The 115,343-nt window shown below is 60.2% G+C and carries 94 protein-coding genes and 4 pseudogenes; 42 read left to right on the top strand and 56 right to left on the bottom strand.

Translation table 11 applies throughout. The features are described 5' to 3' along the window. The first annotated feature begins 528 nt into the window (after positions 1–528). The 3 genes from ACDELDRAFT_RS00450 (at position 529) to ACDELDRAFT_RS00440 (ending at position 2,352) form a co-directional block, all read left to right on the top strand. Positions 529–750 (top strand): hypothetical protein, encoded by a 222-nt coding sequence (locus ACDELDRAFT_RS00450; RefSeq protein ID WP_040327564.1) that lies wholly within the window; start codon positions 529–531, stop codon positions 748–750. A 73-nt stretch (positions 751–823) separates the two neighbouring features. Beyond that, positions 824–1,264, top strand: coding sequence for a DUF4124 domain-containing protein (locus ACDELDRAFT_RS00445; RefSeq protein ID WP_100084374.1), 441 nt, complete (start codon positions 824–826; stop codon positions 1,262–1,264). A 188-nt stretch (positions 1,265–1,452) separates the two neighbouring features. Continuing rightward, positions 1,453–2,352, top strand: coding sequence for a restriction endonuclease (locus ACDELDRAFT_RS00440; RefSeq protein WP_005792726.1), 900 nt, complete (start codon positions 1,453–1,455; stop codon positions 2,350–2,352). 1,123 nt (positions 2,353–3,475) lie between these two features. On the opposite strand, the gene ACDELDRAFT_RS00435 is transcribed toward ACDELDRAFT_RS00440, so the two are convergent. From ACDELDRAFT_RS00435 to ACDELDRAFT_RS00380, 12 genes are all read right to left on the bottom strand, one after another. Then, positions 3,476–4,528, bottom strand: coding sequence for an MBL fold metallo-hydrolase (locus ACDELDRAFT_RS00435; protein ID WP_005792725.1), 1,053 nt, complete (start codon positions 4,526–4,528; stop codon positions 3,476–3,478). Positions 4,529–4,537: 9 nt separating this feature from the next. Next, a complete protein-coding gene (locus ACDELDRAFT_RS00430; protein ID WP_005792723.1) occupies positions 4,538–5,371 on the bottom strand; it encodes an SDR family NAD(P)-dependent oxidoreductase in 834 nt (277 codons plus the stop codon). Positions 5,372–5,384: 13 nt separating this feature from the next. Continuing rightward, a complete protein-coding gene (locus tag ACDELDRAFT_RS00425) occupies positions 5,385–6,986 on the bottom strand; it encodes an AMP-binding protein (protein WP_005792721.1) in 1,602 nt (533 codons plus the stop codon). 43 nt (positions 6,987–7,029) lie between these two features. Next, positions 7,030–7,623: a carboxymuconolactone decarboxylase family protein gene (locus ACDELDRAFT_RS00420; protein ID WP_005792720.1), complete on the bottom strand. Its 594-nt coding sequence runs from the start codon at positions 7,621–7,623 to the stop codon at positions 7,030–7,032. Positions 7,624–7,662: 39 nt separating this feature from the next. Continuing rightward, the gene (locus tag ACDELDRAFT_RS00415; RefSeq protein ID WP_005792719.1) at positions 7,663–8,370 is read right to left on the bottom strand and encodes an ABC transporter ATP-binding protein; all 708 of its coding nucleotides are present in this window, start codon (positions 8,368–8,370) and stop codon (positions 7,663–7,665) included. After that, the gene (locus tag ACDELDRAFT_RS00410; RefSeq protein ID WP_005792718.1) at positions 8,367–9,119 is read right to left on the bottom strand and encodes an ABC transporter ATP-binding protein; all 753 of its coding nucleotides are present in this window, start codon (positions 9,117–9,119) and stop codon (positions 8,367–8,369) included. Before ACDELDRAFT_RS00410 ends, ACDELDRAFT_RS00415 begins: the two co-directional genes overlap by 4 nt. Further along, a complete protein-coding gene (locus tag ACDELDRAFT_RS00405; protein WP_005792717.1) occupies positions 9,116–10,084 on the bottom strand; it encodes a branched-chain amino acid ABC transporter permease in 969 nt (322 codons plus the stop codon). Before ACDELDRAFT_RS00405 ends, ACDELDRAFT_RS00410 begins: the two co-directional genes overlap by 4 nt. Beyond that, on the bottom strand, positions 10,081–10,938 hold the full coding sequence (locus ACDELDRAFT_RS00400) for a branched-chain amino acid ABC transporter permease (protein ID WP_005792716.1): 858 nt from the start codon (positions 10,936–10,938) through the stop codon (positions 10,081–10,083). The genes ACDELDRAFT_RS00405 and ACDELDRAFT_RS00400 overlap by 4 nt, the downstream gene beginning before the upstream one ends. Positions 10,939–11,010: 72 nt before the next feature. Continuing rightward, positions 11,011–12,207, bottom strand: a complete 1,197-nt coding sequence (locus tag ACDELDRAFT_RS00395) for an ABC transporter substrate-binding protein (RefSeq protein WP_005792715.1) — start codon at positions 12,205–12,207, stop codon at positions 11,011–11,013. Positions 12,208–12,244: 37 nt separating this feature from the next. After that, positions 12,245–13,054, bottom strand: a complete 810-nt coding sequence (locus ACDELDRAFT_RS00390) for an SDR family NAD(P)-dependent oxidoreductase (RefSeq protein WP_005792714.1) — start codon at positions 13,052–13,054, stop codon at positions 12,245–12,247. Between the two features lie 10 nt (positions 13,055–13,064). After that, complete coding sequence (locus tag ACDELDRAFT_RS00385; RefSeq protein WP_005792713.1) at positions 13,065–14,252, bottom strand: lipid-transfer protein; 1,188 nt, start codon at positions 14,250–14,252, stop codon at positions 13,065–13,067. Positions 14,253–14,306: 54 nt separating this feature from the next. Then, a complete protein-coding gene (locus tag ACDELDRAFT_RS00380; protein WP_005792712.1) occupies positions 14,307–15,812 on the bottom strand; it encodes an AMP-binding protein in 1,506 nt (501 codons plus the stop codon). Positions 15,813–16,087: 275 nt separating this feature from the next. Here ACDELDRAFT_RS00380 and ACDELDRAFT_RS00375 point away from each other — a divergent pair, with 275 nt between their 5' ends. From ACDELDRAFT_RS00375 to ACDELDRAFT_RS00365, 3 genes are all read left to right on the top strand, one after another. After that, complete coding sequence (locus ACDELDRAFT_RS00375; RefSeq protein ID WP_005792710.1) at positions 16,088–16,783, top strand: TetR family transcriptional regulator; 696 nt, start codon at positions 16,088–16,090, stop codon at positions 16,781–16,783. A gap of 83 nt (positions 16,784–16,866) precedes the next feature. Then, positions 16,867–17,547, top strand: coding sequence for a hypothetical protein (locus ACDELDRAFT_RS00370; protein ID WP_005792709.1), 681 nt, complete (start codon positions 16,867–16,869; stop codon positions 17,545–17,547). 96 nt (positions 17,548–17,643) lie between these two features. Beyond that, on the top strand, positions 17,644–17,955 hold the full coding sequence (locus ACDELDRAFT_RS00365; protein WP_005792708.1) for a hypothetical protein: 312 nt from the start codon (positions 17,644–17,646) through the stop codon (positions 17,953–17,955). A gap of 8 nt (positions 17,956–17,963) precedes the next feature. On the opposite strand, the gene ACDELDRAFT_RS00360 is transcribed toward ACDELDRAFT_RS00365, so the two are convergent. Together ACDELDRAFT_RS00360 and ACDELDRAFT_RS00355 are read right to left on the bottom strand one after the other, a co-directional pair. Further along, positions 17,964–18,275 carry a HigA family addiction module antitoxin gene (locus ACDELDRAFT_RS00360; protein ID WP_005792706.1) on the bottom strand — a complete coding sequence of 104 codons (312 nt, stop codon included), beginning with the start codon at positions 18,273–18,275 and terminating at the stop codon, positions 17,964–17,966. 60 nt (positions 18,276–18,335) lie between these two features. After that, entirely contained in the window at positions 18,336–18,617 is a 282-nt protein-coding gene (locus ACDELDRAFT_RS00355; protein ID WP_005792705.1) for a type II toxin-antitoxin system RelE/ParE family toxin, read from the bottom strand. A gap of 113 nt (positions 18,618–18,730) precedes the next feature. Between ACDELDRAFT_RS00355 and csy1 the strand changes: the two are divergent. Beyond that, positions 18,731–19,612: pseudogene (gene csy1, locus ACDELDRAFT_RS00350) on the top strand (type I-F CRISPR-associated protein Csy1). Positions 19,613–19,639: 27 nt separating this feature from the next. Further along, a complete protein-coding gene (locus ACDELDRAFT_RS00345) occupies positions 19,640–20,602 on the top strand; it encodes an IS1595-like element ISAcde2 family transposase (protein WP_005792702.1) in 963 nt (320 codons plus the stop codon). Positions 20,603–20,937: 335 nt separating this feature from the next. Here ACDELDRAFT_RS00345 and ACDELDRAFT_RS00340 read toward each other — a convergent pair whose 3' ends face one another. After that, positions 20,938–24,291, bottom strand: a complete 3,354-nt coding sequence (locus tag ACDELDRAFT_RS00340; RefSeq protein WP_005792700.1) for a metallophosphoesterase family protein — start codon at positions 24,289–24,291, stop codon at positions 20,938–20,940. A 527-nt stretch (positions 24,292–24,818) separates the two neighbouring features. Between ACDELDRAFT_RS00340 and ACDELDRAFT_RS00330 the strand changes: the two genes are divergently transcribed. Continuing rightward, positions 24,819–25,697: a LysR substrate-binding domain-containing protein gene (locus ACDELDRAFT_RS00330; protein ID WP_040327590.1), complete on the top strand. Its 879-nt coding sequence runs from the start codon at positions 24,819–24,821 to the stop codon at positions 25,695–25,697. A gap of 90 nt (positions 25,698–25,787) precedes the next feature. On the opposite strand, the gene ACDELDRAFT_RS00325 is transcribed toward ACDELDRAFT_RS00330, so the two are convergent. From ACDELDRAFT_RS00325 to ACDELDRAFT_RS00280, 10 genes are all read right to left on the bottom strand, one after another. Next, a complete protein-coding gene (locus ACDELDRAFT_RS00325; RefSeq protein WP_005792698.1) occupies positions 25,788–26,657 on the bottom strand; it encodes an NAD(P)-dependent oxidoreductase in 870 nt (289 codons plus the stop codon). After that, positions 26,654–28,084: an NAD-dependent succinate-semialdehyde dehydrogenase gene (locus ACDELDRAFT_RS00320; protein ID WP_005792697.1), complete on the bottom strand. Its 1,431-nt coding sequence runs from the start codon at positions 28,082–28,084 to the stop codon at positions 26,654–26,656. Before ACDELDRAFT_RS00320 ends, ACDELDRAFT_RS00325 begins: the two co-directional genes overlap by 4 nt. 2 nt (positions 28,085–28,086) lie before the next feature. Next, the gene (locus tag ACDELDRAFT_RS00315) at positions 28,087–29,079 is read right to left on the bottom strand and encodes a Bug family tripartite tricarboxylate transporter substrate binding protein (protein WP_005792696.1); all 993 of its coding nucleotides are present in this window, start codon (positions 29,077–29,079) and stop codon (positions 28,087–28,089) included. A 30-nt stretch (positions 29,080–29,109) separates the two neighbouring features. Beyond that, positions 29,110–29,895 (bottom strand): N-acyl homoserine lactonase family protein, encoded by a 786-nt coding sequence (locus ACDELDRAFT_RS00310; RefSeq protein WP_005792694.1) that lies wholly within the window; start codon positions 29,893–29,895, stop codon positions 29,110–29,112. A 10-nt stretch (positions 29,896–29,905) separates the two neighbouring features. Further along, positions 29,906–31,132 (bottom strand): ABC transporter substrate-binding protein, encoded by a 1,227-nt coding sequence (locus ACDELDRAFT_RS00305; protein WP_005792693.1) that lies wholly within the window; start codon positions 31,130–31,132, stop codon positions 29,906–29,908. Positions 31,133–31,188: 56 nt separating this feature from the next. Next, positions 31,189–32,079: an NAD(P)-dependent oxidoreductase gene (locus ACDELDRAFT_RS00300; RefSeq protein WP_005792692.1), complete on the bottom strand. Its 891-nt coding sequence runs from the start codon at positions 32,077–32,079 to the stop codon at positions 31,189–31,191. A gap of 8 nt (positions 32,080–32,087) precedes the next feature. Then, on the bottom strand, positions 32,088–32,936 hold the full coding sequence (locus ACDELDRAFT_RS00295) for an alpha/beta fold hydrolase (RefSeq protein WP_005792691.1): 849 nt from the start codon (positions 32,934–32,936) through the stop codon (positions 32,088–32,090). Next, positions 32,926–33,297: a hypothetical protein gene (locus ACDELDRAFT_RS00290; protein ID WP_005792690.1), complete on the bottom strand. Its 372-nt coding sequence runs from the start codon at positions 33,295–33,297 to the stop codon at positions 32,926–32,928. Before ACDELDRAFT_RS00290 ends, ACDELDRAFT_RS00295 begins: the two co-directional genes overlap by 11 nt. An 82-nt stretch (positions 33,298–33,379) precedes the next feature. Continuing rightward, the gene (locus tag ACDELDRAFT_RS00285; RefSeq protein ID WP_005792689.1) at positions 33,380–34,474 is read right to left on the bottom strand and encodes an AbrB family transcriptional regulator; all 1,095 of its coding nucleotides are present in this window, start codon (positions 34,472–34,474) and stop codon (positions 33,380–33,382) included. A 7-nt stretch (positions 34,475–34,481) separates the two neighbouring features. After that, positions 34,482–35,813, bottom strand: coding sequence for an MmgE/PrpD family protein (locus ACDELDRAFT_RS00280; RefSeq protein ID WP_005792688.1), 1,332 nt, complete (start codon positions 35,811–35,813; stop codon positions 34,482–34,484). A 180-nt stretch (positions 35,814–35,993) separates the two neighbouring features. Here ACDELDRAFT_RS00280 and ACDELDRAFT_RS00275 point away from each other — a divergent pair, with 180 nt between their 5' ends. The 5 genes from ACDELDRAFT_RS00275 (at position 35,994) to ACDELDRAFT_RS26155 (ending at position 41,280) form a co-directional block, all read left to right on the top strand. After that, complete coding sequence (locus ACDELDRAFT_RS00275; protein WP_005792687.1) at positions 35,994–37,148, top strand: acyl-CoA dehydrogenase family protein; 1,155 nt, start codon at positions 35,994–35,996, stop codon at positions 37,146–37,148. A 24-nt stretch (positions 37,149–37,172) separates the two neighbouring features. After that, on the top strand, positions 37,173–38,147 hold the full coding sequence (locus ACDELDRAFT_RS00270) for a Bug family tripartite tricarboxylate transporter substrate binding protein (RefSeq protein WP_005792686.1): 975 nt from the start codon (positions 37,173–37,175) through the stop codon (positions 38,145–38,147). After that, positions 38,144–40,222: an acetate--CoA ligase family protein gene (locus tag ACDELDRAFT_RS00265; RefSeq protein WP_005792685.1), complete on the top strand. Its 2,079-nt coding sequence runs from the start codon at positions 38,144–38,146 to the stop codon at positions 40,220–40,222. Before ACDELDRAFT_RS00270 ends, ACDELDRAFT_RS00265 begins: the two co-directional genes overlap by 4 nt. 230 nt (positions 40,223–40,452) lie before the next feature. Then, positions 40,453–40,782: a hypothetical protein gene (locus tag ACDELDRAFT_RS26160; protein WP_050784097.1), complete on the top strand. Its 330-nt coding sequence runs from the start codon at positions 40,453–40,455 to the stop codon at positions 40,780–40,782. Between the two features lie 177 nt (positions 40,783–40,959). After that, the gene (locus ACDELDRAFT_RS26155) at positions 40,960–41,280 is read left to right on the top strand and encodes an ADP-ribosylglycohydrolase family protein (protein WP_157764836.1); all 321 of its coding nucleotides are present in this window, start codon (positions 40,960–40,962) and stop codon (positions 41,278–41,280) included. 599 nt (positions 41,281–41,879) lie between these two features. Here ACDELDRAFT_RS26155 and fic read toward each other — a convergent pair. The 5 genes from fic to ACDELDRAFT_RS00235 all read right to left on the bottom strand — a co-directional run bounded on the left by fic (position 41,880) and on the right by ACDELDRAFT_RS00235 (position 46,928). After that, a complete protein-coding gene (fic, locus tag ACDELDRAFT_RS00255) occupies positions 41,880–42,998 on the bottom strand; it encodes a protein adenylyltransferase Fic (RefSeq protein WP_005792684.1) in 1,119 nt (372 codons plus the stop codon). 158 nt (positions 42,999–43,156) lie between these two features. Further along, positions 43,157–43,810 (bottom strand): hypothetical protein, encoded by a 654-nt coding sequence (locus ACDELDRAFT_RS25290; protein ID WP_198403185.1) that lies wholly within the window; start codon positions 43,808–43,810, stop codon positions 43,157–43,159. Further along, positions 43,810–45,444: a nuclease-related domain-containing DEAD/DEAH box helicase gene (locus ACDELDRAFT_RS00245; RefSeq protein WP_100084372.1), complete on the bottom strand. Its 1,635-nt coding sequence runs from the start codon at positions 45,442–45,444 to the stop codon at positions 43,810–43,812. The genes ACDELDRAFT_RS25290 and ACDELDRAFT_RS00245 overlap by 1 nt, the downstream gene beginning before the upstream one ends. Positions 45,445–45,777: 333 nt before the next feature. After that, positions 45,778–46,269, bottom strand: coding sequence for an ATP-binding protein (locus ACDELDRAFT_RS00240; RefSeq protein ID WP_005792681.1), 492 nt, complete (start codon positions 46,267–46,269; stop codon positions 45,778–45,780). Next, on the bottom strand, positions 46,266–46,928 hold the full coding sequence (locus tag ACDELDRAFT_RS00235; protein ID WP_198403184.1) for a hypothetical protein: 663 nt from the start codon (positions 46,926–46,928) through the stop codon (positions 46,266–46,268). The genes ACDELDRAFT_RS00240 and ACDELDRAFT_RS00235 overlap by 4 nt, the downstream gene beginning before the upstream one ends. Before the next feature lie 315 nt (positions 46,929–47,243). Here ACDELDRAFT_RS00235 and ACDELDRAFT_RS00230 point away from each other — a divergent pair, with 315 nt between their 5' ends. The 8 genes and pseudogenes from ACDELDRAFT_RS00230 to ACDELDRAFT_RS00190 all read left to right on the top strand — a co-directional run bounded on the left by ACDELDRAFT_RS00230 (position 47,244) and on the right by ACDELDRAFT_RS00190 (position 57,696). Beyond that, positions 47,244–48,164 (top strand): helix-turn-helix transcriptional regulator, encoded by a 921-nt coding sequence (locus ACDELDRAFT_RS00230; RefSeq protein ID WP_005792679.1) that lies wholly within the window; start codon positions 47,244–47,246, stop codon positions 48,162–48,164. An 86-nt stretch (positions 48,165–48,250) separates the two neighbouring features. Next, on the top strand, positions 48,251–48,586 hold the full coding sequence (locus tag ACDELDRAFT_RS25285) for a zinc ribbon domain-containing protein (RefSeq protein WP_005792678.1): 336 nt from the start codon (positions 48,251–48,253) through the stop codon (positions 48,584–48,586). 157 nt (positions 48,587–48,743) lie between these two features. Then, positions 48,744–48,959, top strand: a pseudogene (locus ACDELDRAFT_RS00220) (TM2 domain-containing protein); the annotation flags it as partial. Between the two features lie 91 nt (positions 48,960–49,050). Continuing rightward, on the top strand, positions 49,051–49,815 hold the full coding sequence (locus tag ACDELDRAFT_RS00215; RefSeq protein WP_005792676.1) for a hypothetical protein: 765 nt from the start codon (positions 49,051–49,053) through the stop codon (positions 49,813–49,815). A gap of 376 nt (positions 49,816–50,191) precedes the next feature. Then, complete coding sequence (locus ACDELDRAFT_RS00210) at positions 50,192–51,901, top strand: dynamin family protein (RefSeq protein ID WP_040327551.1); 1,710 nt, start codon at positions 50,192–50,194, stop codon at positions 51,899–51,901. A gap of 20 nt (positions 51,902–51,921) precedes the next feature. Beyond that, positions 51,922–54,189, top strand: a complete 2,268-nt coding sequence (locus tag ACDELDRAFT_RS00205) for a dynamin family protein (protein ID WP_040327582.1) — start codon at positions 51,922–51,924, stop codon at positions 54,187–54,189. Further along, a complete protein-coding gene (locus ACDELDRAFT_RS00195) occupies positions 54,179–56,374 on the top strand; it encodes a dynamin family protein (protein WP_005792673.1) in 2,196 nt (731 codons plus the stop codon). The genes ACDELDRAFT_RS00205 and ACDELDRAFT_RS00195 overlap by 11 nt, the downstream gene beginning before the upstream one ends. Then, positions 56,371–57,696, top strand: coding sequence for a dynamin family protein (locus tag ACDELDRAFT_RS00190; protein ID WP_005792672.1), 1,326 nt, complete (start codon positions 56,371–56,373; stop codon positions 57,694–57,696). Before ACDELDRAFT_RS00195 ends, ACDELDRAFT_RS00190 begins: the two co-directional genes overlap by 4 nt. Before the next feature lie 329 nt (positions 57,697–58,025). On the opposite strand, the gene ACDELDRAFT_RS00185 is transcribed toward ACDELDRAFT_RS00190, so the two are convergent. Then, a complete protein-coding gene (locus ACDELDRAFT_RS00185; RefSeq protein ID WP_005792671.1) occupies positions 58,026–59,327 on the bottom strand; it encodes a hydroxymethylglutaryl-CoA reductase, degradative in 1,302 nt (433 codons plus the stop codon). A 71-nt stretch (positions 59,328–59,398) separates the two neighbouring features. Here ACDELDRAFT_RS00185 and ACDELDRAFT_RS00180 point away from each other — a divergent pair, with 71 nt between their 5' ends. Continuing rightward, the gene (locus tag ACDELDRAFT_RS00180) at positions 59,399–60,799 is read left to right on the top strand and encodes an aminotransferase-like domain-containing protein (protein WP_005792670.1); all 1,401 of its coding nucleotides are present in this window, start codon (positions 59,399–59,401) and stop codon (positions 60,797–60,799) included. Positions 60,800–60,874: 75 nt separating this feature from the next. Here ACDELDRAFT_RS00180 and ACDELDRAFT_RS00175 read toward each other — a convergent pair whose 3' ends face one another. The 12 genes from ACDELDRAFT_RS00175 to ACDELDRAFT_RS00120 form a co-directional block, all read right to left on the bottom strand. Beyond that, on the bottom strand, positions 60,875–62,557 hold the full coding sequence (locus ACDELDRAFT_RS00175; RefSeq protein ID WP_005792669.1) for an AMP-binding protein: 1,683 nt from the start codon (positions 62,555–62,557) through the stop codon (positions 60,875–60,877). 10 nt (positions 62,558–62,567) lie between these two features. Beyond that, a complete protein-coding gene (locus tag ACDELDRAFT_RS00170; RefSeq protein WP_005792668.1) occupies positions 62,568–64,220 on the bottom strand; it encodes a GMC family oxidoreductase in 1,653 nt (550 codons plus the stop codon). A gap of 46 nt (positions 64,221–64,266) precedes the next feature. Next, entirely contained in the window at positions 64,267–64,989 is a 723-nt protein-coding gene (locus ACDELDRAFT_RS00165) for an ABC transporter ATP-binding protein (protein WP_040327579.1), read from the bottom strand. Continuing rightward, a complete protein-coding gene (locus ACDELDRAFT_RS00160) occupies positions 64,979–66,784 on the bottom strand; it encodes a branched-chain amino acid ABC transporter ATP-binding protein/permease (protein ID WP_005792666.1) in 1,806 nt (601 codons plus the stop codon). The genes ACDELDRAFT_RS00165 and ACDELDRAFT_RS00160 overlap by 11 nt, the downstream gene beginning before the upstream one ends. Beyond that, complete coding sequence (locus ACDELDRAFT_RS00155; RefSeq protein ID WP_005792665.1) at positions 66,781–67,701, bottom strand: branched-chain amino acid ABC transporter permease; 921 nt, start codon at positions 67,699–67,701, stop codon at positions 66,781–66,783. Before ACDELDRAFT_RS00155 ends, ACDELDRAFT_RS00160 begins: the two co-directional genes overlap by 4 nt. A 144-nt stretch (positions 67,702–67,845) precedes the next feature. Continuing rightward, complete coding sequence (locus tag ACDELDRAFT_RS00150; RefSeq protein WP_005792663.1) at positions 67,846–69,042, bottom strand: ABC transporter substrate-binding protein; 1,197 nt, start codon at positions 69,040–69,042, stop codon at positions 67,846–67,848. A 179-nt stretch (positions 69,043–69,221) separates the two neighbouring features. Then, positions 69,222–70,835, bottom strand: coding sequence for a GMC family oxidoreductase (locus ACDELDRAFT_RS00145; protein WP_040327544.1), 1,614 nt, complete (start codon positions 70,833–70,835; stop codon positions 69,222–69,224). A 40-nt stretch (positions 70,836–70,875) separates the two neighbouring features. Continuing rightward, the gene (locus ACDELDRAFT_RS00140; protein ID WP_005792661.1) at positions 70,876–72,054 is read right to left on the bottom strand and encodes a CaiB/BaiF CoA transferase family protein; all 1,179 of its coding nucleotides are present in this window, start codon (positions 72,052–72,054) and stop codon (positions 70,876–70,878) included. After that, on the bottom strand, positions 72,047–73,510 hold the full coding sequence (locus tag ACDELDRAFT_RS00135) for an aldehyde dehydrogenase family protein (RefSeq protein WP_050784095.1): 1,464 nt from the start codon (positions 73,508–73,510) through the stop codon (positions 72,047–72,049). The genes ACDELDRAFT_RS00140 and ACDELDRAFT_RS00135 overlap by 8 nt, the downstream gene beginning before the upstream one ends. Positions 73,511–73,793: 283 nt before the next feature. Continuing rightward, positions 73,794–74,687 (bottom strand): LysR family transcriptional regulator, encoded by an 894-nt coding sequence (locus ACDELDRAFT_RS00130; protein WP_005792659.1) that lies wholly within the window; start codon positions 74,685–74,687, stop codon positions 73,794–73,796. Positions 74,688–74,767: 80 nt separating this feature from the next. Next, positions 74,768–75,439 (bottom strand): glutathione S-transferase family protein, encoded by a 672-nt coding sequence (locus ACDELDRAFT_RS00125; RefSeq protein WP_040327575.1) that lies wholly within the window; start codon positions 75,437–75,439, stop codon positions 74,768–74,770. Positions 75,440–75,979: 540 nt separating this feature from the next. Next, positions 75,980–77,368 (bottom strand): replication initiation protein, encoded by a 1,389-nt coding sequence (locus tag ACDELDRAFT_RS00120; RefSeq protein ID WP_081470054.1) that lies wholly within the window; start codon positions 77,366–77,368, stop codon positions 75,980–75,982. A 2,212-nt stretch (positions 77,369–79,580) separates the two neighbouring features. On the opposite strand from ACDELDRAFT_RS00120, the pseudogene ACDELDRAFT_RS25490 reads away from it, so the two are divergent. From ACDELDRAFT_RS25490 to ACDELDRAFT_RS26150, 3 genes and pseudogenes are all read left to right on the top strand, one after another. Next, positions 79,581–79,694: pseudogene (locus ACDELDRAFT_RS25490) on the top strand (IS200/IS605 family transposase); the annotation flags it as partial. 171 nt (positions 79,695–79,865) lie between these two features. After that, the gene (locus ACDELDRAFT_RS00115) at positions 79,866–80,627 is read left to right on the top strand and encodes a LysE family translocator (RefSeq protein ID WP_005792656.1); all 762 of its coding nucleotides are present in this window, start codon (positions 79,866–79,868) and stop codon (positions 80,625–80,627) included. 291 nt (positions 80,628–80,918) lie between these two features. Further along, positions 80,919–81,122, top strand: coding sequence for a hypothetical protein (locus tag ACDELDRAFT_RS26150; RefSeq protein ID WP_420042311.1), 204 nt, complete (start codon positions 80,919–80,921; stop codon positions 81,120–81,122). A 282-nt stretch (positions 81,123–81,404) separates the two neighbouring features. Here ACDELDRAFT_RS26150 and ACDELDRAFT_RS00110 read toward each other — a convergent pair whose 3' ends face one another. Both ACDELDRAFT_RS00110 and parA read right to left on the bottom strand, forming a co-directional pair. Then, complete coding sequence (locus ACDELDRAFT_RS00110) at positions 81,405–82,403, bottom strand: ParB/RepB/Spo0J family partition protein (protein ID WP_005792654.1); 999 nt, start codon at positions 82,401–82,403, stop codon at positions 81,405–81,407. Positions 82,404–82,412: 9 nt separating this feature from the next. Then, positions 82,413–83,087: a ParA family partition ATPase gene (gene parA / locus ACDELDRAFT_RS23785; RefSeq protein ID WP_005792653.1), complete on the bottom strand. Its 675-nt coding sequence runs from the start codon at positions 83,085–83,087 to the stop codon at positions 82,413–82,415. Positions 83,088–84,369: 1,282 nt separating this feature from the next. Between parA and ACDELDRAFT_RS23780 the strand changes: the two genes are divergently transcribed. After that, positions 84,370–84,663: a hypothetical protein gene (locus tag ACDELDRAFT_RS23780; protein ID WP_232504671.1), complete on the top strand. Its 294-nt coding sequence runs from the start codon at positions 84,370–84,372 to the stop codon at positions 84,661–84,663. Positions 84,664–85,166: 503 nt separating this feature from the next. Here the strand turns inward: ACDELDRAFT_RS23780 and ACDELDRAFT_RS23775 are convergent. The 8 genes from ACDELDRAFT_RS23775 to mobI form a co-directional block, all read right to left on the bottom strand. Then, a complete protein-coding gene (locus ACDELDRAFT_RS23775; RefSeq protein WP_081470052.1) occupies positions 85,167–85,469 on the bottom strand; it encodes an H-NS histone family protein in 303 nt (100 codons plus the stop codon). Between the two features lie 930 nt (positions 85,470–86,399). Further along, entirely contained in the window at positions 86,400–87,302 is a 903-nt protein-coding gene (locus tag ACDELDRAFT_RS00105) for a nucleotidyl transferase AbiEii/AbiGii toxin family protein (RefSeq protein ID WP_005792650.1), read from the bottom strand. After that, on the bottom strand, positions 87,299–87,898 hold the full coding sequence (locus ACDELDRAFT_RS00100) for a type IV toxin-antitoxin system AbiEi family antitoxin domain-containing protein (protein WP_081470050.1): 600 nt from the start codon (positions 87,896–87,898) through the stop codon (positions 87,299–87,301). The genes ACDELDRAFT_RS00105 and ACDELDRAFT_RS00100 overlap by 4 nt, the downstream gene beginning before the upstream one ends. 49 nt (positions 87,899–87,947) lie before the next feature. Further along, positions 87,948–88,241 carry a hypothetical protein gene (locus ACDELDRAFT_RS26145; protein WP_420042312.1) on the bottom strand — a complete coding sequence of 98 codons (294 nt, stop codon included), beginning with the start codon at positions 88,239–88,241 and terminating at the stop codon, positions 87,948–87,950. A 519-nt stretch (positions 88,242–88,760) separates the two neighbouring features. Next, on the bottom strand, positions 88,761–89,039 hold the full coding sequence (locus tag ACDELDRAFT_RS00095; protein ID WP_005792646.1) for a hypothetical protein: 279 nt from the start codon (positions 89,037–89,039) through the stop codon (positions 88,761–88,763). 529 nt (positions 89,040–89,568) lie between these two features. After that, positions 89,569–89,835, bottom strand: a complete 267-nt coding sequence (locus ACDELDRAFT_RS00090; protein WP_005792644.1) for a hypothetical protein — start codon at positions 89,833–89,835, stop codon at positions 89,569–89,571. 203 nt (positions 89,836–90,038) lie between these two features. Further along, entirely contained in the window at positions 90,039–90,221 is a 183-nt protein-coding gene (locus tag ACDELDRAFT_RS23765) for a hypothetical protein (protein WP_005792643.1), read from the bottom strand. A 2,398-nt stretch (positions 90,222–92,619) separates the two neighbouring features. Next, positions 92,620–93,054, bottom strand: coding sequence for a conjugative transfer protein MobI(A/C) (gene mobI / locus ACDELDRAFT_RS00085; protein WP_157764831.1), 435 nt, complete (start codon positions 93,052–93,054; stop codon positions 92,620–92,622). Between the two features lie 833 nt (positions 93,055–93,887). Between mobI and ACDELDRAFT_RS00080 the strand changes: the two genes are divergently transcribed. Both ACDELDRAFT_RS00080 and ACDELDRAFT_RS24860 read left to right on the top strand, forming a co-directional pair. Further along, positions 93,888–94,721, top strand: coding sequence for a ParM/StbA family protein (locus ACDELDRAFT_RS00080; RefSeq protein ID WP_232504670.1), 834 nt, complete (start codon positions 93,888–93,890; stop codon positions 94,719–94,721). Further along, positions 94,718–95,293, top strand: a complete 576-nt coding sequence (locus ACDELDRAFT_RS24860) for a hypothetical protein (protein WP_157764829.1) — start codon at positions 94,718–94,720, stop codon at positions 95,291–95,293. The genes ACDELDRAFT_RS00080 and ACDELDRAFT_RS24860 overlap by 4 nt, the downstream gene beginning before the upstream one ends. 47 nt (positions 95,294–95,340) lie before the next feature. On the opposite strand, the gene ACDELDRAFT_RS24855 is transcribed toward ACDELDRAFT_RS24860, so the two are convergent. Continuing rightward, on the bottom strand, positions 95,341–95,733 hold the full coding sequence (locus ACDELDRAFT_RS24855; RefSeq protein ID WP_157764827.1) for a hypothetical protein: 393 nt from the start codon (positions 95,731–95,733) through the stop codon (positions 95,341–95,343). A gap of 105 nt (positions 95,734–95,838) precedes the next feature. On the opposite strand from ACDELDRAFT_RS24855, the pseudogene ACDELDRAFT_RS00070 reads away from it, so the two are divergent. Continuing rightward, a pseudogene (locus tag ACDELDRAFT_RS00070) lies at positions 95,839–96,117 on the top strand (HU family DNA-binding protein). Positions 96,118–96,671: 554 nt separating this feature from the next. Here ACDELDRAFT_RS00070 and ACDELDRAFT_RS00065 read toward each other — a convergent pair. Beyond that, entirely contained in the window at positions 96,672–97,208 is a 537-nt protein-coding gene (locus tag ACDELDRAFT_RS00065; protein WP_005792637.1) for a hypothetical protein, read from the bottom strand. An 877-nt stretch (positions 97,209–98,085) separates the two neighbouring features. On the opposite strand from ACDELDRAFT_RS00065, the gene ACDELDRAFT_RS00055 reads away from it, so the two are divergent. Next, entirely contained in the window at positions 98,086–100,383 is a 2,298-nt protein-coding gene (locus ACDELDRAFT_RS00055) for a tyrosine-type recombinase/integrase (RefSeq protein WP_040327533.1), read from the top strand. A 111-nt stretch (positions 100,384–100,494) separates the two neighbouring features. Here ACDELDRAFT_RS00055 and ACDELDRAFT_RS24850 read toward each other — a convergent pair whose 3' ends face one another. Continuing rightward, a complete protein-coding gene (locus ACDELDRAFT_RS24850) occupies positions 100,495–100,764 on the bottom strand; it encodes a hypothetical protein (RefSeq protein WP_157764825.1) in 270 nt (89 codons plus the stop codon). Positions 100,765–101,470: 706 nt separating this feature from the next. On the opposite strand from ACDELDRAFT_RS24850, the gene ACDELDRAFT_RS24845 reads away from it, so the two are divergent. The 11 genes from ACDELDRAFT_RS24845 to ACDELDRAFT_RS00005 form a co-directional block, all read left to right on the top strand. After that, a complete protein-coding gene (locus tag ACDELDRAFT_RS24845) occupies positions 101,471–102,253 on the top strand; it encodes a hypothetical protein (protein ID WP_157764823.1) in 783 nt (260 codons plus the stop codon). 642 nt (positions 102,254–102,895) lie between these two features. Further along, entirely contained in the window at positions 102,896–104,200 is a 1,305-nt protein-coding gene (locus ACDELDRAFT_RS00050; protein ID WP_005792632.1) for a metallophosphoesterase, read from the top strand. 19 nt (positions 104,201–104,219) lie between these two features. Further along, positions 104,220–105,281 (top strand): GTPase-associated system all-helical protein GASH, encoded by a 1,062-nt coding sequence (locus ACDELDRAFT_RS00045; RefSeq protein ID WP_005792631.1) that lies wholly within the window; start codon positions 104,220–104,222, stop codon positions 105,279–105,281. A gap of 6 nt (positions 105,282–105,287) precedes the next feature. Beyond that, positions 105,288–106,304, top strand: coding sequence for a TRAFAC clade GTPase domain-containing protein (locus ACDELDRAFT_RS00040; RefSeq protein WP_005792630.1), 1,017 nt, complete (start codon positions 105,288–105,290; stop codon positions 106,302–106,304). Next, positions 106,297–107,208, top strand: coding sequence for a TRAFAC clade GTPase domain-containing protein (locus tag ACDELDRAFT_RS00035; protein ID WP_005792629.1), 912 nt, complete (start codon positions 106,297–106,299; stop codon positions 107,206–107,208). The genes ACDELDRAFT_RS00040 and ACDELDRAFT_RS00035 overlap by 8 nt, the downstream gene beginning before the upstream one ends. Then, a complete protein-coding gene (locus tag ACDELDRAFT_RS00030; RefSeq protein ID WP_005792628.1) occupies positions 107,193–109,238 on the top strand; it encodes a GAP1-N1 domain-containing protein in 2,046 nt (681 codons plus the stop codon). The genes ACDELDRAFT_RS00035 and ACDELDRAFT_RS00030 overlap by 16 nt, the downstream gene beginning before the upstream one ends. Before the next feature lie 271 nt (positions 109,239–109,509). Next, complete coding sequence (locus tag ACDELDRAFT_RS00025) at positions 109,510–110,430, top strand: restriction endonuclease (RefSeq protein ID WP_005792627.1); 921 nt, start codon at positions 109,510–109,512, stop codon at positions 110,428–110,430. A 23-nt stretch (positions 110,431–110,453) separates the two neighbouring features. After that, the gene (locus ACDELDRAFT_RS00020; protein WP_005792626.1) at positions 110,454–110,942 is read left to right on the top strand and encodes a DUF4124 domain-containing protein; all 489 of its coding nucleotides are present in this window, start codon (positions 110,454–110,456) and stop codon (positions 110,940–110,942) included. Positions 110,943–111,562: 620 nt separating this feature from the next. After that, positions 111,563–112,519 (top strand): IS5 family transposase, encoded by a 957-nt coding sequence (locus tag ACDELDRAFT_RS00015; protein ID WP_040327570.1) that lies wholly within the window; start codon positions 111,563–111,565, stop codon positions 112,517–112,519. Between the two features lie 232 nt (positions 112,520–112,751). Beyond that, positions 112,752–113,729 carry a hypothetical protein gene (locus ACDELDRAFT_RS00010; protein ID WP_005792624.1) on the top strand — a complete coding sequence of 326 codons (978 nt, stop codon included), beginning with the start codon at positions 112,752–112,754 and terminating at the stop codon, positions 113,727–113,729. Further along, a partial coding sequence (locus ACDELDRAFT_RS00005) for a hypothetical protein (protein ID WP_005792623.1) occupies positions 113,726–115,343 on the top strand: 1,618 nt, incomplete at its 3' end. The genes ACDELDRAFT_RS00010 and ACDELDRAFT_RS00005, both read left to right, overlap by 4 nt.

Below are 115,343 nucleotides of genomic sequence, written 5' to 3'. Positions count from 1 at the left end.
TGGTTTGTGCCTCACGCAGTTTGGAAAGGTGACGGATGTTCATAGGGAAGATATTACGGGAGCGCACCGAGAAGTTACAGCGCTGACAGGCTACGTTGACGACGTAGCAGGCCTTCATTCTCCTACGGCCGTTTGCTGATCGGCCATGGCAAGCCCTTCTGCTGCTGAACTGTGAACTTCGCTGAGTGATTGCGTTGTTGATTTCCACGCAGAAGTGACCCACTGCCCCCCTCTGTCATTTTTGGTTGGCATCAACGTTCTGTTCTGCGTAACATGCACATACAACCAATCCAGGAGACACATGAAGGCAGCATTGTTCGCGTTCATCCTCGGCGCATCCACCATGGCCAGCGCAGCACCAGTTCAGACCCCGTCTGGGATTCACCTGTCCCCCTCAGCCGTTTCTAGCCCCACATACATCTTTGAAACCAAGGGACGAACTGGAAGCAAGAGAGTCGGTGGCAAGGGGCGCAGTGGCAAGGGCGGTCGCTATGTTGGCGGTCACAAGTAAATTGAAACCAGCCCCCTATGAAGCCTCTTCTGCTTGCTAGTGTTCTGGCACTTTCTGTCTTAGCTGTGCCCGCGATGGCCAAAGGGGGCAGCCATGCCGTCAGCGGACACACCACCAAAAACGGCACCTATGTCCCGCCCCACCGGGCGACCAACCCTGACAGTTCCAAGACGAACAACTGGAGCCACAAGGGCAATGTGAACCCGTACACGGGCAAAGAGGGAACGAAGAAAGATTGATGCCTCGGCACAGGCATTGAGCAGCCGCCCTAGGAGGCGGCTTTGCGCTTTCTGGGGAACCCATAATTTGCATATGCGAACCTTTCTTGCAATCATGGCATGCACGCTGTTGGCAACAACCGCTAGCGCCCAGGTCTATCGCTGCGAACACGGCGGCAAAGTGACCTACTCAGATGAACCCTGCGTTGGAGCGAAGGTAGTGGACGCCACACCCACGCAGGGCATGGACAAGATGAGCGGCCGCACGCGCAAAGGTGCTGATGTTTTGCGCGACGAAAACAGAAAAGCCGTGGACTTGGCGCTTCAGCCGCTCACGGGCCTGGATCACGAGCAGATGAACGTCGAGCGCAGGCGGCACAAACTGTCCGCCGGGGACAAATCCACCTGCCGCAACCTTGACCGCCAGTTACCAGAATTGGACGCTCGTGTCGCGCGATCGGCAGCCAACCAAAAACAAGAGGCTGAAACGGACTTGTACAAGGCCCGCAAAATCTTCTTTGCCCTCAAGTGCTGAGTTGCGGTGCAAGTGAGCTTTAGAGCCGCTGCTGCCTACAAGACTTCTATGACGGCAGAAGCGTAGATGCCCTGGCTGCCACTCTTGAATAAACTTGTCTCAAGGTCATAGCGGTCGCCAAGATACCGCTGAGCTTCCGGGCGCAAAGACGCCCGCTTCAAAGAGAACCAACGCACAGGGAGGAAATCATGGCCAGACGCAAGAAAACCAGTCCTTTGGAAGACATCCTGGACTTGCTTTCCCTGCTTCCATGGTGGGTCTGCTTGGTGCTGGCTGCGGTGAGCTACATAGTGCTCAGCAACTTGGCCGCTCCTATCAAACCTTCAGATATCCAAGGCCAGGGCGGCGCGATGGTGGGAGCGATGATGCAAAAGGCCGTCATCCACGGATTGGCAACAATTGGCCAGTACCTCGCTCCCCTGATGTGCCTGATTGCTGCAGCGATCTCCGCTTGGCGGCGCAAACAACGCAGGGAACTGATAGCCGGTGTTTCGCAAGCTGAAAGCTCGGATGCTCTGGATGGCATGAGCTGGAGAGAATTTGAAATTCTCGTGGGGGAATCCTATCGACAGCAGGGCTACCGGGTTGCAGAGTTAGGGGGCGCCGGCCCAGATGGTGGTGTGGACCTCGTACTCATCAAAGGCAACGAGAAATTCTTCGTACAGTGCAAACAATGGAAGGCTTACAAGGTGGGGGTGACCACCGTGCGCGAACTCTATGGTGTCATGGCTGCCAAGGGGGCCACGGGCGGATTCGTGGTGACCTCGGGGCGCTTCACAGCCGACGCAGTGGAGTTTGCGCAAGGCCGGAACATTGAGCTGGTCGATGGCCCCCGTCTCTTCGCGATGATTCAACGCGCACGGCGGACTGGAACGTCTCCGCCTCAATCAAATCCGGCGGATTCTCTGGCTCTGGCGCAGCGGCCCGAGGCCACTGCGATCGCCAAGGCAGAGACCGCTGCGCCGGACTGTCCACGCTGCGGTGCTTCCATGCAGTTGCGCACCGCTCGACAAGGCGCAAACGCCGGAAGCAACTTCTGGGGGTGCTCAACCTATCCGAAGTGTCGAGGAACGCGCGCTGCAGGCTGACAGTGGGTCAAAAGGACGGAACGAATGTGAAGCAGACAACACTCCACCCTGCTGACAGGTTGCGCGACAGTTCCACTGCCATGAGGCCTGACCCGCGGACAGTCACATGGGCGGCCCCACAAACACCCTCGCTGGATGCTCATCACGCTGGAGTTGCCGCCATTCAAATCAGTTCCGCCGTTCCTGAGCCGGTGGCGATTCAGTTTGAGATTGCCCGCAATCTCTATCTCTATGCGTGGTACGTCTATCGCTTCTATATGCCAGCAACGGCTCAAGCCTTGGCAGCGCTTGAGTTAGGGCTGCGGAAACGGCTGCACACTACTCTTCCCGAGAAAGAACAGGGTAAGAAGCTCATGCTCAGAAGACTGCTCCACATGGCGGTGGATCAGGGGCTAGTGAGAAACGAGGGATTTCGACGTAGGCACCATGCGGCGGAAGTCAGTGCGCGAGCGGGTGTCAGGTATGCGTGGAAATCAACATGCAAGTGCTAGACAGCTGCGAAGAGCAACACGGCGAACAAACATTGGGCAATCGAGAGTATGTAGGCGCTGCAACCTCACGGCAATCCCAAGTCCCTCATGTGGGGTCATGGGCCTTGGTTAGCCGCAAAGGTGCGTTTCAATGCCACGATGTGCCTATGCGCGGTGTCTCTGGATGCCGACTTCCGCCAGCGCGCCATCACCTCGCACAGCGCCGCCCACGGCACGATGACAGTCCATCGTCTGCAGGAATTTGCGCGTCGCATGGGCTTGCGGTGTTGCTCCAATCCCGAGCCCGAGCCTTGATCAGCAGCCATCGCAAAGTCTTATGCTTCATCGCTACGTAACGCCTCACACGCGCTAGCCGTGAACCTTAATCAGCTTTGCCCAAAGCCCCTGCAAAGCTCACCGCCGACTGCGGCCTCCCCTCGCGACCGCGCCGTTCGGCTGGATCTCCTCGCCAAGAAGCCGATCGCCCATCGTTGGCAAGGTGCAGCCCCCTTGCCCACATTGCGCTTCTTGGCGCCTCACGCTACCGACAGTTTTCCGTGCAAACTGATCTGTTCCTGGGAACAATTTCCTTGCATACACCTCGACCGAAGACCAATGAATGGGGTGACTGAGGTCGGAGAGCCGCACGGTCTTCACGGCTTCAGCGAATACCATGCAACGCCGCTCTCGTCCACGTAACATTCCACGGCGCCATCCGCAATGAGGTAGTTCATGCAGGCCACGGCCTCGCCCGTGGCAAGACTTAGTTGCTGCCCATCCTGCTCCCCTATGGCGCGGCGAAACAGGGCGGGGAACACGTCCACGATCCGTTGTGGCCCGCTGCACAGCGACTGGTGCAACCGCTCCAGCGCCTGATCCTGGCCTGCCTTGAGCGACGCAAGTCGTTCGTGTAGCCCATAAAAGGGCTCGTTATGAGAGGGAAGCACCAGTACATCAGCAGACACCTCCCGCTTCAGCCTGTCCTGCGACTCGTACCAATCCTTGAGGGGATTGGCCTGCGGCTCGCTGGCGAACACCGATACATTGGACGAAATTCGCGGTAGCACTTGGTCGCCGGCAATCAGCAGTTTCAAGTCCTTGGAGTATAGGCAGACATGTTCCGGCGAGTGACCGCCGGTGGTGATCGCCCGCCAGCTATGCAGGCCCATTTGAACGTGATCGCCGTCCTGAAGGCGCACGAAACTTTCAGGCAGCGCGTGGATGTGCTTGCCAAAACTACCGAAACGGCTGCGGTAGCTCTCGAGGGCCGCCTCCGACCAGCCGGCGCGCCGATAAAATCGCACACCGTCGGGCGGCGCCTCGCGGTTCGTGTCGGCGTGCATCACGCGGCAGCTCAGGTATTCCAGTCGGCTCATGTGCAGCGGCACGCCGGCGCGGCGCGTGAACCAACCCGCCAGGCCGATGTGGTCAGGGTGCATGTGAGTGGCGTACACGCCCTGCAGGGGGCGCGTCAGCGGCCCCTGCGCTATGAGGGCCAGCCAGTCGGCCACGGTGGCGGGGTCGTTCAGGCCGGTGTCCACCAGCACCCAGCCATCGTCTGTGTCGATGGCCCAGACGTTGATGTGATCAAGCCGGAACGGCATGGACAGCCGGATCCAGCGTACGCCGGGGGCGACCTCGACCGTGTGGCGCGGCGTGGGCGGCTCGAACGGGTAGGTCAGCGCGACGGTGTCGGGCTTTGCCATGGTGCGGGGTCAGATGCCGGTGAGCCCGCCCGTGCACAGCAACGTCTGGCCGCTCACGTAGTCGGATTCGGGGATGCAGAACAGGTAGGCCGCTCCGGCGGCCTCCTCGGGCGTGCCGGCCCGGCCCAGCGGGATGCCGCGCTCCATCGCAGCCATCAGGTCCGGATTCACCCCCACCCTGATCTCGCGCCCTTCGACCTGGATGGCGGCGTCGGCATCGGCAGTGGCCTCGGTCATACGGGTCCGGATGAGTCCGTAGGCCACGCAGTTGACGGTGGTGTTCAGGCGCCCCCACTCCTTGGCCAGCGTCATAGTCAGGCCCATGATGCCGGCCTTGGCGGCGGAGTAGTTGGCCTGCCCCGCATTGCCGAAAACGCCTGCTACCGAGGAAATGTTGACCACCTTACGCACCACGCGACGGCCTGCCGCTGCGTCAGCTCGGTTCAGCTCGCGAATCACCGGCTGAGCAGCCCGCAGAATACGAAACGGTGCGGTCAAGTGCACATCCAGCATCGCATACCACTGTTCGTCCGTGGTCTTCTGGATGACGTTGTCCCAGGTATAGCCAGCATTGTTGATGAGGATATCGAGCCCACCGAACGCGCTCGTCGCCGTACCAATCAGCCGATCCGCAAAATCTGCTGCGGCCACGTTGCCGCAGCAGATTACCGCCTCGCCGCCCAGCGCAAGGATTTCCTCGTGCACCGCAGCAGCTGGCGCTTCGTCGAGGTCATTGAGGATGAGCCTGGCACCTTCACTCGCAAGTTTGAGGGCCATCGCCCTGCCAATACCCCGCCCCGAGCCGGTGACCACAGCCACCTTGCCGTGCAACTTTTCCAACATGGCGTGTTCCTGCTTATTGGGCGCCCTCGGCCTCAGTGTCGTAAGCGCCAGCGCTACCCTGCTGACGGAGTATCGCGCGCTGGATTTTGCCCGTCGCCGTTTTCGGCAAGCTGTCCATCTGGCGGAGATAGCGCGGCTTGGCGAAGCGCGGCAACTGGGCGCTGACCTGACGGACGATGTCCGCCATATCAAGTACCCCGCCTTCGGCTGCCACCAGGGCGAGCATCACCTCGTCCTCCCCTCCTGCTCCTTGCGCAGGAACAGCGTAGGCCGCCACTTCATTGATGCCGGACAACTGGCCCACTACGGCCTCAACCTCCGTGGCCGAGATGTTCTCACCCCGGCGACGTATGCAGTCCTTGATTCTGTCCACAAAGGTGATGAGCCCCTGCGCATCCTGCATTCCAGCGTCACCTGTATGAAACCAGAGGTTGCGCCATGCCTCGACCGTCTTCGCCGGAACGTTCAGGTAGCCTGCCATGAAGCCGAATGGCACCTTGGGCCGCACCAGGATTTCACCAATCTGCCCGGCAGACACCGGCACATCGGTCTCAGGGTCGGCGATGCAAATTTCGAACCTGTCCTCGTGTGCCCAGCCGGCCGCGTTCGGCGCGGCGTGCCCAACCCGCCCCCAGATAGGGATACCGACCTCGGTCATGCCAAATCCAGACAATACGTCCTTCACGCCGAAACGCTCGCGGAATACGGCTTCGTGCTGGGCAGGGTTGGGGGCGCTCAGACTCGCGCGCAAGCGGTGGCTCCGGTCCTGCTCCGTGGGCGGCTGATTGATGACGAACATGGCCGTCGTGCCCAGATGGTTTGTCAGCGTTGCGCCGGACTCCCTGATGTCAGCAAGCCAGGTGCTGGCGCTGAAGCGTTGCTTCAGGAACGCCTGGATTCCCGCCAGCACTGTGGTCCCTAGCTGCATAAAAAGGCCATTGGCGTGGAACAGGGGAAGGCAGATGTAGTATTTATCGGCCGCAGTGATTTCCAGACTGCGTATCGCCCCCAGTCCAATCAAGGCACAGTGACAGTGAGGCATCAAGACACCCTTGCTCGGCCCGGTAGTGCCGGACGTGTACATGATGCAGAAGATGTCTTGGGGCTGCGGATGTGGACCTTCCCACGGCACGCAGGTGCTACTGTCCGTCCAAGCTACCTGGCGCCAGTGGTCGGGCACGGCAGCACGACTATCTCCCAACACGACCAGCGTCTTGAGGTGAGGGAGCTCATCGGCAAGGCAAACGATGTGTTCGACCAGCGGTGCATCCACCACGATAGTTGCCAGTTGGCAATCGTTCAACTGGTGGCGCAGGAATGAGGAGCGTAGCTCGGTATTGAGCATCACCGCGGTAGACCGCAGGTAGCCAATGCCGAACACAGTTGCCACCATGGCGCAGCTGTTGGACATGAACACGCCAACGCGCTCCTCTGCCTGTACGCCCAGTTGACACAGAAAGCTGGCAAACCGCTGGCTGCCAGCATAGGCCTGCCCGACAGTGAGAGCGTTGCCCTGGCTATCCTGCAGCCAAGGCATGCCGGGGCGGCTGATGGCCCATTCACTCAATGCATCGGTCAGCGTGCATGCGTGGGGTTCATGGATACGACTGTACATGGCCTACGTCCTCAAATGCATGAAATTTCAACGCGTGGCATGCTTAGATTTCCAATTCGCAGAGCCAGGGAACATGGACCATTGCCTCCGACGGCACAGACTCCAGCACCGAACCCATCAGGCCATTCCAGCGGTTGAACCATCCGACCATGGCCACGCAGGACACGATCTCCACGATTTCTTCATCGGAGAAGAATTGCTTGGCCTGCCCCATGGCCTGCGCTGGATTGCGCACCGGCAGGCTGCCCCCGGCGGTGGCGATGGCCAGCGCTTTTCTCTCCTGCTCCGTATATCGGGGATCTTCCTGGTAGGAAGGCAACGCGGCCAGCTTGTCCCAAGAAACGCCCAGGTGGTGCGCGGCATGGACGAGGTGCGTCGTCGTGTAGCAGCAGCGTGCTCTGCGCGAGGCTTCCGTGGCGATCAAAAACCGTAGCGACTCCGCCAGCAGCCCGTCGCCGCGCAGCGTCACGCCCATTAGGTTGAGCAGTGCGGGCACCACGCCATGCTTGCGTGCCATGGTCAGCAGCGCGTTCGGCCGGTAGCCGACGAAATCCACCAGTTCTTCGAGCACCGGATCTCGGGACCTGGGGTCGCTTTCATGCAGGGGCACTATGCGTGCGATGGTTTGTGAATTCATAGGCTTGTCTGGAGATGGAATGTGGTGAACATGACGGGATCAAGCCGCTGCACCAGTCGTGATGAGGCCCTCGACGTGGGCGCGCTGCGCATCCAACTCCTGCGCCGTGCCAGACCAGGCGACTTGGCCGTGATCCAGCACATACTGGCGATGGGCCAGCTTCATCGGCACCTTGAGGTTTTGCTCCACCAGAACGATGCCGGTACCCTGACGATGGACCTCGCTGAATACCCGGACCAGTTGGTCCACGATGACCGGAGCCAACCCCTCGGTAGGCTCGTCGAGCAAGAGGATGCGCGGGTTGCCCAGCAAGGCGCGCCCGATCGACAGCATCTGCTGCTCCCCACCAGAGAGCTGATCGCCGCTGAAATTCAGTCGCTCTCCCAGGCGCGGAAACGCTTCCAGCACCCGGTCAAGGGTCCAATGCCCGGGCTGGTGGAGCAGTGCGCCGATCTTCAGGTTTTCTAGCACCGACAGGTTGGGGAAGATCCGACGCGTATCCGGCACCAGCGCCACGCCGAGCTTGGCGATGGCCTCCACGCCCAGTCCTGAAATGTCTTGCTCACCCAGCAGACGCCGGCCAGCCACCAGAGGCATCAGGCCCATCAGCGCTTTCAACAAGGTTGTCTTACCTGCGCCGTTGCGCCCAACGATGGCGACGATTTCATGGGAATCAATCCGAAGGGAAATTTCTTCCAGCGCCAGAGCTTGTCCATACTTGACACTTGCTTTTTCCAGCTCGATCACAGGGCGTCCTCCCCTAGGTAAATCGACCGCACCGATTCGTTCTTGCGAATAGCCTCTGGAGACCCGCACGCGATCACCGAGCCGTTGCTCATGACCACGATTTCATGGGAAAGCGACATCACCGCGTCCATGTTGTGTTCAATCAGAAGCACCGTTCGCCCCTGCGAAACCTTCTGGATCAACTCCAGCGCCGCCTGGATTTCATGGTGGCCGATGCCGGCTAGGGGTTCGTCTAGCAGCAGAATCTTGGGATCCGGGATCAAGGTCACGCCCAGTTCGAGCGAGCGCTGCAAGCCATAGGGCAACGTACCCGCAATGTCATCGCGGTGTGCAGCAAGCCCAGTCAGCTCAAGCGTGGCATCCAGCTGCTCGCGGAACTGCTTGTCGAAGCTGCGGCTTATCCAGAAGGGCTGGAATCCCGGTCGGCGGGACTGGGCAGCGATCAGCAGGTTCTCCGCCACCGTCATCTCGCCGAATATCTTGATGATCTGGAAGCTACGCCCGATACCCATGCGAGCCCGCTCGTAAGCGGGGCGCTGGCTAATTTCCTGGCCGCCGCAGAACACCCTTCCGCGATGGCGCATCTGCCGCCCTGCCAATACGTTCAGCAGCGTCGTCTTACCAGCGCCATTGGGCCCAATCAGGCCGTAGACGCGGCCTTCTTGAAAGTCATGGCTGACGTCGTTGACAGCCCTCAGGGCACCGTAACTCACAGTCACGCCCTCGCATTTGAGCGCTACCTGGGTCATCGAGCACCTCCCCGGCGATTGTTCTGGTAGGCAGCGAAACCCTTCTCCAGTTCACCGACAATGCCGCGCGGAAAAAAGATGGTCGCGAGGATGAACACGGTGCCCAGCACGCCGTACCAGTACTCGGTCCAACTGCTCAGCCATTCCTTGAGAATTTCAAAGACGATCACACCAACCGTGGCGCCCCACAGCGAGCCGGAGCCGCCCAACAGGGTCATGATGATCACGTCCCCTGAGGTCGTCCAATGCAACATTTGCGGGTTCATGTACATCAGCAGTGATGCCAGCAATGCTCCCGCTAGGCCACTGAGCGCCCCCGAGATCACGAATGTGATCTGTTTGTAGCGATTGACATTGAAGCCCAGTTGATCCGCACGGGTCTCGTTACTCCGGATCGCCGCTATCGCGCGGCCGAACGGCGAACTGCGCAGGGAAATCACGGCAAGCATGACCAAGGCATACACGCCTAGAACGAACCAGTAAAAATTGATGGGATCGTAGAAGTCGATGCCCAGAAATCCGGGGCGCTCGACGCCGGAAATGCCATCTGATCCACCCGTGAAGCCTCGCAGCTTGCTGTCTGCCAGGATGAAAATCAACTGGGACAGTGCCAAGGTCACCAGCGCGAAGAAGATGCCGGAGACCCGCAGGGCAAAAAAGCTGAAAAACAAGGCGAAAGCCGCACCTACGGCAATGGCGATGCCCGCCCCGCAAAAGAACGGCAGACCGTATTTCTGGGTCGCCAGTGCCACAGCATAGCCACCCACCCCCAGGAAGGTGGCATGTCCAAACGACACCATGCCCAGCGATCCGAAGACGAAATCGAATCCGACGGCGAAAACTGCCCAAATGGCGGCCAGAGTGACCAGTTGGATCAAGGCCTCTCCCGGTCGGAGGAGAGGCAGTAGGATGCCCGCCACAGCCAACAGGATGCCAAAGTAGATATCAAATCTGGAGAGCTTCATGCAGTCCTCGCTGTCCGGTAGAACAGGCCCTGCGGGCGTGTCAGGAGGGTGCCGATAAGCAGCACGAAAGTCATGATGTCCACCCAGCCGGGCAGGTACACATAGCCAAGGGCGCGGACCATGCCGATCAGCATCGACGCGGCAATAGCCCCCCGTATGTTCCCGAGGCCACCTAGGATCACAACGATGAAGCAGTCGATGATGGTGTTGGTAGCCATGCCCAGTTCGATAGGAAACAACGGCGCCGCAATCGCACCGGCGAGCCCGGACAGACCACAGCCGATGGCGAAGACCGCCATGCGGATCGCGCCTACCGGCAGCCCCAGGATGCGCACCATCTCCGCATCGCTGCTCGCGGCCCGTACAAGCATGCCGAAGGTGCTCTTCTCCAGCACCAGGTACAGCCCCACTGAAATGAGCGCACCGAACCCAATCACGAACAGCCGGTACATCGGAATCGTGCTGCCCAACATGTCCACCGTGCCACTCCACAACGGTGGGATCGCCACTTCCTGGTAGCCGGGCCCCCAGATGAAGCGCACCAAGTCGCTCAGGACCAGAATCAGCCCGAAAGTCAGGATCAACTGGTAGAAATGGGGGCGCTCGTAGAGCGGGCGCAGCGTCAGTTTTTCGACCACTGCCCCCACCAGGGCGGTGAGCAGCGTCGCAGCCAGCACACCCATGAGAAAAGATCCCGTGCGCCTTCCCGTCTCATAAGAGATGTAGGCGCCCAGCATGTAGACGGCGCCGTGGGCGAAATTGATCACGCCCAGCATGCCAAAGATGAGTGTCAGGCCCGCTGCTAAAAGGAACAGCAGCATGCCCAGGCTCAAGCCAATCACAATAGTTGACATATCGATTCACCGGGAAGGAGCGGCCAATGCTCCGCGGACGACTCCCCCGGAGCCCGCCCCGCGGCGCGTTCTTCAGCCCTTGCAGGCCGCGAATAGTTTTTCTTCGGGGAAGATCTTGGTGATCTTCATCGTCAAGGCGGGTGCCGGCGGGGTGCCTTGCACCACCTCACCCCAGAAGCCCGGCTGCAAGGCCTGGTGGTCGCATGCGCGCATGGTCTTCCTGCCTTCGACAGAGTTCTCGCGAACACTAATCGCAAAGGCGTCCACCCACTTTTCCTTGTCCCAGGAGCCGGTCTTTTCCACCGTATCCAGCCACCAAGCCATTCCGTCATAAGCTTCCCCGGCCGTCATGCTGGGGAAGATGCCAAACTTCTTGCGGTAGGCCTCGACGAACTTGCGGTTGGCGGCGGTGTCGATGGAGTGGTCGTAGCGCAAACCGGAATTGACGCCCAGCGAAGCTGGTCCCACAGCCGCAGCCATGGTTTCATCGGCGGCCACAGGTCCAAAAAGCAACTTGTTCTTGCCCAAGTTCACCTGGCCAGCCTGCTTGAGCAGGGTGACAACGTCCGACCCTGTCAGCATCAGCAGAACGCCGTCGGCGTCGGATTTGGCGATCTTGTCAACGATCGATGAATAGTCGCGGTTACCCAGGGGCGGGAAATCCTCACCTACGATCTGTATGCCGCTGGACCCAACTTGACTCTTGATCCACTCGTAGCCATCGCGTGTGGCTTGGTAATCAGCGGTGACTATGTAGATCTTCTTGAGTTTTCTGTCCTGCATGTACGCCAACGCCATACGATTTTCCATGCCCAGGTTATTGGACGTGCGGAACGTGTAGCGGGATCCACCAGGCACGGTGATTTTGTCGTCCGCCGAAATGGTGACGAGGTGGGGAATCTTGCGCTGCTTGGTCAAGTTCATGACCGCCAGCGTGGAGGCTGAGCTCAGCGCCCCGAAGATCATGTGCGAACCTTCGGAGATCAGCTTGGTGGCCTTCTGAACAGCCGGCTGGGGTTTGGTTTCATCGTCCTCCCAGTTGATTTCGACCGGAACGCCCAGCACCTTGCCACCACGCTCTTCCACGGCGATCTGCACTCCCCGGCGCATGTCCTCGCCCAGCAAGCCATACGGGCCGGAGAGGGACAGCACGCCGCCGATCTTGAATTTCTCGGGTTTGGCCTGTGCGTACCCAGTGGACACGAGTCCCATTGTGGCCGCCGCGGCGACCACAATGCTTTTCCTGAACCAATTCGCAAAATCACCCATGATCTGTCTCCTGTTGTTGATCTCAATGCACTGCTGGTCAGCCGATGCGGGCTGAAATGCCGCCATCGACCATGATTTCGGCTGAAGTAACGTACTTGGATTCGTCGCTGGCCAACCATAGGGCCGTGTACGCCACATCCCATGCCTCTCCCATATGGCCCATGGGGCACTGTCGGTCCCGCTTGGCCATCGTTTCTTCCAGAGAAGCCTCTTGGTATCCGTCTGCCAGGGCCAGTGACGGTTGCCGAACCATCGGCGTGTTCATCAGGCCGGGCATCAGCACGTTCGAGCGGATGCCCTGTTTGGCATACTGCAGGGCCACGCTGCGCGAAAAGCCGAGCACCGCAGACTTCGAGGCGCTGTAGGAAACATAGGCCACGCCGCTGTCGCGCACGCCGGCCACCGAGCCGATGTTGACGATGCTCCCCTTTCCTTTCCTGAGCATGGAGGGAATGGCATGCTTGCAGGTCAGGAACATGGAAGTGAGGTTGATGTCGAAGACTAAGCGCCAGTCCTCCAGGCTCTGCTCGACGACCCCACCCAGGCGGGCGGTGCCAACGTTGTTCACCAGAATGTCGATGTCACCATAAGTGGCGATGCAGTCCTGGATCAACCGTTCCACTGCGCCAGCATCAGTCACATCGCATTGGGCGACGCTCATCGCCCCACCCTCCTGTCGCACGATCGCTTCGGTCTCCCGCGCCGCGTCAAGATGAATGTCGCAGCCATAGACCTTGGCGCCCTCGCGAGCGAATAGCACGGCCATGGCCTTGCCGTTGCCCCAGCCGGGCCCCGATGATCCGCAACCGGTAACCAAGGCCACCTTGCCTTCCAGGCGTTTGCCCATGATGGGCTCCTCAGCTTGCCCGGCCATACAGTGTCACCACGGTAGCGCCCCCCAGACCGGCGTTGTGCTGCAGGGCGAACCGCGCATCCTTCACCTGGCGCTCCTCGGCGCTGCCGCGGATCTGGTGGGTCAGCTCGTAACACTGCGCCAAACCGGTCGCACCCAGTGGATGACCTTTCGACAGCAACCCACCCGAAGGGTTGACGACGACCGCGCCACCATAGGTGTTGCCGTTGGACTCGACGAAGGCCTGGCCGTCGCCGACGGCGCAGAAGCCAAGGCCCTCGTAGCTGAGCAGCTCGTTTTGTGCGAAACAGTCGTGCAGCTCGCACACGTCGATGTCCTGCGGCCCCACACCAGCGGCCTCATAGACCTGCCGGGCGGCCTCACGCGTCATGTCGAAACCCACCACGGAAATCCCCGACTTGTCGTCGAACGCGCCGGGACGGTCGGACACCAGTGACTGTGCAAGCACCTGCACGCCGGCATTGAGCCCCATCTTTTGAGCAAACTTCTTGCTGACGAAAATCGCGGCAGCGGCTCCGCAGGTCGGCGGACAGGCCATGAGGCGGGTCATGGTGCCGGACACCAGGGGCGAGCTTGCCAACACCTCCTCCACCGTCACTTCCTTGCGAAACAGCGCCAAGGGATTTCGTGCGGCATGGCGGCTCGCCTTGGCGCGGATCTTGGCGAAGGTTTCCAGCGAAGTACCGTACCGATCCATATGCTCGCGACCCGCAGCGGAAAAATAGCGGATCGCCATGGGCAACTCGGGATGGCCGTACACCTCGTCCACGACCCCGTTAAAGCGATCAAGCGGGTCTGGTCGGTCATCCCAGTACGCCTTCAATGCGCCAGAGGGCATCTGCTCGAAGCCCACCGCGAGCGCGCAATCGGCCGAGCCGCTCGCCACCGCTTTGCGCGCGAGGTACAAGGCGGTGGAGCCAGAGGAGCAATTGTTGTTGACGTTGATCACCGGCACCCCAGTCATGCCAACCTCATAGACCGCGCGCTGGCCACTGGCCGAGTCGCCATAGACATAGCCCGCATAGACTTCCTGGACATCGGCGTACGCTAGGCGGGCGTCCTGCAGCGCCTGGCGGATTGCCTGCGCAGCCATTTCCGGATACGGCAGGTTGTCTCCTGGCTTCTTGAAAGGGGTCATGCCGACACCGGCGACGAGAACGGGCTCTTGCATTGCGATACCTCCAGGTTGAATCACCAAACGTGCGTTGAATCGAAGCGGCTGCAGTTAGGAGACCATTCGCTCCTGTGCGTGCCAATACTTCTTGCGGACTTCTTTCTTCAGGACCTTGCCCACCGTGCTGCGCGGCAATTGCGCGACGATCTCGACATCCTTGGGCGCCTTGACGCTGCCTAGGCGGGCCTTGACGAACTGGATGAGCACCTGCGGCTCCACCGACTGGCCTGGGCGGAGCTCGATGACCGCCTTGACGGCCTCGCCCCATTTGTCATCAGGCACGCCGATGACGGCGCAGTCCTTAACGGCCGGATGCGCCATGACGGCGGCTTCGACCTCGGACGAGAAGACGTTGAAGCCTCCCGTGACGATCATGTCCTTCTTACGGTCGACGATGAACAGGTACCCCTGCTCATCGAAGTAACCCACATCACCGGTGCAATGCCAGCCATGGCGCTGCGCTTCGGCCGTGGCCTCAGCGTTCTTGTAGTAACCCGCAGTCGCGATGTCGCCCTGCGCGACGATTTCGCCCACCGCCCCTGGCTGGGTGAGCAGATTGCCGTCTTCGTCCATGATGGCCACCCGCGTGAATGGGAAGCGGCGCCCTGCGCTCAGCAGGCGCTGGCGGGGCGCCACCTGCCCGTCGACGAAATGGTCCTCGACCCGGAGCACGGAGATCGCGCCAGGCACTTCTGCCTGACCATAAATTTGCAGCATGACAGGGCCGAAAACCCCGATAGCCTCCGCCAACTTGTCGGGCGACATGGGAGCGGCACCGTACATGAGGTAGCGCAGCGCGGAAAAGTCAAAATCGCGGACGTTGGGTTGTGCCAGCAACGTATAGATGACGGTAGGAGGAAGGAACAACATGTTGACCCTCTCCTGCTCCATCACCTTGAGCAAGTTCTGCGGATCAATCCCATCCATCAGCACGACGCGGCCACCGCGCGCCATGAAAGGTAGTGACACCAGCCCCGCCGTATGGGTGATCGGCGCCGCCGCCAAGACAGTCATGCGATCAGTGATGCTCATGGCCGACATGTGGTTGGCCATGGTCGCAGTGAGGTTGCGATGGCTGAGCATGACGCCCTTCGAACGCCCCGTGGTGCCACCGGTACCCATGATCATGGCCAGCCCCTCCGGCTGCAACGGCGCTGCGTACATCTCGGGGGACTGGCCCAGAATCAACCCAGGGACCGACAGATCCGGCCCATCGGCCTCTTCCAGAGCAATGTAGTGACGAATGCGAGGAACTTGGCCGCGGATCTCAGCAACCTGGTCCGCATAGCGGGCCTGATAGAAAAGAACATCACAGTCCATGTCCTGCAGGAACTCGACATTGGTCTCCACGCTGTTGCGCGCATTGACGGGTAGCCAACCCCCCCCCGCGCGCAACACCCCGAGCAGCGCCACGAAGGCGGCCCCGGCATTGCCGCTGAGCACTGCACCATGAAAGCCAGGAGCGAGCCCCAGGGTCTGCAGTCCCCGAGCGATCTGGCAAGTCAGGGCTCCCGCCTGCTCGTAGGTGATGGCCGGCGCGTCGCGCCCGCAGTCCACGAAGCAAGGAGCATCTGGGTAGCTGGCAACGCCAGCATCAAAAAATCCAGCAGATTCATCGCGGTGCGTCTCCGTTCAGGTCCGGGTCGTGGAGCAGTCATCGCCGACAATTTCATGTCTGCAGCTGCAACGTGCAAATGGAAGTCTCTGCACCCGGCGATGCGTCATGCACGCTGTTCAGGCGGTACCATTTGCTGTAAATTGGTACCATTAGACGTCCTCAACTGGTACCAAGTCAATTGATTCGGTACCATATTTCACTGGGAGAAACCCGCATGAAAAAGAAGCTCACAGACGAGGAGTTCTTCGATGCGCTGACCCAACTGCTCCTGACGGAAGGCATCAAAGGCCTAACAGTGGGCGAAATTGCTGCACGCCTGCACTGCTCGCGGCGCCGCCTCTACGACATTGCGCAGACGAAAGAGGAAATCTTCAGTGCCGTAGTGAAACGCTTCTTCGACGACCTCTTGGAACAAGGAGAGGCATTAATCCACAGCACAAAGAATTTGACGGCTGCGCTTGCCGCCTACCTGGACGTCGGCGTCCGAGCAGCTGGCCGCATCGGTGTCCAGTTCCTGAAAGACATTGAAGATTCCGCCACTGCAAGAAGCATCTTTGATCATTACCAGCAGGTTCGCACCATGAGACTTTCCCAGCTCATCGACGATGGCGTGCGCCAAGGCGTCTTCGCCCCCTGCCACGGACTGGTCGTGTCCGAGCTCATTTTTGGTGCTGCACTCAGGCTGCGCCGCCCAGCATTCCTCGCCCAAGCAGATCTGACCCTCGAGGAGGCCTTCCAGGAGTTCTACCGGGTACTGCTAAGCGGGCTCTTGGTCGATTCAGGCACTCCTAAAGTGGCCCAAGGCGGCACGCGGAAAGGCCGGGCCTCCGCGCAGCGCACTTCCGCAAAGAAAGATGTTGGCGCTGATGAAATTGGCTCCATGCTGATGGCCGCCTGGAATCGCGATTAGGTGGCTCTAGCCACGATCCGTCCAGGATCGAGCATGTCCAGTGACGCGAGCAAGGTTTACGGAGTTTGCTTTTGCGCTTGGCCATGTATGCATCTGATGCACTGCCGCCCGCGCTGCAAGGCCAGGTGCGCATCCACCTGTGCGTGTACCACTCGCAGTTCCCTCTGCTGCTGCGCTCGGCCATCGAGCAGCAACTGGACACCTTGCTCAATCGCCGGGGTACCCCAGCCAGCCACGACCTCGCGCTGCGCCGCCCCGCCCTGCGCGTCCTCATCGACGCCCACCCCGAGCCCCACCACCTCTTCATCGTGCTGGGCAGCCCCGTGACCGAAGTGGGCCGCGACCACGACTACGACTACGACTGGGCCGTGGTCGAGCCATCGTCCATGCGCTCGCTCATCCAGCTGGCCGGGCGCGTACGGCGGCACCGGCCAGGGGCTGTGGGCGGGGTGAACATGGTGGTGCTGGACAGCAATCTGCGGCACTACGAAAAGCCCCAAAAGCCCGCTTACGAGAAGCCCGGGTTTGAGACAGCCCATGCGCCGTTCAAGCTCAAATCTCACCACTTGCATGACCTGCTAGGGCGGGAGGTGGGCGAAGCCAAGGCCTGGGCGGTAGATGCACAACCGCGCATTGCACTGCCAGCCGACAAGCTGGTGCGCAGCCGCCGCTGGACAGACCTAGAGCACGCACGCATGCACGACAGCCTGCTGCCTAAACCGCAAGGCACCACAACGCCCACCCATGCGGCCTGCCTGCAGTGACTCGAGCCCTAGCCCGACACGCCTCGGTCCCTATGGCTCACGGGCCTGCTACCGCAATTCCAGCGCTTTCGCTACGACCCACAGCCACGCGACGACGTGGCCCTGCTGTCGGACGAAGAGGAAGAAACCCTGCGACTGCACCGCGAACAAGACGGGGAGCGGCGCTACGACAAGCTCTACGTGCCCATCCACCAAAGCCTGTGCCATTCGGTGCCTGCAGCGCAACTGGCATCACGCAGCGTTTCGCCCTGGCCGCAGGTAACTTTGATAGAGGAACTGGCTGCAGTGGCGCAAGCGCAGGGCTTGTCGCTGGAGCAATGTGCGAAGCGCTATGCGATTGCCAGTCTGCCGCACAACGATAACGGCTGGTGGTTTCACGAGGCCCTGGGCTTCGCGGTCAAGAGATGAGGCATCGTTCAGGCCGCCTGCAATTCGAGGGGATGCACGGCCATTACGGCAGCTTGGAGGGTCTCATCAAGCTCAGCCACCCGCAAATCGTAGGCCGTCTGCAGGTTCAACCACGACTGCGCATCGCCGCCAAAAAAACGACTCAGACGCAACGCGGTATCGGCAGTGATGCCGCGGCGCTCCAGCACGATGTCATTGATCCGCGAAGCCGGTACACGCAATTGCTTGGCCAGGGCGTTGGCGCTCATGTCCATGGGCTTGAGGTAATCCTCGCGCAGCACCTCTCCGGGATGAATGGGGCGCATACCGTTCTTGAACATTGCTATCTCCTTGCTCCAAGCCATCGTCACCACAAATGGCCGTTCACGTCGCCGACTGCCTCAGTGGTAGTCGACGATCTCCACATCACTGACACCTTTTTCCGTCCAAACAAAACACACGCGCCATTGGTCGTTGATGCGGATGCTGTGCTGGCCTTGGCGATCCCCGATCAACAGCTCCAGCCGGTTGCCTGGCGGGCTGCGCAAAAAATCCAGCGTCTGCGCAGCGTCCAATTGCGCCAGCTTGCGTTCTGCCACGGACTGGATGTTTGCAAAACGCCGTGTCTTGCCGCTGGTGAACAGACGCTGGGTGTCCTGGCATTTGAAAGAGAGGATCGCCATGGATTGAGAGATTTTATATCGTTTACCGATATTCGGTAAGCCGCCTGCGCGGCAGTTGTGAAATCGTCGCGATGGAAAAGCCACGCATCGTTTTCTGAGCTGCTTGAAACCAGCTGCTCAAGCTGGAAGTGAACGGACGCAGCTTGCTCGCTGCCCTACTGGCGCACGATGCGGACGCGCTGGCTGCGCTGCATGCCGACCCGGCACAAGCCGAGAAGCTGCGCGATGCCTTTGTGTCGCTGACCCAGCCCCGAGCTGAAAGCCCCAGCAGCCACGCCCTGGCCAAACAGCTCTACTGGCTGACAGGCACCGACGCCTGCGACGATGCCCACTACACCCTGCTGGCCCCGCTGTACGCCACATCGCTGGCGCATGCAGTACATACCCAGGTGCAGGAAGACCGCTTTGGCGAAGCCAACAAGGCCGCCCGCCAGGCGCGGCGCGAGCGCAAGATGCATGACGGCGTGTTCCATGACTACCCCGGCCTGGCCGTGCAGAACATGGGTGGCACCAAACCGCAAAACATCAGCCAGCTCAACAGCGAGCGGCGGGGTATGAACTACCTGCTGTCGTAGCTGCCGCCCCAGTGGCAGGCCAGCGCGGTGCGGCCGCCGGTGCATGCCGCTTTGGTGTTCGAGCGGCTATTCATCGCCCGCCCCGAAGTGCGCCGCGCCGTGCGGGCGCTACGGGTGTTTTTGGAGTCGGCCCCCGACGCCAACCTGGCAACCCGGGAGCGCCGCGAGGAGTTGCTAGACGCGCTGGTGGACGAGCTGGTTTCGCTGGCTGCCGAGTTGCAACAGCTCCTGCCAGCGGGCTGGAGCCGGGATGACGAGCGCTTTAAAGAGCTTGACGACCAAGAGGCACTTTGGCTGGACCCTCTGCGCGCAGAGATACCCGAAGAAGCCCAGTTTGCACATGACTGGCAGTACATGGATTGGCCCGCAGCCTTCGGAAAGGCTATGTCGCAATTACGTGTTGAAAGGAGTAGCCTGTAGACAGCGACTCTTTGCAGGAGGCACGCCATGGACACACAAGCCTTCAGCCACTGGCTGGCCCAACTCGGTCAGCTCAGCGCCCGGCAGAGAACTGCCTTGCAACAGGCGCTTTTAGCGCCAGCCGTCCCAGATGCTCTGGAGCAAGTCTTGCCGGATCTGAGACATTGCCCGCACTGCCACGCACGGGCGACGGAACTGGCTGCCTGGGGTTGGAGTCGTGGACTGCGCCGTTACCGCTGCCGCGTCTGCCAGCGCACCTGCAATACCCTGACGGCCACCCCTTTGGCGCATTTGCGCAAAGCCGACAGATGGCCGGCTTACTGCCAAGCCTTGATCGATGGACTGCCCATCAGGCAGGCGGCCATGCAATGCGGCATCAGCAAGAACACGGCCTTCCTGTGGCGACATCGCTTTCTCAGGGCCGCATCCGAGCATCAGGCTACGCATCAAGGCGGGATAGTCGAAGCCGATGAAACCTTCTTTCTTCAATCCCTCAAGGGACAGCGCCATTTGCCGAGATCAGCGCGCAAACGCGGCGGAGTAGGCGCTACCCGAGGAACGGGTGAGGACCAGATCCCGGTCATGGTGGTGCGCGATCGGCAGGGTCACACGGCCGACTTTCAGCTAGACAAGCTCGATGCGGCGCATGTGGCTGACGCACTGACCCCTTTGATCGATCGCGACGCGGTCTTGTGCACGGATGGCGCAGCTGTCTATGCGGCCTTCGCGCGAACCAGTGGCATCACCCATTGCGTTGTGCATGCCCGCAAGGGGCAGCGGATACAAGGCGCCTTGCACATACAGAACGTCAATGCGTATCACGGCAGGCTCAAGCAATGGATGAGCCGCTTTCACGGCGTTGCCACAAGGTACCTGGCCAGCTATCTGGGCTGGCGGCGAATGCTGGAGCGCTATCAGCGTGCGATTGATACGGCTTGCTGCTTGCAAGAAGCCCTCGGGCGAACTGTGCAACACGTAATTGCGACATAGCCTTCGGAAACTGGCTCAACGTGCAGCTGCGCGGCAAGCTGCCAGTGGGCGATGCCGAAGCCCGCGAGTGGAAAAAAGTACTGCTGACTGACGAGGACGGCTTCAAGCAGCAGTTGAGGGCGGCTTTATGCTGATCTGAGTCGTTCGCGCTTGAGTGCCTGAACGGCAGCAATTGCCAACACCGGTCATCGAGCTAACGGTGCTTAGCGGCAATTTTTTCCCTGAACTGCTCCAAAGTTTCGAGCGTAGTCATTTAATAGAGGGGCATGACCAATCGTAGTGCGCGTGTGCAACGCTACGTCAATGCCCGTTCCGGCTTGGCTGCCCTCGAGCACTCAAGCGAGATTGCTTGGCCCTTCCAGGGCGGCGGTCGAGTCTGGTTTAGAGCCGGGCAGCGCGGCAGCGTCAGATGTGAGCTGAATACTACGCGTTATGAAATACAGCAGCTTCCGGTCCGCATTGAGTACGCCCGCGCTGGCATCCTCGCCAAGACGCGACAGGAGACGCTCCACGTAGCCGCGCTCAATGCCGACCTGCCCGCGGAGGCGCCATACCAGCGAGCTCTGCCGAAACAGGTTCAGAAGGTTGTCGTTGTCACCGGTGGCGCTGAAGGATTGCCACAGGACGTTGTGACAATTGCGGAACAGCGAGTCAATGCGTTGGTTGTACAGATATTCGTACGCCCGTGTGCAGTCCAGCATCTGCTCCGCCGTCAAAACGCCCGACTCTTTCAACCCCGCTTTCGCGAGTGAAATCGATGCACGCACCAGGTTGTATGCATCGTTCTCATCGCGAGCCGTCCGGGCCGCTTCCTGCAGCAGCACCTTCTTTCGTTCCGGGTCCTTTGTGTCTGCAGCGCGCTGGATGGCCAGGTTGTTCGACAAGACATAGGACTTGCGCTTCCTGGCCTCTTCTTGCAGCAGCCGCAGCTGGTTGTCCCGATCAGCCTTGAACGCATCATCGTTTGCGATGACGATTCCCTTCGCCTGAAGCCCCCATGTCGTCTTGGGATCGACCCGTTCGCACCTTCGCGCGAGGTCGAGTGTCTCGGCGGGATCGTCTCCAACCGTGTCGCTGAGCATTGCGAGGTTCAAGAGAACCTGTTGCTTCATTGCCTTGGTCTTCACGGTGAGTTCGCACCGGCGCAAAAGGGCAGCAGCGCGGGCATATTCGTCAATCATGCGCAAGGCTTGCGCGTGCTGGAGGCGGGCCGGATCAAGATCCAGGCCTGTCGCTGCACGCTCATGCAGCGGCAGTACATCGTCATACAAGCTCGCAATGCTGCGAAAGTGGTCACCAGTCCGCAGCTGCGCCGCGAACGACGTGGCCAGCGCCAGGACCGAGCGAATCCTCGCGAGGTTGCCTGAATCGGTAGCTGCCCTCGTCGCGCGAAGCACCATCGTGCACGCATTGGCGATCTCGCGCGCCTCACAGCGCGAGTCCTTGAACTTCAGGTCTGGCGGTGGACGAATCCCTCGCTGTTCCCAGTCGCCACCGAAATACAGCGCAAGCGCCTTCGCGCTCAGCGTGCGGTGATCGGACTCCGTCAACGACTGAACAACATACTCTCGCACCGGGCGCCGGACCACCAAAGCCCGTCCTTGATCGTGCAAGGTGTTTTCACGGCCCAGAGCATTGACGCTCACAGCGTCGACAAGGGCAAGCTCGATAAGCCTCGATGCATGAGGCGGATAGAACGCCCGAGCCCCAAAGAATCGCTTCACCCGCGAAAGCTGCTCGCCCTGCGGGAACATGGACAACACCTTGAGCAGAGCGTACGACCTGACACTTCCTTCGTCTTTAGATTTGGCAAGATCCTGAATAGTGCGCACCAAAGCTGGGGACGCATCACGACTCTCAGCCTGCTTGCCTGCTACGTCCGAATCCAGCTCGAAGAGCCCCTGCAGGCCAACGATCTGCAGATCCCGCAACGTCGAATCGATGCGGGACGGAATTCCATCCGTGTGACGATGCAGACGCAAGATCGCATCGTGCTTGGCCAGATGCTCGCTGCCCCGCTGATGCGCCGAAACGTACAGCGCAGTATCTGCTTCGTCCAGGGGGCTCAGCTCGACGATCCGCATCGAGGTCGATGCGGGTGCTACGCGGGAACGCACCACGACCGCCAGCTCAGGACAGAAATCCAGGATCGCCTGGACCAATGCCTCAATCTCCTGGGAGATTCCGCCACCGGCACCATTGGAGCCTGACTCCAACTCCAGATCGTCCAGAACCAAGATCACCTGACCTTCGTCGGCCAGCCCGCTGCAGAGGCGCGGAAGACTGCAGCCAATGCGCTCAGGCAGGCCTTGCAACACCGCCTCCTGCGTTCGATAGTCGTGAAGATCCAGGAAATAGATGCTGCCGCGCCGACCAAGCATCTGTTGCTGCACGCACTGGATGAACTCGTCGCCGCCGAGGCCCCAGTCCGTGACAAGCCAAGCTTGCCGTTTCTCCTTCAACGCGGCCAAGAAGAGCGTCTGCTCTGCCTTGCGCACGACGGTGTACGCTTCACTTAACGTGTCCGGTCGGACGAGTCGCGCCAGAATGTTGGGGATCTTCGAAGCAGTGTCGAGCGGGTCGGGTACGGCGTCGTCAGTCTTCGCGACGACGACCGCGCCGGCTCCAATCATGAGGTCGGCGTAGCTGTCTTCGATCAGTTCCCAGTTCTGATTGGCCCCCATCCTCTTCGAGCCATCATCGCGAGAGATGAGCTTTCGAGGCCAGACGCGCAGACCGCGGGTGCCGGGCATGGGCGGGATGTGAATTGCCGAATAGCCGTGATCTCGCCGAACCTGGCTGGTGCCATACTGCTCCAACCCAAACAGCGATGCAGCTTGGATTGAGTGCCGGCTTGCGCCACCTGAGATCGCCACACTGGTAGACCTGCCTTCGTGCATGTGCCCGAACAGATGTGCGTCGAAGCGCCCAGGGGTATTAATTTCTGCAGTCCAATCTTCTTGGGATTCACTGTGCAGCCAGTTCACCGGATGATGGGTCACCAACAATCGGAAGTCGTGCTTGGCACACCATCCATCCGGGTCATGTTCCGTGACGGCAATCAGCTGTCGCGGATGGAGGCACAAGCGCTCAAAGAAATCTCCTTCAGAGTGCTGAAGCCATGCGGAATTCAGCCCGACAACGCCCAGGCACAAGCCACTCTTTTCTATCGTGGCGGAAAAATCACCTGGAAGAAGGCCCTGGGTGGTGCTCACCATCGGCACGACCTGAGCCAATCGCGCACACCAGTTCACGTAGTTCTGAAACCAACCTGTAACCGCAACCCGGTAGACCGAGTCAGCGGACTTCAAGAAATCATCGCGGACGGCGGCATCGTTCCACCACTGCGTCATGACGCGTCCCGCGGGGTCCATGTCACTGGGGCGGGCAAGGTCATGATTGCCCGGCACGACAATCAATTGCGGCTCGGATCCCAGATTTTTGAAGTGCGTCCAAAGAGCCCGCAGCTGCTCTGTCAGCTTGTCGAATTCAGCAACGCTCCCGCGCTGCGTCAGGTCGCCCGAGAAAATCACCAAGTCCCAAGGACCGGTGCGTCCGTGGAGGTTCCTGAGGTCGTCGAAGAATTGAGTCCGGAAGGTCGGCCACATCCAATCCTGTTGGTTTAACCCAAAGTGAAGATCGCTCAGGTGAAGCAGCTTGATGGCAGCTGCCTTCTCGGCCGTATCCATGTTCCGTTCCTCCCCCTTAACGTTTTTTCTGATTGTCTAGTCAAATGTAAACGCTCGTGCGATGGCACCCAGGTCGACGTGTGCACCCCCATGCCGGCCGTGCTTTGGCCTACATTCGCGCTGTCAGATCATCTCGGCTTTAGCCAAACTTGTAGTTCCAGCGACAGGGTGACGGCGATGCGACGCCCGCTTTTTGGCATCATCACAGGGAATCAGTCGGCGTTCTTGAAGACCGCTTTCGCACCTTTTGCGGAAGGTCAAATCCTTTCCGTGATCAGCCGCAATCGCTGCAAAGTCGACTTCAGGCTGATTGGGGCCGCACTGCTTGGATCGCTGGATGACTGCTAACGTTGACACTGGAAATTGGTGAACTACTAGCCTAGTGGCAGTGTCATGTCACTTTGAAATGATCACACCCGCAGATAAAAGCGCGGCTGGCAATGCCCACTTACGACGCGAGTGACGGCCGGCACCCGCCCAGAGCGGTCTTGATAAGTCCAATTGGGATGCCGGACAATGACATTCCGATGAAAACACCCCCACTTAATCCACTCAAGGTCTTTGAAGTCGTCGCACGCACCAACAATCTCACGCTGGCGGCCACCGAGTTGAACGTGAGTCAGTCGGCTGTGAGCCGACAGGTGGCAGTGCTGGAGGAGTATCTAGGCGTGCAGCTCTTTGCGCGCGAACGGGTTGGCGTACGACTGACCGAGGTCGGAGAAAGCTACGCACGTAGGATCGGTCCGGCGTTCCAGGAAATCTCCGCCGCCACCGCTTTCATTACGCAGAAATATTCCAACAACGTCATCCGCCTGCGCACCTACACGACGCTCACGGCGCGCTGGTTGATTCCGCGCCTGCCGCACTTCAAGGCGCAGTACCCGGATGTGGAGATATCCATCCTCAACAGCAATGCGCCGCTGGATTTCAGCTCTGAAAAGTGCGATCTGGCCATCGTGCTGGGCAACGGCACCTGGCCCGGCGCCGAGGCTACCTTGCTTCTGGAGGACATTGTGGAGCCGGTCTGCGTGCCTGGCTTCATCGAGGGAACGGCCACGCCCGAGGGTTTACGCGGCAAGCGATTGCTGGTCTCCAGGTACCGCAAGGACGATTGGCCGCGCTGGCTCGAATATGCTGGCATGCCCGGCATGTTCGAGACCGCAGAGAAGATGGTCTTCAGCAGTTCTATCCTGACCTGGCAGGCGGCCATGGACGGCCTTGGCATCGCCATCGGACAGCAGCACATGCTAGACGCCGATTTCCAGGCCGGCCGCCTGGTACGCCCATTTGCGCGCCAGCTGCGCACAGGCCAGGGGCAATACATCGTCACCCCGGCGCTGCAGCGTCACTCCGACAAAATCGTAGCGTTCAAGGACTGGCTGATGCGCGAGGCGGGGCAACTATGAAAACATGATCTGCTTGCGCTTTGTGTGCAACGTTTTCAGGCAGTTTTCATACCGAAACATAAGCTGACAAAGCGCGAGCTGCTATGTTTTTTAAGCGCGCACCAAACGATAGATCACCGGGTAGTAATTCATCGCATAGCCGCGTGCGCAGGCCTCGTCCAGCAACGTCGCAGTGGCCTGGGCCACTGCCGGTGTGATGCCAGAGGACTGCGCCAGAGCCAATGCGAGCCGCAGGTCTTTAAGCGCGTAGGCAGTAGGAAAGAGCTTTTCAGGAAACTCGTCCTTAGCCAGCTTCTCGCCAGTGAGCCGAAGCGCGAACGAATCGGCCGAACCCAGGCGCAGCACGCTGGCGAGCAGCGCCTTGTCCACGCCAGCGGCCTCGGCAATGGCCATGGCCTCGGCCAGTGCGTTGACCGTGGACAGCAGCACCATGTTGTTCATGATCTTGACCACCTGCCCGGCGCCAACGCCGCCGCAGTGCACCACGTCCGAGCCCATGCAGCGAAGCCAAGGCGAAACGGACTCAAACAGGTCGTCCGGTCCGCCCACGGTGACGAGCAGCGTGCCATTGTTCGCGGCCTCGCGGCTGCGGGCCACGGGTGCATCGAGAAATCCCACGCCGTGTGCGGCCAAGCGCTCCGCCAGCGCGCGGGTGCGCGGTACATCGCTGGTGCTCATGTCCACCACGGTCTTCACCGTTCCGCCTGGAGCAATGAGCGGCTCGGCGCCAAAGCACACCGCTTCCACCTGATCGATCGAAGGCAGCGAAAGAAACACCGTGTGCGCCGTGTCGCGCAGCCTCAGCACGCTCGACGCCACCGCACCCAGCGCCGCAAGGCGCGCCACGTTCTCGGCCTGCACGTCGGCCACGTGCACTGGCAACCCGCATTTCTGCAGCAGGTTGCGGCACATGCCTTCGCCCATCACGCCCACGCCGACGAAACCCAACACCGGGGTCATGCTGACACCCCCTGGCGCACGCACTTTACGCGCAGGAACTCTTGCAGGCCCTCGATACCGCCCTCCGAGCCCAGGCCACTGTCTTTGTGACCGCCGAAGGGGGTTTCGGGCAGCGAGGCCTGCCACTCGTTGATGCAGACCACGCCACTATCGATCTCGCCTGCGAGGCGGTGGGCGCGCTCCAGATTATTGGTGAACGCATAGGACGCCAGCCCGAAGGGCAGGCGGTTGGCTTCGGCAATGGCGTCATCCAACTCCGCGAATGGGCTGATCAGCGCTACCGGGCCGAAGGGCTCGATGTTGGCTGCTTCGCAATCGATCGAAGGCTGCACAATCACCGTGGGCTGGTAGAAGAAGCCTTCGGTGCCAATGCGTTCGCCGCCCGTGGCGATGGTTAGACCTCGCTTGCGCGCATCTTGCACCATCTGCTCGATGGCTTGCAGGCGGCGCAGGTTCTTGAGCGGCCCCATTTGCGTGGCCGCATCGAACGGATCGCCAACCTTCAAGGCTTGTGCGGCCTGCACGAAGCGCGTGCAGAAAGCGTCAAACACGCCCGCCTGCACAAGAAAGCGCGTGGGCGATGTACAGACTTGGCCCGCGTTCCGGTACTTAGTGGCCACGGCCATACGCACCACACGGTCCACGTCGGCATCGTCGCAGACGATCACTGGCGCATGGCCACCCAGTTCCAGCGTAGCACGCTTCATCGTGCGCGCGGCCAGGGCGCCGATCTGCTTGCCTACCGAGGTGGCGCCCGTGAAGGTGACCATGGCCACCTGCGGCGAAGCGCTGAGCTGGTCGGCGATTTCGCCGGGATCGCCAAACACCATGTTGACGACGCCGTCGGGCACGCCCGCGTCCTGTACCGCACGCGCGATGTGCAGCGCCACGCCCGCAGTTTCCTCCGATGGCTTGATGACGATCGTGCAGCCCGCTGCCAGCGCGCCGCTGATTTTGCGCGCCGGCGTGATGGCGGGCGCGTTCCAGCCCGCAAACGCAGCCACCACGCCAATGGGCTCCAGCACCATGGTCTGAGTGACGCCCGCGGTACGTGCGGGAATGGTACGGCCATAGATGCGCCGTGCCTCCTCGGCCGCCCACTCGAACATCTCGGCGGCGGTCACCACTTCCTTTTGCGCCTCGCCCAGGGGCTTTCCCAGTTCGTTCGCAATCTGCGTGCCGATGACCTCCCCCCGTTCGCGCATCAGTGCGGCCACGCGGCGCAGCATCGTCGATCGCTCCAGGGCCGAGGTCTTGCTCCATGTACGCAGCGCTTGGCTTGCCGCGTCGATGGCAGCCTGCACATCTGCCTGCGTCGCGTGGGCGTAATCGCCCAGCGGCTGGCCAGTGCTGGGGCTGATGACGGTAAAACGCTGAGTGGATTCGCCCTGGCGGAACTCGCCAGCAATCCATTGGGAATACGACATGCTTATTCTTCCATTTTGATGTTGGCCGACTGGATCACTGCACCCCAACGTTCAGTCTGCGCCTTGATATGGTCGGTGAATTGTTGGGGCGTACCCGTGAGCGGGTATTGCTCCATGGTTGCCAGGCGGGCCACCACATCCGGGCGGTTCATGATTTGGTTCACGGCCGCATTGAGCTTGGCGACGATGGGCTGGGGGATGCCCTTGGGGCCCATCAGCCCGTTCCACGGCTCGGCGGCGTAGCCCTTGAAGCGCTGCTCACCGAGCGTGGGCAGGCCATCGCCGCCACGCCCGGGGACGGCGCTGGCAGAAGCCAGCAACCGCATCTTTCCGGCCTTGGCCTGCGGCAGCGCCACGGAGCCGGCGAGGAAAGCAAAATCCAGTCGCCCCGCCACGAGGTCGGTGACCGCGGCGGAGTCGCCCTTATAGGGAATGTGCACCGCGTCGATCTTCGCTTCGTGCTTGAACCACTCGGCCGCGAGGTGGTTGACTGCGCCGTTGCCGGCAGAGCCGTAACTCAGTCGCGATGAGGGGTTGCGGCCTTGCTTGAGCAGCTCGTCCAGGGAGGTGATGTTCGACGATGCTGGAGTCACCAGAAAGTACGGATAGCTCGCTACCAATCCGATGGCGGTAAAGTCTCGGATCGGATCGTACCCAGTCTTTTGCAGTGTGGGGATGATGGACAGCGTACTGCTGCTGCCGAACATCAGTATGTAACCGTCGGGCGCAGCCTGCTTGACCTGCATGGCCGCCACGCCACCGGATGCACCGGCCTTGTTGTCCACTACGAAGCTCTGCTTGAATTGGGTAGTGAGGTTGTCGGCCAGTATGCGTGCCACCACGTCAGTGGGACCGCCCGCGCTAAAGCCGACGACGATGGTGACGGGCCGCGTGGGCCAGTCGCTGTTCGCTGTTTGGGCGAAGACCGTACTGCTGAGGACCAGGGCCACGCAGCCTAGCAGGAAGGAGCGCTTACGTTGGTGGTATGCATTCATGTCAATGTGTCTCCATTCATAAAATAGTTGTCAGGCGATATGCCAGGCGTGGACGCCTGGGGCATCTGCACTCTTGAAGCGTGCGCAGACTGCGGGGTCATGGCCTGGGACGATAAGGTCTTCGCCATCCGCCAATTCGCGGATATGTGCATACCCAGTGAGCATGTCTTCTAGGCTGAAGATGGCAGGGAAAGGGTTTTGCAGCGTCAAGTTTTCGTAGTAGTGCGCCGCATCGGACGCGAGAACCACCCAGCCATGCGCGGTGCGCACGCGCACCACCTGGAGTCCGTCGGTATGGCCGCCAACGCGGTGCAGCTCGATGCCGTCACGCAGTAGGTGAAATCCGTCCACCAGCCGCACATTTCCTTGGTACAGGCGCTTGATGAGAACGCCCACGTCATCGGTCGAGAAGAAGTGGTTCTGCTTCGGATCGCACATACAGTCGCCCGTTGCGTAGCGCACCTCGCGGTCTTGAACCCAGACGGTGGCGGCTGGGAACTCGCCGATGTTGCCCGCATGGTCGTAGTGCAGGTGCGTAAGCACCACGTCGTGGATCCCCTCGGGGGCGTGGCCCAGGCGGCGCAGCGATTCCAGCGGCGAGACCAGGTACCTCCGCCCGCGTGCGAGCGCCGAGGCGGAGCTGAACCCCGTGTCCACCAGTACCGCGCCGCCAGGCCCCTGGATCAACCAGACAAAGAAGTCAAGCGCCATCGGCGCCTCGGGGTCGCCGGGGGCAGGGTGCAGGAAGTTGCTGCCCCGGGCCCGATCCACCGTGGCGTACTTCACTGCGAGGACCTGATAGCAGACTTGGTTCATGACGTGATCATCACGACTTGACTAGGGAGCACTTGCTATCGGCGATTGGGTGGAACGCCTGCTCGCCCGGAACGGTTTCCAGCACGGTGTAATAGTCCCACGCGGCCTTCGATTCCTGCGGCGTCTTCACGCGCACGAGATACATATCGTGGATCATCTTGCCGTCGCCGCGAACCTTGCCGTTTTTGGCGAACGCATCCTGAATAGGCATGCTCTTTATTGCCTTCATGACGTCGGCTACGTTGTCGGACTTGGCCTTTTCGATGGCCTTGAGATAGTTCAACACGGCCGAGTACTGCCCGGCCTGCAGTGCGGTGGGCATGCGCTTGGTACGTTCGAAAAACTTGCGCGCAAATGCGCGCGAGGCGTCATCCAGGTCCCAATAGAACGATTCTGCGAACAGCATGCCGCCTGCGTCCTTCAGACCCACGCCGTGCACGTCCATGATGCTCATGAGCATGGCCACGGTCTTCTGTCCGCCGCTGGCCAGACCGAACTCCTTGCCCTGCTTGATGGCATTCTGCAAGTCGAGCCCTGCCGTGGCGATGGCCACGGCGTTGGCCTTGCTGCCCTGCGCCTTGAGTATGTAGGAGGCGAAGTCACTGCCCGGAAACGGGTAGCGCGACGAGCCCAGCACCTTGCCACCGGCGGCTTCGATGAATTGCTTGCCGTCGTTCTCCAGCGAGTGTCCAAAGGCGTAGTCCGCCGTGAGGTAATACCAGGTCTTGGCGCCCCCCTTCACTACAGACTGCGTACCCACCTTGGCCAGCGAGTAGGTGTCATACACCCAGTGCAGGTTGTTGGGCGTGCAGTCTTCATTGGAGATGCGTACAGCTCCAGCGCCGGTGACGATGGACATGCGCCCCTTCTCCTGCGCGAGCCGCATCGCGGACAGGGCCACGGCGCTGTTGCCCAACTCGGTCGCTGCGTCAACCTGGTCGCGGTCGAACCATTCACGCACGCGGGCAGAGCCCACGTCGGCCTTGTTTTGATGGTCGGCAGTAACCATCTGGATTGGATAGCCAAGCACTTTGCCGCCAAATTCCTCGATAGCGATTGCGGTGGCGACTACGGATCCCTTGCCCACGTTGTCCATGAAAGGTCCGTTCATGTCGGTCAGCACGCCGATCTTGACGATGCCGTCCGAGATGTGAGCACTCTTATCCTGTGCGTGCGCGAGCATTGAGGCGGTGAGCAGCGCGGCGGTGAGCGCTACCTTGGTGTAGGTGAGTTTCATGGCTTGTCTCCTGTAAAAATTCTTGTTGCTTGGGTTACTTATTTACATGCAGGGCGCTACATCCGTAGCGGCAGCAGCCCATTGGACTCGGCCCAGAAATCGGTCATGCACGAGGTGTCTTGCCCATCCTTGCCGGCATGGCGTGCAAGTTGAAACAGGCTGCGCGCGAGGTTTCCCATGGGCAGCGAGATACCGGCCGATTGGGCTGCCTGGCAGGCCAGCGTGAGGTCCTTGAACCCCAGTGCGATGTCGAAGCCCGGCGTCAGATCGCCGCCCAGCACCTTCACGGGCCACTTCTCCTTGAGTTGCCCGTTGGACGCCGTGGTGCCCGTAAGCACATCAAAGGTTTTGCGCGTATCCAGGCCCAGCGCATTGGCGAGCACCAGTGCCTCGGAGTTGAGCTGGCAATAGCACAGCACCATCAGGTTGTTAATGAGCTTCATGCGTGTGCCACTGCCCGGTTCACCGCAGTGCAGCACCGTGGTGCCCATCTGCAGCAGCAGGGGCTCCAGCCGGGCGCGGTCGGTTTCGTCAGCGCCCAACATGAACAGCGATTCGCCGCGGTCGGCGTGGGCGGCCAGGCGGCCCACGGGAGCGTCGGCGAAATGCACGCCGCGCTCGCGCGATGCACGTGCCAGCTCGTCCACTGTGTCGGTGTCGATGGTGCTCAGCTCCACCAGGAAGCTACCACCGCGCAGACCGTCCAATACGCCGCCCTCGCCCAGAATGACAGCGCGCGACTGCTTGGGGCCGGGTAGCATGGTAAACACCACGTCCACACTGGCCGCGAGTTCCTGGGTGCTGGCTGCACGCAAGGCACCCTGGGACACGAGCGCATCCACGGGAGCTCTCTGAATGTCATGCACCGTGAGATGAACGCCCTTGCGCAGCAGGTGTGAGGCTAGGGCGAAGCCCATGCGGCCGAGGCCGATAAATCCGACTTTCATGAAGTTCCTTATGAAGTTTGAATGCGTTGCAGCATGGGAAGCAGGTGACGCAGGAATTCCTGCGGCGCCTCACTCATCGGGAAGTGACCCAAGCCCGGCATGACCTCAAGCTGTGCACCGGGAATCAGGCGCGCCAGCTCCTGGCTGTCCTCGGGCGTGCATGAATAGTCGTACTCGCCCGTGAGCAGGTAGAGCGGGCAGCGCGCGGTGTCGATCTGCTGCACGCGGCCGCGCAGGTCCCCTTCACCCGTGTAGAAATGCAGGTCGCCCTTGAACACCCCGGGACCGCTTTGCATGTAGTGCCACAGCGTCTCCCAGCGGTCGCGCTGCGATGCACATGGCCCGATCAGGCCTGAGACAATGCCGGCGCATACCTCGCCGCCGTGCACGTCGGGGCGGTGCAACCAGTCCAAGTCGTAGTAGGGGTGGACATGCGCGCCCGATTGCAGGCCGATCAGCGCCTTGAAGCGCTCCGGCTGCTGCAACGCCAAATGCAGTACCACGCGACCGCCGATCGAGCAACCCATGGCGATGGGGCGCTCGACCTGCATCGCATCCATGAAGGCCAGGATGGTTTGCACATAGAGCACGCTGGTCAGCTGGTATTCATGTGTTTCCCAGCCCTGGGGTGGGGAAGATTTGCCGTGCCAGGGCATATCGAAGCAGATCACCTGGTGACTCGCCGTCAGTTCGGGCGAATTGAGCAGCGCGCGATACTGGCGTGTGTCGCTGCCCGCCGTGTGCAGGCACAGCAGGGGCTGGCCGCTGCCGGCCGTTTCGTAATACACACGGCACATGCGGCCCGCGATCGGGAAGTTCACGTAGCCGCCGGTTACAGCTTCTTTCTCAACGCGCATGGAGTTGCCCTCCGAGCCGCTTGACCAGCTCCTTGAAGTACAGCAGATTGCTCATGAAGATGGTTGGGTCGCCTTCGACCCGCAGCGTCTTGAACTTGACCATCGCCATCAGGTCGTGAAAGCGCGGTTGCGGCTGCTGCGCCCAGAAGCGTTGCCAAGTGTCCTCACCCGCGACCAACGCGAATGTCCAGCGCGGCATCACGTGCGGACCGCGCTTGAGGCTTGTTACGCGCCCGTCGCGAAGGGTGATGAGGTATTCCTCTTCGCCCTTTTTTAGCAGGAAGGTTACGTTGACCCAGCGGCCCCGATGGGCCAGCCAGCCTTCGGCGCTACCGGATGGGTCGCCATCAATGGTGTGCATAAATTTTTGTCTCCTGAAGCGAATGTTCCATATCGCCATCACATGCACAATCGACAATTTGTCGGGGAGGAATGAGCTTTAGTCATGACTGCAGCGGGTGCATGCCATCGTGCAGGCGCGCCGCCCAAAATCGATAGGCCGGGCGCACCAGCACCAGCACCGCCACCAGCCGCGTTACCTGCAAGGCCGTGACCACGGGTACGCCCAACTGCAGAGCCTTTGCGGTGATGGACATCTCCGTCATGCCACCCGGTGCCGTGCCCAGGATGGCTGTGGCCGGATGCAGCCCCGTGACCCATGCCAGAAACACGCCAAACGCTGCGCAGGCCGCGATTAGGCCAACAGTGCCCAGCGCCACGCGCGCTAGCCAGCGCGGCGCGGTGTGCAGAAACTGCGGGCTGAAGCGCACACCCAGGCTGACGCCGATGACCAGCTGTGCCGCGTTGGACAGCAGCATGGGCACAGTCGCGGGGGCCGTCTCAGTGGCGGCCAGCGTGATGGCAACTAGCAGCGGGCCGAGAAACCAGGGATTGGGCAGGCGCAGCACATGCAGCGCCAGGCCTCCGGCCACCGTCAGCAGCGCCAGCCAGGCCGCGCCCGTGAGCGTGAAGGGCGGGCTGACCAGTGGTGCGAGGCTGACCACTTCCAGGCTCCACCACGACTTGGCCAGCAGCATGCCGAAGGGCATGACCAGTACCACGATCAGCATGCGCAGGCTGTGCGATGCGGCTACGAGGTCAGTGCGGGCGCTTTCCTTCTCGGCCAGCAGTGTCATTTCGGAGGCCGCGCCGATGGCGCCAGCGAAGTAGGCCGAGGGCCGCAGCGCCGCGTCGTCTACGCCATGCAACCGTCCCGCGCAAGAGCTGTACAGCCAGCAGCCATACACCATGCCCAGCGCCAGCGACCAGGCTACCGCTGCTAGCACCGCCCACCATAGCGCGCAAAGCTGGGTCACGATGGCAGGCGTGAAGTACAGGCCCAGCGACGCGCCCATTACCCACTGGCCGCTGTTGCGCAGCCGCAGGCTGCTGCGGGTGGAAAGGCCCTTCAGCGTGGACAGCGCCGTGGCCAGCAGCGGGCCGAGCATCCAGGGAACAGGGGTGTGCAGACGGCGGAAGATTTCCGCCGCTGCCCAGGCCAGCAGCAGCGTTAGGAGTTTGGACGTGGCGCTGTGCATAGCGCCGTCAAAGGTCCAGCAGGTGTGTGCGCGTGTCCAGTTCCCAGAGGCTACCCAGCAAGGTGCGAGCGCGCCCATCGCCCACCACGGGCGCTGCCAATTCCATGAATTTGTCGGAGAGTTCTTCGTCTGTCAGGGGCTGCTCCGGATCGCCTTTGCGGGTGGGTTGCAGGTACTCGGCCTGCCGACCGCCATTCATGGTGAAACGCAGGCGCGCAGCCCGCTGGCCCGGAAAACCTGCGTCCAGCGCAGGATCGACACTGAGCCGGATGCGCGCCATGAGTGCGCGGATGTCCCCATCGGCCAGCCGCTCGGGCGTGAAGGCCGACAGGCGCACGCTGCCGTGGATCAAAGCCGTTGCCACCACGAAGGGAATGGAAAAACGCGCCTCGGCCGCCGTGCTGGGCGTGAAGTTGCCCGCCACCGCCAGCGCCGGACCGTAGGTGGCTACTTCCACGACGTCCAGCGCTTGCCAGCGCACACCCATGCGTGCCTGCAACTCCAGCGCGCCGTCGATGGGCGCAAAGGTATGGCCGCAGCAGGCGTGGTTCTTGAACGTCATGCGCGTGATGTGGAAGTCCTGCCCCAACGTAGCGGTGGCCAGGTTCCAGTCGGGCGCATCGCCCATGGCACGGCCCATGCCCGCATCGCCGTCGAGCACATCAAGCGAGCCGGTCACGCCGCGCTCCGCGGCCAGGGCGGCCAGTACCCCGGCTTCTGCGGCGTGGCCCGCGTGCAGTGGCTTGGACATGGAATCCATGCGGAACGCCTGTTGCAACCCCGCCGCAAAGGTGGCGCCCGTACACAGGGCGTGCGCGTGGCGCTCTGCGTCCAGCCCCAGCAGCGTGGCAGCGGCGGATGCCGCGCCAAAGGTGCCCACGGTGCCGGTGTTGTGCCAGTAGCGGTAGTGCGTGCGCCCCAGCGCCGCGCCGATCCGCGTTGATACCTCGTATCCCGCCATCACAGCGCGGATCAGCTGCAGTCCGGTGGCCTGCCGCGCCTGGGCCAGCGCAAGCGCAGCGGCAATGGTGGGGGCGCCAGGGTGGTAGATGGCTTCGCGGTAGATATCGTCCACCTCCACCGTGTGGGCAGCGGTGCCATTGATGAGCGCTGCCGTGCGCACGGTGGCCGCGCGGCCTAGGGCCAGACGGGCGCCGCCCCGGTCGAGGTCTTCGGCCAGAGCCTGCTCCAGCAGCGTGGGCGGAGGCTCAATGGCGCCGGGCAACAGTGCCGCGTACCAATCCACGATAGCGCGCTTGGCATGGTGGATGACTTCGGGCGCAAGGGGGGCCTGGTTCAGGGACGAGGCGAATGTGGCAAAGCGTTGGGCAGCAGTCATGGATTTCAGCGGTGGTATTTGCATGGGTACGGATCGTCGCGCGTATGGGCCTTGTTGTGAACTTCGCAGAAGTGCCGGTGGTATGAGTATTTGTCGGGGCTGTTGACACAACACGAAGTTCTCAAACCGAAGGGGCCTCGGCACCATGGCTGCGTATTGCCAAACCACACAGGAACGCACATGGATTTCAAACTCAGCGAAGAGCACCAGGCATTTGCCGATTCGGTGGCCCGTTTTGCCCAGGACAAGCTCAAGGATGGCGCGTTGGCGCGTGCCCATTCGCCCCATTACCCTTGGGATGCTGCTGCACTGCTGGCCGAGCAAGGCCTGCTGGGCATTGCCTTCCCAGAGGCCGATGGTGGCCAGGGCGGCACGCTCATGCACGCCGTGCTGGCCATCGAGCAGATCGCGCAGGCCTGCCCCAAGAGCGCCGACATCGTGCAAGCGGGGAACTTTGGCCCCATCCGTACTTTTGTCGAATACGCTACGCCCGAGCAAAAAGAGCGGTTTTTGCCCGACCTACTGGCAGGTCGCAAGCTGATCTCGCTAGGCATGACAGAGCCCGACGCGGGCTCTGCAGTCACCGAGCTCAAAACCAGCGCGCGCCAGGACGGCGACCACTACATCATCAACGGCAGCAAGATTTTTTCCACCCACAGCCCAGAGGCGGAACTGTTCCTGATCTATGTGCGCTTTGGCCCCGGCGTGGGCGGCATCGGCTCGGTGCTGGTGGAGCGCGGTACCCCCGGCTTCCAGGTGGGCACGCCTTCCAACTTCATGAACGGCGAGCAATGGAGCCAGTTGTACTTTGAGGACTGCCGCATCCCGGCTGCCAACGTGCTGTTGGGGCCAGGCGGCTTCAAGAAGCAGATTTCCGGCTTCAACGTGGAGCGCTTAGGCAACTCTTCGCGTGCCCTAGCCCTGGGCCGCTACGCCTTCAACGCGGCCCGTGAGCATGCCCTGACGCGCAAACAGTTCGGGCGCGAGCTTTGCGAGTTCCAGGGACTGCAGTGGAAGTTTGCCGACATGGCCATGAAGCTGGAGCAGGCGCAGTTGATGCTGTACCGCGCCGCCATGGAAGGCGAGCATGGTCTGCCAAGTGCGCAAAGCACGGCCATGGCCAAGCTGGCTTGCAACATGGCCGGCTGGGATGTGTCCAACGATGCGCTGCAGGTCATGGGCGGCATGGGCTTCAGCCAGGAGTCGCTGGTTGAGTACTGCGTGCGGCGCACGCGCGGCTGGATGATTGCCGGTGGCTCCATCGAAATCCTGAAGAACCGCATAGCCGAGGGCGTGTTTGGCCGCACGTTTTCGCAGCGACCAGCCAAAGACTGACAGCACAAAAAAAGGGAGACAGACATGAATCGGCGCAACTTCTCGCTGGCTACCTGCGCGGCACTGTCCTTGGGGATGACCAGTGGTGCCATGGCCGAAGCGGCCTACCCCTCCAAGCCTGTGCGCATCATCGTGGGATATTCCGCAGGTGGACCTACCGATCTTGTCGCGCGCATGGTGGCTACGCACCTGCAAACGCGGCTGGGGCAGCCATTCGTTGTGGACAACCGCCCAGGCGCGGGCTCCAATATCGCGTCTGAAGCTGTGGCGGCGGCCCCCGCCGATGGCTACACGCTGCTGTTGGCCGCTGCGCCGCTGACAATGAATGGCTACGTTTACAAGAACCTGAAATTCGATGCCGTCAAGAGCTTTGAGCCCATCTCCAAGCTGTCCTCCTCGCCAGGCGTACTGGCGGTGCGGCGTGACATGGCAGTAGGCAGCGCCAAGGAACTCATCGCATTGGCCAAAAAGGAGCCGGGCAAGCTCACCTACGGCACCACAGGCCTGGGCGGATCGCAGCATATGGCAACCGAGCTGCTCCAACGCCTGGCGGGTGTTCAACTCACGCATGTCCCCTACAAGGGGGCCAGCAATGTGATGACTGATTTGATTGCAGGGCATATAGATATGGCCTTCGTGTCCGCCAGTGGCGCCATGTCGTTCCTGCAGGCGGGCAAGGTAAAACCCTTGGCGGTGGCTGGCCCACAGCCCCTGTCGGGGCTGACAGACGTTCCAACGTTCGCTCAGGTTGGGTTCCCGGCGATGATTTCCGACTCGTGGAATGGCCTGCTGGCTCCGGCAGGCACGCCTCCTGCCATCGTAAAAAAATTGCACGAGGTGGCTGTAGAGGCGCTCCAGGCTCCCGAGATCAAGGCCAAGCTGGAGTCCCTGGGAGCCGTCGTAATTGGCAATAGTTCTCACGAGTTTCGCAAAGACATCCAACGTGAAATCGCGCATTGGGGCGAGCAGTTCAAAACCATCAAGATCGACACGCAATGACCCTACACAACGACAACACCACGGCGCTGGCACAGGCGCTTCTCCATCCGGCCAGCGTCGCCCTCTACGGTGCCTCGGACGACGTCAGCAAAATGGGCGGGCGGCCCGTGCAGTTTCTCAAGCGCTCGGGTTTTGCGGGCCGCATCTACCCAATCAACCCTAAGCGCGCGGAAATCCAGGGCCTCCGGGCTTGGCCCAGCCTGCAAAGCCTGCCCGAGGTGCCTGACCAAGTCTTCGTGCTCACACCCACGGACACCGTGATTCCGGCGGTGCGCGAATGTGCGGCCGTGGGCGTGAAGGTAGTCACCGTTCTGGCGAGCGGCTTTTCCGAATCCGGCACTGAGGGCGTGCAACGCGAGGAAGAACTACGCCAGATCGCCCGCGAGACGGGCATTCGCATCCTCGGCCCGAGCAGCTTAGGCGTAGTCAATCCGCGCACGGGCCTGGTGCTTACGGCCAACGCGGCCTTTGCCGAGCCGGACATTCCGCCTGGGAAAGTTTTCGTCGCCTCCCACAGTGGCAGCATGATCGGCGCGCTGGTCTCGCGCGGGAAGGCGCGTGGCGTGGGTTTTGCGGGGCTGGTGTCGGTGGGCAGCGAAGTGGATCTGAACGTAGGCGAGATCTGCTCCGCCACACTGGATGACCCTGCGATCGAGGGCTACCTGTTGTTTCTGGAGAGCATGCGCCACGGTCCCGAATTGCGTGCCTTCGCGCGCGCGGCGCACCGGGCGGGCAAGCCGGTGATTGCCTACAAACTTGGGCGCAGCGCCGCCGCTGCCGAGATGGCCACCACCCACACCGGAGCCATCGCTGGTGAAGACGATATCGCCGATGCCTTTTTCAAGGACCTGGGAATCGCCCGCGTGGGCGTGCTGGACGCGCTGCTCGAAACCTTCCCGCTCGCCAAGCGCATTCCACTGGAGAGTGCACCCAAGCGCGTGGGCGTGGTTACGACCACCGGCGGCGGTGCGGCGATGGCGGTGGACCAGCTCGGTATCAGGGGCGTGGTGGTGGAACCGGCTTCGGCCGCAACGCTCCATCGCCTGCAGCAGGCAGGCCTGCCCTGCACGCCCGGCCGCGTGCTCGACATGACGCTCGCGGGCACTAAATACGAAACCATGAAGGGCACGTTGGACATTCTGCTCACCGCACCCGAATTTGATCTCGTGCTGGCCGTGGTGGGCTCGTCGGCTCGCTTTCAGCCGCAACTGGCGGTGAAGCCCATCGTTGAATGCGCCGGCCAGCCCAAGCCGCTTGCGGCCATGCTGGTGCCTGACGCACCCGAGGCGCTGGCAGCGCTCACTGCAGCGGGCGTACCGTGCTTTCGCACGCCCGAGGCCTGCGGGGACGCCATCGCCGCCGTTCTGGCACGCCGCCAGCCCGGCCAGGAGCCCGCACCGTTGCCACGCCAAGCTGACACGACCACCCTGAACGAGGCCCAGGCCTACGGCATCCTCGACCAGATCGGAGTGCCGCACGCGTCCGCCGCCGTGCGGAGATTCGATGCCGTCGCGACCCAGCCGCTGCCGTTCGCCTTCCCAGTCGTCGCCAAGGTCTGCTCCGCGGACATACCGCACAAGACCGAAGTGGGCGGGGTAGTACTCAACATCCGCAATGAGCAGGAGCTCGCAAATGCCATTGCCACCTTGCGGAAAAACCTGGCCGACAAAGCGCCCCAGGCTTCTTGCGAGGAGGTGCTAGTGCAGCCCATGCAGAAGGGCCTCGGTGAAGTCCTGGTGGGATACCGGGTAGACCCTGAGGCCGGCCCCATCGTGATGCTGGCGGCAGGCGGCATTTGGGCGGAGGTTGCCAAGGACCGCAGCATACGGCTCGCGCCGGTCACGGTCGAGGCCGCGCAGGAGATGATTACCGAGGTTAATGCACTCAAACCGCTGACGGGCCTGCGCGGTAAGGCAAAGGGGGACCTGGATGCCTTGGCGCGGGCAGTCAGCGCGCTCTCGCAACTTGCGCTCAAACCGGAACTGCGCATCGTGGAGGCCGAGGTGAATCCGCTGCTGATCTTGCCCGAAGGCCAGGGCGTGACGGCTGTCGATGCCCTGATCTTCCAGGCATGACCCTGTGCCTGCCTGATCCGAGAGACCTGGCGGCGGCACGACGCTCCTTGCAGCAACTCGCGGTCCAGGGGCACCGCCTCGAAGCGAGGCACAATGGTGCACGCCTTTGCTGGAGGCATTGGGGACACGGCCCCGACTTGGTGCTTCTCCATGGCGGCCACCGCTCATGGATCCACTGGGCGTGGAACATCGAGACGCTTGCCACCTGATTCAGCGTGTGGGTGCCGGACATGCCCGGCTTCGGTGATTCCGACGCATTCCCCGGGCATCCGCACGATGCTGATTGCCAGGAGCGGTTTGCCAAAGCGCTTGATAACGGACTTCGGCATTTCCTGGGCGATGCGGCTTTCTGCTTGGAGGGTTTCTCGTTTGGCGGATTGACCATGGCGGAGCTCGCCGGCATAAGCGCACGGGTACGCCGTCTGGCGCTGCTGGGCACGGCAGGACATGGTGGCGCGGGGCGACTGCTCTGGGAGTTGTGCGACTGGCGCCGGGTCAAAGGGCGGGCACGGTGGGAGGTCCATGCCCACAACCTACGCGCGTGGATGCTCAGGCGCTAGTAGTGCATGCGTGCTCCTCCCGCGTCACCGGTATTGAAGCAAGACATTTTCACGCGCGTCAAACCTGCTCGATGCGCTCTCTCGATACCGGGGTGATCTGCTGCTGATCTGGGGAGAACACGACTTGACGGTTGTGCCGGACGACATCGGGCCCGTCGTCCGCGCAAGCAATCCGGAGTGAGTGCCGCGCATCGTGCCGGATGCGGGTTTGTGCGTATCGCCTTTTTCCATGCTTTTCATCACATGCTGCGCAGCACCCCGTTCATCGATGCACTACAAAATGTTCTAGGGTATGGTGGGGACACAGATACGAATGCCTGCATAGTCGGAGGACTTGTAGGAGCACGAGTTGGTCTTTTCGGCATTCCCAGACAGACGATCGAAGCAGTGCTTAGCTGTGATACCTCAAAGGGCCGACCACGCCCGAGCTGGTTGAGCCCCCAGGACGCCTCTGAACTAGCCCAGAGAATTCTGAATGAAGAATCTCATTGCCCATGAGTTGGTTTAAGTCGGCTGACTTGTCAGCGGCTGCATAAGGCGGAATGCAGCGGCTTAGGCGCAAGGTGACGAATGACAGGTCTTGCTGGCAGTTGTCCGCGTCCGTCAGCCATTGGCAACTGAATTTTGGTACGCGGACGCTATCGGTCGCTCAAATCGCTTGTGTGGACGACCGCAACCGCTGCAGAGCGACCGATAAACAGAATGCTGATGTTTTCCGTCTGCAGGCAGTTAAAGATTCCGAGCGAGGGCATTCGACCCACATTGCAAAGGAGGATGCCCACATTCGCTATGCACCTGAGGCCGGACTTTGTCTCTGCACTCTATCGTTGGACGAACACACCTCTGTCATAAGTGACGTAGGCGCGAGAGCAGTTGTGTGCCCAGTTGGGGCGTCAGCCCCGTCCTGCCCTCCACCAGAAACAGCGCCTGGCAATATGGCCTATACAGCCAAGACCGATCATCCACTGCCAGCCAAGGTAGATGGAGCCGATCCTGGGTCCGCAGCCACGCAGGATACTCCGCTTCCCGCTGGTAACTGACCAGTGGCGGCGGAATGTCTACCAAGACGCCGACTCTGGGGGTCATGGATGGCGCTTTCAGTCGTAAGGCTGGAATTGGTTGCTGTCCCGGCTGAGCAGTTGCATCAGCTTGGGGTGAATGAAGAGTTTTTCTTTGCCAAACGGCATTTCGCTCAGCACGCCCAGGGCGGCTAGGTCGTGCAGATAGCGCGAGGCGGCCTGGCGCTGAGCAATGCCTTTGTCCACCAGGTTGCCGATGCGGCAATAGGGCTGCTCAAAGATCACGTCCACCAGTTCGCGGGTGTAGATCTTTGGCAGGCGCGTGCGCACGTGTTCGGTGGTGTGTTCGGCCAGCGCGCGGATGGCGGCGATCTTGCCCGTGGTCCATTTGGAGGTGTCTTCCACGGCCTGGAGCATGAAGAGCAGCCAGGGTTCCCAGGCTTCGTCACGGGTGACGCTGAGCAGCAGGCGGTAGTAGTCGGCCTTGTGCGCGATCACATGGCGACTCAGGTACAGGATGGGTAGGTTCAACAGCTCTTCTTGAATGAGGTAGAGGATGTTGAGCACCCGGCCGGTGCGGCCGTTGCCGTCAACGAAGGGGTGGATGGCTTCGAACTGGTAGTGGCCCACGGCCATGCGGATCAACGGGTCCAGCTCGGTCTGGTTGTGCAGAAAGCGCTCCCAGTTAGCCAGCATGTCGCGCAGTCTCGCTTCGCCCTCGGGCGGGGTGTAGACCACCTCGCCAGTGCGGTCGTTGGCGAGCTGGGTACCCGGGGTGCGACGGATGTCCATGTCCACGCCCTTGAGCGTGCGGCAAACTTCCACGGCGGTGGCGGTGCACAGCGGGCGAGCCTTGAGCGACTGGAAGCCCTGGTGCAGCGCTGTGCGGTAGCGCAAGGCTTCTTTTGTCGCTGGGTCAGCGTTGTCGTGACCCTGGGCGTACTGGAACAGCTGGTCGGTGGTGGTGACGATGTTTTCGATTTCCGAGCTGTCTTTGGCTTCCAGCAGCGGGATGGTGTTGATCAGCATCGTCTGGTTGGGGATCAGCTCGGCTGCCTGCTTGAGCTCGGCCAGGGCGGCGCGGGCCTCGATGCAGGCCTTGAGCACTGCACGGCTTTCCAGCTCGTGCGCCGGGGGCAGCGCAAGCAACTGGTTGTGGGGTTGCTCGGGGTGCCAGGCAAGGGCGGCGTCGGTCATGATGCAAAACTCTTGTTTTGACGACAAATGAACAGCTTATGTCGCCATCGACGACACGTCAATGGAATATGTTTCCATTTTTTGAAAACGGCGACACGTATCAGGTTCATGTCGTTCTTAACGACATAGATTCAGCAACATGTCGTCAAATTGCAATTTCAAGAACATTGAATCACGCTCCAATGCACCACAAACAAGCTTTGGTTGCGGCTGGCGCGGTGAAAGCGCTTTTTCAAGGCTGCAATCAGCGCATCGCGCCGGGCTTCGATTTCGTCTTCCACGACAAAGATGTCTCGGCGCTGGCGGCGCTGCTCGGTTTCGGCCTTGCGGGTCTTGCTGGATGCGCCGGGCGTCTTCCATGCTGAGCGCCATACGGGCGTGGCGCTTGAGTTTTTGAGCTTGGTGTCTTTGAGGGCCTGCTCGGCCATGCCATAGACCTCTTGCAAGCGAAGCCATCTGCCCTTCGCCTTGGCCAGGGCCTGAAAATTGGCCTCAAGGTTCGCAAGACTTACGCGGGCTAACGGGTCGGGAGCAGCCATGACGGCATCCATTCCCCGGTACAGCCAGTATTGGTGCAAAAGGTCGAACTTCTTGCCATCTCGACGCCAAGCAGTTCTGGCATCGGCGTCCACCTCGACGATCTCAAGGCGACCTCCACTTCGTTCAAATCGAATGGAGTCGTCGTAACTGAAGGCGTCTGCAGATCTATCTACGGATGAGTTCAGTTCAACCTGTGCGCGAAGCAACTCAAGAAATGCCTGATAACAATCGTGTCGCGGTGAATCAACACTTGCGCCAACCGTGTAATTCATTAGTCTGTCATATGGACGTGCGAAATCTGACGCATGAGCACTCCCTCCGAGGCTTCGCTCATGACCAACTCAAGGTGCATGCTCGCCCTCGTTAAGGCGACAAATAGAAGGTTGCGTTCCAGTTGTCCCATCTCTTCAAAATCAATTTCAGTCAAGACAACTGCCGGTGCAGACTGCCCTTTGAATCGACGTACAGTTTCTAACCGCAATTGGCCATCCGACCAGTTAGGGGCCCCTCGGTCATCATAGGTCCCATCAAATCGAAGCGTTCGCCAGTCACCGAGTTGTGGCTCATTCATTAATGCTGAGTGCTCTCTTCCCCGCCAACAGAGCACAACTATGTCATGGGGCGAGAACCCCTTGTCAACACATGCTTGGATTGCCTTCAGAGTTGAACGCAAGAGCCCTCCCCCGTTGGGCTTGAACACATGAAGTCCCGGTATATCTCCATCAAACGGACTGCAGCTTTGGATGGGATTCGCGGTCAGCTGGAGAGAATTGATGGTCTCGACAATCCTCCGAGGGCTACGAAAATTTTCGTGCGATCGGACTACAACTGAATCCTCAATGTTGATTTCATCTCTATCCACATAGAGACATTGCATCGGATCGTCCAGTAGATATAGCTTGGAGCTGGGACGCAGGCGGCCGACCAGTGCTTGAACCCAATCTGCATGAAAGTCCTGTAGCTCATCGATGACCAGCAGGTCCAAGTCAGGGGCTGTCACTTCCTGCTCGCGCACGTATCTATCGACCAACTGGGGAAAATTTGGTATGCCTCGTGGCTTGCCCGCTGCCTGCCAGCACAACTGATGAAAGCTCTGTACCTGGACGCCAGTCGGCGCGATCTCCCGAAAGTGATCCGCCAGCGGCCTATTGAAGCAAATATATGCCGCCTGCTGGTTAGCCACGCGTGCTTCGCGAAGCAACCGAAGCGCCAGCTGTGTCTTTCCAGAGCCTGCCGTCGCGCAGATACGGATGACCCCTGATGGAGACTCTATACGAGGTACCCAGCTGGCGAGTCCTCCAGAAATCTTTGCCACCTGTGCGTTCAGTCGCCCGGCCAGGGTGGACACGTCGGTCTGCAATGCCAGTCTATTTTCAAAGAATGCACAGACGCGGTCCCGAAGTGGACCAGGCAATCCTTGGCCTAGCCTGCGCTGAATGAAACCAGACAGATCTTGCGTCTCGCTAGCATCGGCGATTCGCTCGCGCGGGTAGCTAATCCCACTTTGCTCCCCGACCAACTGGTCCGGAAGTACAAGGAAGTGCATGATCCTTGCCCCCAAACCTGTTGCCCGGAGTCGATGCAGTACGGCCCAAAACTGAGTTTCCGATTGTCTGACAATGTCTTTGGTTTCACCTCCATATCGCTTGAAGATGCCCACTTGGCCAACATCGAGGGTGCCTGCTTTGATCTCGAGCAACGCTACGTCGCCCCCTCCATTCACCACAACAATGTCCAGTTCACCGTGCTTGTCATGATTCGCGTGGGCAGTAGCCCAATCGACGCTGTGGAACAGCGTGTAGGCATCCGACAGACCCGCTGACAATGATTCAAGAACGGCCAGTTCCGAGTATTCACCCGCTGAAGTGGGCCGAATACAAGAGAGTGGAGGTATAACTTTGGCCATGGGGCTTCCAAAAAAGAGTGCAGAAGATCCTCGCGACCGACTTGTCGAACTGGAACTGTGAATTTCCAAGAATTGGTGGAGGCCGCAGTGTTTTGAAGGCATCGCCGTCACAGGGGCTTGACTTGCGAGCTACCACTTGTAGTTTGCCTCAGTCGACGGATCATCCTGGCCGAATAGAGATTTGACGTGAGCTGCGGTGCTATTTGATTTCCACGCTGTCTCTATTTTTGAAGAGTGAAAACAGCCACGCATTGATCGGAATAGAGGGCGGTAGTTAGCCGAGCCCCTGCCACACCACCACCTGGCATGCGGCTCCGCACCAGGCGGTCAGACCTATAGGTGGACTACGTTCAAGTCCATCCCAAGAACTTCCTTGGCCAGCGGCACGAGGTGATCGTGGTGGGTTAGAAACACGACCTGCATGCTGCGCGACAAGTCGCCCAGCACCTTCAGTCCCGCAGCAGTGCGGCGATCATCAAAATTGATAAACAGGTCGTCGGCAATGAGTGGCATGCGCAACCCCTGCTCCACCTGCAGCTCCAGCGCGGCCAGACGCAGCGCGAGATAGAGTTGGTCGCGCGACCCTTCACTCATTCCGGTCACATCCACTGTTTCTCCAGTGGGGCGGACGCCGAACAATCGAGGTGTCGCTTCGTCTGAATCCATCACCAACCGGCTGAACGAGTCAGTCGTCAGCACCTTGAAAATGGCCGAGGCTTTAGAAAGCATGGGGCCCTGCTTGGTCTGGCGGAATTTCTCGATCGACCACTTGAGCAGTTGCGCAGCCGTTTGAAGTTGCAGGTAGCGCTCTGCCGAATCAGTCATGGCGGCGATCGCCTCTTGCCGCTGTGCCTCGGCGCGGGCTGCCCGATCGGTGCCATCCAGCGCATCAAACGCTGCCTTGTGCGTACCGTACCTGTGGCTGTCATCCACGGCGTCAGTCGGGCCAGCACAGCCTGCCGGCCGTGCTGGGCTCGCGCGAGGTCCGCCTGGTTGCGCTGAAGTCGGGCTTGCAAATCGGCGAATGCGACGTCGACCCTTTGCGCGACCTCCAGGCGCCGGGCAAGTTCCAGGGCAATGTCCTCCGGCGACTGGGCGGCTAGGTCCGGCGCCCCCCGCACCGCCAAGCTGCTCGCGCTCGCAGCCAAGCCATCGAGATCGACCTGCATCGTTTCAATCCGCTCACTGCGGATACTGCGGATGCTCTCGAGCAGACGCTCCAAGTCCTGCATCACTGTCATCTTGGCTTCCACCTGATCGACAGGTACATCAGCAGCGTATCCTGCTGATTGCACTGCCACCAGCCAAGAATTCATCCAGGCGTCCTCGTCATCCTGCGCCGACTGAACTGCCTCCTGCAGCCTGGGAAGGCTGCGTTGCCCTTCGCGGATCTGCTGCTCCAGGGTCTTGCGTTGTCCATACACCTGATCGGCCTGCGTAATCTGGGACCGTGCTTCACTCAGACACACGCTGAGTTCGGGCACAGGTGTCTCGGCTGGGGAATGACCGAGCCCGGTCCAGAGGCGGTCGCGGATCTGCGCGGCCACCGCTTGCTGTGTGGAGAGCCGTCGCTCGGCGGAGTATCGCTGCGCCACCAGAACCAGTATTCGCGCATGACGCCGGACAACGCTTTAAGCAGTGCCGCATGACCGTCCGGTAGCACGATGCCGAACTCGTTGAGCAGCCCACGCCGCGATGAAGTCCAGGCGAAGGTTCACGCGACATGGTTTGTCAGGGCGAGATCTTACGATCGCTCACATATCGCCTTCCTGAATTCCGACGTTCCGAAACACCCCGCCATGCCCACCCCATCTGACCCACGAGACACCATCGCCTACCGGCTGACCGAGATACTGCGCCGCCTCAACGAGGGTGAAGCACTTGACCCTCACGCTCTGGTGGAGGAGTTCGGCGTCAACCTTCGCACCATCCAGCGCGATCTGAACCAGCGTTTTGCTTTCCTGGACCTGGTAAAAAAGGACGGGCGCTACACCATTGATCGCTCACGCCTGGGCACTCTTACCCTCCATGACGTGCAGCGCTTCGCCAGCCTGGCCGGCCTGCAGGGCTTGCACCCGAGGCTGTCTACCGGCTTTCTGAGAGACATCCTAGACACCCGGCTGCAAAGCGCCCTGCTGATCCGCGGACACAACTACGAAGACCTGCATAACAAGGAATCGGAGTTCAACCAGCTCAAGCAGGCGGCACAGCAGCACCGAGTCGTCAGCTTCGAATACCGCAAGCCCGACAGCACCGCAGCCAAACTGGTCGATGACATCCGTCCCTACAAGCTGGTCAATCAGGACGGCATCTGGTACCTGGCGGCTACCGATGCAGGCAAACCCAAGTCCTACGCCGTGAGTCGGATTGAGCGCTTGCTGGTTCTGGCCGACACCTTCACGCCCGATCCGGCAGTTCTCCAGCAGATTGCCAACGAGGACAGCGTCTGGCTGAAGACGCAGAAAACAGAGGTCGTGCTCAAAGTTGCTAGACCCGCCGCGAGCTACTTCCAACAACGCAAGCTCATCAGCGGCCAGAACATCGAGAAGAAACTGGAGGATGGCGGCCTGATCGTGTCCGGCATCATCGCCCACCCCAACCAGATCCTTCCCATTGTGCGGCAGTGGATCCCCCATATCCGCGTTATCAGCCCGGAGGGGCTGCAGGATGAGCTGGAGAACCAGCTCAAGGACTACCTGGGCATTGCCCTGCCCAACTAACAACCCGCGCCCGATGACCACCTGAACAACCTGCGCCATGCGCGGGACGGGCGGAGCTTTGTCCATCAACCTGAGGAGAACCACCCATGACTTTCTGCCGAGGCTGCGGCCATCAGATCCATGAAACCGCCGTTAGCTGCCCCCAGTGCGGTGCCGTCCAGCGGACCCCAGCCACCGTCCGGGAGGGCAGCCTGTGGCTGCCCGTGTCCGGGTTGGTATGCGGCCTCATCCCCGCCCTCGCGCTATTCGACAGCCAATCCTGGGACCGCGATCAATTGGCCGGCGCCGTCCTGTTCGCCTTCGCCGCCCTGGTGCTGGGCGGAGTGGGCCTGGCGCACCAGCCGCACGGGCAAGGCCTGGCCATCGCAGCCCTAGTGCTGGGAGCCCTCGGCCTGCTCGGAGCTATCGGCACACAAGTCTGATCCGCAACACCCCGATGAGAACTCCCATAACCACCACAGACTACGCTTTTTTGCCGAGACTACGGCTAGGCCATCCACGCCACCGCCGTGGCCCGCACCCCCTGCAGCACGACGCAAGGCAGCGCCCCCGCCCACTGGTGCCTCCGAGAAGAGCAAAGTCACCGCCAGCGTGCTGGCCCTGCTGCAGGGCGGCATCGGCATCCACAAGTTCCACACAGGCGCCTGGGGCTGGGGCATCGTTAACCAAGTGCTGTGCTGGATCTGGATTCCCTGCATCTCCGCTCTGGCTGAAGGCATCCGCTACATCGTCCTGCCGGACGCCGAGGTGGAGCGCAAGGCCGCAAAGATCGACGGTCCCTTCGTCTTCCTCTAGTAAAGCCCCACCTCCTCCATTCACGCACCTGCCCCCCCCCCCGCGCTTCCGGAAAGTCCGCGCAGCGCATGCAACTAGCCTGGAATCCCTTATGAAAAAAACCGCCACTATCCTCCTCTTGGCCGTCTGGACCATTGCCCCCACCTTCGCCGAGCCCATCGAAGGCGTGTTGGAAAAAGGCCCCACCTACTCTGCGCTATTCGGCGTCAGCCCTGAGTCGGGCGACCTCATTGGCCACGCCTTCAAGAACCAGTCAGCCGCCGGCAAAGCCATTCTGGGAACCTGCCTGCCCGGCATGTTCTGCAAGGTCGGCCGCGCCGTCACACGCGTGATGACCGACAGCTCAGCATTGAACTTCGAGGATCGCCCGTCCGGCTGGTTCGAAGTCACCCAGGCCCGGGACGCGGGCATGGAGACCGTCACCTTCGGCTACGAAAAATCCGTCAAGACCCGCCATGGCATCCTGAGCGTCGACGAGGACAACAACTCACTGCTGCTCAAGGGCCAGCGCGTGCTGCCGGGTGTTGAAGGCAACAGCAGCCTGCGCATCGTCGCCCACTACGAAATCGGCCGCAATGACGTGGTGCTGCTGCAGAACAACGGTGGCACGGCCTGTCCCGCCCTGTTCCGCTTCGTGACTGTCGCGCCCAATGGGTCGAGCGCCACACCGGAATTCGGTACGTGCTCGGACATCATCTATCCCAGCCTCGACCACGCCCATATCACGGTCGCAATGACCGCCTTCCTGGGACCGTTCGAGCCGCCGGCTGCGCAGAAGAAGGCCGCGATGACGAAGGTGGTGTACACGTTCTCGAATGGGCAGGTGACGGAAAACGGGAAAGTCGTCAGGCCATGAACTGGCCAGAAACCCACAGCACTGCCATCAGATGTGACGGCCTTCGGCGACACACAACCCCTCCAGTGAAGTTCGCACAGCCGTCGAGGCGGTACGACTATGGTAAAAAATTGCAACAAAGAAAGATAAAAATATGAAAACCGAGCTTCGAACGAATCTTCGTCATCCGGCTCAGGACCCACTCACATGCGCGGACCATCGTCGCCCCAGTGCACCGTGACGAGCCCAACATAGCTAGTGCCCGGTGGGGAGAGACAAGCCGGCAAGAGAGAGGTCAACGGGTGTCGGCGCCTCTGGACTCCGTACTCAATTTTTTCGAATGCGGTCGGTGCGGCCGACCCGTAACAAGCTTTATTTAAAGGAGAAGGGATCCAACATGACGAAAGCACAACAGAACTACTTGGACTTTCTGGCCGCCATCGAGCGCGTGCTGAAGAAAGCCGGGAACGATTTGCCGATCCTGCTCGGAGAAGCAGGCCGCGTTCTGCCGGAGATAGCTGGTTTGCAGTCTGCCATCCGGCAGTGCGAGTTGCTGGTTCCAGTCGTCGGTGCGTTCAGCGCAGGCAAGTCCTCGCTGCTCAACGCCTTGGTGGGCGCGGAATTGCTGCCCGTAGCCATCACCCCCGAAACCGCTATGCCGACAGAGCTTCGGTATGACAACCGGGAGCGTCTGGAAGTGGTGTTTTTGGATGGTCAAACCCAAGAATTCCCTTTGGGGGCGCTGCCAAGCCTGCCGTCTCGCGCACAAGAAATTGAACTGGTGAGGTTGTATGCCGAGCGCCCGGCGCTCAAGGCACTGCAACCCCTGGTCCTGGTGGACATGCCGGGCTTTAATTCGCCGCTGGATGTCCACAACCGGGCCATCGCCCACTACATCGGCCAGGGAGCCCACTACCTTTTCGTGGTGAGCGTCGAGGAAGGGGCATTGCATACCCAGTCAATGCGTCGTATCGAAGAGGTCGTGACGATTGGTCGAACGTTCTCCGTCTGCGTCAACAAGGCTGATCTGCGGCCCCAGCAAGAAGTCGAGGCGATACGGACCTACATTGGGGAGCAATTGTCTGAAGTGGGGCTGGAGCCCGCCGTCTGCATAGTAAGTCAACAGGACGTCAGTTCGGTCCAGGCGATGTTGTCAACCATTCACCCCGACAAATTGGTGAGCAACCTCTTCCGTGCACCGCTGCAGCAGTTCTATCAGACGTTGGAAGCAGTTTTGCAGACAGCCATGGATGCCCTCAAGCGGGACCACGCCGAGAATGAAAGGACTGTATCGGAATTGGAAGATGCCCTTCGCGAGCTTGAGACGCAGCGCAATGCCCAATTAAGTGCCGCCCGATCTGCGGATCTGGCCAGTGCTGTGGACGATGTGCTACTGGGCGTTTCCAATGCCTTGCACCTGGCCGTCGACGACATGGCTCGCGCGGCACTGCGAAGTCAGGACGAACTCGGACGAGTGGTCTCCGACGAAATCCGGGCCAGCCTCATTTTGGAACTCAAGCAGGCCACTGATCATCTTTCCGCAGAGGTGGTAAGTCAATTTACGCAAGCATATGCGAGCGGCCTGCGCAGCGAAATTCAGATTACTGAAGGTTGGGCCGGCACCGTGTTGAAGGGTTTGCAGGAAGATCTGTTGCCGTTGCTGTTGTCCTCACTTGGAAGCAGCTCAGGAAAGACTCTCGGCATGGCGGCTCGTTGGTTGGGCGGTGCGGCGGTAGTAGGCAAGATGCTCCCGCATCCGATTTTGAAAATCGCTGCGCTGATTCTCCCATCGCTGCTGGAGCACTTGCTTGGCCAGGTCGGAGAGGGGCAAAGGCTCGAACAGGCCAAAAAGGCCATCCGCGAAGAACTGATCCCTGATGTACTCCGGGGCCTTCGTCCCGAAGTCGCCACGTTCCTGGCGAACGCCAACGATCAGGCCGTTGCAGCTGTGGCCGATGCATTCGAACAACAACTGCAAGCACAGCAGAATGTTTTGCAGCAGGCAAAGAAGCACATGCAAGCGGCCAACAAGGATGGGATGCATGCGGCAGTTTTGGCGCTGCGCACCGAAGTACAGGCGCTGGCCCGTGCACATCAGGTGCTCTGACTCACGCAATGAAGCTTTCCATGATCACAAGCAAAACACTGGACAAGCAAGTAGCTCGATTGATGGACCGCTTGTCGCGGTTCGATGAAGTGCTGGACCAGCACCCTGATCTGACCCGAGGCCTTCGCGGCAAGATACAGGAGAGCAACTGGCTGAACGCCGACGCGCTTCAATCTGCCATCGCGGAAAAAGCCCGTGAAGGCCGCCAACTGCGCGTGGGCATCATTGGCCGAGTCAAGGCCGGCAAGTCTTCGTTGCTGAATGCACTGCTCTTTGACGGAAAGGACGTTCTACCCAAGGCCGCAACACCGATGACGGCATCACTGACGGTGTTGGCCTACGGCGAGTTGCCGCGAGCAGAAGTCGAGCCATTCGAGCAAAAAGATCTCGCGGAGATGGCCCGGCTGGCGGCCGAGTACGAGCGGGAACTGAAGGCCCGTCTCGAAGCCCGGCTAGCCCAGCAGAATGCGCGCCCGCCCACATTCGGAGGACGCCCCGCGCCGCCGATGGACCCGGAACGCCTTCAACAGGCTGTTCGCCGGGAACTGGACCAGGATCCACTGCTCGGCGCCGCCAAGGACATGCATGACCGCATCCTGCAAGCGGGCGGCATGCCTGTCCAGTGGGGCCACGGCGAGACGATTCAACTAGAGGCCGACTCTATCGAAGCACTGCGCGAACGCCTAGCCGACTATGTCGGTGCCAACGGTCGGTTCACTCCGTTCACCAATTGCCTGCGGCTGTACCTGCCCTTGCCAGGTCTGAAGGATTTGGAGGTGGTGGACACCCCGGGGATCAATGACCCGATTCCATCGAGGGAAACACGGACTTACCGCGAGTTGCATCGTTGCGACGCCGTGTTTGTCGTCAGCCCCGCAGGCCAGTTCCTGAATGCACAAGACCTAGAGCTGATGGATCGACTCGGCAAGAAAGAAGGCGTCCGGGAAGTATTTCTGGTTGCCAGCCAAGTGGACAACCAGCTGTTCGGCAGCGTGCAACGCAAGTTTGGTGGGCAATTGCCAGAAGCTCTTGCGGATGTGCAGCAAATCTTGACCAAGCAGGCCCGGCAAATCCTCGCCGCTCAGCGAGGAAGTAATCCCGGCGTGGCGCAGTTGCTTTCTGGCTTGCAGGACCGCCTGGTAGTGACCTCCAGCGTGTCCCATGCGCTGTTGGTGCAGCCGAAAGGCGAGTGGGACACCAATACACGTCACATTCAGCAAATGCTGGGCAAGCTCTACCCTGCGGCCTTTGGTACACCTGAAGCGTCGCGTGAACACCTGACGTCCTTGGCAGGCATAGCCAAGACGAGGGGTCTCCTGGAACACGTTCGGGAACGAAAGGAATCGATCCAGGCCTCGTCGGTCCAGGACTTTGTCCAAGACCGAGGACAGGTTCTCGCCCAAAGCCTGACCAATTCCTTGGAGATTCTGGGCCACAACCGCGCCACGGCGGAGGCAGCCACGGGAGAGGGGCTGGAAGACCAATTGAAGGCCCTGCAATCAGCGAAAACGCGAGGAACCAGCGTCGTCAACCTAGCCGTTCAGAACGCTGCGGACGACAGCACGGCCGCCCTGGAAGCCGCCTTGGCGGCGGCGGCCGATGCGGTCTTCGGCAAGGCCCGCCGAGCTGCCGAGGGTGCGCGTGGCACGGGGGTGGAATCCTATACTGTTGACTCTGACGGCGTAGGGGCCTGGATCGCTCGCAATTTGTGGGGCGGCGGCCAGGAAACCCGAACCCAAACCGTCCAGACGATCAAGGCCGGCACCGTGCGGAACGCCTTGGAGAGCCTCCATCTGAACCTAGAACGTGCACAGCAGGAGGCAGTCACAGTGCAGCGGACCAAACTGCGCCAATCACTGGTGCGCTCCGTAATGGGCCGCTTACGTGAAACACAGGTGCTGGCAGACCGAGACATCGACGGCATCGCCTTGGAGCAGGCCTGTCTGACCGCCATTGGCGAGCTACGCAGCTTTGACGACCCGCAGCTGCCGGCGCTGCCCGATGATCTGACGCGCAGCGGCACCTTGAAGGGGTCCGCGGCGGAATGCTTTGATCAAGCAGCCCAGAACTATCTCCTCGAACTCCAGAAGGCCGCCAGCCTTTCCGGCCGGAACCTCGCATTGGCCTACGAAAATAGACTTAAGGATGTGGATGTGGGCGCTGCGCTGTTCGGTCACTATGAAGAGCAGATCCAGTCCCTGAAGTCGCATATCAAGGAAAGGACCGCCACCCTGAAGCGCTACGACGCGCTCATGGCTGATCTCAAAGAACTTCAACATGGCGCCTGACACCTTGGAACGGCAACTGCTGCCCGCGCTGGAGCAATTGGGCCGATTCTGGGTGCTGCGCCGCAGAAAATGGGTACACGAGGCGCGGCAGGGGATCCGCGCCACCGACCAGCAGACCGCGCGGCTCGTCCAAGAGCAGGCAGCACTGACTGTTGACCTTGAACGCCACAAGGCCGCTTTGCTTCAGCTGCAAGCCGATCATGGCGAGCTGGGTGAGCGGTTGCGGGCGCGTACCGACGCTCATGCCGCCCTGACGGCCGCGCACGCCGCCGTGCAGGGCGATGCCCAGGCCCTGTGCGATGAGCTCGGCGCCACCGTGCGAAACCTCGCAACCCTGCAGACGGCTCATTCTGAACTGGAGGCGCGACACCAAGTACTGACGCAGATGCATGCCCAGCAAGGCAGCGCGCTGGAACAGCAGCAAGCCAAGCATCGGTCCCTGCTGATTGCACATGCCGCTCTAGAGCACAACGCATCCGAAAGCCAGCGCCAATTGTGCGAAGCCATCGATGAAAGCAAGGTACAGCAGGCCGCGCTGGCGAATCTGCGTGAAGCTCACCAAAAACTCCTGCTCGATCTCCGTCAGCATCAGGAATGGCTGCAACAGGAAACAGCGAATCGAGAAAGCTTGTTCCAGGAGAACAAGGCACTGTCTCTACACCATGAGACCTTGATCGGCCGGCACGATAGGCTGGTTTCAGCGCACCAGGCTGTAATGCAGCAGTTCCATGTCATGGCAGGCCTGCTTGGACTTACGCCCGAGCATGCGACTGGCGAAGACGCGCCCCTTGTCACCAAGATTTCTGCGCTACTAGAGCGAGAAGAGTTGGTGCGCTGGATACTCAGTGCTCCACCCAGGGCGACCGACGCCTGCCACCTCGATCATGACCCGCGGAGCAATCTGGCCGATCACGTAACTTCCTTGCCATCGTTTTTGGACTGGCTGGGAACGCGCCTTGCTCCCGCCCTTGGTGAGTCTCATTTGCCGGCCGAGGAGGTGGCGCGTGCCCTTGGGCGGGCCAGAGAGCTTGAGGCGGCCGTCGCAGTGCTCGAAGACACGCCGCAGTTGCGAGACAAGTTCGTGGTAGCTGTGGCGGGCGGCTTCAGCAGTGGCAAGTCGTCGTTCATCACGAGCTTCATCCAAGATCGAGCTGTCGAGCTTCCCATCGGCATTCAACCAGTCACCTCCATCCCGACCTACGTGATGGCTGGGAACAGCGGGGACATCCGCGGCCACACGTACCGAGGAGGCGAAATTTCGATTTCGGGCGAGCTTTACAAGGGCTTGTCCCACGATTTCGTGCATTCGCTGGGCTTCAACCTGCGAGACATCTTGCCGTACGTGACGGTCGAGACCACGCTGCGCGGCTTGAACCATCTTGCGTTCGTTGATCTACCGGGCTATGACGCCGCCGCTTCAGAAGGTGCCTGCACCGCAACCGATGGGCTCACCGCAACGGACTTCATTGAGGGGGCGGATGCCATCGTCTGGGTAGTCGGCCTAGACAGCAATGGCACTTTGCCAGACACGGATTTGGCGCTCCTGGACAAGCTCTCCACGGGCGAGCGACCACTTCACGTGGTATTGAACAAGGCAGATTTGCGAGCACCCGAACAGGTGACCGAGGTGCTTGAACAACTGCACGTCTTACTGAAGCAGGCGCAGATTCAGTATGTCGGCCTCAGTGCTTACAGCTCCGAACTGGGGGAAGAGCTGCAGTTTCAGCAGCAAAGTCTGTTCGAAACCCTGGAGCGATGGGATCGGCCCGGCAAGCCGGTGGCCCGTGTTCTCCGGCAGTTTGATGAGTTGATGGATCAGCTTGAATTGGCGGTTGAAAGCACCTGTTCCAAGCGGGCCTCAATGGCAGACACGCTTCATTCGTTGCGCTTGGACTTCCAGGAATTGCTCAGTCATCTCCCAACTGAGGACAAGCCAAGGAACGATCAAGAAGCCGAACTGGAAGCCTATGTCAATCCTGTCTCCGGCGTGGCGGAGGTCAAAAGCCACACAGAAACGCAATCAGAAGACAGCGCTCGCTTGGCGTGCCTTCAAAAGGACGCAAACGAGCGGCTGAGTCAACTGCAAAGTGGCTTGTCGGGCGGTGTCGATCAGGCAGCGGCACGTCGTTTGCTCGCACAGATGCGACAAGAAGGAATGGACTATCTTCAACAAAGGTTGAAATGAACCAAACGGACAAAGACATGGAGGGCTGGGATCAAGAATTGCGCTCCTGGGAGCCCGTGCCCCACGATGAATTGGCGGACCGTGCGGCGTTTGTAGCGCAAATCCTCTCGGTCGAGCCAGCACAGAACGCAGGAGTACACGAATTCCGCCGGCTGTTGGAGCAGGACGTCCGCGCACTCCTGAGTGGAGCCGAGGTGTCCAGCGCTGTCACGGCCGAGGTGCTGTTCAGGCTACAGGGCGTGGCGGACAAGCTGGATTTGCTTGGAAGCTCCCCTGCCTTGCATGGCAAGACCGTTGTGGCTGTGGCTGGCGGCTTCAGCAGCGGCAAGTCGTCTTTCATCACGAGCTTCATCGAGGATCGGCAGGTCAGTCTGCCCGTCGGCATCGAGCCGGTCACATCCATTCCCACCTATGTGGTGTCTGGCGCCGGCAGCGCGATCCGCGGTCATACCTACAAAGGTGGCGTGATCGACATTGCCCCAGATTTCTACAGCCGGCTCTCCCATGCGTTTGTGCATGGGTTCGGCTTCAACCTTCGCGAGATTTTGCCGTTTGTGGCCATCGAAACACCACTGAGGGGGTTGAAGCATCTCACCTTCATCGATCTGCCCGGTTACGACGCTGCTCAGTCAGAGGGGGCGCATACAAGCGATGATCTGAGCAAGGCACGAGAGTTCATCTCACAGGCACAGGCACTGATCTGGCTGATTGGTGCAGACAGTAATGGCGAGATTCCAGCTGCCGATTTGGACTTCCTTCTGGAACAGCAGAGCGATGGGCGACAGCTCTACGTTGTGCTAAACAAGGCGGACCTTCGCCCAGAGGATTCATTGGTTGAAGTATTGGAGCAGTTCCGCAGTACTTTAGACAACGCTGGCATCGATTTTGAGGGACTGTGTGCGTACAGCTCCGCCCTGGGCATCCAGGTCAAGTACCGCCGCCAGTCGCTCAAGTCATTTCTGCGGACGTTGGATCAGCCTGTGGACGCGCGTGCCAATCTACTGAAAGAGCTTAACGCCACCTTCCGAAAGCTGTACACCGCCATGAGTCACAACGCGCAATCCTCGACCGAAATAGCGGAGGTGGTGAACTCGCTGGAATTGGACCTCCATGAGTTAGGCTTGTTTCACAACTGGGCATCTACGCCTGCAGCCCCCGCCCGCGGTCGCCGACGTGGAAGAACTCCGGAGAATGTGGCCCTCAAAGCACAAGAACGCCTCGCTTTTCTACGCGAGCAGTTGCAGAGTCTCGAGGCGAGCGATGAAGTAGCCCGAGCCAAGAAGATCGCCGACAGCATGCGGCTGGCCGTCAAAACGTACTGAAGATAATTTGGCAACGTGAAGCTCAAGGGAGGAACAGGCTTTGGCATCTGACAAGCCCACCGCACCGCCCCTCGCATTGCTTTCTCTTGCTTGCTGCGTCATCTGCATTCGCCATCTCGCACCGTATTGTTAGCCGCTCTGAGGCGACGCTGAATAAGTCCCCGCGATGGCGCGCGCCCTGGTTTGGGGTGGGTTGCAAGGCGCAAAGCGAAGCAATAGCCACCGCTATTGCGAGCGTTTGCAACGCCGGAGACCACCCAAAACAGGGATGCGCGGCACGCGAAGGACTTGTTCAGCCCTAACTTGGTGTACGTGGGAACGGGGCTTGGTCACTCGTCAGAGAAATGCCCGCGTAAATCTTTGAGCAACGCGTGAGCCCGATCCACACGCACATCTTTTTCTTGCCCCATCGCCCGTGCGACTCGATCAATTTCTGATCCAGTCGCACCCGACATGATGGCTATATTGCGTGCGTGTAACGCCATATGCCCTCGCTGAATGCCCTCAGTGGCCAGGGCGCGCAGGGCGGCGAGGTTCTGGGCCAATCCCACGGCCACGGCCGCCTCGCCAAGCTCCTGCGCGGTCTGTACTCCCATGATCTTCAGAGCTATCCGCGACAGGGGATGGGTCTTCGTGGCTCCGCCGACCAGTCCCACAGGCATGGGCATCTCCAGGCTCCCCACGAGCCAGCCGCGCGCGTCTTTTTCCCAGCGGGTGAGCGATCCGTAATGTCCCTTTCGGCAGGCCCAAGCATGGGCGCCAGCCTCGACGGCCCGCCAGTCATTGCCTGTGGCGACGATCACGGGGTCGATGCCGTTCATGATCCCCTTATTGTGGGTAGCGGCGCGATAGGGATCCACGGCGGCGAACTCGTAGGCATCCAGGATCCGTTCGATGACGTCCTGACCTTCGTACTCAGCTGTAGTGAGCACTTGCGGAGACAGGGCCACGCGGGCGCGGGACAGACGTAAATCCGCGAGGTTGGACAAGATGCGCAGTCGCACCTGGCCGCCGGTGATTTCCTCGACGAGCGGCGAAACGGACTCCGCCATCGTGTTGACGGTGTTTGCTCCCATGGCATCGCGGACATCCACGATCAGGTGCATAACCACCATGGGGCCGCGCCGCGTGTCCTCCAGCACATGCACCTCAATGTCGCGGCACCCACCGCCCAGGCCAATGAGCACTTTGTCGCGCTGGTTGGCGAGGTCGATGATCTCACGGCTGCGGCGCAAGAGCGTCTGGCGGGCACCATGCGGATCCGTGAGGCCCAGGACCTGGACCTGCGCACGCATCAATGGCGGAGTACTGGATGTCTCGAAGCCTCCACACTCGCGTACGAGCTTAGCCATGAACGACGCGGCCGCCACAACAGAGGGCTCTTCCACCGCCATGGGAATGAGCATATCCCGGCCATTTAGCTTGAAGTACCCCGCGACGCCCAAGGGTAGCTCGAAGGTTCCTATGACGTTTTCGATCATCCCGTCCGCAAGTTGGCGATCCAAGGCTCCGCTGTTGTTTAGCAAGGCTGCCTCGTCGGGATTTAATCCAGCAGCGGCAACGATGTGCTGAAGACGCTGCTGCGGCGTCAGGGAGCGGAATTGGGGCAAGCGGGAGTCGATGGGGTTCATGGCGTGTAAAAAGTGCGTTGGTGAAGGGAATGCCAGCGAAGACAGGGAAATCGCAGGTACAGTTCTTGCGCATGAAGGTTCGTGCAACGGTCTCTACCTCGCCTCCGCTGTTTGCCGCGTTGGCCGAATCGCTCGAGCGGCAGATCCACGAGGGCGTATACAAAGCAGGCGAAAAGCTCCCATCTCTGCGCGAGATCGCAGCGCTGCGCAGCTACGGCAAGAACACGGTGATCTCTGCGTTCGAGCTGCTGGTATCGCGCGGCCTTGTTGAACCGCGGCGCGGCTCGGGTTTTTTTGTCAAGGAGGGTCTGGCGGCGGGAGGTGCGGCAGAAGACAACAGTTCGCTGCATCGCGCCATGGACATCGTCTGGCTCATGCGCATGCAGCTGCGCAACGAGCCGGGACAATTGACCGTGGGTGATGCCTTTCCCCCCTCGGAGTGGTTGGCCGGCGCCCGGTTGGACCGTATCCACCACAAAGTGGCACGTGGTGGCTTGGGAACGCTGTTTCGCTACGGAGACCGCTTGGGCTATGCGCCGCTGCGCCACCGCCTGGTGCGACATCTGGCCCATTTGGGTTTGGACGCCAGTCCGCAGCAGATAGTGCTTACCCACGGGGCCAACGAGGCGATGGACCTGATCGTGCGCTACTTCGTTCCACCTGGCGCGGTGGTGCTGATTGACGACCCAGGCTACTACCCACTGCTGGGCAAGCTTCACCTCGTTGGCGCGCGAACCGTGGGGGTTCCACGGCTGACGGACGGTCCCGACCTGCAGGCGCTGGAACGCTTGCTCAAGGCGCTGCGGCCACGCGTCTTCTTCACGCAGTCGCTGGCCCACAACCCTACCGGCTCGGACCTGTCGCGCGCCAAGGCAAAGGCGATGCTGCGTCTTGCCGAACAGCACAACCTGCTGCTTGTGGAAAACGATGCGCTCAGCGATTTCCGCAGTGCTAAGGCGCCGCGCCTCTCGGCCTTGGACCAGTTGGAGCGCACGCTCTACGTGGGTAGTTTCTCTAAGTCCCTCTCGGCCGCATTGCGCGTTGGCTTCGTGGCCTGCAGCCCGGATCTGGCCAACGACCTGGCCAACCTCAAGATCCTCACGGGTGTCAGCAGCTCTGAGTACGCCGAGCGCACGGTGGACACCCTGCTGGCGGAGCGCCACCACGCGCGGCATCTGGAGCAACTGCGTGAAAAGCTGGCCGAAGCCACGCAACAGGCCTATGACCTGCTCGACACCATGGGGGCCCGGGTGTTCGTGCGCCCGCAGCACTCCCTTTTCATCTGGGCACGCTGGCCCGAATTCCCCGATGCGCAAGCGCTGGCCCAGACCATGCTGGCCAAGAACATCGTGATGGCGCCTGGCAACATCTTCAGCGTAAACAGCCAGGTGCCTTCGCCCTGGTCGCGTTGCAATCCCCATGCTGTTCTGGACCCGCGGTTTCGCCAGGCCTTCGACCAACTGCGGCGCTGAGCCTCGTGCAGTTGCCGCGGGGCTACAGGGCCGTGGGCAGGATGGCGCGCAAAGCATGGTGCGGGCCTGCGGGATTCAGGGGTGGCGGATGCCCGGCGCGGCCGCAGTGCCGCTTGCGCGCTTCTTCCATGCACGCAAGTCGTGCATGCCCGTCATGCTGCGCGGATCGCCATTGCTCCCGAAGATGGCGTGCTTTTGAATCTTTTGGGTGCCCGTCGTCGGTATCTGCGCAGTGAACCACATCCATCCGGGTGCCTTGAAGTAGGCCAAGCCCGCGCTGCAGTGGTCGAACAGGGAGCGCAGCAACGCCGCTTCCGCTCCAGGCTCGCTTAGGTTGGACGCAACGTCCGGCTTGAGCACGATGCAGGCTAGCACCTCTTCTTCGCGCACCTCGTCCGGCACGGCTAAGACGGCGGTCATTTCCACCGCGGGATGCGTCAACAGCCAAGCCTCCACTTCTGCGGCGGCGATGTTCTCCCCCGAGCGGCGGATGATGTTCTTGCGCCGCTCGACGAAATGCAGCATGCCGGAGGCATCGCGCACCACCACATCGCCTGTATGGAACCACCCGCCCCGCCAGGCGGCCTCGGTGGCGGCCTCGTCGTCGAGGTAACCCGAGAAGAAATCCTTGCGCGGCGTTGCTGCGGAGTGGCGGATGAGCATTTCGCCCGCCGTTCCGTCGGGCAAGTCTCGATCAGTATCGTCCACGACACGCACCTCTATCCCTGGCGTAGCACGGCCGAAAGCCCGCGTGCCTACCTGCCGTGGCGGCACGTTGTCTACCAGGATGCGGACGTTTTCGGTCATACCCCACAGCTCCAGCAGCGGAAACCCGAAACGCTCCTCGAACACCTGGTGCAGTTGAGGTTCTACTCCCGCGCCCATGCCGAAGCGTACGCAGTGGTTGCGGTCGTCCGGGGTGGGGGACTGCGCACACAGCATCTGCACTATCACGCCGAGGTAGTGCACAACCGTGGCCTGCGTGGCACGCACCTCGGACCACCAGCGCGTCGGTTGGAAACGGTCGGTCTGGATCTGGCAACTGCCGGTAAGCAGCGCGGCATAGAACGACAGGATGGACGAGTTGACATGGAAGAGGGGCAGCGGGTTGTAGATGCGCTCCCCTTCGGGGCGAAAGTCCACCAACCCGCCGCGCGTCGCGTAGTAGACGCCTGCGGCCAACTCGTAGCGGTGGGAGAGGACGCAGCCTTTGGGCCGGCCAGTGGTGCCAGAGGTGTAAAGGATGCTCGCAGGGGTGTCGCTCACGGGCTCCCATGCTGTAGCCGGCATGCAGGCGGGAGCCAAGGTTGCAGCGAATTCCTCGAACACCGTGCACGGTGGTCGCCATGCGGCCTCGCGGGAGGCTGCATCCCAATCGGCCCGGCGCGCGGCCAGCACCACGGCAAGGTCAACGCGGGAATGGTCAATGAGGTATGCCAGTTCGCGGGGCCGGTAGTCTGGATTGACGGGGACGCAGCAGATGCCCAAGGCGTTCAGCGCCAGCTTGTGCAGCATGTGCTCCAGCCGGTTCTCCAGCAGCAGTGCAACGCGGTGCCCCATGCCGTAACCGGCCTCGCGGTAACGGCTCATGAGCGACTGAACGGCGGCATGCACTTCGGCGTAGCTCAGCGATCGCCCACACGGGTCATAGCTGCGGCCAGGGTTGGGAGGGGCTGCCAGCAGCGGGCGCTCAGGGTACGTGGAGGCAGCCTGTGCCAGGATGGAGCCGATGGTGGCCTCTTCGGGCAGCTCGATCATTCGAGGTTCCTCATTGCGGATGGTGTGGCTGCGCCTGGGCCGAGCGGCCACGGATCAGGTCCGCGGCCCGCTCGCCGATCATCATGGTGGCAGCGCAGATGTTGGCGGATGGAATGGCGGGCATGACCGAAGAGTCGGCCACCCTCAACCCTTGCAGACCGTGCACGCATAATTGGGCATCCACAACCGCTCCTGTGTCAGCCGATGGACCCATGCGTGCCGTGCCGCACAGGTGGTAGGACGAGACGCCAAAGCGCCGAATGAACTCCAGGATGGCGTTGTCGTCCTGGGCGCCGGGGCCTGGCATCGCCTCCGTTTCGTAGAACGGGGCCAGGGCCTGGGTTTGCAGCAGCCGGCGGGCGAGCCGCACCCCTTGCGTGAGCACGCGTACATCATCCTCGTGCTCGAGATAGTTCGGGTACACCAGTGGTGCCGCGAGCGGGTCCGGGCTGCTCAGGCGCACCTCGCCTTCGCTGCGAGGCCGGTGGGCCCAGACCCCACAGGTCATGCCGGGGTAAGTATCGAGCTGCCCTACATAGCCCTCGCGGTAGCTCGCGGGCGTGAACACGCCCTGCAGATCGGGCCGCTCGCCTGTGCCAACGCCAGAGTTCCAGAAGAAATGCACGAGCGATGGACTTAGCGCCAGGATATTGGGCTGACCCGTCAGCCAGCGCGCTGCTTGCCCCCAGAGGCGCGGTGCGCGCGCCAGCTCATTGATGGTGGTTGCCGAACCTTGACGCACGCGGGCCACCACGCGCACCGAGAAATGGTCCTTCAGGTGGGCGCCCACGCCATCACTAGGCTGTAACACAGGCAGGCCTAAGGCCTGCAAAGAGGCCCCAGGGCCGATCCCCGAGAGCTGCAGCAGCTTGGGCGTATTGATGGCTCCTGCGCACACCACCACCTCGCTGCGCGCGCCGACGGTGCTGCGGCCCGCCTGCTGGTCGGCCATGTACTCCACCCCCGTTGCACGGCGCCCTTCAAAGAGGATGCGCGTGGCCTGGGCATGGGTGCGCACGATGAGATTCGGGCGACGCCCCTGTGCGCGCAGGTAGGCACGCGCGGTGCTCACGCGCCAGCCACGGTGGATGGTGCGCTGGAAGTAGCCCACCCCCGCTTGGGCTTCGGCGTTGTAGTCGGGATTGCGGGGCAGCCCCAATTCGGCTGCGCCCTCCAAGAATGCCTCGCATATGGGATGGGACCAGTCGATCGGCGTGACCGCCACGGCCCCGTTGCGGCCACGCAGCGGGCTACCGCTTTGCCCCAACCAGCGCTCGCTGCGCTGGAAGTAGGGCAGCACATCGGCGAATGTCCACCCCAGGTTGCCGAGCGCGGCCCAACCGTCATAGTCCTGGACCTGCCCCCGGTTGTAGATCAGACCGTTGATCGCGCTGGAGCCGCCCAGTGTGCGGCCCTGGGGCAGCGGGATGCGGCGGCCCAGCGTGCGCTCGTGCGGCTCGGAACTGAACGTCCAGGTGTAGCCGGGGTTGAACAGCATCTTAATGAACCCGGCCGGCATATGCAGGAAGGGGTGACGATCCGGTGGCCCAGCTTCCAGAAGGCATACCGTAACGGAAGGGTCTTCCGCCAGCCGGCTGGCCACGATGGCACCGGCCGTTCCGCCACCGACCACCACGTAATCGAAGCTCTCTGGGTAACGCATGTCAGTGATGGGCGACGTGGCCACCGGGGGTGTTGCTTGGCATTTTTCAGTGTCCTCCCAGGTAGGCGGCACGGACCTTGGGGTCGCGGCGCAGTGCTGCGCCCGGTCCCTGAAGGGTGATGCACCCGGTCTCCAGCACGTATCCCCGGTCTGCCACGGCCAGCGCCTGGTTGGCCATCTGCTCCACCAGCAAGATGGTGACGCCCTGGGTGCGCAGGCTGCGGATGGTGTCAAAGATCTCTTTCACGATCAGAGGTGCCAAGCCCAACGAGGGTTCGTCCAGCAACAACAACTGGGGACGGGCCATCAGGGCGCGCGCAATTGCCAGCATTTGCTGCTCGCCCCCCGACATCGTTCCCGCCATTTGCTGCTGGCGCTCACCCAGGCGAGGAAAGCGCTCGAACTGGGCCTGGATGTCCGCTTCGATCTCCGCGGCGCTGGCGCGGCGGTGATAAGCGCCTAGCACGAGGTTGTCGCGCACAGTTTGATCGGCAAACACCTGCCGACCTTCGGGAGACTGCGCAATGCCTAGTGCCACACGCTTGTGACCAGGGATGCCTGCGAGGTCTTTGCCCTGAAACAGCACGCGGCCGCCTGCTGCTGGCTCCAATCCAGAGATGCAGCGCATGAGCGTGGTCTTGCCCGCCCCATTGCCGCCGATGATGGTGACTACCTCGCCCGCCTGCACATGCAGAGAGACGCCCTTGAGCGCCTGCACGGCACCGTAGTAAACATGCAGATCTTCAATTCGCAGCAGCTCATGGGACATAGACACCACCTTCTTCATCCTCTTGTTCCATGGTGTCCTCTGCCCCCAGATAGGCCGCAATCACTCGCGGATCGTTCTGCACCTGTTCGGGCGTTCCCTCGGCAATCTTCTGCCCATAGTCCAGCACGATGACGTGGTCGGAAACGGCCATCACCAAGTCCATGTGGTGTTCGATCAGCAGCACGGTGATGCCCATGTCGCGGATGCGCAGGATCACCTGCACCAGCTCCTGCGTCTCCTGCGGATTCAGGCCGGCAGCGGGCTCGTCCAGCAATAGCAAGCGAGGGTGTGTCGCCAGCGCGCGTGCTAGTTCCAGGCGGCGCTGTACACCGTAGGGCAGGCTGCCGGCGATCTCCTGCGCCTTGTCACGCAGGCCCAGCGCATCCAAGATCTGCAGCGCCTCGTCGCGGGCAGCCTTTTCAGCCTGACCACCGCTGCCCACCAGGCTGCCGAAGAAGCCCGTGGGAATGTTCGCGTGCAGGCCGAGCTTGACGTTGTCGAGCACCGACATGCCAGTGAACAGCTTGAGATTCTGGAATGTTCGGCCCAGGCCCGCACGCGCAATGCGGTGGGGTGGCAAGCCCGTGACGTCACCCCCCCCGAATCGGATTTTGCCGCGATCGGGCGGCACGATACCCGACAGAATATTCAGCAGGGTGGTCTTCCCGGCTCCGTTGGGCCCAATCAGGGAATGCACATGGCCGGCGCGGATACGAATGTCCACATTATTCGTGGGCACCACACCGCCATAGGCCTTGTATAGCCCTTCAGCCTCCAGCAGCATCTCTTCGCCATTACCTTGCCCTCGCGGGCGCCAGGGAGCGAGTTGTCCAGGCAGTGGCTCAGGCGACAGCAGACTGGGTGCCCATTTGCGGGATATCTTCCTCAAGAACCCCGCCAACCCATCAGGCATGGCGTAGAGAGCAAACAGCAGCAATGCGCCGTAGGTAAAGTGCTGGACACTCGGCCAGCGCGACAGGAACGCATCCAGCAATGTCAGTACGACTGCACCCAGCAGGGGACCGTAGATCGATGGCCCACCGAACAGCACCATCAGCAAGATGAAGACCGACAGGTTGAAGGTGATGAAGTCGGAGTTAATGTACTGGTTCTGCTGCGCAATCAGCGCACCAGCCAAACCGCAGGTCACGGCGCTGATCACAAAGGCCAATACTTTGAAACGGTAAACGCTGATGCCCACGCTCTCGGCCGCCACCTCTGCCGTGTTGACCGCCATGAAGGCCCGCCCGAACCGCCCGCGCAGCAGCAGGCGCAGCATGACGTGCAGAGTCACACCCAGCAGCAGCACGAACCACACCCAGTGCTTGGAGCTGAACATGGCACCGCCCAGCGACAACGGCAGCACGCCGTAAATACCTTGCTGGCCGGCGAACACGTCCTGCCATTCCGAGACGATCTTCTCCACCACGATGCCGAAACCGATGGTGACCATGGCCAGGGCTGGCCCCTTGACCCGCAGAGCTGGCAGCGCGATAACGATGCCGAACAGCCCGGCCATCACGCCCGCTGCGGCAAAGGCAGGCCAGGGGTTCCACCCCCAGCGCGTGGTCAGCAGCGCCGTCGTGTATGCGCCTACCGCGAACAGTCCCGCATGGCCCAGCGACTTCTGTCCGGTGTAACCCACCAGCACGTTCATGCCGGCGGCGGCGATGTAGTTGACCCCAATGAGGAACAGCACCCGCAGATAGAAATCGTTGTCCGTGGACAGCGGTACCACCGCCGCCAGTGCGACGAAAAGGGTCAACCCTATGTAGTGCTTCCGCTCGCCCGTCATACCTTCTCCACAATGCGCTGGCCCAACAGCCCCTGCGGGCGCACCACGAGTACGACGATGATGAGCAGGAACATGCTGATCTCGCGCAGCTCCGCATGCCACAGACCAACCAACGCCTCGATTACACCGAGCAGTATTCCGCCCAGCATGCAGCCGCGGGGACTAGTGAGCCCACCCAGGATGGCCGACGAGAATGCCTTGAGTGCCAGCGTCATGCCCATGAAGACCGAGGCAGTGGTGATGGGTGCGATCAACAGCCCCGCCAGCCCGGCAAGGCTGGAACTGACGACGAAAGCCAGCACGACGATGGCATTCACATTGATGCCCATCAGCGTAGCGGCATTGCCGCTTTGCGCCACGGCGCGCACGGCCTTGCCCAGTCGCGTGCGGCGCATCACCCAGTCCAGCGTCAACAGCACGGCCAGACTTGCAACGAGCACCAGCACCTCCTGCGGCAGCACGCCTGCGCCGCCGATACGAATCACGTCATTGCCCAGGGGTGACGGCATGACCAACGGGGACGGTCCCCAGATCGCCAGCGCAGTGTTCTGGATGATGATGCCAAAGCCAATGGTGCTCATCACCCACGCCATCCCACCTTGTCCGACGAAGGGCCGCACCGCGGCGTAGTACAGCACGACGCCCAGAAGTGCCAACACCGCCATGGTCGCCACCAGGCTGAGCAGGTAGCGTGCCAATGTCACATCTGCAGGTAGAAGCGCATCGGTCATCTGCTTACCCACTAGAAGCAACAACACTGACACTGCGACGAAGGCCCCGGCCACCAGGAATTCGCCCTGCCCGAAGTTCAAGGTCTTGGTCGTGTTGAACGTGATGTTGAAGCCCACGGCCACGAGCGCGTAAATGCTGCCCAAGGCCAGGCCGCTGAAAATTGCCTGGAGTATCGAATCGGCCATGCGCTGCCTTCCACTGACGCTGATGCGGTAGTCGTCTAAAAATGAACTGCCAGCGCTTGCTAGACCAAGGTTTCAGCCTGTTGTCAGGCTGAAACTCTTGCAAATCATGCGCAGGCAGCTTTCATCTTCCAAGAGCGCATTTGCTCACTGCTTCAGGTCAGCAGACGTGATGGACTTGTAGATGTCGTCCTGGAAACGCACCACTCCGCCGTCCTTCCAGCGGGCGAGGTAGAAGTCGCCCACGTGCAGACCCTCATGCACGGTCTTGCTGAACGGCTTGTTGTAGGTCTTGATCACGCCTTGCACGCCGCTCAGGTTCTCCAGCGCAGCCGCCACCTTTTCGCCATCAGTACTGTTGGCCTGCTTCATCGCGGCGGCCAGCAACATCACCGAGTCGTAGGACTGCGCGGCGCAAGGGAAGGTGGTAAGCGTCGGGAAGTTCTTGCGCACGCGCTCGCCCAATGCCTTTGTCTTGTCCGAGCTGTCCTCGGTGGTGGACGCGGCCATGATCAAATGCTCGGCCAGCTTGGGGCCGGTCATTTTCGGGAACAGAGAGCTCAGGTTTCCCCAGGTGCCCAGCGTGACGGGCATGTAGTTGATCTTCTCCATGCTGCGCACCACCTGCGCGGCACCATCGGCGATTCCGTAAATGATGACCGTGTCAGCCCCCGCGGCCTTGATCTTGCTGAGCTGCGAGGTCATGTCCGTGTCCTTGGGACCGTACTTCTCGACGGCCACGGGCTTGACGCCGTGCAGCGCCAGGATATCGGTCGCATCCTTGATGCCACCCTGGCCGTAGCCGGTGGAGTCGGCCAGCACGGCGATTTTCTTGTCCTTGGACGCCTTGACCGCATAGGCGGCCAGCAACGACACCTGCTCGCGATCCACCATCGAGACGCGGAACAGGTAATTCTGCGGCTCCTTGGCATAGCGTGTGGTGATCTCGGTGGCCGTGCCGATCGGCACTACCACCGGAATCTTCTTTTGCTGCGGGATATGCAGCCAGGCCAGGGCGTTGCCCGAGTTGGCAGGGCCGACCACAGCCTGTACCTTCTCGCTGTCGATCAGGTCCTGCATGGTCTGGATGGCCTTCGGCGGAGTGCCCTGGTCGTCACGGATCACGCCCACCACCTTGCGCCCCAGGATGCCGCCGGCCTTGTTGATGTCCTCGATGGCCGCCTCGAACCCCCAACGCCCGGCAATACCCAGCTCTGCCACGCCGCTACCAGACTGGTCGGCCGTGTAGCCAATCTTTATCACATCCTGAGCGTGGGCTGCAAATGCGCATGCCACGGTGAGTGCCGCTGCTGTGGCCTTGGCGATCTGACGAATTCCTGTCATGACTTGTCTCCTGTTGTCGCCATTGCTGGCGGTGCGGATCTTGTGATCCATCTGTACCCACTGTGAGCTCCGCCTTGGGAACGGCGCCCGCAAGTGAGCACCTCACTGTAAGCCTGCTGCACCTATTGAGATAGGTACAGTTGGCGCTGACAGCTGAAGCGCTATGGCGCCAAAGCCGACTAGGTTTGCAGCAGCATGTCCGCTGCTTTCTCCGCAATCATCATGGTCGGCGCACCGGTATTGCCCGACGGCATGGCTGGCATCACCGATGCATCGGCCACGCGCAGGCCTTCGAGGCCATGGACCCGCAATTGCGCGTCCACCACGGCCGACTCATCTTGGGCCGGGCCCATGCGGCAGGTCCCCATGAAATGCCAGGCCGTCCCCCCGCGCTGGCGGGCATACTCCAGCAAATCCTCATCGCTCATCGCGTGTGCCGGCGGTGCCTCGTCACGCTCCACGTAGGGCAAAAGTGCGGGGGCATGCAGGATGCGGCGCGTGAGACGCAGGCCGTCGATCACCACGCGGCGGTCTTCCTCGCGCTCCATGTAGGAGGGCTGTATCTCGGGCGGTGCGAATGGATCTGTCGAGAGAACCCGCACGTGGCCGTGGCTTGCGGGGCGCATCTGATAAAAGCCCAGTGTCATGCCCGGGAAGCTGTCGAGCCTTCCGGCGATCCCCGAGGCATAGCTACCCGGCGAAAAGTGGAATTGCAGGTCCGCCTCAGGCAGTCCAGGGCGTGACGCCGCAAAGGCATAGGCCACCGACGGGCTGATGGCCAGCACGCTGGGCCGGCCCAGCGCCCACTTGCCAATTTCCAGGCACAACCGCCATCCGCGCGCTGTGTTGTTGATCGTGGGCACGCCCTGCACGCGCACTACGGAGCGAACCATGAAGTGATCCTGTAGCCGCCGCCCCACTCCTTCCAACGCATGCAGAGGCTTAACGCCCAAAGAATGCAACCACTCCAGTGGCCCCACGCCAGAGAGCTGTAACAGCTTAGGGCTGTTGATCGCGCCTGCGCACAGGATTACCTCGCGTCGTGCATGCACGGTGCCCTGTGCGCCTCCCGCCTGCATTCGGACCTGCACGCCAACGGCGCGACGACCCGAAAACACGATCGAGGTGGCATGCGCTCCAGTGCGCACTTCCAGGTTGGCGCGCCCTTGAGCAGGCTTCAGGAAGGCCGTAGCAGCGCTTACACGACGGCCTCGATGGATCCAGCGCTGGTAGTAGCCGGCACCAGCTTGGACACCCAGGTTGTAGTCTCCCGCCGGGCCGATACCCAAAGACTCTGCGCTGCGGATGAATCCCTCGCATAGCGGATGCCGCCAGTCGCAATCGGTAATGGGCAGCAGACCCTCGCGGCCGCGGTGGGGGGCATCATCGCCGCCAATCCGCCGCTCGGTACGCAGGAAGTAGGGAAGCACCTCGTCATAGCTCCAGCCAGGATTGCGCAGCGCCGCCCAGCCGTCATAGTCGGAGGCGGCTCCCCGCGTGTAGTTAAAGCCGTTGATCGCACTCGATCCACCCAGCGTACGGCCCAGGCGCGCGGTGACGCGGCGACCTGCCGTACCCCAACTGGGAGCGGTTTCAAACGGCCACGTGTACCGCGGGTCATACCCCACCTTGATAAAGCCCGCCGGGATATGGATGAATGGATTTCGGTCTGGCGGACCGGATTCGAGTAGGCAGACGCTGTGGCGCCCGTTTTCGCTAAGGCGGTTGGCGAGCAGGCAGCCAGCTGCGCCGGCGCCTACGATGACATAGTCAAAGGTGTCGGGCGTGTTCATGCGTTTACGCTCCACAACGCGGGGAGGGATCCAATACGGCTCATACAACCACCTCGCCAAACTCTGCTCGCAGAGCAGCACCATGCTGGTTAACGGCGGGTACGGGGGCAAAGGCACCCCGATCCCATTCCGTGGTATAGGGAGGTGCAGGCATCCGCACAGTAGCCCCGTGCACCGGCATAGGCCACGTGTGCAGCTGAGAATGGCGCGCCAGGTCTGACACAGAGTTCACCGAGGCAAACGCAGTGTTTGCAGCAATCAGCAGGTCGATGGCCTGGCCATGCGCCAAGCTGCTGAAGCGCTCCTGCACGCGAGCATCGAGTTCCGCACGGTTCTTCAGCCGGTCCGGCAGGGTGCAAAAGCGCTGATCGTCCGCCATGCTCGCCGCGTCCATGAACACCGCGCAAAAAAAACGCCATTCACGCTCGTTCTGGATCGAGATCACGATATCCCGACCATCCGCACAACTGAATGCGCCATACGGTGCAATGGTGGGATGGCGCAGCCCGACCCTCTGAGGAGGCTCACCACCACACACTGTCTGCAGCAGGGGCACAGACATGAGCTCTGCTGCTGTGGAGAAGAGAGACACTTTCACACCCGACCCATGGCCCGTGCGCGCACGCTGCAGTAGCGCCTGTTGGATGCCGATGAGCGCGTTCATGCCGGCATTGATATCGCACAGTGAGATACCGATGCGGCCCCACTCTCCAGGCGCTCCATTGACGGAAACCAGTCCGCTTTCGGCCTGCACCAGCAGGTCGTAGGCCTTCATCTCGCGAAGCGGTCCTTCCTCCCCATAGCCTGAAAGATCGCATGTAATCAGACGGGGGTGGCGTTGGCGCAGCAACTCGCTGTCAAAGCCCAAACGAGACGCGGCTCCAGGCGCCAAGTTCTGGATGAACACATCGGCGCGCGCCACCATTGCATGCAGCAGTGCGGCATCCGCCCCATCGCGCAAATCCAGCGTGATCGACTCCTTGCCGCGGTTAATCCAGACGAAGTAGCTCGATTCGCCGTGCACATAGTGGTCGTACCGGCGTGCAAAATCACCCTCAGGTCGCTCGACCTTGACCACACGAGCCCCAGCATCAGCTAGGCGGCTGGTGCAGTACGGTACGGCAACGGCTTGCTCCAACGCGACCACCAACAGTCCACTCAAGGGGCCGGGCTGCGCAGACGCTGCGTGCATGTTGGGAGGACTGGTAGAGTCATCCATGGAAATGCACCACGGTCTTGGTCACACTCATTTCTTCCAGCGCTGCCATGCCCTTTTCACGCCCGTGACCGCTGCGCTTGACCCCCCCAAAGGGTAGTTCCACCCCGCCGCCCGCGCCGTAGCAATTGATGAAGAACTGTCCCGACTGAATGCGGCGCGCCAAGCGTGCCTGGCGGTCCCCATCTCGGGTCCACACCGCAGCCACCAAGCCAAAATCGGTGTCGTTGGCCAAGCGGATGGCATCGAGCTCATCCTCGAACGGCATAGCGCACAGCACTGGCCCGAACACCTCCTCGCGGGCCAGCGGATGCCGCGCGTGAACTGGGCCGAAGACAACTGGCGCCACGAACAGTCCCTGAGGGGGCAGATCATCCGGCAGGGGCGTTTCAGCGATGACGGCGATTCCATCTGCGCGTGCCTGTGCTACGAAACGCTCCACGCGCTCACGCTGTGAAGCGTTGATGAGGGGCCCCAGATCAGCATTGGCCTCAGGCGTACCCAAGCGCACCGCCGCAAAGCGGCTTGCGAGCCGCTCAGCAAAGGCGGCGAAGACGGAGCGTTCTACCAGCACCCGGCTGCCTGCGGAGCAGGTTTGGCCCGCGTTCTGCACGATGCCGCGCACCACAGCGTCGGCTGCGCGCTCCAGATCGGCGTCGGCAAATACGATCTGGGGAGATTTTCCGCCCAATTCAAGCGTGACCGGAACATGGTGGCGCGCCGCGGCTGCCTGCACCAGTGCGCCGACCTCGCTAGAACCCGTGAAGGTGACGAGGCGCACGTCCGGGTGCGCCGAGAGGGCTGCACCTGCCTCTGCACCGAGGCCAGTGACCAGGTTAATGGCCCCCGGCGGGAATCCTACCTCCTGCGCAAGCTCGGCCACTGCCAAGCAAGACATGCAGGCATCTTCCGATGGCTTGAGTACCACTGCATTGCCCATAGCTAGCGCGGGAGCGAGCGATCGCCCGAACATCTGGGCAGGATAGTTCCACGGAATAATATGGGCCGTGACTCCGAGCGGCTCCCGCGACACGGTGACGGTGTAGCCGGGCTCAAACGGAATGACCTCGCCATGCACCTTGTCGGCAGCGCCGGCATAGAACTCCAGATAACGGGCCAGCACTTGCATGTCGCCGCGTGCCAACCCGATAGGCTTACCCGTGTCGTGGGCCTCCAGCCAAGCCAGGCGCTCCACCTCTTCCTGAACCCGCCGCGAAAGCGCCATCAGCAGGCGTCCACGCTGCACTGCGCTCAGGCCGCCCCATGCCGGTGAATCCAGCGCGGCCTGGGCGGCCGTCACCGCAGCGTCCACGTCTGCTGCGGTGCCGCGGCTGATGTGGCCTATGAGTCGCCCATCGGCCGGTGCGTGCATGGGCAATACGGCACCGTCTGGGGCGGCGCGCCAGCTGCCGCCTACGAAAATCGTTTTCACATTGGCGAGCGGCTGATCGATATTCATGCCGATGGAAGACACGTTGCCTAGAGGGGAAGAAGACATGGGCACTCCTGCGCTGTGGCGCATACGGAACCGCCCGTCAATTTCGCGGGCAGTGGGAAGGGGGAGGACGAGGGGGCGCGCGGCGTGTGATGTCGCCGCCGCTGCGAGCTAGTGCAGCCTGGGAATCGTGCGAAGGGTCATGCGATGTCTCCTGATAATTTCTGTCATGGCGGGTCTGTGCCCTTCATCGCAGTATCGGCAGCCGGTCTCCACAAGAGAATGTCCGATTGGCGAAAGCCGTGTTTCACAAATTCGAATGCTCGACCTTTGTCAGGTGGTCTATCAGTGCCTGCAACGCCGGAGATGGCTGTGAATTGCCGGCGCAAATCGACATTTGACGGACGGCCCAGGTGTCGGACAGCGGTATGACCTCCAGCCCCATCGCAATCTCAAAGGCCTGAGCGGCACGCAGCGGCAACAGACCCACGCCACTGCCCACCTGAACCAACCTGCACACCGCCTCGAAACTCTTGACTTTTGCGCCGAGAGTGAATGTCTGGCCAGCCTGAGCGGCTTTTTCGGCCAGTAAGCGCATCATGCTAGATCGGTCTTCCAATGCCACGAGGTTCTGCCCCATCAGGTCGACCAATGCGAGGCAATCTCCATTAGGGGCCTTGCCTCGGCGAAACACCGCAGCGATCCGATCACTGCGGTAGGGCCAAGTGGGTAAGCCCTTGGTCCACGGGCCTTCAAGGACAATGGCGAGGTCCGCCCGCGCAGCGCGCACGGTGTTGGCGCACGCTTCGCTCCATTGCTCGTCCAGAACCAGTCGAATATCAGGGTGCAGCTCCTGGAAGTCGGCCAAATCCTGCGGCAGAAACTGGGCCATCGCTGATGTATTGGCACATACGCGCAGGACCGCTGCCTGTCCAGTAGCGTAGTTTGACAGTTCGATTTGAGAGCGGTAAACGGCGTCCAAGATGCCACGCACGTGCTCCAGAAGGCATGCCCCCGCTGGGGTCAAAGTCAACCCGCGCGGGTGGCGATCAAAGAGCTGCACTCGAAATTGGTGCTCTAGCAGCGCCAGTCTGCGACTAGCAGCAGGCGCAGCGATGTGCAGTGTCTCCGCAGCCTTGGTGAGGCTACCGGTTTCTGCGGCGCGACTAAAGAGCAGCAAAGAATCGAGGTCAGGAAGCATGGCGGCGATAAATGGACCCAGAGCTTACCGCGGCGTACTGATCTCACCGGCTGGCTCATCCAAATGCATACCCCCCCGTGCTATGAGGGTCGCAGATCCGGCGAAGGGGTTGAATCCACGCCCTGCTCCACCGCACAACGAAGTTGTCGCTGCATGGCACGAAGGAAGGCGGGGCGCGCCTGTAGCCTCTGCCAGTAAGCGGCGACCGCTGGCGAAAATTGTTCGTCTAGCCCTAGGTGCTGAGCCAGCTGTAGCGCATAGGCCACCGCAATATCGGCGGCGGTAAACCTGCCAGCGCAGAGGAACTCGTCGCGTTGTACAGCAGCATCAACGGCGCGCAGTCTCGCAAGGAACCAGCGTGCATAGTCAGCGGCAACCTGAGGCTGGCGGCGCTCGAGAGGTTCGAAATAGGTATAGCGCAGCACCAATGTCTGCGGAAAGGTGAGCGTGGTGTCGCTCATATGTAGCCAATTGAGGTAGCTGCCGTAGGCCGCGTCGCCTGGTGGCACATCCAAACACCCTTCGCCATAGCTGGCGGCGAGGTACTGGCACATTGCGGCTGATTCCGTCATGCGCGTAGCGCCATCTACCATCAAGGGTACCGTCCCCAACGGATTGTCTTCAAGGTACTGGCGGGCATGCACTCGCGGAGGAAAAGGCAACACATGAAGACGATAGGTAATGCCCAATTCCTCCAGCATCCATAGCGGTCTAAATGAGCGGGCACTCACGCAATGGTAGAGTTCTATCATTGATGACTGTTGGGTCGCCATAGAGTTAACAAGCTCCTCGTTGTGGGGATCGAAGCGCACGCAGTTTGAACACTGCGCTGCTCAACGGTCTCAGTGTGTGTCCAAGACTACTGGTCACGGACGTGTGGGATTGGTTGTCGAAGGAGCTTACCAGCGAGTGAGCAGTGTCTGCCCTCCCCTCCGATAGACGGCATTCCTAGAGCGGGGGCGCACCTTCCTGCCAAGTGCAAAGCTATACAACTCCCGCTTGCTTCAAGGTCTCGGGGTACCTTTGTTGGCGAATCCTGCCCACAACGGCTCTTGTGGTCCCAGGAGGGGAGAATTCCAAGCGCCCCCCTAATTTCAGTTCAATCTCTCACAGGGCAATGGTGGCCGCTGCAAGGTGGTTGGGCGCCAGGAAGCTGTGTTCGACCTTTCCCATCCAAGTACCCAGGATTGACCATGACGACACTTGCTACGTTCAAGCGCCCTTCTCAACCGCGCGTGACCCGTAGGCATGAGTCATGCGAAACGAAGGCAAAGTAAATTCCGATGTTTGCCTCATCTGGCAGCACCATACTCCTCAATGAACTGAGCCAACGACTGTGCAGTAGGCTCACCCCAGAGATATTTTGCGTACCACGGAGCAAAAATTCCACGGACTGCAGCACTATCCAAACCCTTGTCTAGCTTGACGGTCTTGTTGGTATTCTGAGCCTTGAAAACATCGAAAAGCGTTTTACGCTCGTGCTCATCCAGCTCTTTGTACACACCGAGAGCCTCTTGAGCCCGTGCTGCCAAGAATCGCTCCATCACACTACGGCCACTTGCTTTGGTGGAGGCCGTAGCGCCTACAGACTTGGGGGCCACCAGCGCCGGAGCGGCAGCAGGGTTTCGAACAAGGTCTTGCAGCGCCCATCGGAAGTAGCCTGCAGGCGTTTCCAAGGGTGTCATACCCTTGGATTCCGCACGCGCCTCAACACGAGAGATGGCGGCACGAAGGATGTCATCACTGTGCTGAGCAACCAAGTCGCTTGCGTCTGCCTGGCTGAACCCAAATTTCATCACCTTGCCCATCAACTCCATGTCGATGATAGGCGGCGCAGGAAACTCCAACTGCGCCTGCTTTGTCTGTTCAACCCTGAACTGCAGCTTTTCGACGCGCCGGCCGTTCTTATGTTCAATAAGCTCGATACTGATGTCGGTGAGTGCGTTGATCTCAGCGATGGCCGGTTTAATCGTGTCACGCTTGAAGTACTTGTAGACCGGAGGCGTCGAATCCGAGATGGAGTTGCCTGTGATCACACCATACCAGTGCTCGTATGTCTGAATAAAGGTGACTTTTGACGGATTGGTCGCATAGCGACGGCAGATCTCATAGAGCGCAAGTGCAGATCCCGACTTCAACGAACTCTGGTACACGATCGACAGACGCGTGTAGGTGCTCGGAGCCATGACCTGTTCATGTACCTCGGGTGGAAATGCAAATCCGAACCAAACCTGGCCGGAGTGCTTATTCAGTCCAGCAGGATTCACCAAGGTGACCGAAGAGACAAGACGCTCACTGGTCCATTGCCGCTCGTTTTCCATGAGCAGCTTGATATTCTGCATCTCCTCTAGCTGCTTCTTCAGATACTGCACGTCCTTGCTATCGTAGGCAGCATCGCGAGCCAAGTCCGACAGTGGAATCCAGAAGTACTTTTTTGACGCAGGCGTATTGATGGGAGAGTTGAGGCCAGGAACCTTCATTTCCTGTGCGTGATACATCATCACATTGAACACCTTGCGCGAAAGCAATGAAAGATTGCCTTCGACGACACGTAAGCCAATGGCCTCATTGGTCTTGCGAAACTCTCGGAGCTCGCTGGAGTCGATCGCTTGGACCTCTCCGATCTTCCCCCTACTCTGCCTCGCCATCCGCATCGACCTTTCCTGAACGGTGCTCGGCACGCTCCGCCACGCGACCGACCTTATCGGTGATAGTTTCGCGGTGATTCTCTCACCTTTCGATGGAGGCGTCGAGAGTTCACCTTTGTATCATGTTACGCGTTTTTCACTGTAGCTTGAAAGCGGTGAGCCTCCGCAAGAGCCCTGGTCTTTGGCGCTTGGTGCGTAAAGACCATCTTGCTCTCACCATCAATCCCCGTTCATAGCCGGAAGTGCTCTGGGCACAACACCTTATTCAAATCCTGCAACTGAGGTTTGCTGCTGCGCTGCAGGGGCTCCATCTCGGCAAGCTTCGCTCGATTCATGGTCCTTGTGCGTGGCTTGTTTTGATTGTCAGCCTAGGCGAGACCACTAGCCAGCCTGATGCCGTCAGCTCCAACCACCTGCAAAGTACCAATTAGCCAAGTCACCCCCCGTAAAGCCTCACCTTTGGGGGGGCAAGCCCCTGAACCCACTCACCAATGGTCCCCAGCGAAGCTCACCTATCAAGTGACTTCCCCCCGGTAAAGCTCACCTATCGCCCTGTGAAGGCTCACCATGGTCCCTGAACCCACTCACCTAACTCCTTGGAACCCCGCGCCAAGCTTGGATGTCGCCTGATTTAAATTGTATTTAAGGATTCCAAGGGTGTTTATCAAAAAGATACTCAACTGGGCGCAGAGCAATCCATAGCTGACAAAGACAAGAAGCCCGTCTGGCAGAGACTTGGGTTGCGTGAGGACGGTCCTCAGAACTCCGCATCAATGAACATTCCAGCCAAAAGGACACAAAAGGTCCCCGAAAAAGCTCACCAAAGGCTTGAGGAGCCCTTTCCCCCAGTACAACCGCTGGGCAGATAGCCGTATCCGACGTGTCCGGGCGATCCGAGTCTCATCACAGACTGATGTCTGAAGGTGAAAAGAGGCTCCCGCAAAGGCTTAGATAGGCAACAGTCCAATTCAACTAAAAGGGACGCAGGGTAGAAATGGTGGCCCCCTCCCCTGCACATCCGGTGCCTTGCTTTTGTCCCTGTGAAAGCTCACCTTTCAAATGTCGTCATTGTTTGCTTAGATTGCAATGAAAGTGATCACTAACGTCAATCCTCGGGCTAGAGAAATTAGTGCGATGCTGGGTCCCTGTTCCGGCTCACCTTTCCGTCTGATGGAGGACTATTCGGTGATCCTTTTGGACGCGGAGCTGAACCACTTGGTGTCGCGCTGTCGCTACATCCCCCTCTCTGAGTGCGTTGATAGACCTGCCGGACAGTTCGTCATCTTCTACACGCCTTCTGCTCCCTGTAGAAGCTCACCTTTGTTGACTGGGCACCAAGAACGCGTGGAAAACAGATCGCGCATCTCGGTGTTACTTTGGTCCCCGTAAAGTCTCACTTTTCCGTCGATCTATCGATGGTGCCACAGGTCTCCGGTGCTTTCAGCGCTTGGAGACATGGCGAGTCTGTTTGGCTATCAGAGGAGTTTGTCCTTCTGCTCGACATACTGGTTCATGGCGGGCAAAGGGGGCCGCCCTATGAAGTTGGAAGGTTGTTTGTACTTTGAAGCTCGCCCCTGTTGTTCGTGCTGCCGATAGACGGCACGGCTTGGTGTCCCATTCTTGACATAGCCTCTTTTGGGACTGTTGGTCAGTTTGGGCAGGTGTACCTTTGGTGTTATCCCTACACCCCGGAAAAGCTCACCTTTGGCAGATAGGAACGGTCTTTGGGCGCACGAAACAAGGTTCTGGCATGCCTTGAGGTGCCGTTTCGGCCGATCGGCCCAATGTGCCCCTTCCTGCACGATCTGCTAGGAGGATTTTTTTGCCTGGACCTGCGTTATGGTCCCTGATAAAGCTCACCAATAGGTGCTTGTTGGTGCGGATCACCGCTTCTCAGAAGGCTGCGGCATCGGTCGCATCATCCAGCCGCGCTTGCCCAAGGGCCGGTAGGGAATGACGAATTAGGGTGCCATCAGGCGCATTGTGTGGCTGAATTTCTGAAACTCACGCCCAGTGGGAAGCGCCTGAGTAGGCTTTCATGCCGATGAGTCCGGGTGACAAAGTTGCGAAAAGTCCGAGCAACTTGGCACGCGGAACGCGAGGGCGCACCAGTTCGGACTTGCATGTGGTGTGTACTCCCGCGGTGCGGGGCGTGTCCGTCGAGTTCACCACCTCGAAACCAATCAGTCCAATTCCCGGCCACTTGCGCCAATCTTGTATGCAGTCCATCTGTCAAGGACTGGCCGTGCGTTTCCGGCTCATTGAACGATGGCATCCGAGCATTCGCAAGAAGCTGTGGGGCGGCGCACCCATCGCTGTTGTTGTTCGCCAGTACATCGAGCAGAAACAGGCGCCCCATAAGCTCCCGAGGTCGTCTGAGGGCTCAGCGCTATCCTTCCCCGCCTTGAAGGGCGAGGTTTGCCACGCGTTCCGATCAACGCATTAGCCGGCGAATACGTTCTTGGAGAAACCGATACCGATGATGACAATGGTGGTCAGGGACTTCCATTGCACTGAATGAGGTGGGATCATGACAGACCGCATTTCCAGTCGCGGTGCCTGGATGTCGCACCCGGTGACTGCACGGTTCATTTGGGACGAGGGCGCGTCCTTCGTTCGATTGCCGTCACAATCTGAAAATACTTTGGCCTTGGGTTCTATGACTCTGTCTACTTGGCTTCTCTACGTCGTCGCGGTTCTGGTTCTCACTGTCACGCCCGGCCCGAGCGTCCTGATGTGCGTTTCCACGTCAGTCAATCTCGGCGCACGCAAAGCGCTGATCGCATCGCTCGGAAGTACAACTGCAATCGTGAGCATCATGGCGCTTTCCGCGTTGGGGTTGGGGGCAGCCCTGGCAGCATCGGAACTGCTCTTCACGTGGCTCAAATGGCTAGGTGCCGCTTATCTGGCATACCTCGGCATTTCTTCGCTTCTCTCCTCGGCTTCAGATATCGCAGTCTCCGGGGAAGTGAAGTCGTCAACACCGCAGCGTCTCTTCGCTCAAGGATTCCTGGTTGGTGCCAGCAACCCAAAAGCTTTACTGTTCTTCGGCGCGCTGTTTCCGCAGTTCATCGTTCCAAGTGCGCCGCAGGTACCCCAGTTCCTTGTGCTCGGCGCGACATTCATATTCTTCGAACTGCTTTGGCTCACCATTTACGCGCTTTCGGCATCCAAAGCCAAGCAATGGCTCCAGAAGCCTCGCAGGGCTAGGCTTTTCAATCGAGCCACAGGCGTCATCTTCCTTGCCGCAGCCGGCCTTCTGGCAAGTAGCAAGCGCGCAAGTACGGCCTGACTCTTCCCATATGGGCTTTGAGAACCGTAGCTCCAGCTTCAGGAGGCGTGTTGGGGATACTGTCTAACATCGCCTGATAAACCTTGGTGTTAGCCGTGAACTTGCAGGACAGATTGTTGGTGGCGCAAAAGGTCACGCCGACAATGTAGATACTGCCACCAACGTGACGTTGAGGCTGTTCGCCCTGGACCATGGCACAGGTCACAGTTCCATGGGTGGTGGCGGCGGTGAATACGTACTCGGCCACGTCTCTAGGGGCAGTTGCCGCCACGATGGGTTGAGTCCAACACCGTGCCCACTTTTGCGGGTGGGTTTGGATCGGCTGGTACGTTCCTAGCCAGCATCGACGGCGGGACGACTTGGTTCGGTGACACCGATTACCCAAGCACGCGTCACAAAGTGGCTGTGCCCTCGCTCGAGGTCTGGTCCGTTTCCGTCTTGGGGCTCTTAGTGGCGGAGCTGGGGGTTCGTCGCATGCGACGCCGGGGCTTGTAGGCGGCATCCACCCGCCCGGGAAAGAGGTTCCTGCTGTGGGATGGAAAACGCTTCAGGTCCCTGTCTGTAAATCGTTTGCAGCTATTTCTATAGGAGCAAAACGTACCGTTTGCTGGGGGCAGTTTGACTCTGGGCGTGATCCCGGCTGCACTGCTTGGCCGGGTAGCAGATCCTGGATACACTCCCACTGGGCATCAAGGAGTGCACATCCTTTACTCACCCCTTGCAGCTGGCGCGGGGGCTGTAACTCTCAACAGCAGAGGCACTGATAGACGACACGTCCTAGTCGGCCAAGCCGAAGCGGCTCCTGAGCTCTGCGACCAAGGCAGCTCTCTCTTTGGGATCTGGTAGAAGGACTTCAAGAGCCACCTTGCCTGAGTCCCATTCCTTGAGTGAGCCAATCTGTTGGCCAGTACGTTGGATCTTGTACTGCCTTGATGTTTCTTTGCGCTTGCGCGTATCGCCCGTTTCGATTTTGGTGCGAATGGCACTGACTTGTCGGGATGAAAGATCTTCGACCACAATGCGGTCTACTAGTTCGAGCAGCTCTGGCTCGTTGAGCTTCTTCGCTGCAAGCGTTAGCTCATATCCCGTGAATACCCCGAATTTTTCTGGTCGATCACGCATCTTGTCGAGAGCTGCCGTTGGTAAGCCTAGAAGTGCAATCGTTTTGTTCACTGTGGAGAGTGAGACACCCAGCAACTCTGCAATTTGATTCTCTGTCTGCACTAGGCCCTTATCAATTAGCTTTCGCCAGGCGAATGCGTTGTCCAGAGGGCTCTGCGCGTTGCGCTCCTCATTGAGCAACCAGCTCATTCGATAAAGTTCGATATCACTTTCGTGACGACGGATAACCAGATCAATTGTGTGTTGGCCAGCTGAGGCGAGCGCCTTCTTGCGATAGTGGCCGTCGATCAGCAGATAGTCACCTACGATCGTCGGATGTTCGATCGCCGACGCGGGGACCATCTGGCCGCGGGTGGCGATTGATGCTGCCAATTCCTTAACAACATCAGGGTTGTAGATGTATCGTGCGTTTAGCGGATTTTCATGCACCTTTTCAAGAGGCGCTCGGACGATTTGCTGTTGATTGGGGAGCGGACTTTCAGCGCTGAAAGCCCGACCAGAGTCAGCCACTGCGGGGGTGGGCACTGCAACTGCTAAACCAGAAGGCCGCTCGGCAAGTACAGCATCCGCAGTTGCGAAACGTGCGTTCACATCCTTCTTTTCTGCAGAGAGCGAAGCTCTCATCGCAGCTTTTCGGTCAATTTTTGAGCTCATCTTCACTCCTTATTTTTTCCGCAGCGGAAGCTTCAAGAGACCGAGAACTTCGTCTGCCATCAGCTCGACTTCCTCCACGGCTGCTGTTGCTCTGGGAACTTGATGAACGGTCGATCCGAGAATCTGAGCTTCACGGAAGGCCGCTCGCGATCCCAGTGTCGTCTTGAGTAACGGAAAGTCCTCGTCTTCGCCCAAAAGCTCCAAAAGTTCCTTTGCGAGCGATGTTGATCGTTGAACCATATTGGCAACGACGCGAGCTACTAGTTCTTCATTATTGGCCTGCGCTGCTTCGGCAAGTTTCTTGGCAGATTCTGCTGCCCAAATATCCGCGGGGCTAGGTACTAAGGGAATCAGTGCGAGATCCGAAACAAGCATGGCAGAGGTTGGTGCTGCAGAACTCATTGCTGGGGGGCAGTCAATAAAAATCACATCAAACCTATCAATGTGATTTTTTACTTCTCTGTGCATTTTGCCCTCCATTGGGGCAAGACTCATCACGGACGCGGGAAACGGGCGTCCCTCGGGAGCGGCGCTCGACCAACGGCTCGCAGTTCCTTGTGGGTCCATGTCCACGACCAGCGATGCATATCCCCGAAGCCCAAGGGAGCCGGCAAGGCTCATCGCTATGGTGGTTTTCCCACAGCCGCCCTTCTGATTGAAAACTGTGACCACTTTTGCTGTCATCGCTTGCTCCTGGTAGTTGAGTCCGACTTTCAGCGCTGAAAGTCGCCTTGAGTCCGTGGCCGGAATTGTATGACGGATTCGTGTTTAATTTATTGCTACTTGCAACGTTTGACTCAATTGATGCTGGCTAGTGCATATAAACGCAGATCGAAAAAAGGAGGGCTGCTTGGTCGGGGTGTTTGCCGGCTATCGTGAGACTTTCAGCGCTGAAAGTCGAGTTAGGGCACGTGGGGTTTGATGGGTGGCGCTAGTGTGCGCATTAATGCGTTGTTGCCTGAATGTTTTGCTTCCCTGTGGCGAAAGGGCGGCTGCGCTCTAGTCTCGGATTCTTGCCTCGCCTGACTCTCGACGAGGGTTGCTATTTCACCGGTGCGGATGGGTGACGGAATCTAATATTTGCAGTTTGATCATGTTTTGTTGTTTTTGCCCACACGTCGGTGGGCTTTCAGCGCTGAAAGTCACCTCTACGTTCCGTCCTGCGACGATGACTGGAGGACCAATGATCTGGTCCACAAGGCCGGTACCGGACGGATTCGTGTCGCAGTCAAAGAAGCCTTGCATTCGAAGCTGCGGTGCGGATGGCCGGCATATCGCTGGAATTCAAGAAAATTGAGGCCCGACGAGTCGGAGTGGGGCCCTTGCATTGGGGCCGCAGAATGTACAGTCGCGGAAGTGGATCAGACGCCGCTGAATAGCGGTCAATATGATTGAGCCTGCAACGCAACGGCAGGATGGCAAGCCGGAGTGTTCCCCGCGATGTGACCAGTCCGAATGCGCGACCACTTTGAACAGCTAAAGATGGCGCGGTATGACGTATTTAGAAACGACTTTAATCTGAAGCAATGTCAACAATTGGTCGCACTGCCGTGCAATAGAAGAGAGCGTTGCAATGCTTGGATGTGCCTTACCTTCACTGAATCTTTGAATCTTCATTGAGAGAGCCTTGTGCAGTGTTTTCAACTTGCGGCTGGCTCAGGATTTCTATAGGGTTTCACACTCACAGAAGCCCATCACAGGTCTCTTTCACGGCGTTTTACATGTCATCCGTGCAGCCCCATTGAGCCTTTTTGAGGGGCAAAAAGTACCCACCCAAAGTGAGGCTCTGACTTCGGGCTTGTGTATTCACAGGGCGCGACTCTTGCGGCGTTTGCGGACAGGCGTATTAAACGCAGGGGATGTGCCACAGCGGAACGTTCTCACCCAAACAAGCAGATGCACCCTAAGTACACTGTTTCAGTAGGCCCTAAATCAGCGTTGTTCGCTGACAAGAACCGAACAACTGGTGCCATTGATTTTTACGCTAGCTTCAACGAATGAGGCACAGTCGTTGCCCCGGCACAATGCCATTGCTATGAACATACGAGAACTACCGGACGATAATTTAGTTGCACAAGCCCGCGAATGGCGGTTGCGGGCACTGCGCGGAGAGAAGAAAGCACGTGGCATTGCACACGAGTTGGAACGGGAAGTGCGCAGGAGGTTTGCCCAACACGAAGCCACGACGATCGCCATCAAAGAAATGCGACCGCTGGGGGAGTTGTCGCAGGGGCGCCAGCAGCGTTGGAAGCCTTGGTGAGGTGAGGTTGCCGGAGGATTGGGTGAAAACGATCGATTGCCCCAAGGGCAACAATCCGAGGTGGTAGTTTGGCCAAACATGCATATCTATCTAAAGATATGCAAGGACCTCGCCCAGGCCTTAGACCATTAGCCGCCTCCAGCCAAAGGCACCACGTTTGCACGGGGGAGACAACGCGGGTTGTGGTCGGTTCGATATCGACGGCAAGCCCAATTGGGAGACTGTTGCCACTTTACGTTTGTGCGATCGTCGCGCCGCACGCGCGCACTGTCGATCTAAATTGGCAAAAGGCCAAGTATGAAACACCAAGACAAAGGCCAAGTTGCGCGAACTGGTATACGAACATATGAGATCGTGCGAAGCACCAGATACTTCTGAGATTGCCGCGACCGAATGACCGCTGGTAGCTCGTTGTGAATAGTCGATGTTCTCGGCCGCAGGTGGTTAAACCAGTAGTTCAGAGCCTGTTAGGCCATCTCAAGATGGGATCAATCGTTCGGCCGTTAGTCGATTAAAAACTTGGTGCGGTCCTGACCCGCAATCCACTTAGGTGCTTTGCCGCGCCCAGTCCAAGTTTCTCCTGTGGCTGTGTTTCGGTATTTGGGCGCTACGGTGGAGCCCTTGTTGCTGCGGGTCGCTTTCCGTTGACCTCCAAAAACATCATTCACGCTGAGGCTGAACTCAGCGACCAACTGCCGTGCTGTCTGAACGGCAGCCGAAGTCTCGGCTTTACGTGCGCTTGCGATCTGCGCATCAAGTGCTTCGCGTTGCGCCAAGAGTTCCTTGTAGTTGAGAGCAGTAGTCACAAATTTCCTTTATTCAGATTGAATGTCACTTTTACAATTGTCTGCGAAACAGCAGACACCACAACGCTCTGCGAATGAAATTCTGAATTATTTTGCGGCTGTTGGTAATGAGCAGCATGCGGCTGCGGTGATTGCGCGGCCCATATGAAACTGCAACATTGGGCTTAGGCCTTCAGCCGTCTGGCCGGCCTCGATTTGAAACTCTTCCTGATAAGCCATGGAGTGATCGGATGCCAAATACAGAGATGGCCACGATTCAAAGGTGCGGCTATCTATCTCAGCCCCAGCGTTGAATCGACCACCAAGGCTGGTAAGGATTCCGGCCGCGAAGAGCGGATGCCGGGGCCACTGATAGCCAACTATATGGACTCAGTTCTTGAGTTCCAAGGGTTCCGCAGGAGTTTCTTGTAGGGCTTTCAGCAGCTCTAGATGACGGCGGCGCTCAGGTTAAAGTTTGAAATGAAGGATGTCTCGGAGCTCATCCAGGTCTGCAAAGAGCTCGTCCCGCCGGTCAAGCGAGTACTCGCTGACGCGGTAGAGCTCAAGAAGTGCTGGAGTTCGTGAAGCAGAAGAGCAACTTGCCCGAGTGGATCGTCGGAACCAGTCGCGGCACTGTTTCAGCCACTGCCATGGCGGTCTACGTGCGTGATCCGCCCATCGCTGGTCTATCACCAGGTCAAAGACGGATGCAAGCACTGCCAAGCCACCGAAACATCAAGGCCATCGGGCGTGTGAGCCGGAGGAGTTTTCCGGCCACAGCCTCCGTGCAGGCTACGTGACCACGGCAGCGATGGCGTCGCTGCCCACATGGCTCATGCATGAGCAGACCGGGCACCGCAGCGATACCGTGCTGGCTCGCTACATCCAGCCGGTCGAGAAGCGGAAGGTTCCCTCGGTGCTTTGATGCGGCCGGAGCCGTTGCAGCTGAGGCTAGACCCAGCGCAAAGTCTCTGGGTGCCATATGGCCGTAGCCTGACCGCCAGCGGCGGCAACCTCCGTTGGCGGCCACAGCAGGTCGTCCAGCAGCGCCACGGTGTCACCCAGGCTCGCGGCTTCGATACGGTTCTTGTTCAGGAAGGCCTGCCATTGGCGCAGCTTAGTGGCGTCTTCGCTGAACTGCTTGGTCAGTGCCAAGGGCCGCTCGGTGGGTAGGGCGGTCTGGCGTCGGGCAAAGGTGGCGGCAATGGCTGCCGCCAGCGTGGCGCCGTCCAGTTCCGTGCGCCGTGCGATTACCGCCAGGTCGAAGAAATCCTTCATGCGGCTGTTCGCTTGCCCCAGCATGACCATGGCCTGGTACTTCTCGGCGATCACGGTGTAGACGGGATAGACCCGCAGCGTGGGGGCAGGGAAGTCGCCTAGCAAGGTGGGATAAGCCACCGTCTGTGGCCTCGGCGTCACTGCGTCCCCGAAGCCCACATCGACCTGCAGCGCGCAGCGTGCGGAACCGATGCGTGCCACCAGCGTGATGCGCGTTCCGCCGTAGGTGTTGTCCTCGCGAATGGCGTCGGCCTTCACGGAGTCGGCATCAAACAAAATGCCATCGCCCAGGTCCATGGCGGCGATTTCGCGGAAGGTGGCGATCAGGTTCGCCTCATCGTCGGGGCCGAAGCCGAGCAAGTCTGCGTCCTTTGTCGGCCGGTGCGGGGTGTCGTACCAGAGTGCAAAGAGCAGGGCGCCCTTGAGCAGGAAGCGGTCAGCATGCGGTGACAGGCTGACGCGGGTCAGCAGGCGCTCCATGCCGAAGCGGTTGAGCAGCAGGTTGTAGTCGTCGCCACGTTGCTTGGCGAGGGTCAGTAGTCGGGCCAGAATCGACGCGGAGAGGTTGCTGGTCATTGCGTCACTGCCTCCAGGTAGGGCTGCATGACACGTTCGACGCGGTTGGTCTTGGCGAAGTGGCTCAGCTCTGGCATGGTGACCTTGCGGCTGCGCCAAGCATCTTTCAGTGCCTCCAGCGCCACATCCAGGCCGATCTTGTTGCGGAACTTGAAGCAGTCGGTCACCGTCTTGGCAGCGCTGTACACACGGATGGGTGCGCCGTGGTCGGTCACGGTCTGGATGCCTTCGTTGTACGCGGCACCGCGCAGGCGTGTGATGCGCAGTGTGGGGTAGCTTAGCGCCGGGGTCTGTGTCGCCTCGGGCAGCGCGATCCACACTTCGTGCGGCAGTTGCGTGCCGATCTCATGGAATTGAAGCGCGCTCAGCAGACACAGCACGGCCTTGGGCACACGCTGGCAGACCTCGATCAGCGTCTGGTGCTCGGTGACTTCAGCGTCAGGCAGTCCGTACAGGCCACGGGCGAACCGTTGCAGCTTGCCAGCCTGGTGCAGCCGGATCAGAAGCTGCGGTGACCAGCCATGCTCGCGCACATCCGCAGCCCGCAGCACGCGCCGGTGCCGGGCCAGTTCGAGGATGTGGTCGGACTGGTTCATGAGGGGTGAGTTTAGTATTCGCATTACTTTTGTACAAGTGATGCGATTTTCAATCGAGCGGGGAGGGCTGTGACCTCGCAGCTCGCCGGTCCTGCGCATGGCCGCCGTGGCTTCTTCCATGGCGTTGCGAACCGGAGCCACCATTAAGCAGGCGTAGACCTTGGTTAACTCCGGGGCCTTGTGGTTCAACCTTCCTGATGATCTGCAGGCTGGTGCCGCGCCTGACCCCGTACCTATCGGTGTTGATGTGGCGCTCGAACTTTTCAATGTCTTCCTTGCGGGCTTGCTCGATGGTCACATCCGAGTAGCGCCCGATCTTGATGCGCTCTGGTCTGCCCTGAATCTCGCGGTACAGCAGAAAACTCTTCCGGCCGGTCTTGCCGACGCTGATCGCGAGTCCTTAGGAGTCCGTATCGTAGAAATACGCCACGCCTTCGGTCGGAAGCGTCAGCCAGGCGGTTGCTAGGCGGTTGCTAGGCGTTGGTTGGTCTTTGTGCATGCGGGAAATCTTGCTACTTGGTGGCTACGAAGCCCGTGCCTTTTGCAGCAATCGATCGCACGCTTGCGACCCCTAGCATTCATCGAGGCCAGTTCCGGTTTACGGAGACCTGCTGTTTGAACCCGCTGGGCTGTTGAGGTTGTTAACTTCCGTTGCCTACATAGGGCGACGAGTGGCGAAAAACAACATTAGACGTAACCAAGCTCTGAGGCTAAAGGGGCCACTAGCTCGACAAAGGGAGTGGAGCAGAGAGCGGAGGTCAGACTGGGGCGCTGAGCTATCACTTCTCGGTGGGTTGCACAGGGCCTGCAGGGCAGGGGGGGAGCAGCAAACACGGTGATGATGGGCCGAGTCTCGGTCTGCCTACCCCGCATGGGCATCGCTTTGTTCCATCAGGAACTTGGCAATGCGGGGGGCCGTGGCTTGCAACTTCTGCACGCGGCCATCGACCAACCCGGTGAGGGAGATGCCGGCGCGCGCATTGTCTGCAACTGCATTGGCCACGGCTTTTTTGGCGAGACTGGTCACTTGATTGGCACGCAATCCATAGAAAGTCGGGGCTGTGCTTTTCATGATGGGGAGGCTACAGCATATGACCATGGAGGACAAGGCAATGGCCTTCCGAGAGGCGAATTGGAACATGTGCAGGTTCTCCTGTTGCATGAGGGCGAGCGCATCTCCAGGCAGGCATGGGACCAGTCAACCACCAGGCATGCGATTTCGGCTCTTTCCGCATCGGCAGGGCAGCGGATTCACTGTCCGCTTGAGGTGGACCTCGAAGGCGTATTTACTGGGGATGGCGCGGCCCTCTTCGCAGCTGGCGTCGCCTGTGACGGTGTGCCAAGGCAGAGCACATGCGCCGAGGGCGCTGCGATAGTTTGTTCAATGGGGTGCATTTCCCGTTTCCTTGTGAAAAAGAAGACGGGTAACAGCCCTTCGGGCAGTAGGCGCCTGTTAAGGGAGTTGCAATGTGTCCCGGAGCATCCGGGGATGTTCACGGGCTTGGGGTCGCGCTTCTCAAGATGTTGCCGACTGGCATCAGGGAGCCATCGGTTCGACGTTCAACGCGCGGGACGAGAGCTGGTCGTGGCTTTGGCCCTGGGCGAATGTCAGGTCCTTGGAAACATGCATCAAACGAAATCGCACGGTGCAGCGAGTTCCCAGACATTGCTCATGAGAACAAAGCTTCGCTGGCGAGGGCTTTGCCTTTGGGCAAATACTGGGCAGCGTCATTGCGCAGCGCATCGACTTGCTTGGCGGTCAGCGGGCCGTCATCCGGCTCGTAGGCGGGCAGAACATCGGCCGCAAACTTCGGCAAGGCCATGTGCACAACCTGTGTCTCGCTCACATCCAGCTCCCTCGCCAGGGCTTTAACTGCTCCCCTGGTCACATCGAACGTTGCGTCCTGCGTGCGGCCGACTTCTATGAGTTCGGGCATTGATTTCTCCAGAATGCGACTAAGGGCACGAAGCCCTTTCGGGTTGAGCTTGCTCTTGCGAGTGCATTTTGCTGATTTCGCCCGGGGATGCCGCCCAGCTGCCGTTTCAAAGTCTGGGGCATTACGCGCCACAGCAGAAAGATTTCCAAAACTAACTGCAGGACGCCTGGGAAAGCCCCATCCGAGGACGGCGGCCTGGCTGACTAAGCACGCGGAGGGGTCTTGCTTTGCTGGATTTGAGCATCTCGGCCGCGCGCAATCTCGAGATCGACACGCCGCAGTTCAACCTTGATGCCCTTGTAGGCACCCGCCAGTGGCGCGAAGTACAGCCTGAGGCTGTCGCGGAAAATGCGGCGTAGCTGCAGAGAAGGGGTTGCGGATGTCACTTCAACATCTCCTGAACGGGCCCGATACCGAGTGGGCGGTGTAGAGCGAGCATGGTAGCAAACCGATCCCAAAGGAGGGATTTTGCTATCCGAAGCCTCTGCGGTGCTGTGACGGAACTCGGGAACCACCCCTGTGCTTTGCAGCAAGGGAGGGGCTTGGGTTATGAAAAGCCGGAATGAGCCCCAGTCGGGCTTGTCCCGGAGGGAGAAATCAAGAATTGGCTTCCAGCCATTCCCTCAAAGGAGCCCGCAAAGCCTCCGCAGGCCTCAGGAAGGGGCTTGGGAGGTTCTGCCAGGGGGGCATGTGACCAACGGGTGCGTTTGGCCCTCAGGGTTGCAGGATTTCATCAAAATGTGACAGTTACTCTTGATCGACCAGATTTCGGCGCCGAAGCGGCTGAGAACCGAGCATTCGGGACAGAACCCTGACATTGGAGGCCCCTGCTGCGGCGGACATGCCCACGATGGTGTTGCCGGCACGGTTGAACTCGGACACGGCGAAGGTTTTCTCCGCCCACACGGAGGGAGGGCCCGTATCGCGCGGTGAGTTGTGTCAACTGGGTGCTCATGCTGGGCTGTCGCACCGTTCCAAAGCATTACACCCTCGAAGGAAGAAACCTTCTTTCCGAAGTCTTCCAGTTTGAAGGCTTGGGGAAGAGGCCTGCGCGCGAGGGGCAATGTTCTCAGGTCGTGACGCCGTCGCCCGGGGAGCGGCTGGCCGATAGAAACCCGTAGCCGCACTGAATCGTGCCCCGGATCTTGAGGTATGAGGAGTTGCCCGTGAAGGAGTCCAACTCAAACCTTGGGGTTTTGGCTGTCGGTGTGATTGTCCGTTGGCTTCGTGTCGCGACTGGCGATCCACAGCCCTGCGATAGTTATCAAGCCGGCAATGATGCTCAGAACAAGAATTTCCATTTCACTTTCCTTTGCCAAAAAAGTGGCACCGATGTTGAATGGTACTGTCCTCAGAAAGAGAGCGATAAACCAAGCGTTTGGAGCACGAAATCGCCACGCCTGGTCTACATTGGCAGGCCTGCGTCTACCAAGACTGAACGTTTATTCGGCCACATTGCGGGTGGGGAATGTCGTGGCAGGTCGATGTTCTCGGAAGCTTCCTCCGTCATCACTTGTTTTTCCTCGTTTTCAAAGTTGTGGCCAATATTTATATTACATGACCTTGGCAGGTGGACCTATCGCCGTCAATCAGGCCTGTTTTTTTCTTGAGTGCTTCGCACTACAGATGTGGCGCATTTTTGGGGTTCAGACACCCCTCCCAGTACAAAAGGCCAGAATTTCGACTAATTCACACTTGGGCGCGTTTGGCGAGGCATTCAGCGAGCTTTCCAGGATAAGAAATGGCTTAGACCCGAGTTGGTTTTCCGAAATCCGGGTGTACGTCGAGTGCGTGAAGGAGGGGGCAAGGGTGGGACCGGGGAGAGGAATGGCCAGGAAGCTAGCGAAATCCAACTTCCCCGGGGTTGCAACCGCGAATTTCGGTTTTATGCGCGAAGAAACACCCCAAATGACGCGAAAGGCCGGGAGAAATGCAAGTTTTCAGCCGAGGTCATGAGGTATTCAAGGCAATTCGAGCGCGGGGGACATGCAAACCGGGAAAAAGACAAGAACCAAGGAACAAGAGGCCCGGAAAACAGATGCAAATTCAGGAGCCAGGAAGACCGGGGGGAGAGGAAAGAGACAAACGGGGTCTAAATTCCTCAAAAGTCCGCGAGAAAGGCGATTCGTGGGGGGAACGATGGGCCGAAATACATCGAAGGCCGTGAACGCATCCCCCGCCGCGATGATTCAACGGGCTTCATACAGCCTTCGGCCATTACTACTGAACTATGAGTAAAGCCGACTCGGTTCGTCTAGGACGGGTGTTATGCGGGAGGGAGAGGCCAAGCAGGCGCGTTTACGCTTCTGGTTGATTGGATCTGATTCACCAGTTGCACCCAAAGCCAGGACTGCCGTGAATGTTAATTTTCTACAAATCCCGGGGTCGGTGAAGCGAAGCGCCCCTGTGCAGGCAAACAAATTTTACGCGGGGCCGCGAACACTGGGGATTGAATTCCGGGGTCGCCAAAGGCTGGGGTGTTTAACCAGTGCAAGGTTTCATTCGTTGCGCCCACAACCGCCTAGGCAGGTTGGAATGAATTTCGGAAGGGTGAAGCCCTACGGAGATGGTTTCAATTGCCAGGCTGGCCTGACCCTCGAATACAGGTTGAATGCGGGGATATTCCCGGCCCAGTTAAGCCAAAAGGCCCTTGCACATAGGCAGAGGGACCTTTGCGTATTCACAAGGCGAGGAGCGGCAGCTTTTTGCCAGCGGGATTGAAAAGGAGGAATGGGATTTCCTCCCTGCATGAGAACAGCCAAGTCCTGCTTATTGAGCGGGCTCTTAATGTTTTGCTTCCAATACGCGTCGAACTTGTTTCGCGCTTCGAATACTCATGTTCGAACGAAAAAGGTGGTGGGCTTGCCGCCTAATTGATTGCAACTGCAATTCCGTTTCCTTGACCATCGGCCATTCCCAGTCCTTTGCTTTGCTCTTCAATACAGATTTCTGGTAGGTCATGTATTCTTCATCGCGAGCAATTGGCAATCGAATTCTGGAGCGGGCGTTCTTTCTTCCATGCCATTCGATTGCCTGCCACCTGACCTTTAAGTGGTTGCCCTTCTTCCCGCATGTCAGCTCAAGGTTGCTGTAGGAGTCCGTTCCAGTATTCTTGCTCTCATGTTCGTTCACGAACAACCAGTACCTGTCAGCCACGTTGTAGGCCAAGCTGTGCAGATCATCTATGCACGATTCGATGTTCTTGATGCACTCATCCATGTCACCCATTTTTACCCCCCACATACGCCGTATTACTGAGGGCGAACCTGGACTCCACATTCGCCCTGAGGATTGCTCCTGCCCGTTAGATGAGGGTGTCGAAAAAGTATCGAGCATCCATCACGCTTTTTTGGTGTTCACCGCGTTAGCGGGCGAATGTACCCCCCCAGATTCGCCCGCTAACGCGGTGAACGCATCATGGCAGAAGCCAATAATCCAAAAATGTTCGACCCCCCACATTCACCGCGTTAGCGGGCGAATCTGGGGGGGCAGATTCTGCAACTGCTGCCGCGTCCTCGTAAGCGCCCATGCGGCCTCTCAGCCCGAATGTGACCCCCCAGATTCGCCCGCTTACGCGGTGAATGTGGGGTAAAACAGCCGAGACCCCAGATTCGCCCGTTAACGCGGTGAAGGTGGGGGGTGAAATTTGAAAAATTGCGAGCCTAGCCGCCTGTTTGTTATGAGGGCAAACGGCCCCCCTTTTGCCTTCATCCGAGGCGCAATTGCCTACGCTGGCCAGATCGCACGCCTTACCGTCGAAGCGCTGGCCTGATACTAGCGTGCTACTGAGGTGCTACTAGGCAACGACTGGAAGAATACAATTTTTGCATCATTTGCAATTGCACAAAATAATTGCATTACAATTCTGGGCTTTAAACCGGCAAAGAAATTGCAATATACGTAGTCGGACAGGACATCGGGTACTCAAACATCAAGATTGCGTACGGTGAGCCGGAGCAAGGGATGCAAACGGCAATTCGCCCCGCTGGTGCTGCCCCTGCAGATCGCTTTGGCGGGCGGTTTGACGGCAAAGCGCAGGATGTTTTCTGCATGTGCTGGTTGGCGACGAGCCGTTTATCGCGGGCGTTTCCAGTGACAGAGCAGAAATGTGGGAGCGTTCGCTCCATGCTGATTACACCGGAACAGACTCCTACAAAGCTTTGTTTCATGCCGGGTTACTGCTGACCAGCGCGACCGAAATTGATGTGCTTGTCACGGGACTCCCTGTGTCGCAGTACCAAGATGAATCCCGTCGTAAAGCGTTGGAAAAGCAATTTACGGGCAAGCGTAAGATCACACCAAAACGGACGGTTGAGGCGGCATCGGTTAAGGTAGTGGCCCAACCTATTGGCGGACTCTTCGATATGGTCAATCAAGATGAGAGCCAAGGTGAGGACGGCGATATTGACGAGGAAGCACGAATCCTTGTTGTGGACCCCGGATTCTTCTCTCTGGACTGGGTACTGGTGAGCAATGGCGAGTTTCACCGACAATCCAGCGATACCAGCCTGAAGGCATCCTCAGTCCTGCTGGAACAGGCGGGACTCCTCATTGCCCAAGATTACGGTGCAAAGCCCACTGTTGAGGCTCTGGAAAATGCCGTTCGTGCAGGCATAACCAGCATTCTGATGATGGGACAAAGGGTCGATTTCGGGCCTTACTTGAAACGTGCTGGCGAAAGCATGTCATCCACCATTGCCAACTCGATTCAGAAATCTCTTCGGAACGAAAAAATGTCGCCCGACATCGTTGTTCTGACTGGGGGTGGTGCTGACTTCTTCCGTGACATCATCCAGGATGCATTCCCGCGTCTGAAGGTTGTTTCTCCGAAAGAATCTGTCTTGTCGAATGCCCGTGGTTTCTGGCTGTTGGGAAGCATCAATTGAGCATTAAGGTCGTAGTCGAACTGAACGAAGCGTTCATGGACCTTCAGTGGTATCTCATGCCGTTGCCACGAAATGTCCAATCTGAACGACTGCGGACCTTAGCCTCCATCGGTCTTCAGATTGAGGATGGCCGCATGAAGGCTTTCGTCTCGTGGTATAGGCATGGAGGGGGCGATGCGTTTCAAGGCGGGTTTTTAAAGTTCCCCGTCTATTTCAATGAGGCATACCCCGAGCTTCTCGCATTGTGCAATTCAACACCGACCAGACTGCGGGCTGAAAGAATTCGATCTCTTGCTTCAATTGGGCTGAACGCTCTAAGCAGTGAGTCTGCGGCTGCTCCTGCAACGGCAGTTTCCATTTCGGAGCCGATTACGCCACCTGCCCGCGTAAGTTCAGAAAGCACAGCCCGGATTAAGACAAAGCCAGCTGCAGTAGTGGAAAAGGAGCCCGTCGCTCAGAGGCCGGTTCCTGATGAAGTGCCTCTGGTAGAAGAGAGCAGACCAAGTGCTCTGATCAACCTCCCGGTAAAGCCTGGCAAAAGGGTGGTCTGGTTGGCAAAGGCACTGACCTGAAAAAAGCCACCTTGCAAGGTGGCTCATTTAATTGCGAAGGGACTTTCTCAGAGGGGGCCTTCTTCACACTTTGCAATGCATTCCAGGGTGTGGCTCAGTTCCTGGTTTGCCTGGGTGAATCCGGAGCGGCGTGAGATTTCAAACTGATCCAGCAACACCTCTCCGCCTTGTTTTGTCGATCCGATTTCACCGGCCTCGATCATTGCATCCAGTTGGTGCATCGGAACGTTCAGTTGGTAGGCCGCTGTTTCTCGTGTGATGAATCCAGTCATTACTAGCCTTTCGTAGTGATTGATTGCAATGGTACTTCTATTGCAATCAATTGCAGGCGCTATTGTTCTATTTCTGCAAAATAATTTAATTTCTATTTGCGTAATTTTCACAAGCCAGACAGCTAAGGCATTATTCAGGTTCGCAAGAGCGGTAAGTCTGCCGCTCATTTTTGGAAACCAAGATAGCTTTGTATAGGACGCATGGCCATGGGGGCAACTGACGTTGCCCGTGCTATCCCGCCTTGGCAATTGCCGGGGTACCTGCGAAACAAAATGAATCGCTCAGATCTGATTGATACTCTTCACGCGAAGAACGGCTTGGTCAAGATGCAATGTGATGCTGTTCTCAATACCTTGATCGACACCATTCAAAATGCCGTCAAGAATGGTGACACAGTGTAGCTGGTTGGGTTTGGCACCTTTAAAGCCGTGAAGCGCGCGGCCCGCACTGGGAAGAATCCTCGTACAGGCGAGGCTTTGTCCATTCCTGAAGCCAATGTGCCTAAGTTCATTCCCGGCGCGAAATTCAAGGCGGTGGTCGGCGAATCCTAAGTTTCTCCACTCGTCTCTGACCCTGGGCGTGACGGTGCAGGGGAGGGGGTGGTGGCCTCCCCTGGTATTCCCGCAGCCAGACCGCGGTCGTGTCACTGAAGTTGATAGGTCGGCCGAATCGCCCTACGTCAGTGCAACTGCACACTGAGATTGGACTGCCCAATGCTGGGTGGACCAGTTTCGGTGGGGCGCCCATCTTCTCCGCCTGTTGAAGGCGTCGATCTCACACCGTGTGCCAAAACAACCCCTACCGATTCATGCGGAGCCGTGGTCTTGCCGGGACGCGTGCGGAGGCGTGTCTCAGACGGTTGTTTCTCTGGGGTCCCCATGCCCGATTGGCTCGGGCATGGCGGGATTGGCTATTTCGGTTTACGCCGGGGTTTTGCCGCAGTCCGTTGCTGCGCAGCAGCTTCTAATGCCGTCTTGGCATTTGCCAAATCACTGTCACTCAGAAGCTTGTGCCCCGGCACCAAAAACCACCCCTTGATGCAGGCCAGATCATTCACAGCAACTTGGATGTGGGTATCGGCGTAGATGGAGCTACCTTCCGAAACCTATTCACCTTGTTCGTATGCACCCCGGGCAGCCTGATAGGGCGCATAAGCGACGACGGACGCTGTGTCCATTCTTTGGAAAGCGTCCTTGCATGCCCTTTCGCGCCAAGCATGAACCATATCGCAGGCTGCTTTGTCGAACGCCCGGTGCAAGAGGTCCTTGTCACCGACATATGCTGCCTTGTTTTCGGGCTGCGGCTCACCGTTTTCAGCACTCCCTCTGACAACGGCCTCGGCGGCGCGCGTGAAATCTTCGATTCCTTCCTGGGTCGTTAGATCGAGCCAGCGATCAACGTCCAAGACTGTTCCGACAACGGCAGGTGTCGCAATCGGTTTCTGTGTGAGGAATAGGTCGGGATGGCTGTGGGCGAAATTGGCCAGATTTAATGCGCGCTTCCAATCGCCTTCGAAAAAGTAGAGGCCTTTGCCTAGCCAGTCGTACCGGTTTTCTGAGATTTCCGGCGTGATTTGGCCACGGACGAACCCGTCACGGGTCGTAATGTCGCATCCGTGGTAAGCCAGGACGATCCGGCCCATCAGCGGTACATCTTCGTGAGCTTTCCGTGGTTGTCCACGATGCCGGCAGCTTTCATGAGTGCAGCCGCTTCGGCGCCCGAGAGGGCCGGAAACCTGAAGTCGGAGCCGCCAGCTCCCTGTACGCGCTTTACAGCCGCACCTGTCTTGGGCTGGGGGACAGCCTCAACCGTCGTCGTGTGCTTGCGCGCACTGCGTTTTGCGGAGGGTTTGACAGCGCTGACCATCGGGACAGTTTGCCACAACTGAATGAGGTTCGCTGTAGACGACGCCAGATAACTCTGTGCCCCTGCGGCACAAGCCGCCCGCCGTGTGAGCTCGCAGTTGGGCCCCGACGCCGGGGCATGGACGCAAAAGCCAAAGAACAGTGGCGCATTCACGTCAGTGAGGGTGCATACCGCTGCTGGGTGACGCTCTCTGGAGCTTTTCCCGCGAGAAAGCGGCTCCTCTTTCCTTGACATGCCAATAACTGCGCGCCTCTGCTGTGAAGTGTGTGCACACTGCATTGGCATTTTTTGCTGTTTTTGGGTGCCCTGCTCTATTCCTGCATTAAATATTGGTATTGTGATAGTGATACTTATCACAACGTAACGCAGTACAATTAAATCTACTGTTCATTTTTGGATAGTTGTGGATTCGTTCGACACCGGCCTGTGGCCATCCCACGGGTAGCCAACGCCTGCTCTTCCAGTTCAAATGGACTTGCCTCACACGCCTTTTGGCCGCCCGATGAAATTGCCCCATCCATGGTCTGTTGCGCGACATGACCGTCCTAGCGGTACGCATTCCCCAGCCGGAAGGGATTTCTTGACGCTCCACCGAGCGTCAACACCGTCCGAACAAACCCGCCCCGTGGATTCCCTGACCTCCATCACCTAGCATGGCCGATGCTTCTATGAACCCCGACTCCACACCCGCACCCGAGCCCACCCGGATCCTGGGCACGGCCCTGGTCGATATCGATGAAGCGCAGGGATCAGATACCAAGGGCGCCCATCCGCCCAAGCGCCGCAGGGGGCGTCCACCGGGAACGCGTGTCCAGGTGGCGCACTCGCATGTCACGGCCGATGAGTTCGCCTTCCTCAGGGCCTTGGCCCAGGGCGTGGACCTCAGCGTTGCCGCCCGCCAGTACATGTTGTGGCCAGGTCGGCTGCCCGAACGCGCGGCGCTGGCCAAAAACGTGTCGCAGCTGCTCGCCCGCGTCCGATCCGGTGCCGAAGGCCTGGAGGATGCGAAGACGGCCAGTGCGATGGTCGAGGCGCTTTGGGATCTTCGGGAGTTGGAGGAAGACCCCCCCGAGGCGACGGCGCCCGCGCCAACCGAGGCACAGCCCAGCGAGGTCCCTGCGCTGCCGGCACCAGCGGCTGAATCCGCGCCCCCGACACTGGCGGAATTCGCCAGCCGCTTCGATGAGGACATGTATTCCGAGGCCGAACTGGTCGAGATGTACCGGGAGGAATACCCTCCGGTCCAAACTGTCCTGCCCCTGGCCAACGACGCCATGCCGTCCAAGGGGGACGCTTCGCCCCCTGCTGCTGCTGTCGCGCACCAGCCGTTTGGTGAAAAGGTGCGCCTTCGCCTGAACGCGATCGACTGGCTGGATGAAAAGCTGGGCGTGCGCCCGGAAAGGGACCTCCCCGTCAAGCAGTGGCTGCGCTTGACCAATGCCCAGGTCCAGGCGCTGGAAAAGGCCGGGGTGATCACCCTTGGAAATCTGGTGGACTGGATGGCGCTGCGCGGCGAGGACTGGTACTCGGAAGTCCCTGGCTACGGTGTGCAGCGGGCCAATGCGCTCATGTTGTGGCTGGCGAAGTGGAGTATTCAGCCGTCTCAGGGTTTGAAGGCCCCCCAGCGGAAAACGGTGGGTGCCGCGCCCGTACCCGCGCCAGCGGGCCCGCCAGAGATTCATTTTTCGCTGCAGGCGCTCCAGGCCAACAGCTTGACCCCGCATTTTCTGGGGGAGAACGGTGTTTTCCGATCCAATGGTCCGAACACATTCACTGCGACGAACGACCTGGAGGCGGTCCAAGGGTGGTTCGATCTCATCAAACAGAAGAGCCTTCCAACCCAGATCGCCTACCAGCGTGCCATCGAGCGCCTCATCCGTTGGGCCTTCGAGGTGCGGGGACTGCCGCTTTCATCGCTCTCCACCCCCGATCTGCTCGCGTTCAAGGAATTTCTGGCGGCCCCTCCTCCCCACTGGATTCAGGACGAAAACGCACCTCGCAATTCCAGGGGCGAAACCTGGAGACCCCTGCGGGGGCCACTCAGCGACAAGAGCCTTGAACTGACCTTCGTTGCGATCTGTTCGATGTACAAGAGTTGGGCGGAAAAGAACTACCTCTCTGCCAACCCCGCCTCGGACATCAAGGGGAGCAAGCGCAAGGACGCCACCATGGACGTGATGCGGTCGTTCAGCATCCAACAGCAGGAGGTGATCGCGCGGGCCCTGGACGAAATGAAGGATGGTCAGACGAAGCGGCGGCTCATTGCCATCCTCTGGTTGCTTCTGCTCGGTGGCCTGCGGCGGGAAGAAGTGGTGTCGGCGACATGGGGAAAAATGCGCACCCTTCGGGTCGATGGCCGGGATACCGACCAAATGAGCCTGGAGGTGCTGGGCAAAGGCAATCGGACGCGGATCATTCCTGTGCACCCCGACCTGTACGAAGCGCTGCTTGCCCACCGCCTCGATCGCGAGCAGCTCATGGAGCAAAACGCCCTATCGTGGACAAAGCAAAACGCCGTCGAGCTCATGCCGTTGATCGGTGTGCTCGATGAGCGGTGGATCTATGCCCTGGACGCAAAGCGGGCCGCAGAACGCAATGAGGCACGCCAGGCAAAGGCCCCAACGGACGACGTTGCAGCAGGGAAGCTGACGGTCAACAGCAATGGCGCGCTCTCGGCGGCAGCCATCTACCGTTTGTTGAAATCGTTTTTCCAGAAATGCTCTGTGATCGCCGGGGAATCGCTGAAAGATGAGAGTTCGCCGTTCAAGCGTGCATCGACTCACTGGCTGCGCCACACCTTCGCCCACAACGCCTTGCGGGCATCGGGCAAGGATCTTGAATTGGTGAAAACCATTCTCGGGCACCAGTCCATCACGACGACAGCTCTCTATGTGAAGGCTGAGATGTCCCAACGCGCGGCCACGATCAATATGATGACGCCGCCCAAGTAGCGGGCTGGTCAGAAACGAGCCCAAACATGTGGGGGGTGCCCCCCTGCCCTGGGTGACATTCTTTGGAGGAATTTTGGAGTCAGTTATGTAATATAAATTGCAGTCACTTCCCTAGATACCTGAGAGCGCCCTTCGAATATCGACTTCGCTGGGCATCTCGCCAAGAACGACAGGAGGGTGCCCGGGGAGAAGCAGCACATAGGCGGGTACCCCGCTGCGGCCAATTGAACGAAGGGCGGTGGTAATTTCCGGGTCGCGCTGGGTCCAGTCCGCACGCAGAAGGCTCACCTTCTTTTCTGCGAAAGCCCGAAGTGCCGCCTCAAAACCATGCCCAGATGCGTCGCAGCAATGCGGGAGCCGGTCGGGCAGGACGGAATACATAGCGGGATGGTTTGTGCATAACCTTTTCGGTGGCAGTTTGCGATACTGTATAAACCATCAGTATCATACGCAAGACTGTGCCGCGCCCGCCTGACTCTGACTTCAACAAATAAAGTGCGTCGGATGCAAATAAAGTCTGTCGGGGAAATTCCGCATTGAGAAATGAGTGCCGCCTCATTTAAGGCGGTTCATGTATCGAAAGTGCCGTGGGCTGCTATAGGCTGAGAGCAGCCATCAAGTTTAGGCTGCTCGATGACTGGCGATGCCGATACCGGACATTCAGCGGCGATCAGGCCGAACTTCCACTCCACATCTCAAACCGGACACTTGGCGGAACGGTGAACCTACCGCGATCTCAACGGCCGTTTTCACATCACCTGGACTGGCGGTACCGACTCATTGCGGAAGTAGCCATCTCGAGTTTGCGCGTCCAACACCCGACATTCGTACGGTCGAGTAACATCTCATCTGGCCTATCGTTCAACCAGGATGCGAGTTTTATGGCGACGACAAGTTGCGTTGTTGATTCTCGAGACGGCGGATGGAACCGCTAGGGCCAATTTACGCTCGGGCGATAAGCAGAACTGACGCGTTTCGAAGGTTTCAGCGCGCGCTTGGAGACGCTACGCTGCACCTGAACACGGTAGCCGTAGGTTTAGAAGCTATCGCGTCAGATTTGTCTGCTGCACAGAAGGCTGCGAAGGCCTTGAATATTGGATGGCGCCCGCCTGCCGGCGCGAAGAAGGCCGCAAAGAGTGCTTCTGTTGTCGAGCCACTTGCGAAGCCCATAAGTTTGCCCACTGAAGGGACGAAACTGCGTGACCTCACCGCAAGAAGCAAGGTTTTCGTACTTCGCGCCGTACTGGTCGCGGCTTGTGACTGTCTCGACACCTACGTTGCAGAGTTGGTCAAGACGCCGTGGTTGAAAATCGACGCATCTACAGCCGACATCTGTACCAAGGCCGTGACCAAGCCTGGCAAGATTGCGTGGTCACTTGCGGAAAGATACACAGCCCTTTGCACCGCGCTACAAATTCCTAGCATGGAAGGCCGGTGCGCAATTGTTGCGCTGGGTTCTCGCTGGAGAAATGCCCTGGTCCATGCCGAAGGTGCCAAATTCGATCTCGACTCAAGCGATCGACAAACGCTCACATCGAATGCAGATGGATTGTGTAAGGCGGGATTCATTGTTACGCAAGCGTTAGAGCGATTCAAGAATGGATCGGATCCCACACTGAAGGACGTCACGACAATCGTGTCCTATTCACAAGAACTTTGCGCGGCAATCGATCGTTGTGCAATTGCGCGGGTGATGAGCCAGAGCTCAGAAGTCGAACGATTTCTTCTCGAGCGGCTGAAGATACATTTCAAGTCTCGCGGCCGAGTCGACGATTTTTGGGGCATCCACCGTGACCAAGAATGGGACATGGAAAAATGCGCGAAGGTGCGCCCGGCCGAACGAACCGAACGAGCGAGCGAGCGCATTTGACGCCAAATGGCATTCGCGCTTCGGGCAACTGCTTGATTCGCTAGGATTTTCCGCTACTCAACACCCCGTGTCTGGACATCTCTCCGTCAAAGAGCTTGGCAGGCTAACGAGCATGAGCGCGAAGGAATTCGCTGATGAGCTTTCCCTTCCCAACTTGTAGAGGTGAGGCTGATCTGCAAGCTTTGAAGCAGCTTTGCGCGAATTGTCAATGAACCCTTGGCAAGGAACACGACCAATAGTCGGATCGGACAGCAAGCGCGACGTCATTTGGTCACGCAACACCTGCTGTCGCCAGGACTTCGGCAGATTGCCTTTCTTGTTGGGCGCTCAGGACCCGTGTTGGGCAACACTTAAGTGGTCACAAGGTAGTTTTTGCAGGCCGGAATCACCGTTGACGATCGACCAATGTTTGCGGTGAATCCAACCCGTGCCAATCGGCTCGATACAACGCTGTTTGAGCATCCGGCCCGCATATACTCGATTGCCAACGCGACGATTCGAAAATCGGTGTTCTGTAGATGTCAAAACTGCGATTTCGATCTCATAGCGGAGCGGAAAAATGGCGAGCCCCGGGGCTAAGGTCCGTCAATTGATCTATCGGGCGACACCGTTTATGCCCTGCGGAGTCTCGAGAATAAAACGATGCGGATACTCCATCTTTCAGACATCCACTTCAGAGCCCCTGAATGCCTTGATCCTGACCACGACCGGGACAAGCCTTATCGTACGCGTCTCGAGCGGCACTTGACTGGCCGTGTCGCCGCGATGGGTCCGATAGACGCGATAATGGTCGGCGGCGACATCGCGTTTCAAGGGGACCCGCGGGAATACGAAGTGGCGCGAAGCTGGCTGCTGGACTTGGCTGCGAGATGCGGATGCGACAGCGCTAGCATCTGGGTGGTGCCTGGAAATCACGACGTGAACCGAAAGTCGTGCGAGGACGCGCCGACGATGAATGCGCAGGCGATGATCTTCCAGGCACAAAGCGAAGACGACCGACTATGGATGCTCCGGAAGCAACTCGCTCATAACGACACCGGGCAAGCACTCTTCCACGGCCACGCCGCATACAACGAGTTCGCTAAAAAGATGAGCTGTCAGGTTTATCCGGGCCATCTCTACTGGAAGCAGGAGCGCGAGCTAGGACCTGGCGTCACGCTTCGGATTCATGGTCTGACGTCCACTCTGCTGTCGGGACGCAATGGCGCAAACGACGGAAGAGGTTCGCTTTATTTGAGTCCGCTCCAGACGGTCGACCCGTCGCCAAACGTCGTGAATCTCATTATTTGCCATCACCCGCCCGACTGGCTAATCGATGGTGACGACGTTGACGATATGCTCAACGAGCGGGCGATGTTCCAGGTGTTCGGCCACAAGCACCGGCAGCGGATCCACGAGGGCGCGACTTACGTCCGATGGAGTGCTGGCTCGGTGAATCCGTCGCACTCGGAAAAGCAGTTCGAACCAAGCTACAACATCATTGAACTGAGTGTATCAGGCGAGGGTCAGGAGCGGCGGATTGACGTCGCTAGTCACCTTTACAGGTACCAGCCGCAACCAGAGGGCTTCCAGCCGATTCGAAAGAACGGCGGCCAAGAAGTATTCAGGCACTGGATACCCTTTCCGGCCGAGGAAACGACCGGAATAAGGAGCGGTGGGATGGTGGAGGCTGTCACACCCGAGACCTTCAAGGTCCCGTCGACGGCTTCCGCCCCGCATACAGACGCGGAGGCATCTATGGGCGACGCAAGTACCAGGCATCTTGTCGACCGCTTCTGGGACTTGGACGGGAGCGACCGGCGCGAGATCGCGCTCGAACTCGGCTTGATTACCGACGGGGAGATCAATTTGCCGGAGCCTCAGCGCTATGGCGTTGCCTTAATTCGCGCTTCAGAGCGCGGTTTGCTCAACCAATTGGAACAGCTCGTCAACGCGCGAGAACGATAGACTGGGAGCGGAACTGAATATGCACGCAGACTTTCCAAAACTCTACTCCGAGATTTCGACCGACGGCGCGCAGCGGGCCCTGCGCTGGACCGCCATCGAAGCCATCACTAAGAGCTGGACGCCCGCCCAGGGCGAGATGCTCGCACGGCTAGTCTTTGGCACGAAATCGCCGCCCGGGGGGCATCAAGAGGATGACCTGGCGGGGGCGTTGGTAGCATTTCATCAAGCGTTCTCGGATGCGGACCCATCGATCGAACAGGGAGCTCGACAGAACCAGGTTCTGGCTGCCGGGGTCGTCCTACGATACCTCGATTATCATTCGCTCGTCGCACTGGCCGTGACCACGACCGCCTGCGGCGGCGCGCGCAAACTTGCACTGCCGGTGGATTTGGTCACTTTGGCCGAGAACACTCTGTCGAAGCTTGGCGCTTCGCGCCGCATCCGACCTGATCTCAGCAAGATCAGCATTCCCGATCCAGAGTTTGCCTTCGAGCCCGACTTTGCCGGGGTGGTACACAGTTCCCCAAGCACGTTCAAAACGGTCTTCGACCAATTCACAGAAACTGTGGGCGAAGCGCTTATCGATCTCGTCGGCAGGTTCAACGAATCCACCAAGCTGCTCGTTGAGGCCGGTAAGAAGGCAGACGAGGAACTCGACCTACTATCGTGGGTGCTCGGACAGCGATCGCTGCTTTCTAATCAGTCTTTCGCCGACCTTCTCCCCGGCGAGAAGCCTCTCGTGTTAGCCCGCGACCTTGCATCGCTCACGAAAATATACCCGGGCCCGAACTCGATACCCGGGTTGCTGTCGCGCGCCGGCATAAAAGCGACGGGTAAGATTAAGATCGCCGATGCGGTGAATGCCGTTTCAGACGATTGGACATCTGCAGCTTTGAAGGGCCGCAAGCCGTCACCCGTCACTTCGCCAGTCCATTTCGCGCTGCTCAGGCGCCAAGAGACCGGTGCCGGCGAGGGCTGGTATGCCGGATGGTCCGCCATAACCGGTATCGATGGCGGGTTCAACATGTCGCCCATCGCTCTCGCGGAACAGTTCTACCGTGAAAACCTCTGGCTGCGTTGATCCGCGATGGCTGAAACCGAATTAGTCTGCGCAAACCGCGAGTGCCGCATTGCCCAGGGCGGCAGGTGCGTCGAAGGCCACGACGAACTTGCCAAGTGTCTTTATTACGGCAAGGAGCCAGAGGGAGGCGATCAGGACGAGGGCGATGACGATCAGGAGGCAACTGACCCCTTCGACGGCGTGCTTTTGCCCGATGCGCTTCCACTTGATAGCAGACGCGCCGACCGCGTGCTCGCGTCGTTACCATCGCGGATGATTGGCGTGATCGGTGTGCACGATTCCGGCAAGACTAGCGTCATTGCTGGCCTCTTCGACCTATTCCAATTGGGCTCTGTAGCCCACGCAATGTTCGCAGGGTCATCAACCTTGCACGGACTGGAGAAAATCTGTCACGACGCAAGGGTCGCTTCGGAGCGCGACGAACCACATTCGGAGCGAACAAAGAGAGGCGAAGTTCGCTTTTACCATTTCGACGTGCTGCGGGATGGGCTGCTCCAGTCGGTGCTCATCGCCGACCGTTCGGGCGAGGAGTACGAGGAGGTCGCTGACCTTACGGCGAACGCGACCGCCATGTTCGAACTCCGACGGGCCGACGTGATCACCGTGCTGGTGGATGGCCGGCGGCTAGCATCGTCGCGCGACCGTGCAGATGTCATGGGCGCTATACCGCTAATCATTCAGGGCATGGTCGAGAACGGCGCATTCGCACGGAAGCCCAATCTCGCGATCGTCCTAACTAAGGACGACGCCGTACAGGCCTCGCCGCGTAAGGATCAAGTACAACGCGACTTCCTTGCCATCATCGACGGAATCAGGGATGCCTTCGCCTCCCACTTCGGCGAGTTCGGCTCTTTTGTCACCTCCGCGTCGCCCAAGAACGCGAACGTCGTGCGTGGCGCCGGTTTGGCAGAAATGCTGGAGTTCTGGATGAAACCGGGCGCGGAGCCTCAAGGCACTAGGCTGCGCCATAGCAGCGGTCGTGTCTTCGACGGTCTCATGTTTGAGGAGGCGAAACGTGGCTGAAAGCGGCAAGCACCACGTCTCAATATCGATCATCGGCCTGCCCGGATCCGGCAAGACGACCTTCCTGGCGGCGTTGTGGGAGCTTGTGAACGAGCGGCGCGTCCCGAAGGTGCTCGCCTTCGACTCGATCGGAGACAATGATCAGAGCTACCTGCGCAAGATCGTGACAGTTTGGCGGAAGGCGACCGAGCAAGCTCGCACCAGGCTCACGGGCTTAAGCGCGGTAAAGATGAACCTGAAGGACGATGCCGGGAATGTGGTCGAGGTCGCAATACCCGACGCTCCGGGCGAAGACTTCCGCGCAATGTGGGAAGATCGCGAACTCGGGCGCGTGCTGGGTGAAAGCCTTGCCGACGGCAACATTCTGCTGCTCTTAAATGGCAATAAAGTGAAGGCGCCCGCCTGGGTCACGGAGCGTGCCGCGCAGCGTAGGGCAACTGGCAAACTGAAGGCAGAGACCCTTCCGAAAGATTGGCAACCAAGCCTCGCCCCGACCCAGGTGCAGCTGGTGGATCTGCTCCAATTAATCTCGCATGCTCCCGTAGGTCGGGCAGGCCGCAAGATCGTCGTCATGATAAGCGCCTGGGACAAGGTTGAGGGAGAAAGACTTACGCCTGACGCCTTCCTCAGGCAAAAGCTGCCCCTCCTCGCCCAGTACCTCGCAGCCGCCCGTGACGGTTGGACGCCCCGGGTGTACGGAGTCAGCGCGCAAGGCGGCGAGTACGACGGCAACGAGGCGAACGTCCAACCGGTGGGCGGAGAGGGCCCGAAGATGAAGGCCACGACCGGCCGCGACGCCGAGCGATTGCGAGAGGTAGATATCGCGGCAAACCGCATCCGTCTCGTATTCGCCGAACGGGAATCGAACGACCTGACTGAGCCGCTGAAATGGCTGATGCATTGACCAGGGATCGCATAAAAGTCGAACAGACGCTTCACGGCTACAGCGAGGGCCACCGTCTCATAGAAGGATCGCTCAAGCTCCCGCAGTCCGACGCGCGTACCATGCTAGTGTTGAGCGACGCTTCCGGCAGCGGCAGTCGTATTCCTGCGAACGGCTACATCACTGGATACCCTCTCGCCGAATCGGGCAAGTACGTCCTCGCGCGGACCTGGGCCGCCCCGGAGATGCGCCGGCCAGGTTGCGTATGGACCCACTCCCTCCTCATAGACTTTGCGGATCTCGCGAGGCTCGGCTCGGTGGACAACCTGCTCGAGCGCCTCCAGCGCCCCTCCGCCAGCGGAGCATCCGCTTTCGCGATGCAGCTTGAGCTCTTGGTATCTAGGGCGCCTACTCCCGTCGCGCCTTCTGGTCTGACGCGAGCCGGTCAGTGGGCTTACGCGCTCTATGGAAGACCGAAGAGCAGAATCATCGACGAACGCGAGCGTCCCGAGGACGAAGAGCTCGTCGTGGCCATGTGGATGCAGCAGTGGCCCCGACTGCGTCGGGCGTTTAGGTTCTGCACGTTCTCTGCGGAAGATCGCTCCACCTCTGCTGACGCGTTCGACCTTCAGCTGATGGATGTGAGTCGAACGAGCCGTTTGAAAGTGCATGATGGGGTGGTCGCCTCCGCAAAAGGCCAGGGCGACTGGATTGAGACCCTTCTCGACGACCTCGGAGAGCCAACAGGCTCGGGCCTGCGACAGTTCCTGCGCGATGTGGGCTCGGACGTCTCGAACGGCCGGGCGGCAATGATTCCGCTTATTCATTTGTACGAAGCTCTGAAGCCAAACGCAGGAGTGTCTAGATTGGCCGAAGCGGTTTCTGAACTCGAGCGGCTTGGGCCGAGTCAAGGCCGCACGGGTCGCGCCGCAGCTGCGCGAATGGTGTTCTCTCGACCTGAGCTCGTAGATCGAAGGCTCTTTGATTTCGCGTTGCAGCAAGTGCGCGCAGACCGTGACCTGCTTGGCGTCGAACCGCTCGTCCTCGGCCGCGCCCTGCTGCGATGGAAGCCTGAACTCCTTGCCGACGCTCTGCCGGAAGACGATTCGTTTTACAAGGCGGTTAATGCCGCGCTCCCCGGAGCCGACACAGATGAGCTGATCGATCTGATTGAGAACGTGCCAGGCGCCGCAATGGCTGTGCTTCAGGCACGTCCGGAAGTCACCGAGCATGCATCATTCTGGCGGATAGCCTCGCTGAACGCGCAGAGACTGATCGGCGCCCTGGACGTCGGTCAGGTTGGGGCTATCCGGATCGTAGGCGCGCTAATGGAGGCCAATCGCGACGAATGTTCGGCAGTTGTGGTCGACCGATTCGGCATCGGTCCGGTGGTGGCTACGCTGTCCAGACTGGACGTCACTGGGATCCACTCTAGGCTAGCCTGGGTTCAAGCAGTTGCCCGTCGTATAGACGAACTGGCAGAAGGAATGTCGCGCGGAGTCATCTGGCACAGGCCGCTGCTGTTTGCTCTGGCCGAAATCTTAGGCCCTGACGCCGTGCCGAACAGAGTTGGGACCGACCCGTGGGTGACGGCGGTCGAGCGTTCGAGAGCATCCGATGACGTGCGGGGCGAGGATCTGCTCGCTTCCCTCCTTTTTACGCGCGCTAGAGGATGGTGTTCGAGGTCGGCCGGCAGGCTCTTCTCCCTCTCTGTGCAGCGCCTCCACGAGGCGATGGCATCCGAGCGTCTTACAGACGAGGCATGGCGCGTCGCCAAGCAGCGGCTGCCATACGGGTCGGTCTGGCGTGACTGGGACCAGTGCGAGAAGCTCCGGCATGCGGTCGTCGACAGCTTCATCGACCGGGAACTGCCTCCCATCGAATTCGGTACCGTCGTCAACAACGGCCAGCTCTGGAAGGAACTGGTTGACCTTGCGGCCGACAGTCCCAGGGGGCGCCGCTATTTGAATAAGGTGCGTAGCGCGCTACGTGGCGGCGACGAAGCTTGGTGGGATGAACGGGCAAAAATCATTGACCGCTGGGTCAACTAGCAGAGACCAGCTGATAATGTGCCGAGACGGCTCGTCAGTGCACAAGCTCTCGCACAAAGAGCGGAGCGGCCGAGGAAAACGCTGCGCTACCGAATCCCGGTGGGAACTCTCAACGAAGGTGTTGCATTGAGCGGCTGAATTCGCAGCCGAGAGCGGTCCATCCGCGCCAGTGGATGACTGGCAGCTCTCGCTGCGAAGCAGTCCGTGTATGGTGTTTTCACTGCTGTGCGCAAAAATAATGCAAACACCACACGAACAACGGTAGGAAACCATGGCGAGACGCAAGAAAACCAGTCCACTAGAGGATGTCCTAGACCTCCTTGCCATGCTCCCCTGGTGGGCCTGCGTGATGCTGGCCGCGGTGAGTTATTTCCTGCTCCACCCCTTGGCGGCGCCTATCCAGGCATCCGATATCCAGGGACAAGGCGGTGCGATGGTGGGCGCCATGATGCAGAAAGCCGTGATTCATGGCCTGGCAACGGCCGGTCAGCACATCGTTCCACTGCTTTGCCTAGCTGCTGCGGCCCTTTCAGCCTGGCGAAGAAAGCAGCGCCAGTCGTTGCTCACGGAAGTTGCACAAGCGCGCAATACCGATGCTCTGGATGGCATGAGTTGGCGGGAATTCGAGCTGCTGGTCGGTGAGTCCTACCGACAGCAGGGATACTGCGTCGCAGAGATAGGCGGCGACGGGCCAGATGGTGGTGTTGACCTTGTGCTGGCCAAAGGCGGTGAGAAGTTTTTCGTGCAATGCAAGCAGTGGAAGGCCTACAAGGTGGGAGTAACCACCGTGCGCGAGCTGTATGGCGTCATGGCGGCCAAGGGGGCGACCGGAGGCTTCGTTGTCACATCGGGACGCTTCACGGAGGATGCCAAGGAATTCGCGCAAGGGCGCAACATTGAACTGATTGACGGTCCTCGGCTCTTCGCGATGATTCAACGCGCAAGGCAGACACAAGGCCCATCTACCAGCGAGCATCGCGAATCTGCAATCACGACCGGTTTCCCGCAAGTCCAAGCCAAGGCTTCAGTCACTGAACCGACAGCCAATTCCCAGGCCACCACTCGGCCCGACTGTCCGCGTTGTGGTGCTGCCATGGAGCAGCGCACGGCCCGCCAGGGCGCCAATGCAGGCAACGCGTTCTGGGGCTGCTCAACCTATCCGAAGTGTCGCGGGACGCGTGCGACCGGGTAGTGTTCTGCTTTCAGGATGCTCCAATGCGTTTCTTTCCGTCTTCTCGTATGCAACCAAATCGCCGTTTTCAGTGGCCGTTCGCATTCCTGGCCCTTTTATGCATTGGTTTCCATGCCTATGCGCAAAAGCCCGTTTACCGCTGTGAAACCGCAGGACGCGTGAGCTATTCGAATGAGCCTTGCGTGGGCGCCAAGGAGATTGATGCGACACCCACACAGGGAATGGACAAAATGACTGGCGCAAGCCGTAAGGGCGCCGATGTGCGGCGCGATGAATACAACGCAACGATTGCAAATGCGCTCAAGCCATTGACGGGAATGACGCCCGATCAGCACCGAGTGCACAGGCACCGATTCAACCTGAGTCCGTCAGACAAGGCAGAGTGCACACGCCTGGACAACAGCCTTCCCGGACTGAAGCAGCGTGCCACCACGGCACCCACCAGCGGCAAAGCCGTGGCCGAGGTGGAGTTGTACAAGGCACGCAAGCTATTTAACGACCTGAATTGCTAGCTCCGGTACCGAGATACCTTTTTGAAGCGAGCCTACAGGTGGTAGCTGTGCCTTGAAAACCGGCCGTCGGATCGGCGAGCGTTGTGGCTTCTGGGTGACGACTTCTGACCAGATACCGTGAAGTTATGGTGCGACTACGGCTCGCTGCAAAGTCGACTTCAGGCTGGCTGCAGTCGTCCAACTCAAAGCTGCCAATGACTGCTGACACCAACTTCGGTCATTGAACGCCGTCTGCCTTGAACGGCCGCTTCCCCCTCGGAACCGGCCGCTCGATTGCGCGGTTCACCGCATGCAGGCACAAAGGACCGCTTCTGTGCGCAGCGATAGGCTCATGCCGACCCATCAGCGACATTCGCAGCCCTGAACTCGTCGACCCGAAGCTGCCGGTCGTGCACACGCCGGGGCATCCGAAGGAGGTCACGCAAGAGCGGGCATTCCAGGTAGGCAGCACTCCTAGCGATTGAGGCATGGCGTCACTGAAGGAAGAGATGGCGTCCTGATCCTCCTGCCCTCGCCGAATCAGCCCGGCGGCGTTCCCGGGTCCACCCTCTAGGGGCGAGCTTCAAAACTCCGGGCAAGTGCTCTACCGCTGAGACTGCGGCATGGGCACGATGCTGGACATGACGCAGACGAGCCTGGGGCTGGACTGGACCAGCAAGCGCACGAGGAAGCGCGAGTTCCTCGATGAGATGGAGCGTGTCGTGCCGTGGGCGGCTCTGGTGGCGTTGATCGAGCCGCACAGCCCACGAGCCAAGATGGGCCGCCCGCCGTTTCCCATCGAGACGATGCTGCGCATCCACTTCATGCAGAACTGGTTCACCTTCGGTGACCAGGCGATGGAAGAGGCGCTGATCGACACGCCGTTGTACCGTGGGTTTGCCGGACTCAACGTGGAGGCCGACCGCTTGCCTGACGCCATCACCATCCTGCGGTTTCGCCACCTGCTGGAGCGTCACGGTCTGGCCTTGCAGATGTTCGCCATGGTCAACGAGCTGCTGGCCGCCAAGGGGCTGATGGTCAAGAGCGGTACGGCGGTGGATGCCACCATCATCAACGCGCCGAGCTCGACCAAGAACAGCAGCGGCCAGCGGGACCCGGACATGCATCAAACCCGCAAAGGTCAGCAGTGGTATTTCGGGATGAAGGCGCATATCGGCACGGACCTGGAGACGGGGGTGGTGCACAGCCTAGTGACCACGCCGGCCAATGCGGCCGACGTGACACAGGTCGATGGCTTGCTGCACGGCGAAGAGAGCGATGTGTTCGCCGACGCCGGCTACCAGGGGGCTGCGGGGTGGACGCGCGCCAAGGTGAACTGGCACATCGCGATGCGCCCGGGCAAGCGCCGGGCCTTGGACACCAGTACCGAGCTGGGCCGCCTCACCGACGAGTTGGAGCGTGTGAAGGCGCGCATCCGGGCCAAGGGCGAGCACGCCTTCCGCGTGATCAAACGCCAGTTCGGCTTCACCAAGGTCAGTTACCGCGGGCTGGCCAAGAACACCGCTAAGCTGCACACGCTGTTCATGCTGGGCAACCTGTGGATGCTGCGCAAACGGCCGCAGCTGTGCGGGGCATGAGTGCGTCTGCAGTGCCCGAAACGGGCACAAACGGCGTGCAGATCGACGCCTCGACTGCGCGTTATGAGCCCAGAAAGCGCCAACCACGACCGCTGGCACCCGTCGCGGTCAGCAAACCGCAGTTTTGAAGCTCGTCCCTAGTAGTTCGCCGGGCGTCGTGTGTTGACGCTTCGCCGGGGGCGACCAGATAATGCAGCTTCTGCGGGTTCACGAACCCTAGAAGGAACTGACCATGACCGATGATCCGGGCCTTCGAGCGATCCATTTCGAGGCCGACCCCGCCGAGCAGGCGAGGCAGAGGAGCCGCTTCCGTCGACTGGTACTGAAGGCGTTGGCCGCCTGCCTCGGCACGGGCCTCACCATATGCGTGTTCTTCAACGTGTTCTCGCAGCTGTCAATGGCGCGCAGCTCGATCTGGCCTAACCCGCTGTCGGCCCGCAAAATCAGCTTCACCGAACCCGACCCGGTCCTGCAGGCCTTCGTCAGGAACGGATTCTGCGACGACTCCCCTGGGACCGAGGGCGCCCAATGCCGGTTCACGCGGGCCCTGGCGAACGACAAGCACGCCGAGGCGCTGCATGCGCTCTACCCACTGTCGGGAGACGACCTCGGCGCCGCGAAGGAGTTGCTGCTTGACCAATTGCGCGACTCTGCCGGGCGGCACGACTGGGCCACATGCGCAGCATACAGCCGGCTCACGTTGGCGCTGCTCAACGCCAAGCGGGAGGACCTCCTGGTGCATCGCAGCATCAATAATCAGCTGTGGCTTTTGTCGGTAGCGTGCGAAAACCCGGCTGCGATCTATACCGCCCAGGCGGCGTACGTGAAGCTGATCGAGTCGATCCTGCACGGGACGCACCTCGCGTCTGCCGAGTCCGGCCGGGCGGCCGAGGACGACGACGATAGCTCGTTGCTGAGCTCCTGGAACGCCTACCTGACTGGACTCAACCTCCTGCGCCAAGCGAAGTTCGACGCTGCGGCGGCGAGCTTCCGACGCGTCGACGAACAGAGCGGCAACCTGGCTGAACTGGCGCTGATCGGCTTGGCCCGCGCCGCGTTCTGGAAATTACTCGTCGCTCGCCAGCGTGGCGCCGCGACGCCCGAACTGCAGCGAACGACGCTCGAACGATTGAACCTGGCGCTGCAGCGCTGCCGTGTCGCCAACTTCCGGGACGACATCGGCTACTACATCGATCAGGCCAAGCCATGACGGGGTTCGTGGCCCGCCTCAGGGAGGTGTCCAAAGCTTCCTGGGCGGTCGTGACCGCCATCACAGCGGCCGTCACCTGGACCGCGACCCACCTGATCCCCGACTACGCGAGCGACACGAAGGGCGATTTCCTCGCCTTCGCGCTCCGAGTCTACTGGCCTGAATGCATTGCCGCGGCGCTACTGCTACTGCTAATCGTCGGCACGCTCACCGCCGGCGTGCGCCGGTCGGCGGGCGTGGTCGATGCGGTCCTGACGTCGGCGGCCCAGGCGTACCGCTCGTTTCGGCTCGTTCCGGTGGCGGAAAGAGTAGTCGCCATGGCGCTCCTGTTCGTCGTCGCGGTCGGCTCGCTCGGCCTCGTCGCCGACCAGCTGTCGAAGATGGTCGCACGCGAAAGCGAGTTCGCGCACGGACGGATGAAAAACTGGTTCGGCACCAGCCAGCAGGTCGCGGCCAACCGCCTGATCTTCGACGCCGCCTACGGCCGCGCGGTCGAGACGCTTGCCGACCAGGCGCGGCGCCTTCGCGACATCACCGAAGGCGACACCTCGGGGACGGTCGGCCAGTGGATCGAAGACAACGTCGAAGCCGGTGGGCAAATGCTCGATAACGTGAAGTCGCGCGTTTCACAAGCCGGGCTGAGTCGGGCGGATCTGTTGTTGCAGGGCACCTTGCGAGCGATCCGACCGACTTGGAGATTCGGTTCCGTCGAAAGCGACGACCTGGTCGGGCGCGAACAATTGGCGACCTACGAAGCCGCCCTGCTCGAGAGCAAGGCGCGATGTGAGGGCGACGGCGGCGCCCTCTTGTCCGACGTGACTGTGGCCCATGCGGTCAGCGCGCTCGGCTTCACGCGCTGGCCGCAGCTGCTATACCCCGTGCCCTCGCCGATCGAGACGAAGCGCAAGGTGCTTTGCGCCATCCTCTCGGCGCTATCGGTCGACGAGCTCAAGCAGGCGCATCGGGCCGCCTTCTCGATTTCCGAAGCGCCGACACGGACCGACTGGCGCGACAAGCTGTCGACCGACACAATCGGAACCAGCGCTTCGGTCGTCTGGGTGTCGATCAAGCGGGCGATCCAGGCGCCTGTCGTCGCTGCATTCAACGTGCGCCTCTTCCGACCGGCGTCGGTGGCGACGGTGCCGGCCGACGACGCCGACATGTGGCCCGATCGCGAGATCAAACCGCTCGAAACCGCCGGCCTGTTGGAAGTGGCGGTCGGACGCTCGCGCAACCCGGCCGTGCCGATCGACGACCACGGAATTCCGGCAACCTTCTTCCCGGTCATCTACCTTGCGTCCGGCGAGGACGATGGGCGGACGCAGTTCTACACCTCGGCGTCGGCCGAGGGTCGCGGCCTGCTGATCTGCCGCGAGTCGACGCTTCTCACCCCCAGGCTCGCCGTCGAGGTGGTCCACCGCTTCGGCGGCGTCAGGCTCGGACCGAGCAAACGATGCAAGGACGACAAAGAGGTCAGTCACTTGAACAAGGTCGATCCCGCGAACGCCTTGCCGGGCATGCTCTCCCTGCTCGAAGCGCTCGACGCGTCAGCGGCGGCGAGCGCCGCGCCCGACAGCGGCGCCGTGCGCGGCGTGCTCTGCCAAACGATCCGGG

The organism is Acidovorax delafieldii 2AN, assembly GCF_000175235.1.
Taxonomy (GTDB): domain Bacteria; phylum Pseudomonadota; class Gammaproteobacteria; order Burkholderiales; family Burkholderiaceae_C; genus Acidovorax; species Acidovorax delafieldii_B.
This window is presented reverse-complemented; position numbering and strand designations above follow the sequence as displayed.

Excerpts from the sequence above, each read along its gene's own strand:
- ACDELDRAFT_RS00390 (WP_005792714.1), bottom strand. The coding sequence starts at position 13,054 with ATGGGCAAACGCCTGGAAGGCAAGGTGGCCTTGGTTACCGGTTGCGGA.
- ACDELDRAFT_RS00025 (WP_005792627.1), top strand. The coding sequence starts at position 109,510 with ATGGCGAGACGCAAGAAAACCAGTCCACTAGAGGATGTCCTAGACCTC.
- ACDELDRAFT_RS00145 (WP_040327544.1), bottom strand. The coding sequence starts at position 70,835 with ATGAACACGCCCGACACCTTTGACTATGTCATCGTAGGCGCCGGCGCA.
- ACDELDRAFT_RS25285 (WP_005792678.1), top strand. The coding sequence starts at position 48,251 with ATGACTTTCTGCCGAGGCTGCGGCCATCAGATCCATGAAACCGCCGTT.
- ACDELDRAFT_RS00175 (WP_005792669.1), bottom strand. The coding sequence starts at position 62,557 with ATGATCGAGCTGCCCGAAGAGGCCACCATCGGCTCCATCCTGGCACAG.
- ACDELDRAFT_RS26160 (WP_050784097.1), top strand. The coding sequence starts at position 40,453 with ATGCCCGGCTTCGGTGATTCCGACGCATTCCCCGGGCATCCGCACGAT.
- ACDELDRAFT_RS00325 (WP_005792698.1), bottom strand. The coding sequence starts at position 26,657 with ATGACCCCGGTGTTGGGTTTCGTCGGCGTGGGCGTGATGGGCGAAGGC.
- ACDELDRAFT_RS00345 (WP_005792702.1), top strand. The coding sequence starts at position 19,640 with ATGGACACACAAGCCTTCAGCCACTGGCTGGCCCAACTCGGTCAGCTC.
- ACDELDRAFT_RS00215 (WP_005792676.1), top strand. The coding sequence starts at position 49,051 with ATGAAAAAAACCGCCACTATCCTCCTCTTGGCCGTCTGGACCATTGCC.
- ACDELDRAFT_RS00320 (WP_005792697.1), bottom strand. The coding sequence starts at position 28,084 with ATGTCGTATTCCCAATGGATTGCTGGCGAGTTCCGCCAGGGCGAATCC.
- ACDELDRAFT_RS24850 (WP_157764825.1), bottom strand. The coding sequence starts at position 100,764 with ATGTATTCCGTCCTGCCCGACCGGCTCCCGCATTGCTGCGACGCATCT.
- ACDELDRAFT_RS00130 (WP_005792659.1), bottom strand. The coding sequence starts at position 74,687 with ATGCTTCCTGACCTCGATTCTTTGCTGCTCTTTAGTCGCGCCGCAGAA.
- ACDELDRAFT_RS00270 (WP_005792686.1), top strand. The coding sequence starts at position 37,173 with ATGAATCGGCGCAACTTCTCGCTGGCTACCTGCGCGGCACTGTCCTTG.
- ACDELDRAFT_RS00300 (WP_005792692.1), bottom strand. The coding sequence starts at position 32,079 with ATGAAAGTCGGATTTATCGGCCTCGGCCGCATGGGCTTCGCCCTAGCC.
- ACDELDRAFT_RS00280 (WP_005792688.1), bottom strand. The coding sequence starts at position 35,813 with ATGACTGCTGCCCAACGCTTTGCCACATTCGCCTCGTCCCTGAACCAG.
- ACDELDRAFT_RS00150 (WP_005792663.1), bottom strand. The coding sequence starts at position 69,042 with ATGACAGGAATTCGTCAGATCGCCAAGGCCACAGCAGCGGCACTCACC.
- ACDELDRAFT_RS00140 (WP_005792661.1), bottom strand. The coding sequence starts at position 72,054 with ATGGATGACTCTACCAGTCCTCCCAACATGCACGCAGCGTCTGCGCAG.
- parA (WP_005792653.1), bottom strand. The coding sequence starts at position 83,087 with ATGACAGCAAAAGTGGTCACAGTTTTCAATCAGAAGGGCGGCTGTGGG.
- ACDELDRAFT_RS00155 (WP_005792665.1), bottom strand. The coding sequence starts at position 67,701 with ATGGCCGATTCGATACTCCAGGCAATTTTCAGCGGCCTGGCCTTGGGC.
- ACDELDRAFT_RS00030 (WP_005792628.1), top strand. The coding sequence starts at position 107,193 with ATGGCTGATGCATTGACCAGGGATCGCATAAAAGTCGAACAGACGCTT.
- ACDELDRAFT_RS00125 (WP_040327575.1), bottom strand. The coding sequence starts at position 75,439 with ATGATAGAACTCTACCATTGCGTGAGTGCCCGCTCATTTAGACCGCTA.
- ACDELDRAFT_RS00010 (WP_005792624.1), top strand. The coding sequence starts at position 112,752 with ATGACCGATGATCCGGGCCTTCGAGCGATCCATTTCGAGGCCGACCCC.
- ACDELDRAFT_RS00295 (WP_005792691.1), bottom strand. The coding sequence starts at position 32,936 with ATGCGCGTTGAGAAAGAAGCTGTAACCGGCGGCTACGTGAACTTCCCG.
- ACDELDRAFT_RS00275 (WP_005792687.1), top strand. The coding sequence starts at position 35,994 with ATGGATTTCAAACTCAGCGAAGAGCACCAGGCATTTGCCGATTCGGTG.
- ACDELDRAFT_RS00240 (WP_005792681.1), bottom strand. The coding sequence starts at position 46,269 with ATGACTGATTCGGCAGAGCGCTACCTGCAACTTCAAACGGCTGCGCAA.
- ACDELDRAFT_RS00045 (WP_005792631.1), top strand. The coding sequence starts at position 104,220 with ATGCACGCAGACTTTCCAAAACTCTACTCCGAGATTTCGACCGACGGC.
- ACDELDRAFT_RS00015 (WP_040327570.1), top strand. The coding sequence starts at position 111,563 with ATGACGCAGACGAGCCTGGGGCTGGACTGGACCAGCAAGCGCACGAGG.
- ACDELDRAFT_RS00400 (WP_005792716.1), bottom strand. The coding sequence starts at position 10,938 with ATGTCAACTATTGTGATTGGCTTGAGCCTGGGCATGCTGCTGTTCCTT.
- ACDELDRAFT_RS00170 (WP_005792668.1), bottom strand. The coding sequence starts at position 64,220 with ATGCGTTACCCAGAGAGCTTCGATTACGTGGTGGTCGGTGGCGGAACG.
- mobI (WP_157764831.1), bottom strand. The coding sequence starts at position 93,054 with ATGGATGAGTGCATCAAGAACATCGAATCGTGCATAGATGATCTGCAC.
- ACDELDRAFT_RS00040 (WP_005792630.1), top strand. The coding sequence starts at position 105,288 with ATGGCTGAAACCGAATTAGTCTGCGCAAACCGCGAGTGCCGCATTGCC.
- ACDELDRAFT_RS00445 (WP_100084374.1), top strand. The coding sequence starts at position 824 with ATGCGAACCTTTCTTGCAATCATGGCATGCACGCTGTTGGCAACAACC.
- ACDELDRAFT_RS00115 (WP_005792656.1), top strand. The coding sequence starts at position 79,866 with ATGACAGACCGCATTTCCAGTCGCGGTGCCTGGATGTCGCACCCGGTG.
- ACDELDRAFT_RS00360 (WP_005792706.1), bottom strand. The coding sequence starts at position 18,275 with ATGTTCAAGAACGGTATGCGCCCCATTCATCCCGGAGAGGTGCTGCGC.
- ACDELDRAFT_RS00100 (WP_081470050.1), bottom strand. The coding sequence starts at position 87,898 with ATGAACCAGTCCGACCACATCCTCGAACTGGCCCGGCACCGGCGCGTG.
- ACDELDRAFT_RS00340 (WP_005792700.1), bottom strand. The coding sequence starts at position 24,291 with ATGGATACGGCCGAGAAGGCAGCTGCCATCAAGCTGCTTCACCTGAGC.
- ACDELDRAFT_RS00285 (WP_005792689.1), bottom strand. The coding sequence starts at position 34,474 with ATGCACAGCGCCACGTCCAAACTCCTAACGCTGCTGCTGGCCTGGGCA.
- ACDELDRAFT_RS00205 (WP_040327582.1), top strand. The coding sequence starts at position 51,922 with ATGATCACAAGCAAAACACTGGACAAGCAAGTAGCTCGATTGATGGAC.
- ACDELDRAFT_RS00065 (WP_005792637.1), bottom strand. The coding sequence starts at position 97,208 with ATGGGCCGGATCGTCCTGGCTTACCACGGATGCGACATTACGACCCGT.
- ACDELDRAFT_RS00195 (WP_005792673.1), top strand. The coding sequence starts at position 54,179 with ATGGCGCCTGACACCTTGGAACGGCAACTGCTGCCCGCGCTGGAGCAA.
- ACDELDRAFT_RS00050 (WP_005792632.1), top strand. The coding sequence starts at position 102,896 with ATGCGGATACTCCATCTTTCAGACATCCACTTCAGAGCCCCTGAATGC.
- ACDELDRAFT_RS00210 (WP_040327551.1), top strand. The coding sequence starts at position 50,192 with ATGACGAAAGCACAACAGAACTACTTGGACTTTCTGGCCGCCATCGAG.
- ACDELDRAFT_RS00385 (WP_005792713.1), bottom strand. The coding sequence starts at position 14,252 with ATGCAAGAGCCCGTTCTCGTCGCCGGTGTCGGCATGACCCCTTTCAAG.
- ACDELDRAFT_RS00165 (WP_040327579.1), bottom strand. The coding sequence starts at position 64,989 with ATGTCCCATGAGCTGCTGCGAATTGAAGATCTGCATGTTTACTACGGT.
- ACDELDRAFT_RS00435 (WP_005792725.1), bottom strand. The coding sequence starts at position 4,528 with ATGGCAAAGCCCGACACCGTCGCGCTGACCTACCCGTTCGAGCCGCCC.
- ACDELDRAFT_RS00405 (WP_005792717.1), bottom strand. The coding sequence starts at position 10,084 with ATGAAGCTCTCCAGATTTGATATCTACTTTGGCATCCTGTTGGCTGTG.
- fic (WP_005792684.1), bottom strand. The coding sequence starts at position 42,998 with ATGACCGACGCCGCCCTTGCCTGGCACCCCGAGCAACCCCACAACCAG.
- ACDELDRAFT_RS00105 (WP_005792650.1), bottom strand. The coding sequence starts at position 87,302 with ATGACCAGCAACCTCTCCGCGTCGATTCTGGCCCGACTACTGACCCTC.
- ACDELDRAFT_RS00135 (WP_050784095.1), bottom strand. The coding sequence starts at position 73,510 with ATGAATATCGATCAGCCGCTCGCCAATGTGAAAACGATTTTCGTAGGC.
- ACDELDRAFT_RS00425 (WP_005792721.1), bottom strand. The coding sequence starts at position 6,986 with ATGTACAGTCGTATCCATGAACCCCACGCATGCACGCTGACCGATGCA.
- ACDELDRAFT_RS00190 (WP_005792672.1), top strand. The coding sequence starts at position 56,371 with ATGAACCAAACGGACAAAGACATGGAGGGCTGGGATCAAGAATTGCGC.
- ACDELDRAFT_RS00160 (WP_005792666.1), bottom strand. The coding sequence starts at position 66,784 with ATGACGGGCGAGCGGAAGCACTACATAGGGTTGACCCTTTTCGTCGCA.
- ACDELDRAFT_RS00330 (WP_040327590.1), top strand. The coding sequence starts at position 24,819 with ATGAAAACACCCCCACTTAATCCACTCAAGGTCTTTGAAGTCGTCGCA.
- ACDELDRAFT_RS00180 (WP_005792670.1), top strand. The coding sequence starts at position 59,399 with ATGAAGGTTCGTGCAACGGTCTCTACCTCGCCTCCGCTGTTTGCCGCG.
- ACDELDRAFT_RS00305 (WP_005792693.1), bottom strand. The coding sequence starts at position 31,132 with ATGAAACTCACCTACACCAAGGTAGCGCTCACCGCCGCGCTGCTCACC.
- ACDELDRAFT_RS00375 (WP_005792710.1), top strand. The coding sequence starts at position 16,088 with ATGAAAAAGAAGCTCACAGACGAGGAGTTCTTCGATGCGCTGACCCAA.
- ACDELDRAFT_RS00315 (WP_005792696.1), bottom strand. The coding sequence starts at position 29,079 with ATGAATGCATACCACCAACGTAAGCGCTCCTTCCTGCTAGGCTGCGTG.
- ACDELDRAFT_RS00355 (WP_005792705.1), bottom strand. The coding sequence starts at position 18,617 with ATGGCGATCCTCTCTTTCAAATGCCAGGACACCCAGCGTCTGTTCACC.
- ACDELDRAFT_RS00090 (WP_005792644.1), bottom strand. The coding sequence starts at position 89,835 with ATGCCCGAACTCATAGAAGTCGGCCGCACGCAGGACGCAACGTTCGAT.
- ACDELDRAFT_RS00290 (WP_005792690.1), bottom strand. The coding sequence starts at position 33,297 with ATGCACACCATTGATGGCGACCCATCCGGTAGCGCCGAAGGCTGGCTG.
- ACDELDRAFT_RS00095 (WP_005792646.1), bottom strand. The coding sequence starts at position 89,039 with ATGTTCCAATTCGCCTCTCGGAAGGCCATTGCCTTGTCCTCCATGGTC.
- ACDELDRAFT_RS00420 (WP_005792720.1), bottom strand. The coding sequence starts at position 7,623 with ATGAATTCACAAACCATCGCACGCATAGTGCCCCTGCATGAAAGCGAC.
- ACDELDRAFT_RS00310 (WP_005792694.1), bottom strand. The coding sequence starts at position 29,895 with ATGAACCAAGTCTGCTATCAGGTCCTCGCAGTGAAGTACGCCACGGTG.
- ACDELDRAFT_RS00020 (WP_005792626.1), top strand. The coding sequence starts at position 110,454 with ATGCGTTTCTTTCCGTCTTCTCGTATGCAACCAAATCGCCGTTTTCAG.
- ACDELDRAFT_RS00055 (WP_040327533.1), top strand. The coding sequence starts at position 98,086 with ATGGCCGATGCTTCTATGAACCCCGACTCCACACCCGCACCCGAGCCC.
- ACDELDRAFT_RS00440 (WP_005792726.1), top strand. The coding sequence starts at position 1,453 with ATGGCCAGACGCAAGAAAACCAGTCCTTTGGAAGACATCCTGGACTTG.
- ACDELDRAFT_RS00230 (WP_005792679.1), top strand. The coding sequence starts at position 47,244 with ATGCCCACCCCATCTGACCCACGAGACACCATCGCCTACCGGCTGACC.
- ACDELDRAFT_RS00265 (WP_005792685.1), top strand. The coding sequence starts at position 38,144 with ATGACCCTACACAACGACAACACCACGGCGCTGGCACAGGCGCTTCTC.
- ACDELDRAFT_RS00110 (WP_005792654.1), bottom strand. The coding sequence starts at position 82,403 with ATGAGCTCAAAAATTGACCGAAAAGCTGCGATGAGAGCTTCGCTCTCT.
- ACDELDRAFT_RS00430 (WP_005792723.1), bottom strand. The coding sequence starts at position 5,371 with ATGTTGGAAAAGTTGCACGGCAAGGTGGCTGTGGTCACCGGCTCGGGG.
- ACDELDRAFT_RS00410 (WP_005792718.1), bottom strand. The coding sequence starts at position 9,119 with ATGACCCAGGTAGCGCTCAAATGCGAGGGCGTGACTGTGAGTTACGGT.
- ACDELDRAFT_RS00450 (WP_040327564.1), top strand. The coding sequence starts at position 529 with ATGAAGCCTCTTCTGCTTGCTAGTGTTCTGGCACTTTCTGTCTTAGCT.
- ACDELDRAFT_RS25290 (WP_198403185.1), bottom strand. The coding sequence starts at position 43,810 with ATGAATTACACGGTTGGCGCAAGTGTTGATTCACCGCGACACGATTGT.
- ACDELDRAFT_RS00370 (WP_005792709.1), top strand. The coding sequence starts at position 16,867 with ATGTATGCATCTGATGCACTGCCGCCCGCGCTGCAAGGCCAGGTGCGC.
- ACDELDRAFT_RS00245 (WP_100084372.1), bottom strand. The coding sequence starts at position 45,444 with ATGGCCAAAGTTATACCTCCACTCTCTTGTATTCGGCCCACTTCAGCG.
- ACDELDRAFT_RS24855 (WP_157764827.1), bottom strand. The coding sequence starts at position 95,733 with ATGAGCGGCAGACTTACCGCTCTTGCGAACCTGAATAATGCCTTAGCT.
- ACDELDRAFT_RS00185 (WP_005792671.1), bottom strand. The coding sequence starts at position 59,327 with ATGAACCCCATCGACTCCCGCTTGCCCCAATTCCGCTCCCTGACGCCG.
- ACDELDRAFT_RS00395 (WP_005792715.1), bottom strand. The coding sequence starts at position 12,207 with ATGGGTGATTTTGCGAATTGGTTCAGGAAAAGCATTGTGGTCGCCGCG.